96 protein-coding genes (2 of these 96 running past the window's edge) are annotated in these 115,343 nt (G+C 61.6%); 28 read left to right on the top strand and 68 right to left on the bottom strand.

Going from position 1 to position 115,343, the window contains the following annotated elements; all coding sequences use genetic code 11:
* From AAGF34_RS09135 to sucC, 8 genes are all read right to left on the bottom strand, one after another.
* Window positions 1-894 carry the 5' end (the start) of an ATPase, T2SS/T4P/T4SS family gene (locus AAGF34_RS09135; protein ID WP_342620302.1) on the bottom strand. 1,527 nt of this gene lie to the left of the window's left edge, so the window shows 894 of its 2,421 coding nt (coding positions 1-894); its start codon is at window positions 892-894; the stop codon falls past the left edge of the window.
* On the bottom strand, window positions 891-1,682 hold the full coding sequence (locus tag AAGF34_RS09130) for a 3',5'-cyclic-nucleotide phosphodiesterase (protein ID WP_342620301.1): 792 nt from the start codon (window positions 1,680-1,682) through the stop codon (window positions 891-893). The genes AAGF34_RS09135 and AAGF34_RS09130 overlap by 4 nt, the downstream gene beginning before the upstream one ends.
* Before the next feature lie 10 nt (window positions 1,683-1,692).
* Complete coding sequence (locus AAGF34_RS09125) at window positions 1,693-3,942, bottom strand: adenylate/guanylate cyclase domain-containing protein (protein WP_342620300.1); 2,250 nt, start codon at window positions 3,940-3,942, stop codon at window positions 1,693-1,695.
* 56 nt (window positions 3,943-3,998) lie between these two features.
* The gene (locus tag AAGF34_RS09120) at window positions 3,999-4,664 is read right to left on the bottom strand and encodes an FHA domain-containing protein (protein WP_342620299.1); all 666 of its coding nucleotides are present in this window, start codon (window positions 4,662-4,664) and stop codon (window positions 3,999-4,001) included.
* Window positions 4,665-4,711: 47 nt separating this feature from the next.
* Window positions 4,712-5,497 carry a Stp1/IreP family PP2C-type Ser/Thr phosphatase gene (locus tag AAGF34_RS09115; protein WP_342620298.1) on the bottom strand — a complete coding sequence of 262 codons (786 nt, stop codon included), beginning with the start codon at window positions 5,495-5,497 and terminating at the stop codon, window positions 4,712-4,714.
* An 8-nt stretch (window positions 5,498-5,505) separates the two neighbouring features.
* Window positions 5,506-8,157 (bottom strand): serine/threonine-protein kinase, encoded by a 2,652-nt coding sequence (locus AAGF34_RS09110; protein ID WP_342620297.1) that lies wholly within the window; start codon window positions 8,155-8,157, stop codon window positions 5,506-5,508.
* Window positions 8,158-8,430: 273 nt separating this feature from the next.
* The gene (gene sucD, locus AAGF34_RS09105) at window positions 8,431-9,324 is read right to left on the bottom strand and encodes a succinate--CoA ligase subunit alpha (RefSeq protein ID WP_342620296.1); all 894 of its coding nucleotides are present in this window, start codon (window positions 9,322-9,324) and stop codon (window positions 8,431-8,433) included.
* Window positions 9,325-9,452: 128 nt separating this feature from the next.
* Window positions 9,453-10,613 carry an ADP-forming succinate--CoA ligase subunit beta gene (gene sucC / locus AAGF34_RS09100; RefSeq protein WP_342619655.1) on the bottom strand — a complete coding sequence of 387 codons (1,161 nt, stop codon included), beginning with the start codon at window positions 10,611-10,613 and terminating at the stop codon, window positions 9,453-9,455.
* A 202-nt stretch (window positions 10,614-10,815) separates the two neighbouring features.
* Here sucC and argC point away from each other — a divergent pair, with 202 nt between their 5' ends.
* Entirely contained in the window at window positions 10,816-11,739 is a 924-nt protein-coding gene (gene argC, locus AAGF34_RS09095) for an N-acetyl-gamma-glutamyl-phosphate reductase (protein WP_342620295.1), read from the top strand.
* A gap of 328 nt (window positions 11,740-12,067) precedes the next feature.
* Here the strand turns inward: argC and recX are convergent, their stop codons facing one another.
* Together recX and recA are read right to left on the bottom strand one after the other, a co-directional pair.
* Window positions 12,068-12,517, bottom strand: coding sequence for a recombination regulator RecX (gene recX / locus AAGF34_RS09090; RefSeq protein WP_342620294.1), 450 nt, complete (start codon window positions 12,515-12,517; stop codon window positions 12,068-12,070).
* A 21-nt stretch (window positions 12,518-12,538) separates the two neighbouring features.
* Entirely contained in the window at window positions 12,539-13,645 is a 1,107-nt protein-coding gene (gene recA / locus AAGF34_RS09085) for a recombinase RecA (RefSeq protein WP_342620293.1), read from the bottom strand.
* 144 nt (window positions 13,646-13,789) lie between these two features.
* Here recA and AAGF34_RS09080 point away from each other — a divergent pair, with 144 nt between their 5' ends.
* Genes AAGF34_RS09080 through AAGF34_RS09070 form a run of 3 tightly spaced genes read left to right on the top strand, consistent with a single transcriptional unit; the run spans window position 13,790 to window position 16,461 of the window.
* Window positions 13,790-14,272, top strand: coding sequence for a MarR family winged helix-turn-helix transcriptional regulator (locus AAGF34_RS09080; RefSeq protein WP_342620292.1), 483 nt, complete (start codon window positions 13,790-13,792; stop codon window positions 14,270-14,272).
* Between the two features lie 45 nt (window positions 14,273-14,317).
* Window positions 14,318-14,992, top strand: coding sequence for a response regulator transcription factor (locus AAGF34_RS09075; RefSeq protein ID WP_342620291.1), 675 nt, complete (start codon window positions 14,318-14,320; stop codon window positions 14,990-14,992).
* Window positions 14,989-16,461, top strand: a complete 1,473-nt coding sequence (locus tag AAGF34_RS09070) for a sensor histidine kinase N-terminal domain-containing protein (RefSeq protein WP_342620290.1) — start codon at window positions 14,989-14,991, stop codon at window positions 16,459-16,461. Before AAGF34_RS09075 ends, AAGF34_RS09070 begins: the two co-directional genes overlap by 4 nt.
* Here the strand turns inward: AAGF34_RS09070 and AAGF34_RS09065 are convergent.
* From AAGF34_RS09065 to AAGF34_RS09055, 3 genes are all read right to left on the bottom strand, one after another.
* Window positions 16,444-17,103 carry an SPOR domain-containing protein gene (locus tag AAGF34_RS09065; protein ID WP_342620289.1) on the bottom strand — a complete coding sequence of 220 codons (660 nt, stop codon included), beginning with the start codon at window positions 17,101-17,103 and terminating at the stop codon, window positions 16,444-16,446. The genes AAGF34_RS09070 and AAGF34_RS09065 overlap by 18 nt on opposite strands.
* Window position 17,104: 1 nt before the next feature.
* On the bottom strand, window positions 17,105-17,899 hold the full coding sequence (locus tag AAGF34_RS09060; RefSeq protein ID WP_342620288.1) for a biotin--[acetyl-CoA-carboxylase] ligase: 795 nt from the start codon (window positions 17,897-17,899) through the stop codon (window positions 17,105-17,107).
* 133 nt (window positions 17,900-18,032) lie between these two features.
* Window positions 18,033-18,515: an SET domain-containing protein-lysine N-methyltransferase gene (locus tag AAGF34_RS09055; RefSeq protein ID WP_342620287.1), complete on the bottom strand. Its 483-nt coding sequence runs from the start codon at window positions 18,513-18,515 to the stop codon at window positions 18,033-18,035.
* A gap of 98 nt (window positions 18,516-18,613) precedes the next feature.
* On the opposite strand from AAGF34_RS09055, the gene AAGF34_RS09050 reads away from it, so the two are divergent.
* Window positions 18,614-21,550: a DNA topoisomerase III gene (locus AAGF34_RS09050; RefSeq protein ID WP_342620286.1), complete on the top strand. Its 2,937-nt coding sequence runs from the start codon at window positions 18,614-18,616 to the stop codon at window positions 21,548-21,550.
* A 51-nt stretch (window positions 21,551-21,601) separates the two neighbouring features.
* On the opposite strand, the gene AAGF34_RS09045 is transcribed toward AAGF34_RS09050, so the two are convergent.
* A complete protein-coding gene (locus AAGF34_RS09045; protein ID WP_342620285.1) occupies window positions 21,602-22,543 on the bottom strand; it encodes a GSU2403 family nucleotidyltransferase fold protein in 942 nt (313 codons plus the stop codon).
* Between the two features lie 101 nt (window positions 22,544-22,644).
* On the opposite strand from AAGF34_RS09045, the gene AAGF34_RS09040 reads away from it, so the two are divergent.
* Both AAGF34_RS09040 and AAGF34_RS09035 read left to right on the top strand, forming a co-directional pair.
* Complete coding sequence (locus tag AAGF34_RS09040; RefSeq protein WP_342620284.1) at window positions 22,645-23,394, top strand: tRNA-uridine aminocarboxypropyltransferase; 750 nt, start codon at window positions 22,645-22,647, stop codon at window positions 23,392-23,394.
* The gene (locus tag AAGF34_RS09035) at window positions 23,391-24,266 is read left to right on the top strand and encodes a PA4780 family RIO1-like protein kinase (protein ID WP_342620283.1); all 876 of its coding nucleotides are present in this window, start codon (window positions 23,391-23,393) and stop codon (window positions 24,264-24,266) included. The genes AAGF34_RS09040 and AAGF34_RS09035 overlap by 4 nt, the downstream gene beginning before the upstream one ends.
* A gap of 3 nt (window positions 24,267-24,269) precedes the next feature.
* Here the strand turns inward: AAGF34_RS09035 and AAGF34_RS09030 are convergent, their stop codons facing one another.
* Window positions 24,270-24,875: a TIGR00645 family protein gene (locus AAGF34_RS09030; protein ID WP_342620282.1), complete on the bottom strand. Its 606-nt coding sequence runs from the start codon at window positions 24,873-24,875 to the stop codon at window positions 24,270-24,272.
* A gap of 145 nt (window positions 24,876-25,020) precedes the next feature.
* On the opposite strand from AAGF34_RS09030, the gene AAGF34_RS09025 reads away from it, so the two are divergent.
* A complete protein-coding gene (locus tag AAGF34_RS09025) occupies window positions 25,021-25,977 on the top strand; it encodes a cation diffusion facilitator family transporter (protein WP_342620281.1) in 957 nt (318 codons plus the stop codon).
* 26 nt (window positions 25,978-26,003) lie between these two features.
* Here the strand turns inward: AAGF34_RS09025 and AAGF34_RS09020 are convergent, their stop codons facing one another.
* From AAGF34_RS09020 to AAGF34_RS09005, 4 genes are read right to left on the bottom strand one after another with little or no spacing between them, the layout of a single operon-like run.
* The gene (locus AAGF34_RS09020) at window positions 26,004-26,870 is read right to left on the bottom strand and encodes a hypothetical protein (RefSeq protein WP_342620280.1); all 867 of its coding nucleotides are present in this window, start codon (window positions 26,868-26,870) and stop codon (window positions 26,004-26,006) included.
* On the bottom strand, window positions 26,867-27,805 hold the full coding sequence (locus tag AAGF34_RS09015; RefSeq protein WP_342620279.1) for an MlaD family protein: 939 nt from the start codon (window positions 27,803-27,805) through the stop codon (window positions 26,867-26,869). Before AAGF34_RS09015 ends, AAGF34_RS09020 begins: the two co-directional genes overlap by 4 nt.
* Window positions 27,783-28,520 carry an ATP-binding cassette domain-containing protein gene (locus tag AAGF34_RS09010; RefSeq protein ID WP_342620278.1) on the bottom strand — a complete coding sequence of 246 codons (738 nt, stop codon included), beginning with the start codon at window positions 28,518-28,520 and terminating at the stop codon, window positions 27,783-27,785. Before AAGF34_RS09010 ends, AAGF34_RS09015 begins: the two co-directional genes overlap by 23 nt.
* Window positions 28,517-29,338 (bottom strand): ABC transporter permease, encoded by an 822-nt coding sequence (locus tag AAGF34_RS09005; RefSeq protein ID WP_342620277.1) that lies wholly within the window; start codon window positions 29,336-29,338, stop codon window positions 28,517-28,519. Before AAGF34_RS09005 ends, AAGF34_RS09010 begins: the two co-directional genes overlap by 4 nt.
* A 172-nt stretch (window positions 29,339-29,510) precedes the next feature.
* Between AAGF34_RS09005 and AAGF34_RS09000 the strand changes: the two genes are divergently transcribed.
* Complete coding sequence (locus tag AAGF34_RS09000) at window positions 29,511-32,201, top strand: EAL domain-containing protein (RefSeq protein WP_342620276.1); 2,691 nt, start codon at window positions 29,511-29,513, stop codon at window positions 32,199-32,201.
* On the opposite strand, the gene AAGF34_RS08995 is transcribed toward AAGF34_RS09000, so the two are convergent.
* The 6 genes from AAGF34_RS08995 to tkt form a co-directional block, all read right to left on the bottom strand.
* Window positions 32,202-33,776: a ShlB/FhaC/HecB family hemolysin secretion/activation protein gene (locus AAGF34_RS08995; protein WP_342620275.1), complete on the bottom strand. Its 1,575-nt coding sequence runs from the start codon at window positions 33,774-33,776 to the stop codon at window positions 32,202-32,204. It abuts the gene before it with no gap.
* A gap of 5 nt (window positions 33,777-33,781) precedes the next feature.
* Complete coding sequence (locus AAGF34_RS08990) at window positions 33,782-35,248, bottom strand: FecR domain-containing protein (protein ID WP_342620274.1); 1,467 nt, start codon at window positions 35,246-35,248, stop codon at window positions 33,782-33,784.
* 9 nt (window positions 35,249-35,257) lie between these two features.
* A complete protein-coding gene (locus AAGF34_RS08985) occupies window positions 35,258-43,900 on the bottom strand; it encodes a filamentous hemagglutinin N-terminal domain-containing protein (RefSeq protein ID WP_342620273.1) in 8,643 nt (2,880 codons plus the stop codon).
* Window positions 43,901-44,032: 132 nt separating this feature from the next.
* Complete coding sequence (gene rarD / locus AAGF34_RS08980) at window positions 44,033-44,902, bottom strand: EamA family transporter RarD (RefSeq protein WP_342620272.1); 870 nt, start codon at window positions 44,900-44,902, stop codon at window positions 44,033-44,035.
* Window positions 44,903-44,973: 71 nt separating this feature from the next.
* A complete protein-coding gene (gene gap, locus AAGF34_RS08975) occupies window positions 44,974-45,972 on the bottom strand; it encodes a type I glyceraldehyde-3-phosphate dehydrogenase (protein WP_342620271.1) in 999 nt (332 codons plus the stop codon).
* 49 nt (window positions 45,973-46,021) lie between these two features.
* The gene (gene tkt / locus AAGF34_RS08970) at window positions 46,022-48,094 is read right to left on the bottom strand and encodes a transketolase (protein WP_342620270.1); all 2,073 of its coding nucleotides are present in this window, start codon (window positions 48,092-48,094) and stop codon (window positions 46,022-46,024) included.
* A gap of 118 nt (window positions 48,095-48,212) precedes the next feature.
* Here tkt and AAGF34_RS08965 point away from each other — a divergent pair, with 118 nt between their 5' ends.
* Both AAGF34_RS08965 and speD read left to right on the top strand, forming a co-directional pair.
* Entirely contained in the window at window positions 48,213-49,334 is a 1,122-nt protein-coding gene (locus AAGF34_RS08965) for an NADH:flavin oxidoreductase/NADH oxidase (protein ID WP_342620269.1), read from the top strand.
* Between the two features lie 14 nt (window positions 49,335-49,348).
* Window positions 49,349-49,723, top strand: coding sequence for an adenosylmethionine decarboxylase (gene speD / locus AAGF34_RS08960; protein ID WP_342620268.1), 375 nt, complete (start codon window positions 49,349-49,351; stop codon window positions 49,721-49,723).
* A 39-nt stretch (window positions 49,724-49,762) separates the two neighbouring features.
* Here the strand turns inward: speD and AAGF34_RS08955 are convergent, their stop codons facing one another.
* The 4 genes from AAGF34_RS08955 to AAGF34_RS08940 form a co-directional block, all read right to left on the bottom strand.
* Entirely contained in the window at window positions 49,763-50,074 is a 312-nt protein-coding gene (locus AAGF34_RS08955; protein ID WP_342620267.1) for a hypothetical protein, read from the bottom strand.
* A 120-nt stretch (window positions 50,075-50,194) separates the two neighbouring features.
* Window positions 50,195-50,605, bottom strand: coding sequence for a DUF4148 domain-containing protein (locus AAGF34_RS08950; protein ID WP_342620266.1), 411 nt, complete (start codon window positions 50,603-50,605; stop codon window positions 50,195-50,197).
* A 192-nt stretch (window positions 50,606-50,797) separates the two neighbouring features.
* Window positions 50,798-52,405, bottom strand: a complete 1,608-nt coding sequence (locus AAGF34_RS08945) for an FAD-dependent oxidoreductase (protein WP_342620265.1) — start codon at window positions 52,403-52,405, stop codon at window positions 50,798-50,800.
* Window positions 52,402-53,331 (bottom strand): LysR family transcriptional regulator, encoded by a 930-nt coding sequence (locus tag AAGF34_RS08940; protein ID WP_342620264.1) that lies wholly within the window; start codon window positions 53,329-53,331, stop codon window positions 52,402-52,404. The genes AAGF34_RS08945 and AAGF34_RS08940 overlap by 4 nt, the downstream gene beginning before the upstream one ends.
* Window positions 53,332-53,438: 107 nt before the next feature.
* Here AAGF34_RS08940 and AAGF34_RS08935 point away from each other — a divergent pair, with 107 nt between their 5' ends.
* A complete protein-coding gene (locus AAGF34_RS08935; RefSeq protein ID WP_342620263.1) occupies window positions 53,439-54,206 on the top strand; it encodes an SDR family oxidoreductase in 768 nt (255 codons plus the stop codon).
* Window positions 54,207-54,215: 9 nt separating this feature from the next.
* Here the strand turns inward: AAGF34_RS08935 and AAGF34_RS08930 are convergent, their stop codons facing one another.
* Both AAGF34_RS08930 and AAGF34_RS08925 read right to left on the bottom strand, forming a co-directional pair.
* Entirely contained in the window at window positions 54,216-55,772 is a 1,557-nt protein-coding gene (locus tag AAGF34_RS08930) for a polyamine aminopropyltransferase (RefSeq protein WP_342620262.1), read from the bottom strand.
* Complete coding sequence (locus AAGF34_RS08925) at window positions 55,769-55,981, bottom strand: DUF350 domain-containing protein (protein ID WP_342620261.1); 213 nt, start codon at window positions 55,979-55,981, stop codon at window positions 55,769-55,771. Before AAGF34_RS08925 ends, AAGF34_RS08930 begins: the two co-directional genes overlap by 4 nt.
* Before the next feature lie 225 nt (window positions 55,982-56,206).
* Here AAGF34_RS08925 and AAGF34_RS08920 point away from each other — a divergent pair, with 225 nt between their 5' ends.
* Complete coding sequence (locus tag AAGF34_RS08920) at window positions 56,207-58,465, top strand: PBP1A family penicillin-binding protein (RefSeq protein WP_342620260.1); 2,259 nt, start codon at window positions 56,207-56,209, stop codon at window positions 58,463-58,465.
* Between the two features lies 1 nt (window position 58,466).
* On the opposite strand, the gene AAGF34_RS08915 is transcribed toward AAGF34_RS08920, so the two are convergent.
* The 12 genes from AAGF34_RS08915 to AAGF34_RS08860 form a co-directional block, all read right to left on the bottom strand.
* Window positions 58,467-59,381, bottom strand: a complete 915-nt coding sequence (locus tag AAGF34_RS08915) for a DMT family transporter (protein ID WP_342620259.1) — start codon at window positions 59,379-59,381, stop codon at window positions 58,467-58,469.
* A gap of 14 nt (window positions 59,382-59,395) precedes the next feature.
* Window positions 59,396-60,082, bottom strand: coding sequence for a hydrolase (locus AAGF34_RS08910; protein WP_342620258.1), 687 nt, complete (start codon window positions 60,080-60,082; stop codon window positions 59,396-59,398).
* Window positions 60,083-60,113: 31 nt separating this feature from the next.
* On the bottom strand, window positions 60,114-61,670 hold the full coding sequence (locus AAGF34_RS08905) for an ATP-binding cassette domain-containing protein (RefSeq protein ID WP_342620257.1): 1,557 nt from the start codon (window positions 61,668-61,670) through the stop codon (window positions 60,114-60,116).
* Window positions 61,667-62,644 carry a branched-chain amino acid ABC transporter permease gene (locus AAGF34_RS08900; RefSeq protein WP_342620256.1) on the bottom strand — a complete coding sequence of 326 codons (978 nt, stop codon included), beginning with the start codon at window positions 62,642-62,644 and terminating at the stop codon, window positions 61,667-61,669. The genes AAGF34_RS08905 and AAGF34_RS08900 overlap by 4 nt, the downstream gene beginning before the upstream one ends.
* A 5-nt stretch (window positions 62,645-62,649) precedes the next feature.
* The gene (locus tag AAGF34_RS08895; RefSeq protein ID WP_342620255.1) at window positions 62,650-63,528 is read right to left on the bottom strand and encodes a branched-chain amino acid ABC transporter permease; all 879 of its coding nucleotides are present in this window, start codon (window positions 63,526-63,528) and stop codon (window positions 62,650-62,652) included.
* Window positions 63,529-63,584: 56 nt separating this feature from the next.
* The gene (locus AAGF34_RS08890; RefSeq protein WP_342620254.1) at window positions 63,585-64,784 is read right to left on the bottom strand and encodes an amino acid ABC transporter substrate-binding protein; all 1,200 of its coding nucleotides are present in this window, start codon (window positions 64,782-64,784) and stop codon (window positions 63,585-63,587) included.
* Window positions 64,785-64,804: 20 nt separating this feature from the next.
* The gene (locus AAGF34_RS08885; protein WP_342620253.1) at window positions 64,805-66,178 is read right to left on the bottom strand and encodes an outer membrane beta-barrel protein; all 1,374 of its coding nucleotides are present in this window, start codon (window positions 66,176-66,178) and stop codon (window positions 64,805-64,807) included.
* Between the two features lie 67 nt (window positions 66,179-66,245).
* The gene (locus tag AAGF34_RS08880; protein ID WP_342620252.1) at window positions 66,246-67,106 is read right to left on the bottom strand and encodes a 3-keto-5-aminohexanoate cleavage protein; all 861 of its coding nucleotides are present in this window, start codon (window positions 67,104-67,106) and stop codon (window positions 66,246-66,248) included.
* An 11-nt stretch (window positions 67,107-67,117) separates the two neighbouring features.
* Window positions 67,118-68,023: a 3-hydroxyacyl-CoA dehydrogenase family protein gene (locus AAGF34_RS08875; protein WP_342620251.1), complete on the bottom strand. Its 906-nt coding sequence runs from the start codon at window positions 68,021-68,023 to the stop codon at window positions 67,118-67,120.
* 2 nt (window positions 68,024-68,025) lie between these two features.
* On the bottom strand, window positions 68,026-68,838 hold the full coding sequence (locus tag AAGF34_RS08870; RefSeq protein WP_342620250.1) for an SDR family oxidoreductase: 813 nt from the start codon (window positions 68,836-68,838) through the stop codon (window positions 68,026-68,028).
* Window positions 68,838-69,194, bottom strand: a complete 357-nt coding sequence (locus AAGF34_RS08865) for a cupin domain-containing protein (protein WP_342620249.1) — start codon at window positions 69,192-69,194, stop codon at window positions 68,838-68,840. Before AAGF34_RS08865 ends, AAGF34_RS08870 begins: the two co-directional genes overlap by 1 nt.
* An 18-nt stretch (window positions 69,195-69,212) precedes the next feature.
* Complete coding sequence (locus tag AAGF34_RS08860; protein ID WP_342620248.1) at window positions 69,213-70,049, bottom strand: cyclase family protein; 837 nt, start codon at window positions 70,047-70,049, stop codon at window positions 69,213-69,215.
* A 208-nt stretch (window positions 70,050-70,257) separates the two neighbouring features.
* Here AAGF34_RS08860 and AAGF34_RS08855 point away from each other — a divergent pair, with 208 nt between their 5' ends.
* Together AAGF34_RS08855 and AAGF34_RS08850 are read left to right on the top strand one after the other, a co-directional pair.
* The gene (locus AAGF34_RS08855) at window positions 70,258-71,037 is read left to right on the top strand and encodes an IclR family transcriptional regulator (protein ID WP_342620247.1); all 780 of its coding nucleotides are present in this window, start codon (window positions 70,258-70,260) and stop codon (window positions 71,035-71,037) included.
* A 19-nt stretch (window positions 71,038-71,056) separates the two neighbouring features.
* Entirely contained in the window at window positions 71,057-71,302 is a 246-nt protein-coding gene (locus AAGF34_RS08850; protein ID WP_342620246.1) for a hypothetical protein, read from the top strand.
* Between the two features lie 648 nt (window positions 71,303-71,950).
* Here AAGF34_RS08850 and AAGF34_RS08845 read toward each other — a convergent pair.
* From AAGF34_RS08845 to AAGF34_RS08835, 3 genes are all read right to left on the bottom strand, one after another.
* Window positions 71,951-73,213, bottom strand: coding sequence for a D-alanyl-D-alanine carboxypeptidase family protein (locus AAGF34_RS08845; protein ID WP_342620245.1), 1,263 nt, complete (start codon window positions 73,211-73,213; stop codon window positions 71,951-71,953).
* 133 nt (window positions 73,214-73,346) lie between these two features.
* Window positions 73,347-74,879 (bottom strand): DUF4178 domain-containing protein, encoded by a 1,533-nt coding sequence (locus AAGF34_RS08840; RefSeq protein WP_342620244.1) that lies wholly within the window; start codon window positions 74,877-74,879, stop codon window positions 73,347-73,349.
* A 16-nt stretch (window positions 74,880-74,895) separates the two neighbouring features.
* Window positions 74,896-75,927 (bottom strand): SPFH domain-containing protein, encoded by a 1,032-nt coding sequence (locus AAGF34_RS08835; RefSeq protein ID WP_342620243.1) that lies wholly within the window; start codon window positions 75,925-75,927, stop codon window positions 74,896-74,898.
* Window positions 75,928-76,013: 86 nt separating this feature from the next.
* Here AAGF34_RS08835 and AAGF34_RS08830 point away from each other — a divergent pair, with 86 nt between their 5' ends.
* Window positions 76,014-76,988 (top strand): MYG1 family protein, encoded by a 975-nt coding sequence (locus AAGF34_RS08830; protein WP_342620242.1) that lies wholly within the window; start codon window positions 76,014-76,016, stop codon window positions 76,986-76,988.
* Here the strand turns inward: AAGF34_RS08830 and AAGF34_RS08825 are convergent.
* Genes AAGF34_RS08825 through AAGF34_RS08810 form a run of 4 tightly spaced genes read right to left on the bottom strand, consistent with a single transcriptional unit; the run spans window position 76,973 to window position 81,868 of the window.
* On the bottom strand, window positions 76,973-77,713 hold the full coding sequence (locus tag AAGF34_RS08825) for a hypothetical protein (protein WP_342620241.1): 741 nt from the start codon (window positions 77,711-77,713) through the stop codon (window positions 76,973-76,975). The two genes, AAGF34_RS08830 and AAGF34_RS08825, sit on opposite strands and share 16 nt — an antisense overlap.
* Window positions 77,714-77,751: 38 nt before the next feature.
* On the bottom strand, window positions 77,752-80,061 hold the full coding sequence (locus AAGF34_RS08820; protein ID WP_342620240.1) for an NADP-dependent malic enzyme: 2,310 nt from the start codon (window positions 80,059-80,061) through the stop codon (window positions 77,752-77,754).
* A complete protein-coding gene (locus AAGF34_RS08815; protein WP_342620239.1) occupies window positions 80,058-81,218 on the bottom strand; it encodes a two-component system response regulator in 1,161 nt (386 codons plus the stop codon). Before AAGF34_RS08815 ends, AAGF34_RS08820 begins: the two co-directional genes overlap by 4 nt.
* Window positions 81,219-81,229: 11 nt before the next feature.
* Window positions 81,230-81,868: a hypothetical protein gene (locus tag AAGF34_RS08810; protein ID WP_342620238.1), complete on the bottom strand. Its 639-nt coding sequence runs from the start codon at window positions 81,866-81,868 to the stop codon at window positions 81,230-81,232.
* Between the two features lie 151 nt (window positions 81,869-82,019).
* Here AAGF34_RS08810 and AAGF34_RS08805 point away from each other — a divergent pair, with 151 nt between their 5' ends.
* Window positions 82,020-82,775: a nucleotidyltransferase family protein gene (locus tag AAGF34_RS08805; RefSeq protein WP_342620237.1), complete on the top strand. Its 756-nt coding sequence runs from the start codon at window positions 82,020-82,022 to the stop codon at window positions 82,773-82,775.
* 13 nt (window positions 82,776-82,788) lie between these two features.
* Window positions 82,789-84,174 carry an aminopeptidase P N-terminal domain-containing protein gene (locus AAGF34_RS08800; RefSeq protein ID WP_342620236.1) on the top strand — a complete coding sequence of 462 codons (1,386 nt, stop codon included), beginning with the start codon at window positions 82,789-82,791 and terminating at the stop codon, window positions 84,172-84,174.
* 86 nt (window positions 84,175-84,260) lie between these two features.
* Here the strand turns inward: AAGF34_RS08800 and AAGF34_RS08795 are convergent, their stop codons facing one another.
* A complete protein-coding gene (locus AAGF34_RS08795) occupies window positions 84,261-85,109 on the bottom strand; it encodes a carbon-nitrogen hydrolase family protein (protein ID WP_342620235.1) in 849 nt (282 codons plus the stop codon).
* Complete coding sequence (locus AAGF34_RS08790) at window positions 85,109-86,773, bottom strand: NAD(P)/FAD-dependent oxidoreductase (protein ID WP_342620234.1); 1,665 nt, start codon at window positions 86,771-86,773, stop codon at window positions 85,109-85,111. The genes AAGF34_RS08795 and AAGF34_RS08790 overlap by 1 nt, the downstream gene beginning before the upstream one ends.
* 197 nt (window positions 86,774-86,970) lie before the next feature.
* Here AAGF34_RS08790 and AAGF34_RS08785 point away from each other — a divergent pair, with 197 nt between their 5' ends.
* Window positions 86,971-87,456 carry an Lrp/AsnC family transcriptional regulator gene (locus tag AAGF34_RS08785; protein WP_342620233.1) on the top strand — a complete coding sequence of 162 codons (486 nt, stop codon included), beginning with the start codon at window positions 86,971-86,973 and terminating at the stop codon, window positions 87,454-87,456.
* Window positions 87,457-87,477: 21 nt separating this feature from the next.
* Here AAGF34_RS08785 and AAGF34_RS08780 read toward each other — a convergent pair whose 3' ends face one another.
* Together AAGF34_RS08780 and gorA are read right to left on the bottom strand one after the other, a co-directional pair.
* The gene (locus tag AAGF34_RS08780) at window positions 87,478-88,506 is read right to left on the bottom strand and encodes a zinc-binding dehydrogenase (protein WP_342620232.1); all 1,029 of its coding nucleotides are present in this window, start codon (window positions 88,504-88,506) and stop codon (window positions 87,478-87,480) included.
* Window positions 88,507-88,537: 31 nt separating this feature from the next.
* Window positions 88,538-89,902 (bottom strand): glutathione-disulfide reductase, encoded by a 1,365-nt coding sequence (gene gorA / locus AAGF34_RS08775; protein WP_342620231.1) that lies wholly within the window; start codon window positions 89,900-89,902, stop codon window positions 88,538-88,540.
* Between the two features lie 89 nt (window positions 89,903-89,991).
* Here gorA and AAGF34_RS08770 point away from each other — a divergent pair, with 89 nt between their 5' ends.
* Window positions 89,992-91,341, top strand: coding sequence for a glutamine synthetase family protein (locus tag AAGF34_RS08770; RefSeq protein WP_342620230.1), 1,350 nt, complete (start codon window positions 89,992-89,994; stop codon window positions 91,339-91,341).
* Here the strand turns inward: AAGF34_RS08770 and pip are convergent.
* Window positions 91,327-92,301 carry a prolyl aminopeptidase gene (gene pip / locus AAGF34_RS08765; protein WP_342620229.1) on the bottom strand — a complete coding sequence of 325 codons (975 nt, stop codon included), beginning with the start codon at window positions 92,299-92,301 and terminating at the stop codon, window positions 91,327-91,329. The two genes, AAGF34_RS08770 and pip, sit on opposite strands and share 15 nt — an antisense overlap.
* Before the next feature lie 167 nt (window positions 92,302-92,468).
* Here pip and AAGF34_RS08760 point away from each other — a divergent pair, with 167 nt between their 5' ends.
* The 6 genes from AAGF34_RS08760 to AAGF34_RS08735 all read left to right on the top strand — a co-directional run bounded on the left by AAGF34_RS08760 (window position 92,469) and on the right by AAGF34_RS08735 (window position 97,878).
* Window positions 92,469-92,951: a rubrerythrin family protein gene (locus AAGF34_RS08760; protein ID WP_342620228.1), complete on the top strand. Its 483-nt coding sequence runs from the start codon at window positions 92,469-92,471 to the stop codon at window positions 92,949-92,951.
* Window positions 92,952-93,002: 51 nt separating this feature from the next.
* The gene (locus tag AAGF34_RS08755) at window positions 93,003-93,167 is read left to right on the top strand and encodes a rubredoxin (RefSeq protein ID WP_342620227.1); all 165 of its coding nucleotides are present in this window, start codon (window positions 93,003-93,005) and stop codon (window positions 93,165-93,167) included.
* Between the two features lie 2 nt (window positions 93,168-93,169).
* On the top strand, window positions 93,170-94,441 hold the full coding sequence (locus AAGF34_RS08750) for an FAD-dependent oxidoreductase (RefSeq protein ID WP_342620226.1): 1,272 nt from the start codon (window positions 93,170-93,172) through the stop codon (window positions 94,439-94,441).
* Window positions 94,442-94,536: 95 nt separating this feature from the next.
* Window positions 94,537-96,897, top strand: coding sequence for an NADP-dependent malic enzyme (locus AAGF34_RS08745; RefSeq protein ID WP_342620225.1), 2,361 nt, complete (start codon window positions 94,537-94,539; stop codon window positions 96,895-96,897).
* Between the two features lie 196 nt (window positions 96,898-97,093).
* Window positions 97,094-97,441, top strand: a complete 348-nt coding sequence (locus AAGF34_RS08740) for a ribonuclease (protein ID WP_342621065.1) — start codon at window positions 97,094-97,096, stop codon at window positions 97,439-97,441.
* 35 nt (window positions 97,442-97,476) lie between these two features.
* Window positions 97,477-97,878 carry a barstar family protein gene (locus AAGF34_RS08735; RefSeq protein WP_342620224.1) on the top strand — a complete coding sequence of 134 codons (402 nt, stop codon included), beginning with the start codon at window positions 97,477-97,479 and terminating at the stop codon, window positions 97,876-97,878.
* 266 nt (window positions 97,879-98,144) lie between these two features.
* Here AAGF34_RS08735 and AAGF34_RS08730 read toward each other — a convergent pair whose 3' ends face one another.
* The 5 genes from AAGF34_RS08730 to AAGF34_RS08710 form a co-directional block, all read right to left on the bottom strand.
* The gene (locus AAGF34_RS08730) at window positions 98,145-101,264 is read right to left on the bottom strand and encodes a PAS domain S-box protein (RefSeq protein WP_342620223.1); all 3,120 of its coding nucleotides are present in this window, start codon (window positions 101,262-101,264) and stop codon (window positions 98,145-98,147) included.
* 13 nt (window positions 101,265-101,277) lie between these two features.
* Complete coding sequence (locus AAGF34_RS08725; RefSeq protein ID WP_342620222.1) at window positions 101,278-102,132, bottom strand: phosphate/phosphite/phosphonate ABC transporter substrate-binding protein; 855 nt, start codon at window positions 102,130-102,132, stop codon at window positions 101,278-101,280.
* Between the two features lie 74 nt (window positions 102,133-102,206).
* On the bottom strand, window positions 102,207-102,974 hold the full coding sequence (rsmA, locus tag AAGF34_RS08720; RefSeq protein ID WP_342620221.1) for a 16S rRNA (adenine(1518)-N(6)/adenine(1519)-N(6))-dimethyltransferase RsmA: 768 nt from the start codon (window positions 102,972-102,974) through the stop codon (window positions 102,207-102,209).
* Between the two features lie 3 nt (window positions 102,975-102,977).
* Window positions 102,978-104,285, bottom strand: a complete 1,308-nt coding sequence (locus AAGF34_RS08715) for a peptidylprolyl isomerase (protein WP_342620220.1) — start codon at window positions 104,283-104,285, stop codon at window positions 102,978-102,980.
* An 8-nt stretch (window positions 104,286-104,293) separates the two neighbouring features.
* Entirely contained in the window at window positions 104,294-106,681 is a 2,388-nt protein-coding gene (locus AAGF34_RS08710; RefSeq protein WP_342620219.1) for an LPS-assembly protein LptD, read from the bottom strand.
* 74 nt (window positions 106,682-106,755) lie between these two features.
* Here AAGF34_RS08710 and AAGF34_RS08705 point away from each other — a divergent pair, with 74 nt between their 5' ends.
* Complete coding sequence (locus AAGF34_RS08705; RefSeq protein ID WP_342620218.1) at window positions 106,756-107,838, top strand: phosphotransferase; 1,083 nt, start codon at window positions 106,756-106,758, stop codon at window positions 107,836-107,838.
* Between the two features lie 31 nt (window positions 107,839-107,869).
* Window positions 107,870-108,613 carry a 16S rRNA (uracil(1498)-N(3))-methyltransferase gene (locus tag AAGF34_RS08700; protein ID WP_342620217.1) on the top strand — a complete coding sequence of 248 codons (744 nt, stop codon included), beginning with the start codon at window positions 107,870-107,872 and terminating at the stop codon, window positions 108,611-108,613.
* Here AAGF34_RS08700 and AAGF34_RS08695 read toward each other — a convergent pair.
* From AAGF34_RS08695 to AAGF34_RS08660, 8 genes are all read right to left on the bottom strand, one after another.
* Window positions 108,610-109,449, bottom strand: coding sequence for a lysophospholipase (locus AAGF34_RS08695; protein ID WP_342621064.1), 840 nt, complete (start codon window positions 109,447-109,449; stop codon window positions 108,610-108,612). The two genes, AAGF34_RS08700 and AAGF34_RS08695, sit on opposite strands and share 4 nt — an antisense overlap.
* Before the next feature lie 23 nt (window positions 109,450-109,472).
* Entirely contained in the window at window positions 109,473-110,933 is a 1,461-nt protein-coding gene (locus AAGF34_RS08690; RefSeq protein WP_342620216.1) for a M20/M25/M40 family metallo-hydrolase, read from the bottom strand.
* Between the two features lie 60 nt (window positions 110,934-110,993).
* A complete protein-coding gene (gene metW, locus AAGF34_RS08685; protein WP_342620215.1) occupies window positions 110,994-111,575 on the bottom strand; it encodes a methionine biosynthesis protein MetW in 582 nt (193 codons plus the stop codon).
* Window positions 111,572-112,756, bottom strand: a complete 1,185-nt coding sequence (locus AAGF34_RS08680; protein ID WP_342620214.1) for a homoserine O-acetyltransferase — start codon at window positions 112,754-112,756, stop codon at window positions 111,572-111,574. The genes metW and AAGF34_RS08680 overlap by 4 nt, the downstream gene beginning before the upstream one ends.
* Before the next feature lie 172 nt (window positions 112,757-112,928).
* A complete protein-coding gene (locus AAGF34_RS08675) occupies window positions 112,929-113,381 on the bottom strand; it encodes a DoxX family protein (protein ID WP_342620213.1) in 453 nt (150 codons plus the stop codon).
* A gap of 25 nt (window positions 113,382-113,406) precedes the next feature.
* The gene (locus AAGF34_RS08670; protein WP_342620212.1) at window positions 113,407-114,213 is read right to left on the bottom strand and encodes a DNA-binding domain-containing protein; all 807 of its coding nucleotides are present in this window, start codon (window positions 114,211-114,213) and stop codon (window positions 113,407-113,409) included.
* Window positions 114,210-115,112 (bottom strand): DUF692 domain-containing protein, encoded by a 903-nt coding sequence (locus AAGF34_RS08665; RefSeq protein WP_342620211.1) that lies wholly within the window; start codon window positions 115,110-115,112, stop codon window positions 114,210-114,212. Before AAGF34_RS08665 ends, AAGF34_RS08670 begins: the two co-directional genes overlap by 4 nt.
* 38 nt (window positions 115,113-115,150) lie before the next feature.
* Window positions 115,151-115,343, bottom strand: partial view of a DUF2282 domain-containing protein gene (locus AAGF34_RS08660; protein WP_342620210.1) — the 3' portion only. 77 nt of this gene lie beyond the right edge of the window; the window shows 193 of its 270 coding nt (coding positions 78-270); its start codon lies off the right edge, out of view; its stop codon occupies window positions 115,151-115,153.

Raw genomic sequence — 115,343 nt, 5'->3', positions numbered from 1 at the left:
CTGCTCCTCAACGAACTCACGCTTGAGAATGCCATGCAATGCCTCGGACCGGATGCGCCCGGCATTGAAGGGCTCGTAGGGAACACCAAAAAACTTCGACAACGCCGAACCGATCTGTGCGGGCTTGAGTTTGAAATTGTTGATGAGCACCTGCTCGATCGGCATTTCTTCCATGCGAGCATCGTGCACGCTCTGACTCAATTCCTCTTGCGTCAGCAGCCCGTCGGTGACCAGTCCATCAAATTTGGTTGCCTTGCGCCGTGGGCCTTCGTCCGACTTCAGTGCACGTTGGCGTATGGCCGTCGCGAGCGTCTTGCAAACCTCCGAGACGCCGTCCAACTCCAGCGCACCAAAAGGCTCATCACTCTTGTTGTTGATCACCTGCAGTACGCCATGCAGGACGTCGCCCTCCAGAATGGGTGCCACCAGCATCTGGCGCGTGCGATATCCCGAACGCCTGTCGACCTCTTTTAGAAAGGTCAGCGCCGGGTGAATGCGCTTGAGCGCTTCATCGTCATACACATCCGGCAAATTCAGCGCCTTCTTGCTGAAGGCCACATAACCTGCAAGGCTCTGGGGAGAGATCGGCAATTTAAGGTCACGGCTGCTGTTGAGTCCAGTCTTGATCTTGGAGACGATGGCCGTGTGATCCTCATTGACCGCATACAGCGTCAGACGGTCCGCGTTGAGCAATTTGCAGATGTCCTGGCTGGTTTCCAGCATGATCTGCTCCACGTTGACCGTGTCGTGGATGCGCGCCGTCACCTGATGCAGCTGCCGATAGAACAGCGCTTCAAAAGTCATGCCCCGCTTTTGCGATGGCAGTTTTTGCGATTCGTAAAAGGCCTGCTCAGCAGAACCTTCCGGACCAGAAGCAGGCAGCACTGCACTCATAGATCAAACTCTTGGCCAGCCCGAAGCCAGCGGATATCGTGGGTGACGTGGGCGCCGAACGGCATGGTCTGATCAAACTGCTGAATCTCAGACATGATCATTTCTGTTTCCGTCGGCTTGGTGTGCGTAATGTAGATGGGAAAGCGCTTGTCCTTGGCTATGCAATCGAGCTCTTCGGCCAGGGATTCGGGCGACAGATGCAAACTGCGTCTGGCGAGATCCTTCTCCCGATTGCTGAAAGCGGTTTCGATGACCAGCATGGCGACACGCAACTGGTTCAGGCGCAACCAGAATGCCTCGTTACGTTCAGTGTCACCGGTAAAGACCCAGCAGCCGTCACCGGACGTAATGGCGTAGCCAACTGCCGGTACCGTGTGCAAGGCCGGCATGACCTCTACCACCTTGTTGGTGAATTGCATGGTCTGGCCGGTGGTAATCTCGTAAAAGCGGACGAACGGGTTTTCCGGCGTGGGAATGCGACTGAAGTCAGGCCAGATCACATCGTTGAACACATGCGCCTTCAAGGCGGCGATGGTTCCCGCCAAGGCATACACCTTCAGCGGCTCCTTGCGCCGCGAGGCCACGGTGTCGAGCATCAGCGGCAACGCCGCAATGTGATCCAGGTGGGAATGGGTCAACAAAACGCTGTCCACCTGACTCATCTCTTCGATGGTGAGATCTCCCACCCCGGTACCAGCATCTACCAGTAGGTCCTTGTCAATCAAGAAAGACGTGGTTCTGCAGTCTTTGGCGATGGCGCCGGAGCAGCCGAGAACACGTACTTTCACGGTGTTGACCTCATTTGGTTTCGAAATTGGTTGCGCCATCCCAAGTGGGATCAAAGGGCAGCAAACGCATGGAGGCCACTCGCTCAGCATAGAGTTGGTAGAGGTAGGTTTTGGGACTGGCCCGCATCAGCTCGCCCAGCAACAGTTCCGCCTGATTCCAGTCCTGCGCCCGATAGGCGGCCAGGAAGACGCCCCAGGTCTTGAGTTCGCGTGCTGCCTCTTCGGACAAGCCCCCCTTCACCGCTAGCGGCCTGAAGATGGACACAGCCTGCGCCTTCCCCTTGACGCGAACACTGTCAAGTTCTTCCCACTCGAAATCAGGAGCCAGCTTGCGGGTAGATTCGCTCACCACAACTTCAACACCATAGGCCTTGGAAAGCCCTTCCAGACGGGAACCCAGATTGACCGAATCGCCAATGACGGTATAGGCGCGCCGGATATTGGAGCCCATGTCCCCCACGCACATGGGGCCGGTATTCAACCCAATGCCGATACCGATTTCGGGCAGGCCCTTGGTGCGATGCTCTGCATTGATGTCTTGTACCGCATAAGTCATCTCGATGGCCGACTTCACCGCCAAGGAAGCATGGTTGGGCGTCTCCACGGGCGCACCCCAGAAGGCCATCACGCAATCCCCCATGTATTTGTCGATGGTCCCCTTGTTGTTGCGGATCAGGGTGGTCAGATTGCTGAAGAGCCCCGTCAGCAGCTCCTGCAGCTGGGTTGGCTCCATGTTCTCGGACATCTTGGTAAAGCCGCGCATGTCGCAGAACATCACGGTCAGTTCACGGTTGGCCGCCTTCATGGAATAGGCGTCCGGGTCCTTGATCATTTCGTCCACCAATTCGGGCGGCACATAGGTGCCGAACAAATTGGCCAGTTCACGCTTGGTGCGGCTTTCTACAAAGTAGCCGTAGCTCATGTTGAGCGCAAACGCTGTCAAAGCCATCGATACCGAAGATGCCAACGGCAACACCAGGCCGTAGGAGCCATACAGCCAAAAATTCAAGCCCACAAGCGATGCGGTTACCAACACACTCAAACCAACCGCCTGCAGGGCCGGCAGCAAAGGCAGCGCCAGCGCCAGAATCAATCCCGCAAGAATCAGGGTGAGTACTTCATACCCCAATTCATAATCCGGCCGCAGCAGCGCGTTTCCGTCCAGCAGCCCGGAGATCAGGTTGGCATGGGTTTCCACACCCGGATAGGCCTCGCTCATGGGTGTCACGCGCAAGTCAAGCAAACCCGGCGCAGTCGTGCCGACCAGCACGATCTTGTCACGCAGGGTTCCTGGCGCGAGACGCTTGGCCAGGATGTCCGCCGCTGAGATGTATTTGAAAGACCCGCCATCCGGACCGCCCCGTCCGCGAAATGGCACCAGCGTTGCCACCCGGAAGTCCACGGGGATGGCCAGACTCTTGTCGCCCTGCTTGAGCAGCACCCTGTCCATTCCCTGGTACGCGTGCGACAGGTACTGCTCGTTGGAGAAGCCGGGCGCCACAGTCGGAGAGCCTGCCATCATGCGGAACATGCCCAACGCCAATGACTCGTAGTACTGTCCTTTGTACTCAGCCAGCAAGGGCAGTGAACGCACTACGCCATCAGAATCAGTGATGGAATTGAAAAACCCCGCCACGGGAGCCGCCTTGGCCAATACCTCCAGATTGGAGCCGTATCCAGTCCATGACGTAGAGCGAATCATGCGCCCCTGCAACGCGTCGGCACGAATGACCGGCTCAGGCAAGACCCCACTGACACGTTCCTTGGCATCGCTATTGAGGTAGTAGCCAAGAACCACCGGGCGGTTTTCCAGCGCCCTGGCAAACTGGCCGTCGTAGTCCAATGCCGGGCGCAAGCTGCGCAGGCGCTCGGCAAAGGCGGGCTGATCCTTGAGATCTCCGCTGGCCAATGCATTGAGCTGGGGCAAACCGGAGCTGCCGTCCGGCTCCGCAAAGACAACGTCGAATCCAACAATGGCAATCTGCTGCTGGTCAAACAACTCGTTGACCAGTTGGGCCATGCGATTGCGCCCCCACGGCCAGCGGCCCACCTCCGCCAGGCTCTTCTCGTCGATGTCGACGATGACAATCCGGTCATCCAGCGTTTTGGGGGCGGTGGCCGTCAACCGGGCGTCATAAATAATGTCATCCAAGCGCTTGAGCACACCCAGGGGCATCACCCCTACCGCATGCATCAGCGCGATCACCAGCGGCAGCAGGGTTACTGCAATGCGGGGCCAGTGCTTGGATAAGGAGCGCATGTCAGGCGGTTGTACATGTCATAAGCTGAACTGTCCCGATTCCGAATCGGCGTGCTTCAGGTCTGGACAAACTGCATTTGCGTACCCGCCAGTTCAATCACATCGCCATTTTTCAGGGGCGCCGGATCTGCCGTTATCGGCAAGCCGTTGAGGGTAGGACTACCCCCACCTTCCACATGGTGGACGACGTAGCCGTGGTGACGTTTGGTAATGGCCGCAACGGCCACTGCCGGCTTACCAATGGTTGTCACCACTTTGGTAAGCGGAACCTGGCGCCCGGCGGCAGCCCCGGACAGCACCTTGATGGACGCAGCAGCAAGGGAGACCGCAGGAGCCTCCGCAACCGGAGCAGCAGCGGCCGGCGTGGGCACCGGAGCAGGTGCCGCAGGACGGGGGGTACGTACCACCATGGTCTTGTCGAAGTTGTCGGCAGCGGCATCTCCCACAAATTTGATCTTGTACTTGCCAACTTCAATGGAATCGCCATTTTGCAAAACCTGCTTCTTGATGGCCTTGCCGTTGACGTACGTTCCATTGGTGCTGTTGAGGTCCTCCAAAGTGACCTCCGAGCCGTGCATCAAGATGACAGCATGCTCACCACTGACGGCAAGGTTATCAATCACAACGTCGTTGTAAGGCCTGCGCCCCAAGGTGGTTCTGTCCTTGGTCAGCTGCACTTCCTTGATGACAACCTCGTCAATTGACACGATCATCTTCGGCACGATCGGCTCCTTTTCCTGTAATTTGATTCTGGAAAACTAAACATGCACTATTTCCCGAGCAATCTTGCAATTAAACCCCGCTTTTCGGCGGCTTCACTGACTTCAACCATTAAAACGGAAATATTGTCGCGCCCGCCATTTTCGTTGGCGGTATCCACCAGCATCTGCGCCTTTTGCTCCAGCCCCGAATCGGAGGAAACAATTTTAGCGATGGCTCCATCGCTCACCATATCGGACAGCCCGTCCGAGCACATCAGATAGATATCCCCCGCCTCAACAGGGTATTCGCTCACCTCCAGCATGACCGTGTCCTCCACGCCCAGCGCGCGGGTGACCAGATTCTTGATGGTGGAGTGCTGCGCCTGCTCGGGTGTGACCAAGCCAGCATCCAACTGCTCCTGCAACAAAGAGTGGTCGCGTGTGATCTGCTCCAGCCGGTTGGCACGCAGTCGGTAGCAACGCGAATCTCCGATATGTCCCAACACCAAGCCATCGTCGCGAAAGGCGCCAACCACCAGTGTGGTTCCCATCCCAGCATATTGGGCATTGGCGGTCGCGGCATTCAGAATCGAGGTGTTGGCGCTGTCCACGCAGATTTCCATGGCCCGGCGCACATCCTTGGCACGTGCATTGGCACCAGCTTCTGCCAGCCACCGACTGAGTTCGGACTTGATGAAGGCAGTTGCCATGCCGCTGGCCACTTCACCGGCGTTGTAGCCCCCCATGCCATCGGCCAATACCGCAACACGGCTTTCTTCATCAATGGAGACGGAGTCCTCATTGTTGTCTCGGGCACGGCCGGTATCGGTTTTTGCGCAAAATTTGTAAATCATTACCGTCTTTATATTTCAATATCCGCACTGTCATCCGTCCGTGCAATGCCAGCCGGCATGGTCGGGACAGTCACTTCAAACGCCTCGGTCTTCTCCATGCCAGATCCGCTACGGCTTTCGGCAGCAGCAGGGACCGAGGCAGAGCTTGTCAGGCCCGCATCCACAGAACGCAAATCTGCCGCGAATTGCTCACCCGTCTGATACCGCGTTTCAGGCCGCTTGCTCAGTGCCAGCGCCACCACATTGGCCAATCCTTCAGAGAGTTCTGGCCGAATCGTGCGGATATCGGCAGCTTCCTCGTTGGCAATCTTGTACATCAGCTCGGACATGGATTCACCGCGAAACGGCAACACGCCCGACAGCAACTGGTACAGCATAACGCCCAGCGAATACAGATCCGAGCGGCCATCCACCTTTTTTCCGGCCAATTGCTCCGGCGACATGAAGCTGGGTGTACCCAGCACCAGGCCGGTCTTGGTCTTGCTGGAGTCGGTGATGCGCGCAATGCCAAAGTCCGTCACCTTCACCGAATCACTCTGGCCCTCGTACATGATGTTCGCCGGCTTGATGTCCCGATGCACCACATTCTGGCGATGTGCATACGCCAGCGCCTCTGCCACCCGCGCCACAATGCTCAGGACGGTTGGCACCGGCAACAGCTGGTCGCGCTTGCAGTGATCGGTCAAGTCCCGCCCTTTGAGGAACTCCATGGCGATATAGGCCAAGTCGTGTTCTTCGCCCGCATCAAAGATGGTGACGATGTTCTGGTGCTGCAGCCGTCCGGCCGTCTCCGCCTCGCGGAAAAACCGCTCCCGCGCATCGATCAGCTCGTCGCCCGAGAACTCCTGGCTGAGTGCCATCGTCTTGATGGCAACCACACGGCCGATCTTGGGGTCCTTGCCCAGATAGACCACGCCCATCGCTCCTTTGCCCAGCTCTTTTTCGACCTGGTAACGCCCGAGCATGGGCTTCTCTACGGCTCCGCCGTCCAGTAGCATGGTGCCGCCCGGGTGTGCGTTGCCGCCGCCCAGGATGACGGTTTCCGACAGATTCTTGGCGCGGTTGAGCTTGGCCTTGATGTCCTTGTAGTCTGGATCAAAGGCCGCCATGTGCTCGTACACAGCCTCAGCCTTGTTGAACTGACGCTTGCGCTCAAAGTCCAGCGCCAGGCTGTAGAGATTGCCCATCACCGCCTCGCCCATGGGCACGCGCCGAAAACGGTCGAACGCCATGTCCAACTGCCCTTGGCCCTGCAGTGCCAACCCCATCATGCGATTGGTCTCGGCAGACTCCTCATCCGATTTCACCTTGCCCGCCTCGGTCATGAGGAAGCGCTTGGTGGTCAGCGCCAGATGCCCCAGCAGCAGCGCCATGGCGGGAAACACCAGCTTGACCCAGGTCGCAGATACAGACAGTAAGCTGAATTCCGTCACCAGCAGGATGACGAATACGGCGAGCGTCAGACCGGCCGCCTTGCCCGCAGACAGTCTTGGCAATGCCCCGATCACATAGGCAGCAATCAGGACAAACGCCGCCAATGAAGCCCAGTGGCTCCAGGATGGCAGCACGATGAAGTGCTCGTTCAATATGCTGGAGGTGATGTGCGCGACGGTTTCGGCGGGTGACAGGGCCGGATTGCCCGGCACGGGAAACTGCACGCCAACGCCAGCGGCAGTCGCGCCGATGATGACGATCTTGTCGGTGTATTTGCTGGCCGGAATCTTGCCGGTCAGCACGTCGTAAAACGAATCCACAGAAAACGCGGGTCGGCCGTCCCGTCCCCGGTAAAACTGGGGCAGCATCAATGCGGAGTCATCGGTACGTACCTGCAGTTTGCCAATTTGCACGGACTCACCCGGGTGCAACTTAACATCTCCCACATTGAGATTGAGGCTCTTGAGCGCTGCCAGCAGGGAGATGGACGGAATGTCCTTGCCGTAGTAATTCACCAGCAATGGCTCGCTGCGCACCGCGCCGTCCACATCCACAAACTGATTCAGGTGGCCAATGCCTGAAGCCACATTGCCCAGCAGTTCAATGGGTTGTTGGCCGCGCACAGCACTGACGGAAAAGCCATTCACGTCGTCCAACGCACTCTTGAGCGCGTACGGTGGCAAGGGATTGTCGGGTTTGCCTTGCTGTTCACCCAGTGTGAATACCGAAGGAATCAGCACATTGCCCGCCTTCTCCAGACTGGCTGCCAGTATTGCATCCGTGTCCAAGGCGGTTTCAGCTTCCGTGATCAGATTGCTGACGGATTCATTGGCAGCGCCGGTCTCCCCACCCGCTGCCAGCGCTTCCTTCATCTTGCGGATGAACACTAGGCCGCGATCCACCTGCGGCTCAAAAAAGAATGCGGTGTGCACCACCGTCTTGGCCTTGGCGGCCGCAAGCTGGTCGATCAGCTTTGCGTGGATATCGCGCGGCCAGGGCCAGCGCCCCAGGTTCGCAATGCTCTGGTCGTCAATGGCGATGACGGCGATGCGGTCCGAAGGCTGACGGGAAGTTGTTGTGCTGGCCACATCGTAGAAACGCCGCTCCAGAGTGCCAATAAGGTCGGTGGACAGGTGCAAAGCCACCGTCGCCAATACGACGAGCACGCCAGCGAACCAGTCGGCGCGCCAGAAAGAGCCTGCTCCCGCTTTTGAAGACTTTGCCAATTACCACCCCTCACACGTTTGCAGAACCGCCCCCGCCCGGACATGGTTTGGGCGTGGCCATTTATGTAGTGACCCCGCAGTCTACGTTATCAGAGGCCCGGCGTACCGACAATAGCCTGCTCAGGCAGTCGCACAGGCTTTAGGGATGGATGGTCTGCCATCCAGACGGATGGCGCAACCTTTGGCACACCCCAGAAACACAAATGCCCAGGCACGGGCCTGGGCATCGGTTGCAAACGGGACCCACAGTCCCGCTTCACGGAGGCGTTCTGCTTACAGCAAAGCCTTGAGCAGCTTGGCCATTTCGGAGGGGTTGCGTGTGACCTTGAAGCCACACTCTTCCATCACGGCCAGCTTGGCATCGGCCGTATCGGCACCACCGGAGATCAGGGCACCTGCGTGTCCCATGCGCTTGCCCGCAGGGGCAGTCACACCGGCGATGAAGCCAACAATAGGCTTCTTCATGTTGGCCTTGCACCAGCGTGCAGCCTCGGCTTCATCGGGCCCGCCGATTTCACCGATCATGATGACGGCATCGGTATCGGGATCTTCGTTGAAGGCGCGCATCACGTCGATGTGCTTCAAACCGTTGATGGGGTCACCACCAATACCAACTGCAGAAGACTGGCCCAGACCGATTTCGGTCAACTGCGCCACGGCTTCGTACGTCAGCGTGCCGGAGCGGCTGACCACACCAATGCGGCCCTTGCGGTGGATGTGTCCGGGCATGATGCCGATCTTGATTTCCTCAGGGGTAATCAGGCCGGGGCAGTTCGGGCCCAGCAGCAAAGTCTCCTTGCCACCCGCAGCCACTTTGGCCTTCATACGGTTGCGCACTTCGAGCATGTCCTTGACCGGAATGCCTTCGGTAATGCAGATCGCCAGATCCAGATCGGCTTCCACGGCTTCCCAGATGGCAGCAGCAGCGCCTGCGGGCGGCACGTAGATCACCGACACGGTAGCGCCGGTTTCCGATGCGGCTTCCTTGACGGAGGCGTAGATTGGGATGTTGAAGATGGACTCGCCCGCCTTCTTGGGGTTCACGCCGGCCACAAAGCAGTTCTTGCCGTTGGCGTATTCCTGGCACTTTTCCGTGTGGAACTGACCGGTCTTGCCGGTAATGCCCTGGGTGATGACCTTGGTGTCTTTATTGATGAAGATGCTCATGATGAATCCTTGTCAAAACGCGATGGATGTGCATACGCCCAGCCCAGTGGCCACCACAGAACCGGCTTTGCCGGGCTGTAGGTGGCGCCCCCTGCAGGGGGAGGCGCCGCAGGCGCTTCGGGGGGGTGTCACGCCACCGCTGCCACAATTTTTTGGGCCGCTTCGGCCATGGTGTCGGCGCTGATGATGGGCAGGCCCGATTCGGCCAGCATCTTCTTGCCGAGTTCTTCGTTGGTGCCCTTCATGCGCACCACCAGTGGCACCGACAGGTTCACCGCCTTGCAGGCCGTGATCACGCCGGTGGCGATGGTGTCGCACTTCATGATGCCGCCGAAGATGTTGACCAGAATGGCCTTGACCTTGGGGTTCTTCAGCATGATCTTGAAGGCTTCGGTCACCTTCTCGGGGGTAGCACCACCACCCACGTCCAGGAAGTTGGCGGGTTCTGCGCCAAACAGCTTGATGGTGTCCATGGTCGCCATGGCAAGGCCAGCGCCGTTGACCAGGCAGCCGATGTTGCCGTCCAGGCTGATGTAGGCCAAATCGAACTTGGAGGCTTCGACTTCGGCAGGATCTTCTTCGTCCAGATCGCGGTAGGCCACGATTTCGGGGTGACGGTACAGGGCGTTGGCGTCAAAGTTGAACTTGGCGTCCAGGGCAACGACATTGCCTTTGCTGTCGCGGTTCAGGGGGTTGATTTCCACCAGCGACGCGTCAGTGTCCATGTAGCACTTGTAGAGCTTCTGGAAGATGTCCACGGCTTGGGCGGTGGAGTCTGCCGGCATGCCAATGCCGTCGGCAATCTTCTTGGCCTGCTCGGCACCTAGGCCGGTCAGCGGGTCAATGAACTCGGTGATGATCTTCTCGGGGGTGGAGTGCGCCACTTCCTCGATGTCCATACCGCCTTCGCTGGAGGCAATGAAAGCCACTTTCTGCGAGGCGCGGTCGGTCACGACCGAGACGTAGTATTCCTTCTGGATATCGGCGCCGTCTTCGATGTAGAGGCGGCGTACCTTCTGGCCTTCGGGGCCAGTCTGGTGGGTCTTGAGCTGCATGCCCAGGATCTCGCCAGCCAGGCGCTTGACGTCTTCAATGGTCTTGGCAACCTTGACGCCACCGCCCTTGCCGCGGCCACCCGCGTGGATCTGGGCCTTCACCACCCACACCGGGCCACCGAGCTTTTGCGCAGCTTCTACTGCTTCCTGTACGGTAAATGCGGGGATACCGCGCGGCACCGGCACACCAAATTGGCGCAAGATTTCCTTGCCTTGGTATTCATGAATCTTCATAACATCTCTCTAGAGGCTGGACAATGTTCACCACGCGGTGCGAGAGAATTTCGCAAGCATGGCACTGGGCACATCAGGGCGGGACTGTATCATGCTGCGGCGCGCCAAACTTTTTACAGCCTTACAGCGCCGCCCCGTTGAGTCCCCGCGTTACAGCGAGGTTACAGAGTGAAGGTTTCTGGGTTCTTACTTGGCATATCCCATGAAAAAGATTTTTATTGACGGCGAAGCCGGCACCACCGGCCTTCAAATTCGTGAGCGGCTGCTGGCTATGGCAGGCATCGAACTGCTCAGCATAGACCCCGCCTTGCGCAAGGACCCGCTGGCCAAGAAAGCCCTGATGGCCCAAGCCGATCTGGTGATCCTGTGCCTGCATGACGACGCCGCCATCGAGTCCGTAGCCATGGTGGATGCCATCGCCCGGGAAACCGGAACCACCGGCCCCAAGGTGATTGATGCCTCTACTGCCCATCGCACGGCGCCAGGCTGGGTCTACGGCTTCCCCGAACTGGCCGCAGGCCAGCGCGATGCCGTGATCGGCGCAACCCGCGTGGCCAATCCAGGCTGCTACGCCACCGGCGCCATTGCGCTGATCCGCCCCCTGGTGGATGCCGGTTTGCTGCCTGCCGACTTCCCCGTCTGCCTGCCATCGGTGAGCGGCTATTCCGGCGGTGGGCGCAGCATGATGGAGGCCTACGAGCAGGGCAAGGCACCGCCGTTTGAGCTGTACGCCCTGGGCCTGAAGCACAAGCACATCCCGGAAATCATGCGCTACACCGGACTGACCCGCAGGCCCCTGTTCGTGCCGTCGGTGGGTAACTTTGACCAAGGCATGCTGGTGCAGTTGCCCTTGCATCTGGACACCTTGCCCGGCAAACCCACTTCTGCGGATTTGCACGCGGCATTGACCAAGCACTATGCGGGCAGTACCTGGGTGACAGTGGAGCCCGTCACCGCCGACCTGAAGCTGGATGCGGTGGCCCTCAAAGACACCAACAAGATGGAGTTGCGGGTGTTTGGCAATGAGGAATTTGGTCACGCCTTGCTGGTTGCCCGTTTGGACAACCTGGGTAAGGGCGCATCGGGTGCTGCGGTGCAGAACTTGCAGTTGATGTTGGGGCTTTAACGCTCTCAGTCGGGTTGTTGGTACGCGCTACGGCCCGTGAGGGCGGCACGTTTTGCTCCGTGTCCCCCGCGCCCTTTGGGCGCTCCTCCTTTACCTGCGCAAAACGCACCGCCCTCACGGGCCTCCGGGTATGGGTGCGCACTGTAATGCAGTGTCTCTAAATAGCACTTCCAACCTATGGCGCTCGCACCTCGAGCCGCTGGAGTGGGGTATGCGTTTTGCGCAGGTAAAGGAGGAGGCCCTTCAGGGCCGGGGGACACGGAGCAAAACGCATACCCCACTCCAGCGGCGGGCTCGCAAGAAAAAGTCAGCAGGCTGCAAAAGGCAATTAGTCTTCATCGCCCCCAGAAACCACCCGCCGAATCGCATCCCCACCAAACCCACGCCCCGCCAAAAACCGCATCTGCTTTGCCCGCTCAGACGCATCGGCAGGCGGTTGACCAAACTTCTTGCGCCAGACTTCGCGCGCGCGCTCCACCTCGCTGGCGCGTAGCGTATCCAGGGCTCTGGCAACTGCTTCGGGCTCCAACCCCTTTGCCTGCAACTCCTGCTTGATACGTTGCGCCCCCAGCTTGGCGGAGCGGCGGTGAATGACGGACTCGAGCACCCGGCCTTCGTTGATGAAATCCTTGGCCTGCAAGGTATCCAGCACCTTGGCCAAGGCGCCGGGCTCTTCTTCATACGGCGCCAGCTTGCGCTCCAGCTCCGCGCGTGAGTGCTCACGCGTGGACAGCAGCCGCAAGGCCCGACCGGTCAGGGAAATCTGTGTGACGGCCATTGCTTCGCGGCAGTCCTGGGTTTACGCAGCCTTGTCTGCTTTATCGGCTTTGTCAGCCTTCTTGCCCTTGACCTTTTCCACCTCGGCCACCGGCAGCAGTGGAATGCCCAGGGACTCGCGAACCTTGTTTTCAATTTCCACCGACAAGTCGGCGTTTTCGCGCAGGAATTCGCGGGCGTTGTCGCGGCCCTGGCCGATTTTTTCGCCCTGGTAGGCATACCAGGCGCCGGATTTTTCCAGGATGCCGGCGTTCACGCCCATATCGATGATTTCGCCATGGCGGCTGATGCCTTCGCCGAACAGGATGTCGAACTCGGCCGTCTTGAAGGGAGGCGCCACCTTGTTCTTGACCACCTTGACCTTGGTCTCGTTGCCGATGGATTCCTCACCCTTCTTGATGGTGCCGGTACGGCGGATGTCCAGGCGCACGGAGGCGTAGAACTTGAGCGCATTGCCGCCGGTGGTGGTTTCGGGCGAGCCGAACATCACGCCGATCTTCATGCGGATCTGGTTGATGAAGATGACCATGCAGTTGGTCTTCTTGATGTGGGCGGTGAGCTTGCGCAGCGCCTGGCTCATCAGACGGGCTTGCAGGCCGGGCAGGGAATCGCCCATTTCGCCTTCGAGTTCGGCCTTGGGGGTCAGTGCCGCCACCGAGTCCACGATGATCAGATCGACCGCGCCGGAACGCACCAGGCTGTCGACGATTTCCAGGGCTTGTTCACCGGTGTCGGGTTGGCTGATCAGCAGGTCCTGCAGGTTCACGCCCAGTTTTTGCGCGTACTGGATGTCCAGTGCGTGCTCGGCATCCACGAAAGCACATTGGCCACCTTGCTTTTGCATTTCGGCCACGACTTGCAGTGTCAGCGTGGTCTTGCCGGAGGATTCCGGGCCGTAGATTTCCACGACGCGGCCACGCGGCAGGCCGCCCACGCCCAGAGCGATATCCAGCCCCAGCGAGCCGGTGGAGACCACCTGGATGTCCTCGATCACCTCGCCCTCACCCAGGCGCATGATGGTGCCTTTGCCGAACTGCTTTTCGATCTGCGCCAGCGCGACTTGCAGCGCCTTGGCTTTTTCGGTGTTGGCGCCATTCGTGTTGTTGGGGTTCTTGACGGGTGCGTCCATGGAAATCTCCTTAAAAATCAATCGGGTTGTGGCTTGCTCAGCATCTGCATTTAATTACAGGCTGGATGCTTGAACAGTAGTTTAACGGGGCTTATTGAAATTGGTAAACACAATATTTAGTCAGTTTGCATTACCATTCGAACCATGATCACAGCACCGCCAGAACCACAACCTTCTTGGCGCAGCACCCATCTGGGCCACTGGTTGCGCCTGGCGCTGGAGCGTTTTGACGCACGGGTCATGGAATGCATGGCGCAACACCCCAGTGTGCCTCTGGGGCTGTCCAATCTGGCAGCACGCGGCCAGGTCAGCGCAGCTCACATCCACATCACCCGCCACCTCCCCCCTGAGGGCGCACGCCTGACCGAGCTGGCACAGGCTGCCGGCATGACCAAACAGGCCATGGCGACCCTGGTCACGCAGTGTGAAGCCTGGGGTATGGTGCGCCGCGAGAACGATCCGGTCGACGCCCGCGCCAAGCGCGTGGTGTTCACAGACACCGGGATGGCCTGGCTTGGCGCCTACCAGGAAGCCGTCGCGCAGGCTGAAAGCGAGATGCGCGCGGCCGTCGGTGACGAAGTCGTTACCGTGATCGCTCTGGGGCTGGAGGCCTACAGCGGACGGTAAATGCGCACGGTGCAGGCCTAGAATGGCGAAAACAAGGAGACGGCCATGCGGATTTTGATTGCGGAAGATGACCAAGTCCTGGCGGACGGTTTGCTGCGGGCCTTGCGCAGCGCAGGTGCCGCGGTGGACCATGTGGCCAATGGTTCGGAGGCCGACGCCGCGCTGATGACCAATACCGAATTCGACTTGCTGATCCTCGACCTGGGCCTGCCCAAGATGCACGGCCTGGAAGTACTCAAGAAGCTGCGCGCACGCGGCTCCTCGTTGCCCGTCCTCATACTCACCGCCGCCGACAGCGTGGAAGAACGCGTCAAAGGTCTGGACTACGGCGCCGACGATTACATGGCCAAACCCTTCAGCCTGCAGGAACTCGAAGCCCGTGTGCGCGCCCTGGTGCGCCGTGGCATGGGGGCATCCAGCAGCAGCATCAAGCACGGTCCGCTGATATACGACCAGGCCGGTCGTGTGGCCACCATCGACGGCAAGATGGTGGAACTGTCTGCCCGCGAGCTGGGTCTGCTGGAAGTGCTGCTGCAGCGCGCCGGACGTCTGGTCAGCAAGGACCAACTGGTGGAGCGACTGTGCGAATGGGGTGAGGAGGTCAGCAACAACGCCATCGAGGTCTACATCCACCGTCTGCGCAAGAAGATCGAAAAGGGGCCGATCCGGATTGCAACCGTGCGCGGACTGGGCTATTGCCTGGAGAAGATTCCGGGGTGAAAATCTTCCAGCGCGAGCAGCGCTCCCTGTTCGGGGAAATCCTGGACTGGATGCTCACGCCATTGCTGCTGCTGTGGCCTATCAGCCTGGTGCTGACCTGGCTGGTGGCGCAAGGCATTGCGGGCAAGCCGTTTGACCGCGCGCTGGAATACAACGTCAGCGCCCTGGCGCAACTCATCACCCTCAAGAACAACCATGCGCAGTTTGTGCTGCCCCTGCCCGCGCGCGAACTGCTGCGCGCCGATGACGCCGACACGGTGTACTACCAGGTGCTGGGACCACAAGGCGAATTCTTGAGTGGCGAAAGAAATCTCCCTCTGCCCGGGGACGATGACAAGAGCACCACCGGCGAAGTACACATGCGCGACGACGAGTACAAGGGCAGCGAGCTCAAAGTGGCCTACATGTGGGTCAAGCTGGACGTCCCCAATAGCAGACCGGCGCTGGTCCAGGTGGCCGAGACCATGGACAAGCGCTCTGTCCTGGCCACGGAGATCGTCAAGGGCGTGATGCTGCCGCAGTTTGTGGTGCTGCCGCTGGCAGTGCTGCTGGTGTGGCTGGCGCTGGTGCAGGCCATCAAGCCGCTCAACCGGCTGGAAGAACGCATTCGCGCGCGCAACCCGGATGACCTGAGTCCGCTGGAGGTCGAGGCGGTCCCCATGGAAGTGGCGCCATTGGTGGCCTCGGTGAATGATCTGCTGATGCGCCTGAAAGAGTCCATCGTCACGCAAAAGCGCTTCCTGGCCGATGCCGCCCACCAGCTCAAGACACCGCTGGCAGGATTGCGCATGCAGGCCGACCTGGCCCAGCGCGAAGGTGCCAGCGCCGAAGACCTCAAGCAGTCCCTGCGCCAGATCGGCCGCTCCAGCATTCGCGCCACCCACACTGTCAACCAGTTGCTGGCCCTGGCACGCGCCGAAAGCAGCAGCACGATATTGGCACACCAGCCCTGTGACGTTGCACGGCTGACCATGGACGTGATCCGCGACTGCGTACCACGCGCCATGGACAAGCACATCGACGTGGGCTATGAGGGCGCGCAACCCGGATCCGATGGCGTCATGGTGATGGGCAACCCGACCCTACTCAAGGAGATGGTGCGCAACCTGGTGGACAACGCGATCAACTACACGCCATCCGGCGCCGACAAACCAGGCGTGATCACCGCGCGGGTGCTGATCGACCCCTTCAGCCGGGTGCAGGTCATTCAGGTGGAGGACTCCGGTCCCGGCATCCCGCTGGCCGAGCGCGAACTGGTGTTCCAGCCTTTCTACCGTGCCCTGGGCAACGAAGCCGATGGCTCCGGCCTGGGTCTGCCCATCGTGCTGGAAATTGCGCGGCAACACCGCGCCGAGGTCACGGTGGAAGACGCCCGCCCGGGCCAGACACCTCCGGGATGCTGCTTTACCGTGCGCTTTCCGGCGGATGCCGGGGTGACGACCTACGGAGAATTAGTTACAGGCGTGTAGCGACTTGCCTGCCAGTGGTCCGCGCAGATCGGTCAGCTTGGCCTTGAGTGCGGCATTGACGGCAGGCAACTTGAGCTGATAGTCCTGCAACGCCTCACGCTCCTGCACCACGCGGGCCGTGTGCAGTCCCCGCGCAGACAGGCGTGCAAGCGCTGCATCGGCATCGGCCTTGGTGTCAAAGCCGCCCAGAGAAAAGCCTGGCTCCAAAGCGGCGTTCTCCAGACTTTCGGTCTTGATACCCATCGCCACGACCTCGGAGCGCTTCTTTGCCAAGGCCTCCGCGCCAGCGTACTTGCCCATGTAGATAATCCAGCGCGCAGCCACATGCTCTTCATCCAGTTGCCAGGAGCCGACGGGCAAAGCGTCCCCCAAGGCCTGGCGCAACACCGTGCTTTGCGCATCATCGAACGGCCCCGCCTGCAGGCATTCCTTGGGCTCACGGTCGGCCTTGACCTGCTCTTCGATGCGCTTGAATTCCTGGGGGCTGATGAGCTTGACGGAATCCGGCTCTATCTGCTGTGCCAGTCGTTGCGGCTCGCGTTGCTGCACAGGGCCGAAACCCAAGGGCAGCAAATATCCGTTGCCCCAGGCGTAATACATCCCGTTGGCAAGAAGCAGAACCAGTGCAAGCAATCGCAACATGTCAGGCCGAAGATCCGTTAGGTGGGTCAGCGGGTGTCTGCGGTCGCACACTGACCTCCGCACTGCTGATTTTCTGAAGTCCGCTGGCAGTATGCACCAGCAGCGCACCGACCGCGTCCACGCCCCGTGCCGTGCCGGTGGTGCCGTCCGTGCAGATCACTTCGCGGCCATACAGCAGGTCGCGACCATGGAACGCCGTGCGCAGCGGAGCAAACCCACTGGCTTCAAACGCCTGCAACGTCCGCACCAGTGGTAACACGACGGCGCCCAACGCTGTCGGCGCATCCACCTGCGGCATAACTTCCGTCAACGCCGCTGGCGCCGTACGCAAACCTTCTGCAGCTCTGGGCAGGATGTTGATGCCGATGCCGATCACCGCATAGCGCACATCGCCAATGCTGGTGGTTTCGATCAAAATGCCCGCCAGCTTGCGCTCCTGCAGCCAGACATCGTTGGGCCATTTGAGCTGCAGCGACGGGTGCAGGCTTTCCACGACGGCTAGCCCCACCGCCAGGGACAGGCCCGACCAGTCGGCAAGCCGCAGCAGCAACCCCAGGGAAAACGTCAGCGTCGCAGCGCCTGCCTGCGTATCGCTATGCCAGTCCCGCCCCAACCGACCGCGCCCAGCGGTCTGGCGCTCGGCCACCAGCAAAATGGGCTCGGTCTGCCCGGCACGGGCGCGGCGCATCAACTCGGTATTGGTGGAGTCGATCTGGGGCAGAACCTCAACCGTGAAGCCCGGCAACAAGGGCTCCACCTGCTCCCAGATGGTTTCAGCGGGCCAGCGTATCGTCATTCAAGACTCCCAAATCAGCGAGCGAAGCCCCTTGCCAGAAATGCCGTGGAACCGGCTCTGCCGGGCCGCCGGCATTGCCCCCTGCAAGGGGGGGGTGGCGCAGCGACACGCAGTGCGCGCAGCCTGGGGGTGTTCAACGCTTCGGTGCAAGCAAGGTTCCGCGGCACTTCTTGGCACCGCACCAGCAGGGGTACTCGGCCTTGAGCTTCTTGGTGTAGCGCTCGTCGATGATCAGGCCGTAGTCGTAGTTCAGCTCTTCACCCGCCTTGATATTACGGCGGGCCTTGATGAACACGCGGCCGTCCTGCTCGTCGGCTTCGCAGTTGGCGTCGCAGGAATGGTTGATCCAGCGCGACGAGTTGCCGCCGTACAGCGCATCGATGACGTGGTCTTCATCGATGTGGAAGTAGAACGTATGGTTGGGGTCCTTGGGATCGTGCGGATGGCGGCGCTGGGCCTCCTTCCAGCTGATGACTTCACCCACATACTCGATGATGGTCTCGCCCTCGGCGATGTCCACCAGGGCAAACACGCCCTTGCCATGCACGCCGGAGCGGCGGGTCTGGATGCGGCGTCCGTCCGATTGCGCCGAGGATTTCACTGGGTTTTTGGCCACGTCAGAAAAATTTGGTATGGTGAATCGTATGGGCGCGCATGTGCGTGCCTGCGTATGTGAGCGCGCCTGCGCGCCCGCGAGAACTGGATTGTAGTCAGATGAAGAATGCCGCCTTGAATAAAACACTGGTCATTGCCGAGAAGCCTTCCGTCGCCCAGGACATCGTACGGGCACTCACCCCGACAGCCGGAAAGTTTGAAAAACACGACGAGTACTTTGAGAGCGACACCTACGTGGTGTCCAGCGCCGTGGGCCACCTGGTGGAGATCCAGGCGCCCGAGGCCTACGACGTCAAACGCGGCAAGTGGAGCTTTGCCAACCTGCCGGTGATCCCGCCGCACTTCGAGCTCAAGCCCGTGGACAAGACCAAGACGCGCCTGAATGCGGTGGTCAAGCTTGCCAAGCGCAAGGACGTGGACAAGATCGTCAACGCCTGTGACGCGGGCCGCGAGGGGGAGCTGATCTTCCGCCTGATCGAGCAATATGCCGGTGGCGCCAAGCCGCTGGGCAAGCCGGTCTCGCGCCTGTGGCTGCAGAGCATGACGCCGCAGGCCATCCGCGAGGGCTTTGAGCACCTGCGCACCAACGCGCAGATGCAGCCGCTGGCCGACGCCGCACGTTGCCGCTCCGAGGCCGATTGGCTGGTGGGCATCAACGGCACGCGCGCCATGACCGCGTTCAACTCGCGCGACGGCGGCTTCTTCCTCACCACCGTGGGCCGGGTGCAGACGCCCACGCTGTCGGTGGTGGTCGAGCGTGAAGAACAGATCCGCAAGTTCATCAGCCGCGACTACTGGGAAATCCACGCCACCTTTGCCGCCCAGGCGGGCGAATACCCGGCCAAGTGGTTCAACCCCCAGTGGAAGAAGAACCCGGACGATGCCGAACTCAAGGCCGACCGCGTCTGGAGCCTGCGCGAGGCGCAGGAGATTGCCGACGCCGTGCGTGGCAAGCCAGCCACCGTCACCGAGGAAAGCAAGCCCACCACGCAGGCCTCGCCCCTGCTGTTTGACCTGACCAGCCTGCAACGTGAGGCCAACGGCAAGTTCGGCTTCAGTGCCAAGACCACTTTGTCGATTGCCCAGAGCCTGTACGAACGCCACAAGGCGCTGACCTACCCGCGTACCGATTCGCGCAATCTGCCCGAAGACTACGTGCCGGTGGTCAAGCAGACCTTTGAAATGCTGGCCGATAGCAGCATGCGCCACCTGGCGCCGCACGCCGCCACCGCACTCAAAGGCAATTACATCAAGCCGACCAAGCGCGTGTTTGACAACGCCAAGGTGTCGGATCACTTTGCCATCATCCCCACGCTGCAGGCGCCCAGCGGCCTGTCGGACGCCGAACAAAAGGTGTACGACCTGGTGGTGCGCCGCTTCATGGCGGTGTTCTTCCCGAGTGCCGAATACCAGGTCACCACCCGCATCACCACGGCAGTGGGACACAGCTTCAAGACCGAGGGCAAGGTGCTGGTCAAGCCGGGCTGGCTGGCCATCTACGGCAAGGAAGCCGCCGAGGAAGTGGCCGATGCCAAGGACGGCGACAAGGGCCAGAACCTGGTGCCTGTGCAACCCAATGAAAAGGTGCATGGCAACCCGGTAGACCCCAAAGGCCTCAAGACCAAGCCGCCCGCACGCTATTCCGAAGCCACGCTGCTGGGCGCCATGGAAGGTGCCGGCAAGACGGTGGAAGACGACGAGCTGCGCGAAGCCATGCAGGAAAAAGGCCTGGGCACGCCTGCCACACGCTCCAGCATCATCGAAGGCCTGATCGCCGAAAAATACATGCTGCGCGAAGGCCGCGAACTCATTCCCACGGCCAAAGCCTTCCAGCTCATGACGCTGCTGCGCGGCCTGGGCGTGGAGGAACTCTCCAAGGCGGAGCTGACCGGCGAATGGGAATACAAGCTCAACCAGATGGAGCACGGCAAGCTGCGCCGCGAGACCTTCATGGCCGAGATTGCTGCCATGACCGAGCGCATGGTCAAAAAAGCCAAGGAATACGACCGCGACACCATCCCGGGCGACTACGCCACCCTGAGCGCGCCCTGCCCCAACTGCGGCGGTATCGTCAAGGAAAACTACCGCCGTTACGCCTGCACCGGTCCCAAGGGAACGGACGACGGCTGCGGCTTCAGTTTTGGCAAGTCACCCGCCGGACGCACCTTCGAACTCGCCGAAGTGGAGCAGTTCCTGCGGGACAAACACATCGGCCCACTCGACGGCTTCCGCTCCAAGGCGGGCTGGCCGTTTGTGGCCGAGATGGTCCTCAAGTTCGATGACGAGACCAAGAACTACAAGCTGGAGTTTGATTTCGGCGACGACAAGGCTGGCGAAGAAACTGGTGAGCTGGTGGACTTCTCCGGCCAGGAATCACTGGGCACCTGCCCCAAGTGTGGCGGCTCGGTGTTCGAGCACGGCAAGAACTATGTATGCAACCGCTCGGTGCCCACGCACGAGCAGCCCACACCCAGCTGCGACTTCAAGAGCGGCCAGATCATTCTGCAGCAGCCCATCGAGCGCGAGCAGATGCAAAAGCTGCTGGCCACCGGCAAGACCGACATGCTGGAGAAGTTCGTCTCCATGCGCACACGCCGCGCCTTCAAGGCCATGCTGGCCTGGGATGCCGAAGCCGGCAAGGTGAACTTCGAATTCGCACCATCCAAGTTCCCGCCGCGCAAGACCGCTGCCGCACGACCTGCCGCCGCGGCCAAGACTGCGGGTGCAGCCGCCAAGAAGGCGCCAGCGAAGAAAGCCGCAGCAAAATCTACAACGGCCAAGCCCAAAGCACCCCGCAAGACCACCGCAGCCTCCGGCATGCAACCCAGCGCCGAGCTGGCCGCAGTCATCGGCAGCGAACCGGTGGCACGCACCCAGGTCATCAAGAAGCTGTGGGACTACATCAAGGCCAACGGCCTGCAGGACGCCAAGGACAAACGCGCCATCAACGCCGACGCCAAGCTGCTGCCGGTGTTTGGCAAGCCCCAGGTGACGATGTTTGAGCTGGCGGGGATTGCGGGCAAGCATCTGAGCTGAACCTACACGCAGGCACCGCCGGATAAAGGGGGCTGATAGCCAATCTGCCTTTCAAACCTGCGGCAGATACTGCTCAAGCAGTTCCTGCACCGCATCAGCCTGCAACACATCGCGACGACGCTTGAGTGGATCGCGGTCTGGTTGTCCGGCAAGCCACCGCTTGAATGCCACAAACGTTGCAGGGTGCACCGTGTTCATGCGAGCCATGGTGCCGTTGGTGGCCACAATGACCGCAGAGAAGCCCGGCGAATCGAGCAGCACATTGGCGCGCCGCGCCTGGGCCACCCAGAAGTCTTCATCCTCATCACTGAGCTTGATGGGGTGTGGATCACCATCCGTCTGCTCCCGCCGGATGATGTCAACCTCAAAACCATCCTTGTTCACTGCTGTATATTTTTGACTCCGGCGCATGCGAAAGCTGGCGTCCACTTTCTTGAGCACGCCCAGCATGGAGCTGTCCACCCGGGCCAGTTGGGTGGAGAAGATGATGCGCTTGCGGGTATCCCACAACAAATCAATATCACGCGTGGCCAAGGTATCTGCGTCCAGCCTGACACCGGCCGCAGCCTCATAGGCGTACAGCGCGTGGGTGCCGACGACACGAAAGTGTTCACTCAGTTGCGTACTCGCCAAACGGTTGAGCAGCGCCACCACCAACGGGTCCACACGGCCCACACGCAGTGCACGGTTCATGCGCTGATGCTGGTCCAGTGCCGCCTTCAGCCCGGTCAGCCGCTCGGCACTGGCCTGCTTTCTCTGCATGAATTTGTCGTAGATAGCTTGCGTCTGCGGTGTGCGTGGCCCCAGACTGGTCTCTGCACCGGCAGGTGTGGTGCGCACCAGATACCTGGACTCTGGCGATGATGCCGGCCCCGCATGCCAGTACATGCCGCCGCGCACCTGGGCCGCTTCGGCGGTAGCCTCAGCCAGTGCATCGAACACGGCGACGGCGTCAATCATCTGGCGGGTAATGGCGGGACTGAGTTCTTGCATTTCGGTATGTTGGAGAATTTTTAAATTTTGTACCGAAAAATTAATATAAACAATAGGTTATTAAAACTAAAATGACCTGCCAACTGCTCGACAACACCCATATGAATCCCGAAGAACGGCCCCACGCAGTCTCCCGCTTGCGCGCCGCGCGCCTGGCACGCAGTGCCAAGCCCTTTATCGCGCGCGGCTCGCGCAAGGAGCGTTGCCCGGGTTGCCGGGTGATGCACAGCCATTGCCTGTGCGCGCTGCGTCCCAGTGTGCCCACGCAAGCTGGCGTGTGCCTGATCATGTGCGACATCGAGCCGCTCAAGCCCAGCAACACCGGCTGGCTGATTGCCGACATGGTGGCGGACACGGCGGCCTTTGGCTGGGCGCGCACCGTGGTGGACCCGGCCCTGCTGGCCATGCTGGCTGATCCGCAGTGGCAGCCCTATGTGGTGTTTCCGGGGGAATATGTGGCGCCCGAGCGGGTGGTGACCGAAGTCGTGCCTGCGGCTGGCAAGCGGCCGCTGTTTGTGTTGCTGGACGCCACCTGGGCCGAGGCGCGCAAGATGTTCCGCAAGAGCCCGTACCTGGACCATCTGCCGGTGCTCAGCCTGCAGCCCGAGCAGCTCTCCAACTACCGATTGCGCCGCTCCAAGCGGGGTGACCATCTGTGCACCTCGGAGGTGGCGGCCCTGTGTCTGGAACTTGCCCAGGAGCAGCACGCGGCAGACACGCTGAGCGCCTATCTGGACGTTTTCACCAACCACTATCTGAATGCCAAAAACAGCGTGCCGGTCGATCTGGAAGACGCTGCACACCTGCGCTTGCGCGACCTGGGCACCGACCAGCGCACAATGCAGCGATGAAAGCTCCCCCCAGACTCCAATCCCTTGTTGACGAAGGCCTGATCGATACCGTGGTGCGCCAGTTGATGAGCGGCAAGGAGGCCATGGTGTATGTGGTGCGCTGCGGCGACGAAACCCGCTGCGCCAAGATCTACAAGGAAGCCACGCAGCGCAGTTTTCGCCAGGCCGTCGACTACACCGAAAACCGCAGGGTCAAGAACTCCCGCTCGGCCCGCGCCATGGCCAAGGGCAGCCGCTTTGGCCGCGAGCAGCAGGAAGCCGCCTGGCAGAGCGCCGAAGTGGACGCGCTCTACCGGCTGGCCGCTGCTGGCGTGCGCGTGCCCCAGCCCTACAACTTTCACGACGGCGTGCTGCTGATGGAGCTGGTGGCCGACGCGCACGGTGATGCTGCCCCACGATTAAACGATGTGGCGTTTACGCCGGAACAGGCCTTAGCCCACCACCAAACGCTGATTGCCGAGGTGGTACGCATGCTGTGCGCGGGCGTGGTGCACGGCGACTTGTCGGAGTTCAACATCCTGCTCGGGCATGTGGCGGGTCCAGAGGGCAGCGACGGCATGGACGTGCCGGTGATCATCGATCTGCCGCAGGCCGTGGACGCGGCGGGCAACAACCACGCGCAGCGCATGCTGATGCGTGACGTGGGCAATCTGCGCGACTTCTTTGGCCGGTTTGCACCGGAGCTATTGCACACCGACTACGGCCCCGAGATCTGGAATCTTTACCGCGCCGGCCTGCTCAGCAATGACACGCCGCTGACCGGCCGCTTTGAACACGCCCATGCCGATGTGGACATGCAGGCGGTGCTGCGCGAGATTGACGACGCGCGGGCCGAAGACGCAGCACGTCGGTTGCGCATGGCGCAGGCCTGAGATTCAATGCTTGTCGACGTGGCTGCTGTTGAGCAGCTTGTCGGTGTAGGCAATGGCAATCGCGCTGAGCAGGAAGGCAATGTGGATCAGCGTCTGCCACAGCAGCACCTTTTCCTCGTAGTTGGCCGCATTGATGAAGGTCTTGAGCAGGTGGATGGAGCTGATGCCGATGATGGCCGTGCCCAGCTTGACCTTCAGCACCGATGCGTTGACGTGGTCCAGCCATTCGGGCTGGTCGGGGTGGCCATCCAGGCCCATGCGGCTCACAAAGGTTTCGTAGCCGCCCACGATCACCATGATCAGCAGGTTGGAGATCATCACCACATCGATCAGCGCCAGCACCACCAGCATGATGATGGTTTCGTTGAGAGAGCTGATTTGTGTGTCTCCGTGGTAGCCGATACTGTTGACCAGCGCCTGCAGAGCGGTCTGGCTGCCAAAGGCCGCTTCCAGCAGATGCACCAGCTCCACCCAGAAGTGGTAGACGTACACGGCCTGCGCCGCAATCAAGCCCAGATACAGCGGCAGCTGCAGCCAGCGGCTGGCAAATATCAGCGCAGGCAGGGGGCGCAACTTGGTTGCAGAACGAGGCGAAGGGTGTTCGGCCATACGGAGACTCGGTTACGGGTTGAATAAAAGAGGGATTGTAAAAATACCGCGTTGCATCTGTGCAAAAGACATTGCGGCACTTAAGCAAACCAGAAGCTGGACCTGCAACAATAACCCAGCCCTTTTGAACATCGATAGAACCACCATGAACTTTGCAGATTTGGACGACACGTCCGAACACGCCACCCACTCTCCCGCAGAGCGCTCGGCTGCGGCCACGCGCAGCACCCATGTCAGCGTGGTAGTGAATCTGGTGCTGTCGATTGCCCAGATTGCGGTCGGCGTAGTCGCCAAGTCGCAGGGTCTGATCGCTGACGGCATCCACTCCTTGTCGGACCTGGTTGCCGACTTCGTGGTGCTGTTCGCCAGCCACCATGCCAAAAAAGATGCGGACGAAGACCATCCGTACGGGCACCAGCGTTTCGAGACGGCCGCATCGTTGGCACTGGGCGTCTTGCTGTTGGCAGTAGGACTCGGCATGGTGTGGTCGGCTTTGCAAAAGCTGGAGTCACCTGCCACCATCCCGACGGCGCATGCCACCGCGCTCTGGGTGGCTCTGGGCGCCATCGCTGCCAAGGAACTGCTGTTTCGCTACATGCTGCGAATCGCCAAAGCGGTGAAGTCCAGCATGCTGGTAGCCAACGCCTGGCACGCCCGCTCGGATGCGGCTTCGTCCCTGGTCGTCAGCATTGGCCTGATCGGCAACCTGATGGGCTACCCCTTGCTGGACCCCATTGCCGCACTCATCGTGGGCTTCATGGTCAGTAAGATGGGCTGGAGCTTTGGCTGGGACGCACTGCACGACCTGATGGACCGCGGCCTGGATGAAGCCGAGGTGCAGGCCATTCGGCAAACGCTGGAATCCACACCGGGCGTGGCTGGCGTGCACGATGTACGTACCCGCAAGATGGGCGACATGGTGGTGGTGGATGCCCACATCGAAGTGGACGCCACACTCACGGTGGAAGCGGGTCACAACATTGCCGTGGCAGCGCGCCAGGCCGTGATGCAGCGCCACCGCGTGCTCAACCTGATGACCCACGTGGACCCGGCACACCGACCCGACAAGGACCACGAGCCCTTTGCCTCGCAACGCTCCTGAGCGGAAGTACCTACGTCCCTGTCGACTCAGCGCAAGGCGATCAGCGCCTGTTTCAATCGCGCTTGCAGCTTGCTCTGGCCGGTAGCCTGCGCAATGCGCAGCGCGCGCTCCCAGCTGTCGCGTGCCAGGGCAGCACTCTGGTTCGCTGCATACAGGCCGCCCAGCAATTCCAGATCTTTCGCCAGAACGGCGGGGTTGGCCTGTAGCCTGTCCAGCGTCAGGGCCTCCAGGGCCTTGGCAAGCGCTGAGCGCACATCGCCCTTGTCGCGCAGCACCACCGCCTGATTGACCAGAACGCCGGGCAACAGCGGGCTGGATGCCGCGCGTGCCTGAGCCTCCTGCGCACCCAGGGCATCGAGCGCGGCAGGCGTATCGCCCTGGGCGTGCCACACCAACGCCAGCCCCATACGGGCCTGCAGCCGCTCGGCGCTGTCGGCGCGCAAGGCCTGTGGCGCCAGTGCCAGGGTGTAGTGTTGCAAGGCCCCTTCACGGTCCCCCAAGCGCCGCATGGTGTCGGCCAGTCCGGCCCAGGCCACACCGCGGCCATGGGCATCGTTCAGCGCCTGCGCCTCTGCCAGGGCCTGGGCATATGCCTGCCGGGACACCTCGTCCTGTTCGGCCAGAGCCGCCACGGCCCCAAGGGCGAACAGCGCCTGCATGCGCAAGGCACGCCGGTCATACAAAGTGGCCACCTGCTCGGCCTGTGCAAAGGCGGCCGTGGCCTGCGGCAGATCACCCGCCGCGAGCTTGTCGTTGCCGTTGCGCACGGCAGATTCATAGCGCTGCACCGCAAGCTCCGGTACCGGGCGACTGACGCAGGCCGAAAGCGCCAAGGCGAGCACCAGCACCAGGGCGTTCATTCTTACGGCGGGGAAGAATGAAAGTGGGCTCATGGCGCACGCGGACTCATCAGGGTGGGTGCCAGGGGCGCGGGGGCCGGGCCTCCGAGCAGGAAGCTGTTGCCCGCAGCACGCAACACCTTGTCTGCCTCTTCGGCAGCGCCTTGTGCGGCATGCAGGCCACTACCGAGTTGCGGCACCAGGGCACGCAAACCACCGGTGATCTCTTCCGCATTGCCGAGCGAACGCTGCAGACTCTCCGCCATCGCCGTGCTTTGCCGGGTGAAGCCACGCACGTCGGTCAACACGGCTTGTGCCTGACCCACCGCGGCCTGACCCGAAGCGGCCACGGCGCGCACATCGGTCAAGGTGCCCTTGAGCGTTTCGGTGGCAGCGCGAACGTTCTGCGCGGCGGCCCGCGCCTCGCTCAGCATCGCATCCAGCGATCCTTGCGGTGCGGTGATGCGTTGCACGCTGGCGCGCGCCAGGTCGGTGACGGCGACCAAGTTGTCCAGCGCATGGTCAACTTTTTCCAGCTTGGCCGGGAGGGTGGCCACGACCTCGTTCACATCGGGCTGCACCAGCAACGCAATCGTGGCCTCGTCTTCCAAACGCGGCTGCGTCGGCGTACCAATGCTGATGTCCACGACCGGGCCACCAATGAGCGGCTTGGCCAGCGTGGCGACGGAGTCGGAGCGCACCAAGTCGTGGTAGCGCAGTTCGATATCCATGGTGATGCGCGCCGTCTTGTCGGGCAGCAGATCGATCCTGTGCACCTTGCCTACCTTGAGCCCGGCCATGGTGACCTTGGCATCGACATCCAGACCATTGACGTTGCGGACCTGGGCATGCAACTGAAATGAGTTGCCCAGCAGCCGATCGGCACTGCGGTAGAAGCGCATGGCCAGCAACAACACCAGCAGGCTGCTGATCACCAGCAGCCCCACGGCCCGCTTGTAGAGGCGATCACGCGAGCGGTGTTTGAGCATCTGCGGGTTCCAGTGTCCAGGAGGTTGGAGGGGCAGCACATTCTAGCCAGCCACCCTGCATATGCGCCCAGTGGGTCGGCGCGCCGCAAGGCGGCACCTGATCACGCGCCACACCATGTGCACCAGCCCCTACCACCAGCGTGCAGCCCTGGCTGACCTGTGCAACCAGTTGTGCGCCAAGGCGGGTGCTGGCATGGGACAGCACACCCCATACCAGTTCACTGTCCACCCACAGCAGCTTGGGTGCAATGATGAGTGCGCGTGCCAATGCCAGCAGCGTGCCCTGCTCGGCCGAGAGCTGGGCGGCCACGCGTTCCAGCCAGATTTCCGGAATCAGGCAGCGCTCGGCAAATTCCAGCACCGCGTCCTGCGCCTGCTCCTCGCTCAACCCCCTGATGACACGCAGCGGCAGCATCAGGTTCTGCAGGCCACTCCAGGCTGGCAGCAAGCCACCGCCGGAGAACACGACGCCGGTGCGCTGGCGCAAGGTCAGTAGTTGGTGGGGCGTGACCTCTTCCAGGTCGCAGCCATCGAGCAGCACCTTGCCGCCGCGCGACGAGATCAGGCCCAGCAAGGTGCGCATCAGGGTCGACTTGCCCGAACCCGTTGCGCCCGTGATCAGCCAGCGCTGGCCCGCACCGATATCCAGATCAAAACCCCGCGCATCCGCAAAGGAAGCCAGGGTCAGGTCCCGTGCCTGCAGCAACGCCGTCATTTGCCCACTACGCCAAACAGCACGGTGATGGCCACGCAGGCAATGAAGGACCGCACAAAGGCCAATGCCAGATTGCGCTGGACGTCGGTGCTGGTGCGTGCACGCAGGCCGTAGTAGCAATGCACCAGGCCGATGGACACGGCATAGGCCACCACCATCAGGGAACTCTGCAGGACCGCCATGGGCTCCAGCTCGTTCAGGCAGGCATCCACAAAATGCTGCGCTCCCACCGCACCCTGTAGGTTGTTGTAGAACGCACCACCGGCAATAGCTGCCAGATTGGCCCACAGGGTGAGTATCTGCAGCGAGATGACCATGCCCACCAGACGCGGCAGGACCAGAAAGCGGTGCGGTTCTATGCCCATGATGAGCAGGCTGTCCACCACGCCCTTGGATTGCATATCACCCAGCTCGGAGGTGATGGCAGTGCCCGAGCGTCCAATCACCACCAGTGCCACCATGAGCGGCACCAGTTGGTGAAACAGCACCACGCGCATGACCGTGGCTTGCAACTCGGCCTCGATCAATCCAAAGGACAGCAGCGGAAGCACACCCAGCACGCCCAGCGCCAGGCCGATGACGTTGGCCAGCCAGAACACCTGCACGGCAGTGAAGTACAACTGTTGGATGAGGCTGCGCCAGAAATAGGGCGAGCGCAACGCCGCAGCGCCCGACAGGGAGTTGGCCAGCAGGTACAGCATGTCTTGCGCCACGCGCACTGCCGACCATGCGGCAGCACCAATGCGCTCGGGAAGCAGGAGCAGACGGTGCATCACACTGTCTGCATTCGCGTCGTCGGTGTCCATCGGTACTGTCACTTGTCACACTCCGTGCATGCCACTGCGTCGGCCCATGGCGCAAGCGTACCAGCTAATGGCGCCCAAGCGGTCCTAGTTGTGCCAGAATCAGCCGGGCATGCAATGCTGACAGCGCTGCCCCGTTAAACCACAACAATCTGAACGCCTAAGCGTTACCAACACCTATCTGCCCATGTCGCGTGCACGGTCCATACAGGTTCTGCTGATCGGGGTGTTGTTGGGCGTCAATCTGCTGGCCATTGCCGCGTCAGCGTATTGGCTCAATCAGAGCAAGTTGCAATACGTCCAGCAGGCCGAGGTTCAGACCCGCAACATCGCCAATGCGGTGGAGCACAACCTGGCGTCGAGCATCGACAAGATCGACCTGGCGCTGCAATATCTGGTGGATGACATGGAGCAGCAGGTCATCGGCGGCAAGCCGGTGAAGACCGCCCTGGTGCGCGATGCTTTTGCACGCTTCCAGGAGCGCGTGCCGGAAGTCGAGGGCGTGCGCATCTCCGACGCACAGGGCCGTGTGTTTCTGCGCAGCGAATCGAATCAGCCCACATCGGTCGACATTACCGACCGGGACTACTACCAGCAACTCCGGGATAGCACCACCGGCAAGGAACTGGCCATCAGCAAACCCGTCGTCGGGCGACTGCAGCAACACAACATCATCATCTTTGCGCGCCGATACAACTTCCCGGGCGGTGCCTTTGCGGGCATCGTCTTTGGTGCCGTGGCGCTTGACCAGTTCCAGAACATGTTGTCCCAGTTCGATCTGGGCCGCAAGGGAACCATCGCCCTGCGTGACAGGGAGCTGGGGCTGATCGTGCGTTTCCCGCCTTTGCCGAACATGCCCGCCGGCACGGTGGGCAACAAGGTCATCTCTTCCGAGTTCCGCAAGGCCTATGAAAGTGGTGCCACGGCCACGACCTTCTACACCCCCAACGCCGTAGACGGCGAGGAACGCATCTACTCCTTTTTGCGTATGCAGAAGGCGCACCTGATGGTGCTGGCCGGCGTGGCCAGTTCAGACTACCTGGCGGGCTGGACGACCGAGCGCAACAAGGTCATTGCAACGGTGATCTGCTTTGCCGCAGTCACGATTGCACTGGGTCTGGTCTTGTCGGGAATGCTGCAGCGCGCGACACAAGAAAACCTGCGCAACAGAATGTATTTGCGCAATGCCAGTGACGGCATCCAGATCACCGACTCCATGGGCCGGCTGGTGGAGGTCAATGACCGCTTCTGCCGCCTGCTCGGCTACAGCCGCAGGGAGCTGCTGGACTTTGATGATCACAAGTGGCAGGAGTGCTGGCCCGACGAAGTGGCCCGCAACGCCATCCTCCAACATACGGATCTGACCGCGGAGCCGATTTCCCGGGAGACACGTCTGCGCCGCAAGGACGGCCGGCTGGTGGATGTGGAGGTGCGGTCCAGCCATTTCTACTGGTCCAAGCATCTGCATGTGCACACCTCGATCCGCGACATTTCCGAGCGTCTGGCCAACGCGGAGAAGATCGAGATGCTGGCCTATTACGACCCACTGACCAACCTGCCCAACCGACGGCTGATGCTGGAACGTCTGAACCGCGCCATGGTGGGATGTGAGCGGCACCACCGCCATGCCGCGCTCCTGATGATCGATCTGGACAACTTCAAGATGCTCAATGACACGCTGGGCCATGGCGTGGGCGACCAGTTGTTGATCGAAGTGGCCAAACGCCTGCAAAGCTGTGTGCGGATGGGCGATACCGCTGCGCGCATGGGGGGCGACGAGTTTGTGGTGATTCTGGAGGATCTCGACGAGAGCACGTTGGCTGCCAGCCAGGCCGAATCCGTGGCGGAAAAAATCCTCTCCTCACTGCACCAGCCCTACAACCTGGAGCTTGCAACCAATGCGCATGGCGGCTTCCAGCATGACTACCTGTGCAGCGCCAGCATCGGCCTGGCATTGTTCAACAGCCAGAACGTCAGCGCCGATGAATTGCTCAAGCGCTCGGATACCGCCATGTACCAGGCCAAGGCGGCTGGCCGCAACACGGTCCGCTTCTTCGATCCCCGCATGCAGCTGGCCGTGGATGCCCGTGCGGCCATGGAAGTTGAACTGCGTCACGCCATCGCGCAAGGTGAGCTGCGGGTGTACTACCAACCCCAGGTCAATGCCGATGGCCAGATTCAGGGTGCCGAGGCACTGGTACGCTGGCAGCATCCGCGGCGCGGAATGGTATTGCCATCGGACTTCATCGCGCTGGCCGAAGACACCGGACTGATATTGCCCGTAGGTACCTGGGTACTGGAAGCCGCCTGCGACCAGCTCAAACGCTGGTCCACCCAGGATGCCTTCTCCCACTTGACCATCGCCGTCAACGTGAGCGCACGCCAGTTCCGGCAAAGCCAGTTTGTGGAGCAGGTGCAGTCCATCGTGCAGGCCGCGGGCATAGATGCACGCCAGCTCAAGCTGGAACTGACCGAGAGCCTGATGGTCAACAGCATTCAGGAGACCGTGGGCAAGATGGCCGCGCTGCACGCGCTGGGCATCGCCTTCTCGCTGGACGACTTTGGCACCGGCTATTCCTCACTGTCCTACCTGCAGCGCCTGCCACTGGACCAGCTCAAGATCGACCAGTCCTTTGTGCGCGATCTGTTGCTGGATGCCAAGGACGCCGCCATCGCGCAGACCGTCATCAACCTGGCCGAAAACCTCTCGCTGCACGTGATCGCCGAGGGCGTGGAAACCCAGGCGCAACGCGACTTCCTGCTCAGCCTGGGCTGCCGCGACTTCCAGGGCTATCTGTTCGGCAAGCCCTGCCCGGTGGAGGAGTTCGAGCAGCACTTGCTGTCCACGCTGCCAAAGCCCGTCAAGAACCTGGCGTGACTAGAAGCGATAAATGGCACTGAGGTGCAGCCGCATCGGGTCGGTCTGCTTCTCCGCGCTGTTGACCTTGGTTGCCAAAGCCAGATCGGCAGAGACATCGAGTTTCTGATAACTCCAGCGTATACCTGCGCCCACACTGGCCAGCTCTTCGTGGTCGGCCACCGCGCCGTTGGATTGCACTTGTCCGCCTTCCACGAAAAGCACAGGGCGCAGCAGAGGCAGCAACATTTCCGGACCGGTTGCCTCCAGACTCCAGAAGTAGCCCATGTCACCCCGCACCACCGCATCAGTAAAACCGCGTACCGATCCGGCACCGCCCAGGCTCATCTTTTCGCCAGTAATGAGCCGGCTGGAGCTGGCCTGGGCGCGCAACCTGGCGGCCCAGTACCACTGGCTGCCGCGGTAGCTGAAATCCAGCCCGGCGCGCCATGCCTCCCAATTCCAGTCCGCAGCCTGGGCCGTGTAGTTGGCCTGGTTGTTGTCACTGCCCTCGCTGGTGTTGACGGCATATTCCACATTGGCACCTACCGTGCCCCAGCTCTCGTCACGTCGGAAGGTATATTTGAGCGACGCCGGAAAGGAGGCCACATTGGTTCCCGGCAGGCCTTGGTCAAAGTGCCGGTCGTCCAGCGCCAGGCCCAGCGTCTGGGAAGCTGGGCCGTTGCGCGGCAACGAATAGGTGACACGTGCGCCCAGAAACTCGCCTTTGCCGGACACGTCGGGCAGCCCCAGGCTGCCCAGGCCGGAGTTGACGTCGGAGCTGGTGTAGTAAGCCGAGACATTCAAGCCTTGCCCATAGATGGGGAACTGGTAGTACGCCCCCCAGAGCGACACCTTGTCCTGCTTGCTGGGGTCGGTGCTATAGGTCAGGGACCCCACGTGGTCGCGGTCCCACAGGTTGGCGTGCTGCACACCCAAACCCACGCGGGCCACTGTGTCATCCGGGTTCTTGGCCGCAGCGGGCAGATTGCCTGTGTAGCTCACGAAATAGCTCAATGGATCCGAGTCCTTGACCCGCAGATCAGCATCCACCGCATCTGACTGGGCCGACTCCTTGAAGGTGACCGTGACCTGCTTGGCCGGATTGGCATTGGCTGCAGTCAGATCCTGCCCGACTTCGCGGATATCAGGCACGCTGCCTTCCTGCAGGTTGGGCAGGCTGTGGCGGATGTTTCCGGTGGAGAAACTCTGGTTGCCCATCACCGTCACCTGGCCCACGCGAAAAGCAATGACCTGCAGCGTGACCTTGCCATTCTGTGGTTTCTGCACGGGCACAAACACGCGGTGAAATATATAGCCGCGCTCGCGCAACGCCTTCTCCAGCGCCAGCGCCGCCTGCTCAATCTGGCTGAGTTTGCGCTGCTCTCCGGTATAGGGCTGCAGCAACAGGGCAGTTTGCGCGTCTGACAACGGGTTGTTGCCATCGATCATATAGCTGCGGATATCCAGGGTGGGCTCAGCTGGCACCGCAACGGCTGGCGGAGTCTGCTGCGCCATGGCGGATGGGTTGAAGGCCAGCTGCGACAGCACCGTCGACGCCAGCAGAGGCAGCTTGGAGAAGTGTGTGGGCGTCATGGGATTCATAGCCTGCAAATTTCCTGGCCGGGCTGTCCCAGCGTGGCACCAAACAACTGCAGTATGCGTTTGTCACCGCTCACAAACAGTTCCGGGATCGGGAATGGATCGTCACTCAGGAAGCGCGGCACGGGTGGTGCCAAGCGACGCGGCAGGTTGTCGCCGCCGACAAAGCCGGCCTCGCCCACACCAAAGTCACGCCTGCCGTTGGCCGTCTCCAGAAACACATGGCCGTCGCGCACAAACAGATACAAGCCATCTTCACCGCTGTAGGCCTGCGCGCCAAAGAGAGCGTCCCAGTCGACCGACTCCATATCTGGCCGCGGTACTTTGAAGCTGTTCATGAACTCGGGCAGTGCGGCCAGCAGACGGGGCATGCGGTCCGCCCCGACAAAGCCGACCGCATCCAGTGGCACATCCACACTGCTGCCACCACCATCCAGGAAGGTCAGACCCAGCCAGGTGTGCATGAACAGTCCGTCACCCGCCGCAAGCAGAGCAGGCGCAGGTGAGGCGCCTTCCCCAGTGCCGGCACCGTCAGCACAAGGGCCTTCGCAGCTGATGTCCATGCCGGTGCCGCGAATGCCTATGGTGGCTACCAGCGTGCGCACAGACACCGCTTGCGGCTGGGCCTTGGCAATCAGGCCCGTAAACATGCGCAGCCCGCCATGCAGCAGTTGCAAGGCAAAGTTGTTCGGTTGGCGCGCGCTGGAATAGCTGAAGCCATTGATCCTGACCAGCGTCTGCGGGTTGACTGCCAGACGCGACTGGTCGCGAAATCCTACCAGCGCAGTGGCATCGGGCCCCGTCTGCAAAGCGTCCCCCATATACAGCGGAGCGCCTTCCAGCAAATGCCGCACCGGCTTGCCCTCCTGCTGCGCGGTGACGTCACCCGAGACCTTGATCAGGCGTGCCACCACCAGATCGCTGGCCAGCACTGCAGCGGGCGGTGGCCGCGACTGCGCTGCACGGTCTTCAGAGCGGCAGTCCTCGTTGCACAGGCGCGCATCAAAACTGGTGCCTCGGATGCCAATGGTGGCAGTCGATGCACGGAACTGCAGTGCACCGGGATTGATCTTGTTGATCAGGCCCGTCACCGCGCGCATGCCGCCTTTGATCAGACGCATCAGGCCAGCTTCGGTGCCTTCGTTGTGCGCATAGCGCTCCACTGCAAAAGTGGTGGCCGGACGCAAGGTGATCTTGGTGCCATCGGTGAACGCCACCACGGCATAGCCCTTCTCCGTGGTGGTGATGACATCACCTTCGGCAATGCTGTCCCCCGCGGCGATGAAGCGGGCGGCGGCCCCAGGTTGCTGCGCCGTGGCCATGCCTTGCAGGTGCTGCACCTGCCCGGCGGGCTGCTGCGCCCGCGCTGCATTTGGTATGGCCGCTGCCAGCATCATCAGCAGGCACAGCGCCCAACGCGGCACAGAGGAGGACGCGGTGATCATGGCTGTAAGAGGGTGTTTCATGCTGGCCCCTCAATAGCACCGAGCCAGGTTGCGACGGCGGCTGATGACGGTGCCGTCTTCTGCCACCACTAGGTCATAGCCGGCTGCAATCAGGTCCAGCAGAGACTGGTCCAGAGAGGCAACGTCCGACGTCCACAGATAGAGCCCATTGCCCAACGACGCATTGGAGCCCGTGGCAGTCGCAGGCGGTACGGACACGGTAAAGGGACCGACCAGCCCCGTACTGCAGCCGGTGCAGGGCCCACCCAGCAACACCGAGCCACCCGCCGACGCGGTGATGGAGGCGTCACCGGCAATGGTCAAACCGCCGGAGGCGCTGAGGTTGAAAGTGTTGGCCCCCGGAGCAGTCGACGTGGTGGAAGCCGTCACGGTCGCTGGAGCACCGCCACTGACCACGGCCATGTTGCCGTTGGTGGCCGTCATGTTGATGATGCCGGCCGTCACACCGGCGCTGGCGGTGGACGCTGATCCACTGGTCACCAGAATGGAGCCATTGGATACCACGCTCAGGTTGAGCGGGTCCAGCATTGCAGGCCCCGCCAAACCGGCATGCACACTCACCTGACCGTTGAGGGTGCTGATCAGCATGGTGCCACTCAGCGTCGTGCCATCGCTCAAGGTGGAGCTGGCCGCTGCACTGGAGCCGCCCTGCACCAGCAATGCGCCCGCCACGATGGTCTGATTGCCCGTGGCATAGACCTTCGAAATGCCTTGCCCATTCGCATCGCCCACCTGCATCTGCCCGGCCGCCAGATAGTTCATGGTGATGGTCTGATTGCCGCCGGACTGCAGCAAAGCCTGGGAGCCGCTGGATGCGCTCAGGTTGGACACGGTCAGCGTGGCCGGGTTGTTGCTGTCCACGCCGTTGAGAACGATGCTCTGGTTGGCGGTGGCTGTGACCGCGGTCAACGGCGATGCGCCGGTAGTGGAGCTCAGGCGAATGGTCAGGGAGTCCGCATTGATGCTCTGCGCCGCACCGGAGGAAAGCCGCATCTCATGGGCGCCTGCGTTGTCGAGCGTGACCACACCGCCCGCAACCACGGTCTGTCCGCCAACACCGGAGTCGATACTGACCCTTTCCGCACCCGCAGTGGGTGCCAGCAGTTGCAGGTCACCACTGGTGTTGAGGGTCTGCGCCCCCGTTCCAGCCTGGCGAATCCAGGTGTTGGACGCCAGACCGCCACCGGTGAGGGCGATGCCCAGATCCGACTGCACGCTCTGCGCGCCCGAAAGCGTGTTGCGCAACCCGCTTTCATTGCCCGCCACAGAAGAAGCAGTGCCGCCCGTGATCAACAGACTGCCGGAGGTGCCCACCGTCTGCCCCGTGGCTGCAAGCAACACGGCATCCGCACCATCGCCGGTGCCGCCCGCCACGCTGATGGTTCCAGACGACTGCACATTCTGGGAACCTGCCAATGCGGCAACGCGGGCGTAGGCATTGGCGGTAGTGCCACCGGTGACAGTGATGCTGCTGGTGGGCGCATAGCTGCCGCCCAGGCGGTTGCCCAGTGTCTGATTGCCCGCGGTGGACACTATTTCCGCATAGGCGCCAGCACCAGCCACGACAACCGCACCGCCTGTGTCCACGGTCTGGCCAGTTGCTGCCTTGATCCAGGCGGCTGCGCCGCTGCCTGTGCCGCCCTGGACCACGATGCCGTCTCCTGGATCGTAGGAATAGATGTAAGTGCTGCCAATGGTCTGCGAGCCCGCGGTGGACTCGATAGAGGCCGAGGCATTGGTGCCGGAGCCGCCCGTTACCGTGAGCGTTCCACCCGGCATGACGGTCTGATTGGACGCAGCGCGTATCCACGCCGCGGCACCCGTGCCCGTGCCGCCGGTCACGCTGATATTGCCCGTGGGATCGTTGGTAGAGAGGGTGTTGTTTCCTATGGTCTGCGAGCCTGCCGTGGACTCGATGGAAGCCGTCATGTTGGCGCCGCTGCCGGCTATCACCGCAATGTTTCCGCCGGCATAGACCGTCTGGTTGCCACCGGCAAGAATGCGTGCCGTGCCCGTACCGCTGGCCTGCACCAGCACGTTGCCGGTGGGCGTATTGGCTGGGTAGCTGTAGAAGTAGGTGGAGGTGCCGCCCACGTTCTGCGAAGTGGTGGCCTTGATCTCGGCATTGGCGTTGGCACCAGTGCCGGCCAGTACCTGGATGTCGCCTGCGCTGTGCACTTCCTGTGACGTGGCGGAGCGGACCGAGGCGTAGGCGCCCGAACCACTGCCACCCTGCACGGTAATGCCGTCGGTGACGTTGCCGTAATAGTAGGTGCTCTGGTTGCCGAAGCCCTGGGAACCCGAGGTGCTGACCGCTTCGGCATACGCGCCGGTGCCGCTACCGCCTTGCACCAGCGCAATGCCGTAGATGTGCTCTGCGCTCTGCGAAGCGCCTTGCAGGGAGGCATAGGCCCCATCCGACCCGCCGAGCACACTCAGGTTGTTGGTGTACAGATACTGGCTCTGCCCGGCCTGGGCACTGGCATAGGCGCCGGTTCCGTTGCCGCCCCGGATTTGGGTGTTGCCCCCTGCGTTCAGGCTCTGGCTGCCCAGCGTGGATTGCAGGGCCGCATAGGCATTGCTCGAGGCCCCGCCGCTGACCACGATGTCGCGACCGGCGGTCACATTCTGCGAGGCGTAATAAGGGCCCACCTGCTTGACTGCCGCGCTGCCACCGTTGGCAAGCACCTGGATGTCCCGCTCGGCCTGCAGTGTCATGCTGTAGCCGCTCTGAACACTGACGCTTTCGGCAGCATTGGCGCCGGCAGAAATGGTGATATCGCGGCCCGCCTGCAGCGACATGCTGTTGGTTGTGGCAACGGAACGCGCCACGCCACCGGTGGCAACGATGTTCAGGTCACCCGCACCGTTTCCATATCCGGCATTGAGCGTGAGGTTGTACAGGTTGCCGATGTCGCTGGTGACATTGATGTTGCCATCGCGCGCACTCAGGGAGAAGGATCCGGTTGCGGTGGGGTTCAAGCCGCTCAGGTTCAGATCCGTGCCGCCCACGCGGCCGATGGCAAGGCCGCTGTAATTGCTGTTGGTGACCTGCACTGTGCCGGCACCGGACGCCTGGGTGGTGATGTACAGATTGGTCAAGGCCGTGTTGGCCACGTCCACCACCAGATCGTCCTTGGAGCGCGCATCCAACGTGATGGCACCGCTGGTCAGCAACGGAGTCGCCCCGCTGCCTATGCTGCCCTGCTCGGCCAGCAGGGTCAGCGTACCGCTGGCCGCGCCAGCGCCGTTGCGCATGTCTATGGCCAATGCGCCGGTGCCGGTGATGCTGCCGTTGTCGGCTGTCAATCCAACGCTGCCGCCCAAGGTGTTCACGCTGACCACGTTCACATTCTTGGTGGTGTCACCCGCTGTACGTGCCGTCACGCTGCCGCCGCCGGTTCCCACCGAGGTGAGGTTTACCGTGCCGGAGCCGCTGTACACATTGACCGCGCCACCACCCGTGGTTACCGAGGTGAGGTTGATGTCTCCATCGGTGGAAAGCGTCAGGCTGCCGTTGGCCATGGCAACGCTGGATGTGGTGATGTTGGCCGAGGGGGCCGACACGTTGATGCTGCTGCCGCTACCCAGCGTACCGCTGGTGCTCAGCGTCATGTCGGTCACCGCGGCGCTGGTCTCGGTATAGCGCTCCGAGATTCCCGCCGCCGATGGCTTGAGCGTCACGGCCAGCGCGCCCACGGGGCTCTGCACCTTCATGACTTGGTTGGCGGAGTCGGTGACGCTGGAGCCGCCCCCGGCCCCGGCCACCGAGCCATCCGCAGTGACATTCAGGCTGGTCAGCGCGGACAGCGAGCTGACAGTGAACATCCCCCCGGTATTGAGCGTGAGGCTGGTGGTGCCCGTCAACGTGGCGGTGATGTCTCCCGCAGTGGCGTTGAGTGTGGCCGATGGCGCTGTGACAGTGGCGCTGCTCAGATTGATGCCATTGGTCGCATTGATGGTGGTGTAGGCGGACGAGATGCTGATGGCGCCGGGCAGGTATGTCTGGGCTCCGGTGGCATTGGCCGTCAGGTTCAGTCCGCCAGACGTCGTGATGTTGCCGGTGGAGAAGCTGCCGGCGTTCAAGGTCACGCTGCCGGAGCCGCTCAGGCCTGCAGTAGTCAGCGAGGTGGTGGTGGCGCTGCCTAGGCTCAACCCGTTGTTTGCGCTGACCGTGCCCATGGTCAGGCTGTTGCCCTGTGCTGTCACGTTGTAGCTGCTGACGTTGGCAACCGACAGCGCGCCGGTGCCGGAGTTCAGGTTGACCGTATCCGCGTAGTAGCCCGTGTAGGTATGCCCTCCGGTAACGGTGCCGCTGCCCGCGTTCACCGTCAGGCCGTTGGCACTGACGATGGCCGAGGTCTGGCTGCTGATGGCGCCCGCCGTGGTGAGCGTGCCCGAGGCCGTGAGACGCAATTCATCGGTCACATAGATGTTGTAGCCCACGCGCGGGACGTAGTAGTAGGCGCTGTAGTAGCCGCGGTTGGTGCCAGTGGTTGTGACAGAAGCCAGGCTGAGGTTGGCGCCCGTGACCTGCACGCCAGGACCATTGAGCGCGCCCGTGGTGACGTCACCGCCATAGATATCCACCATGTTCCCCGCCGTCAGGGAAGACGCGCTGACGTTGCCCAGCGTCATCGGATTGCCGGCCGAGTTCAGATAGATGTAGCCAGCGCTGATGTTGTTGGTGGTCACCGGGCTGGTTTGCGTCAGCGCACCGGCGGCATTGAGGTACAGCTGGTTGTAGCCGCTTGTGTTCAGGTTTATGTTGCCGATGGCCAGGCCGCCATTGCTTGTGGTGAAGCGGAATTCATTGAGGCTACCGGTGGAACGCACCACGTCGCCCAAGGTGATGTTGCTGCCGTCGCTGATGGCATTGATGTTCAGGTCCAGCGTGCTCAGCGACGACGTTCCGCTGGCCCCCATCCCGGCGGCTGAAGCCGACAGGCGTATGGTGCTCAGGCTCTGCTGCGTCACGCCGTCGCCGGTCTGCGCCGCCACGAAGAACTTGCCGCCGAGCGAGGTGACGCTGAGCGTGCCCAGGGTGTCGGCATTCACCGTCTTGCCCAGCGCACCAATGTCCTTGCCGGCGGACAGCGTAATCGCGTTGCTGGTGAGCAGGCCCGAGACGATGTCCAGCGGATTGGTGAAACTGGAGTCGCCAATGACACCGTTGCCCAGATCATTGGCCGACAACGTGACGTTGCCATTGGTACTGATATCGGCGCTGGTGTTGTCCTGGCGTGTCTTGATCGAACCACTGGAAGAGCTGAGCGAAACGCCCGCGGTTCCCAGGGAGTGCGAGTTGATGCTCAGAAAGCTGATGTCGCCACCCGCACTCACGTTGACACTGCTGTTGCCAGAGGCAGTCATTGAACCAGCAGACACCTGCCCCACGGTCAGGTTTCCGCCGGCCCCCAGGGACACGCTGCCGTTGGCGGATGTCACATTGGCCAGCGTCGTGGCTGAGGTGGTGCCTCCCGCACTGACGGTGATGGTGCCGTTGGCACTGAGGTCATTGGCCGCTGTGACACTGCCGTTGGATGCGGACAGGCTGATGCTGCCGCTGGGCCGGTTCACCACCCCGGTGACGCTGATGTTGCCCGTACCGCTGTTGCTGATCTGGAAGGAGCCTGCGGGCGTGCCGGGTTCGGCCACGGCAACGTTGATGTTGTTGCTGGTGGTGAGGTATTGGTAGTAAGGGTAGGTCCCGCTGACGACCTTGTAAGTTCCGCCTGCACTGACGTTGACCGCGCCGCCCGCCGTCAAACTGCCCAGCGTGATATTGCCGGCGCCGTTGTCACTCACGCTCAGGCCGCCGCTCAGCGTGGCCGAAGCCACGTTGATGTTGTTCGCGGTACGCATGGTGTAGTAGTACGGATAGGCGGAGGTGTAGTAAGTGCTGCCCGCGCTGAGCGTGGCGGAAGACGCGCTCAGGCTGCCGCTGATGGTGATGTCGCCGTTGTCATAGGTGTTCAGCTGCACCGCGCCGCTGCCGCCCGCCGTGAGTGTGGTTGCGTTGATGGGACTGGAATTCGCGCAACCTACATAGCTCGCAGTGCAAGCGTTGGTGGAAACATAGATGCCGGAGCTGCCCGTGGTCGTGATGCTGCCCAGGCTGACCGCGCCTTGGGCGGTTGCGTACAGGCTGGCGGCATTGAGTGTGCCGATGTTGAGTGTTCCCGCAGCGCTCAGGGTGACGTTGCCGCCCAGCAGGTTGAGTGTGGGTGCGGTGATGCCAGCGTCGTTGACCTGCAGCACGAAGCCCGAACCGAAGCCACTGACTGCGCCACTATCGGCCGTCACACTTAGATTGCCACCCGAGGTGCCCAGCGTGAATGTGCCCAGATTGGCCGCGCCGCTGACGGTGGTGCTGGAGAGCGCAGCCAGGGAGCCTTGTAGCGTCAACGCCGTCAGCGTCGGGTTGCCGACAAACTGGATGTGTGCATCTGCGGCCAGGTACTGCAGTGTCAGTTGCGGCGAGCTGATGCGCAGCGGAGACGCCAGAGAGCCGGTCTGGGCACTGCCGTAGTTGCTGCTGATGTACACCGATGGCGCGGTGATGGAGCCGCCCGCGGCCTGCTCAAACCCATTGCTGGAGTTGAGGTTGATGACCGAAGGTGCGCTCAACGTGCCCACGCGCAAGGGCTGGCTTGCATAGTTCAGCAGGTAGATGGAACTGCTGGATGACGTGGCGTCCACCCGCGTGGCTGCGTTCACGTATTCGCCGGAAATACTGCCGCCGGTTGCAGACAGGTTGACGGTCCCACCCGTCACATTGCCGCTGCTGATGGAGCCCGCGGTTGTATGCAGGCTCACGTTGCCGGTGCTGCTGTAGTCCCCGCCGTAGATGCTGGTTGCAGCAGTCACCGCAATGGCGCCGCTGCCTGCGCTGACGTTGGCCCCGCTCACATAGCCGGTTTGCGATTCCAGGCTGACGGCACCACCGCCCGAACTGATGGCGCTTGAATAGCTCTCGTTGCCCGAGGTCTTGATGTCCACTGCGCCGCCAGCCGTACTGATGGTCCCCGAGCCCGTGACTCCCACGGCGCGCAGCGTCACCGCGCCACCATTGGTGGTGATGCCCTGGTTCAGATAGATCTGGCCGCCACCCGCAGCATTGAAGCTGGTGCCGCCTGCGGTGGCGCTGAGGCCGGCGCCGGCCGTGGTGAGGGCTACGGCGCTGTTGAAATAGATGTCGCGCTCGGCTTGCAGGGTGACATTGCCCTTGACGCTGTTGAGCGTGGTGGGCGAGATGGTGACCACATTGCCGGAAAAGTCGGAGAACTGGTCCACCACCGAAGTCAATATGCCGCCCGTGCTGGAAACCAGAATATCCAGCGGGTCCAGCAACAGATTGCCACTCAGGCCTGCCGCCGCGCCCAGGTCGGCCGATCCGGCAAAGGACAGGTTCTGCTTGCCCGACACTTCCGCATTGCCGCCTTTGCCGTCGCCCGCGCCACGGGCAGAGAGGCTGCCCAGATAGCGCGTGTTCCCGTCGGCCCACACCACCACCTTGCCGCCATTGCCATTTTGCGTAGCGTCGGCCCGCAGGCTGGCATCGGCGTCTACATAGACCCGCTCAGCGTTCTGGATGGCTGCGTTCCTACCCTGGAAGTCGCCCCCCACCAGTACTTCGCCACCGCCACGCGCACCGGAAGCGTCAACGCGGGCGCCCGCATCCAGCGCCACGCGGTTGCCCAGTATCTGGATGCTGCCGCCTTTGCCATCGGCACCGACCGCCGATACGGAGCCAGCCACATGGGTGGTTCCGCCAGTGGTCTCAAAACGGATGCTGCCCCCGGCCAGACCATCTGCCGTGGTGATGCTGCCGCTGTCCAGGTTAAGCGCATTGCTGGCCACCAAGCGGATGCTGCCGTCCGCATCCTGCTCCATGCGGTTGGCGCGGATTTCACCGCTATGACGCAAGGTGCCGGCAAAGACCGATACCGCGCCGTTTTCCGCCAGCAGCTTGCCCAGATTCAACACTGCGTCGGTAGGCGCCTGGATCTCGAAGGTCACGCCTTCAAAGTCCAGGCTGGATATTTCCAGCTTGCGCCCTGCGGCTAGCAGGATCTGCCCGTCAGGCGCCTGAATGATGCCGGTGTTCTGGATGTCGGGCGCAATCAGGGCCACGCGCCCGCCAGGGCCGGCCGTGATCACCCCGTCGTTGCGAATGGCACCCGCACCCGAAGTAGCCATGAAGCGCAACTTGCCAGCCAGGAAATCACCATCCGCCATGTCCAGCGTGGAGGCTATAAAGCTGCTGGCATCGATGCGGGCACCGGAGCCCACCACAATGCCGTTGGGATTGATCAGAAAGATGCGGCCATTGCTCTGTAGCGAACCCAGCAGCTGGGAGCTGTCCACCCCCACCACGCGGTTGAGCATGGAGCTCGATGAACTGGGCAAAGCGATGCGAACCTGGTTGCCCGAACCGATGGAGAACTGCTGCCAGTTGACGATGGAGCCAGCAGTGGCCTGGATTTGAAGACTATTGGGATTGGTCTGGCTGATGCCAACCTGCCCATTGACCACGGTGGCGCCTTGCGGCAGCGCACCCGCTGCCCAGGCGGAGGAGCCAAACCCCAAATAAATGGCCAAGGCGAGGGCAGACAGCTGCCAACGCGTGTGCATATTCGTCGAACGCATGGAATGCGCCTCCCAGAACACCGCGCCTCTAGCCTATGCTGCACACCTATAGGGCGCGAACTTTTTGACCTCCCAGTTTTTTCGCGATTATTGCGCCGCGCCAAAAAAATTGCACGGCCTTTTGCAACGAACTCAGACCGTTCGGCTCATCCACCAGCCCTCCACGCTGTAGATCACCAGCGCGGTCCAGATCAGCAGGAAGCCGACAAAGCGCGCACTCTGGAACGGCTCATGGAACAGCCATACCCCCAGCGCAAACTGCAGGCTGGGCGCAATGTATTGCAGGATGCCCATGGTGGTCAGTGTGATGCGCCGCGCGCCTGCAGCGAACAGCAGCAAGGGAGTGGCCGTCAACGGGCCGCCCAGCACCAACCACGCCAGGGTAGGCACGTCGCCCTGGACAAAGGCGCTCTGCCCCTGCCAGGTCAGGTAGGCCAGCACGCAGACGGCAAACGGCGCCAGCAGCAGGGTCTCCAGCGTCAACCCCTCCAGCGCGCCCAATGCGCCCACCTTGCGCAGCAAGCCGTAGACACCGAAGCTCAAGGCCAGCACCAGTGCGGTATAGGGCGGATGCCCGGCCTGTATGGCCAGCCACAGCACGCCCGCGGTCGCCACTACCACCGCCAGCCACTGGCCGCGTCGTGGCCGCTCGTGCAGCACGAAAAAGCCGATCGCCACATTCACCAGCGGCAGGATGAAGTAACCCAGGCTGGCATCCAGCACATGGCGGTTCTGCACGGCCCACACGTAGGTCAGCCAGTTGACCGTCAGCAGCGCCGCAGACAGGGCAAACGCTCCCAGCACGCGCGGCTGGCTGGTCACCTGGCGCAACCAGGCCCAGCGCCGCATCACCAGCAGCACACACAGCAGGAACACCAGCGACCACACGGTGCGGTGCATCACCACCTCCAGCGCACCCACGCCGCCCAGCATGTGAAAGTACAGCGGAAACAGGCCCCACGCAATGTAGGCACTGGAGGCAAAAAGAACGCCCGGGTTCATGAAGTCAATCCAATCACTGTGGCAAATAAAAAAAGGCGCGCCGAGGCGCGCCTTGAGGGAGCCGGCAAAAATTACTTGCTGACCACGCGTACCATTTCCAGGCACTTGTTGGAATAGCCCCACTCATTGTCGTACCAGCTCACCAGCTTGACGAAGGTGCCGTCCAAAGCGATGGAGGCATCGGCATCGAACACGCTGGTGCAAGTTTCACCGCGGAAGTCGGTGGCAACGACCTTGTCCTCGGTGTAACCCAGCACGCCCTTCAAGGCGCCCTGGCTTTGGGCCTTCATCTCGGCGCAGATCTCGGCCAGCGTGGCAGGGCTGTTGAGTTCACAAGTCAGGTCCACCACGGACACATCGCTGGTGGGCACGCGGAAGGACATGCCGGTGAGCTTCTTGTTCAGCTCGGGAATCACCACGCCCACCGCCTTGGCAGCACCCGTGCTGGAAGGAATGATGTTTTCCAGAATGCCACGGCCGCCACGCCAGTCCTTGTTGGAAGGACCGTCCACAGTCTTCTGTGTGGCGGTGGCAGCGTGCACGGTGGTCATCAGGCCGCGCTTGATGCCCCACTTGTCATGCACCACCTTGGCCAGAGGAGCCAGGCAGTTGGTGGTGCAGGAAGCGTTGGAGATGATGGCCTCGCCCTTGTAGCTGGTGTGGTTCACACCGTAGACGAACATGGGTGTGTCGTCCTTGCTGGGGGCGGAGAAGATGACCTTCTTGGCGCCCGCTGCCAGGTGCTTCTCGCCGCCGGCCTTGTCCAGGAAGATGCCGGTGGATTCGATGACGATGTCGGCACCGACTTCGTTCCACTTCAGGTTGGCCGGGTCTTTTTCCTGGGTCAGGCGGATCTTCTTGCCGTTGACGATCAGGGTGTTGCCATCGACAGCCACGCTGCCCTTGAAGCGGCCGTGCACGCTGTCGTACTGCAGCATGTAAGCCAGGTAATGGGGTTCGAGCAGGTCGTTGATGGCCACCACTTCGATGTCGCTGAAGTTCTGCAATGCAGAGCGCAGCACATTGCGACCGATGCGACCGAAACCGTTGATACCAATCTTGATAGTCATTTGCTTCTCTCTCTTCCGTTAAAAATAAACTGCCGAAAAATCGCTTGTCTTACTTGCGCTGCAACACGGCCTGCACCGTGTCTGCCACATTCTGCTCGGTAAAGCCGAAGTGCTTGAACAGCACCGGCGCAGGAGCGGATTCACCAAAGGTGTCAATGCCGACCACGGCCGACACGCCGTACTTCCACCAGCCATCGGTGGAGCCCATTTCCACGGCCACGCGCGGCAGGCCCGCAGGCAGCACGGCGCTCTTGTATTCGGCGCTCTGGCGGTCGAAGGTGGTGTTGCTGGGCATGGACACCACGCGCACGGCAATCTTGCGCTCGGCCAGCACCTGCTGGGCCTTGAGCGCCAGTTGCACCTCGGAGCCGGTGGCGATGATGACGGCTTGCGCCTTCTTCTTCAGGCCGGAATCGGCGGGCTCAGACAGGACGTAGGCACCCTTGCTGATGGCATCCAGGCCGCTGGCATCGGGGGCCGATTCGGAGTCACCCTTGGTCGCGTAGCTGATGTTCTGGCGCGACAGCAGCAGTGCAGTGGGCTTGCTCTCGTTCTGCAGCGCCACGGTCCAGGCCACGGCGGTTTCTGCCGTGTCGCCCGGACGCCATACGTCCAGATTGGGGATCAGGCGCAACGATGCAGCATGCTCAATGGACTGGTGGGTGGGGCCGTCTTCGCCCAGACCGATGGAGTCATGGGTGAACACATGCACCACGCGAATCTTCATGAGTGCGGCCATGCGGATGGCATTGCGGCTGTAGTCGCTGAAGGTCAGGAAGGTGCCACCATAGGGAATGAAACCACCGTGCAGCGCAATGCCGTTCATGATGGCTGCCATGCCGAACTCGCGCACACCGTAGTTGATGTGGCGTCCGCCGACCAGATTGCCATTGGCATCGGGCGTCTGCACCACGTCACCGTGGGACGTGAAGCGCAGGTTGGGCGTGCTCTTGGTGTTGGTGAGGTTGGAGCCGGTCAGGTCGGCAGAGCCGCCCAGCAGTTCGGGAATGGCTGCGGTAAAGGATTCCAGCGCCAGTTGCGACGCCTTGCGGCTGGCCACGGTTTCGGCCTTGTTGTGGGCGCCGATGATGGTGTCCACCGCAGTCTGCACGAAGTTCTTGGGCAGTTCGCCCTTGGAGCGGCGTACCAGTTCCTTGGCCAATGCGGGGAAGGCGGCCTTGTAGGCGTTGAACTTGTCGGTCCATTCCTTTTGCGCGGCAGCTCCAGCCTTCTTGGCGTCCCAGTCGGCGTACACGGTCTTGGGGATGACAAAGGGTGGGTATTCCCAGCCAATGGCTTCGCGGGTGAGCTTGATTTCTTCAGCGCCCAGAGGTTCGCCATGGGCCTTGGAAGTGTTGGCGCGGTTGGGGCTGCCTTTGCCGATGCTGGTACGGCAGATGATCAGCGTGGGGCGCTCGGTGGACTTCTTGGCCTCGGTGATGGTCTTGGACACCAGCTCGGCGTCGTGGCCGTTGATGGGACCCAGCACGTTCCAGCCGTAGCCGACAAAGCGCAGCGCAGTGTTGTCGCTGAACCAGGGTGCGACCTGGCCGTCGATGGAGATGCCGTTGTCGTCGTACAGGGCGATCAGCTTGTTGAGCTTCCAGGCGCCGGCCAGTGAGGCGGCTTCGTGGCTGATGCCTTCCATCAGGCAGCCGTCACCCATGAACACATAGGTGTTGTGGTCCACCACGGTGTGGCCTTCGCGGTTGAATTCCTTGGCCAGCAGTTTTTCTGCGAGTGCCATGCCGACGGCATTGGTCAGGCCCTGGCCCAGGGGGCCGGTGGTGGTTTCCACGCCGGGCGTGATGCCGAACTCGGGGTGACCAGCGGTCTTGCTGTGCAGCTGGCGGAAGTTCTTGAGCTCTTCCATGGGCAGCTTGTAACCGGTGAGGTGCAACAGCGCATAGATCAGCATGGAGCCGTGGCCGTTGGAGAGCACAAAGCGGTCACGGTTGATCCAATGGGGATTGGCCGGGTTGTGGCGCAGGTGTTCGCCCCAGAGGGCAACGGCCATATCGGCCATGCCCATGGGGGCGCCGGGGTGACCCGAATTGGCTTGTTGAACTGCGTCCATGGCAAGAGCGCGGATTGCGCTTGCCATCTGTTGGGTATTGGCCATTGTTGGCGGCTCCGGTAAAGGGATGGGCTGTGGGAGAACTCCGCATTTTACCGGTGCCACTGTGTAGTCCTTTAATGCAGCGCAACCCGGGGCTACTTGCCCGCGCTATGCTTGCCCCATGAGCCTGCTTTTCTCCCCCCTGACACTGCCCTCGCCGCGCGGCGGCATCACCCTTCCCAACCGCATTGTGATAGCGCCCATGTGCCAATACTCGGCCGTGAATGGCGAGGCTACGGACTGGCATTTGATGCACTGGGGCAATCTGCTCAACGGTGGCGCTGCCATGCTCACCATCGAAGCCACTGCTGTGCTGCCCGAAGGGCGTATCACACCTGCTTGCCTGGGTTTGTGGGATGAGCGTACCGAGGCCAAGCTGTCCGACACTTTGCAACGCGCGCGCAAGCTGGCGCCTCACACCGCCGTGTGCATCCAGCTGGCGCACGCCGGGCGCAAGGCCTCCAGCGCCCTGCCCTGGCACGGAGGGCAATTGCTCAGCGCAGAGGCTGGAGGCTGGAAGCCTTTTGGGCCTTCGGCCATCGCGCAACTGCCGTCAGAAGCGCCGCCCCAGGAAATGGGCGAGGCCGATCTGGCGCGGGTGCGGGATGCCTTTGTCACCGCCGCCCGCCGCGCCGACAAGATGGGCATAGACGCCATCGAGCTGCATGGTGCACACGGCTATCTGCTGCACGAGTTCCTGTCCCCGCTGTCCAACGCGCGCACCGATGCCTACGGCGGCAGCCTGGAGAACCGCATGCGCTATCCACTGGAAGTGTTCGCCGCCGTGCGTGAAGTGTTCAAGGGTGTGCTGGGCATACGCGTTTCCGCATCCGACTGGGTGGAAGGTGGACTCGATGCCGATCAGGTTGCCGAGTTTTCAAAGCGGCTCAAGGCGTTGGGCTGCGACTTCATCCACGTGTCCAGCGGAGGCCTCTCGCCGCAGCAGAAGATTGCCATCGGCCCCGGCTACCAAGTGCCCTTTGCCCGGCAGATCCGCGCGGCAAGCAGCATGGTCACCACCGCCGTGGGGCTGATCACCGACGCCCACCAGGCCGAGGCGATTCTGCAAGCCGGGGATGCCGACCTCATTGCCCTGGCGCGTGCCTTTCTGTACCAGCCACGCTGGGGCTGGCAGGCCGCCGCGGCCCTGGGTGACGCGGTACAGGCCAACCCGGTGTACTGGCGCTGCCTGCCACGCGAGGCGCAACAGGTCTTTGGCAAGGTTTCGATAGGCGCACGCTGAGGCGCGGTACCGCCATGCAAGGCCTGCACCTTACCGCGGACCTCCGCCAGTGTGGCTGTGATGCGGCCCTTCTGACCGATGCGATACGCCTGGGCGCGCATTGCGTGCAGGCGGTGGACGACGCGGGCCTGCAGGCCGTGGCCCAGCTGTTTCACACCTTCCCCGCAACCGCCCAGGGCCCGGGTGGCGTCACCGCCACCGTGCTGCTGGCAGAGTCGCACCTGTGCGTACACACCTGGCCGGAAACGGGCGCGGTGACGCTGGACGTATATGTGTGCAACTTCGGTGGTGACCACTCTGCCAAGGCGCACGCCTTGCTGAATACCTTGCTCGCCCTGTTTCAGCCGGCGCACTACCAGCAAAAGGAATTGCTGCGCGGGCTGGTGTGAACAAGTTGTCGGAATCACCCCAGACCAACGGGCATTCACCTAAGTGCACTGCATCAGCAAGGTTGACTTGTTGGACGCATGGATGGCAATCAGGCGGCCATTGGGATAGATATTGAAGTTGTAGCTTTCATTGCCATCGGCAAGCACAAAACTGACGTGGAAATCCGAAATGGACACTTCAGTGGTGAATTGGCCATCTACCAGCACGATCTTGCGATCCCGGTCCACATCGATGAGAAAGTGAAAGACCTTGTTTCCGCCGTTGAACGTGGTGCAGTCCAGTCGACCGTTTTCCGCAACGGCGCTCCCAGCAGTCAGAAAAATAACCAAAGTCAAAAAGAACTTCTTCACAGCGGCTCCGCATGGTAGTCATGCGAATGATATGCACAGACCATGCCGATGGGGCCCCTCGCGCACATAAAAAAAGCGCCCCTTGAAGAGGCGCCTTGATGGCCAAGGTCTTCTAAAGGACTATTCGGCGAAGACCTGTTGTTCCAATACTTGGTTTTGCTTCAAACCGCCGTGGCTGCCGCCCACGTTCACAACGATGTCACCTGTACGCTGTGCTTCAGACAGCTCCTTCATTATTTGGCTGCGGGACTTGCCAATTGGGGCTTCCTGTGTAGCGAACTGTGTTGGGTACAGCTGGACTAGCTTCACGCCAGATTTTTCACCGCCAACATTGGCGACAATATTGCCTGTGCGTTGTGCGTCAGCGAGTTCCTTCAGCACTTGCGCTCGGGTTTTGCCGGCTGCGGAAATTGTCGAAGCACCCGAGCCCATAACCTCACCGTATGGGTCGGGGCCGGTACCTGCAGATGCATGTCCAGCAGCCAAAGCAGAAAGAGCCAAAACGATTGCGCTTGCGTAAGAGGTTTTCATGATTTCATTCCTTAAAAGTTGATGATTCCGCAAACTGCGGCAATACGCCTTGTTTGCGGTACCGATGGGGCGGAATTGCATTCGTCTCGTCGATGGGATGAACTTTAGTATTTCCAAATACAAAGATAAATCATCAAAACAGAACAAGCATGTTTCGCTTATCGCAACAATACGCCTCTTGAAATTTGCGACTCAGTCACGCATCCGTGTGGACCCGGCGCGGTGTCCTGCGGCAAAGGCCTCTTCAAACACCGAATAGCCCGCCCAGTCGCTATGGGCAAAGTGAATGCGCCCGGTAGTTGGCGGCAGATAGCCCACCCGGCCTTGCGCGTCTGGCGTGGGGATGGCCATGGCGTGGCCGTAGCGGGTGATGTCCATGCGCGTCGCCTTGGAGGGCAGGTCCGGATGCGCAGGTGTCAGTTCACTGATGATGGCTTCACGCCAGACGCTCCAGGGCTGCTGCAGCAACTGCCTGCGCCCCCGCAGCGGCCCGCCCGGCACGTCGCCCAAGGCGCGGTAGTAGGTCAGCACCGTAGCGCCCGGAACCGGCAGCAGGCTCTGATGCATGGCGTCTACATAGCCCAGGCCGGGCGTGGTCTGCGCGTCGCCGTACAGCACGTTGTCCCAGCTGGGTGCCGGGCCGGGCCTGTCCTGCAGGGGCCGGTCGATATGGATGTTGGCCACCAGCCAGGGCGCGTGCTGGGTGCGCGCGGCCGTCTCGTGCACAAAGTCCGGCGCGTCCTGCAGCACGCGCGCTGCGATGAAGAGGGGCAGCGCCACGATGACGCGGTCCGCCTGCCAGCGCTCCACGGTGTGGGTGCGGGTGTTGAAGCTGTCCACCTCCACCTGGTGTTTGTCTTGCGCAATGCGCAGCACCACCTGCCCGGTGTGCAACCGCTCGCCCAGCGGTACAGCCATGCGCCGCGTCAGCCAGGCGTTGCCCTCGGGCCAGGTGAGCAGGCCGTCGTGTTCCGGGTGTTCGGCGCCCGGCGCCTGAAAGCCATGGCGGCTAGCGAAGTAATGGATGCCGGCCCAGGCCGACACGGTGGACAGCCCTGCGCCATAGTCGTCCCGGCAACAGTAGTCCAGGTACCAGCGCAGATGCGCATCGGTCAGCCCCTGCTGACCCAGATAGGTCTCAAAGGTGATGGAGGCCAGCCGCTGCTTGAAGGCGCTGTGCGGGGAGTGCGAAGCGGGAATGCTCCAACGCACTGCGCGGCGGGCTTCGTCCACCAGCGCCGCAAACCGCCGGTACTGCGCCAGCGTATCGCCCCCCACGCCCCGCGCAGGCAGCAGGCCGTCCTGCCAGGCACCGTGGAAGTACAAGCGCTCCTGCGGGCTGTGGCACAAGTGGCGCTCGTCGTATTCCCAGCGCCCTGCAACCCGTCTGCGCAGGCCCAGTTCCTGCAGCAGATTCTGCAAGTCGGGCGCGTCATCGCCGGGAATGGGCAGGTAGTGCGCGCCCAATGGGCAGGCTATTCCCCCAACACTTCCGCCACGTGCATTGCCACCCGCTTCGTCTTCCAGCTCCAGCAAGGCAAAGTCCTCCACCCCCTGCAGGCCCAAGGCGCGCGCCGCGGCCAGACCGGCCACACCGCCACCGGCAATGACAACGCGTGCCCTGCGCACCACCGCAGGAGCAGGCCAGGAGGTGGTGTCGCGCAACGAGTGGCCGCGTTCATGGTTGATGCCCGTGAAGCCACCTTGCAGCGGCTCCCGGGCGCTGCAACCGGCCAAGGCCGCCAGCGTGCCCGCAGCACCGTGCAAAAACTGGCGGCGGTTCGGTATGGGCTGCTTCATTGCGAACCCAAATGAGCGGCATCCACGGTGCAATGCGCGATGACCACACGGCTCAGCCAGTCCATGACCACGCGCACCCGGGCCGACTGGTTGCGCCGGCTGGCATACACCAGTGACAGCGGCAGGGGCCGCGCCTCGAACGCGGGCAGCACCATGATGAGCTCCCCGCTAGCGATCCAGCGGCGCAGGCCCACATAGGGCGCCTGGATGAGCCCCAAACCCGCCAGACAGGCCGACTGGTAGGCGCCAGCGTTGTTGACCGTGACCTGACCCGGCATTGGCAGCGCGCGGTCCTCGTCGCCCTGCAAGTATTCAAATCCTGTGGGTTTGCTCCCCAGCACCGCCGCGTAATGCACCAGCTGGTGCGCGGCCAGATCGGCCAGCGTATGAGGCAGCCCATGGCGCGCCACATAGTCCGCGCTCACGCAGTTGACCAGCCGCATGTCACACAGCGGCTTGGCAATCAGGCCGGGCTCCACCACCTTGCCGGCCCGCAGCACGCAATCAAAGCCTTCACGCACCAGGTCCACGCGGCGTTCGGTGCTGCTGACCTCCACTTCCAGCAGGGGATAGGTTTGCAACAGCTCGGGCAGGCGCGGCAGCACGGCGTCCTGCGCCATCACCGTGCTCATGTCGATGCGCACGCGCCCTTTGAGCAGCGCGGCATCTTTTTGCTGGAACATGGTCTGCAACTCATCCATGTCGGCCAAAGCGTCAACGCAGCGCTCATAGAAGGCTTGCCCGTCCTGCGTCAGCAACACCTTGCGCGTGGTGCGGTGGAGCAGCCGTGCGCCCAGCTGGTTTTCCAGTTGCTGCACCGAAGTCGAGACCGTGGCCTTGGGCAGCCCGAGGTTGTCTGCCGCCTGCGTAAAGCTGGAAAGCTCGGCCACGCGCGAAAAGATGCGCATGTGTTCCAGAAAGTTCATTGTTTTATTTTATTGAACAAAGCAATCAACTTTCAACCATTTATTCATTTCGCGCCGATCAATAGACTGCACTTCATCCCATCCACATTGCATGAAAGGCAAACCCCATGAGCACCACCACCAACCCCATCGCCATCGTTACCGGCGGCAGCCGCGGTCTGGGCAGGAGCACTGCGCTGCATCTGGCCGGCCAAGGTTTTGACGTCATCCTGACCTACCAGACCCAGGCCACACAGGCACAAGCCGTGGTTGCAGAAATCGAAGCCTCCGGGCGCAAAGCCTTGGCCTTGCCGCTCGACGTGGCCGACAGCAGCCGCTTCAGCGCGTTTGCCCAGAGCGTGCGCGAAGCCCTGCGCAGCCGCTGGAACACCGAGCACTTCCAGGTCCTGGTCAACAACGCCGGCACCGGCGTGCATGCCTCGCTGATGGACACCACCGAGGCCCAGTTTGATGCGCTGGTCAACGTGCATTTGAAAGGCGTCTTCTTCCTGACGCAAAAGCTGTTGCCGCTGATGGCAGACGGCGGGCGCATTGTCAACCTGTCGTCCGGGCTGGCGCGCTTTGCCTTGCCCGGCTACGCAGCCTACGCGTCCATGAAGGGCGCCATCGAGACGCTCACCCGCTACATGGCCAAGGAGCTGGGCCCACGCGGCATTGCGGTCAACGTGGTGGCGCCGGGCGCCATTGCCACCGATTTCGGCGGCGGCGCGGTGCGCGACAACGCTCAGCTCAACGCCTTCGTGGCGTCGCAAACTGCCTTGGGCCGCGTGGGTGAGGCCGACGATATTGGCGCCATGATTGCCTCGCTGTGCAGCCCGGCCAACCGCTGGGTCAACGCCCAGCGCATTGAGGTGTCTGGCGGCATGTTCGTCTGAGCCCGGCCTTCAGTGGGCGACACGGCCCCACTCCTCTTCATAGGTGGTGACCAGCACCTGGTTGGACAGGCGGTTGATCTCGGTGGGCACGCGGTCCATGTCCTGCGGAAAGTCGAACAGCAACGGCAGGCTTTGCAGGTTCAGAAAGCGCAGGCCCGCCGGCAATGCAGTAGGCAGCCGGTAGGGCCTGCGGCTGGCAATCACAAAGCCCCACTCGCCAAAGCTGGGCACGTGCGCATGGTAGGGCGTGGCGGTCAGCCCCACGGACTCCACCGTGTGCACCACCGTCCAGAAACTCTTGCGTGCTACCAGCGGCGAGGTGGTCTGGATCACGGCGTAGCCGCTGGCCGACAGATGCTTGTCCAGCAGCGCATAAAAGGAGTTGGTGAACAGCTTGCCGATGGAGAAGTTGGTGGGGTCGGGGAAGTCCACCACGATTACGTCAAACACGTCACTGGCGTTTTCCAGATAGCCAAAGGCATCGGTATTGACCACCTTGAGCTTGGGCGAAGAAAGCGCATGCGCGTTGAGCGCCGTCAGCATGGGCTCACGGGTGAAGAGATCGGTCATGGCCGGGTCCAGCTCCACCAGCGTGACACTTACCACGCCGGGGTACTTGAGGATTTCGCGCGCGGCCATGCCGTCACCGCCGCCCAGGATGGCAACCTTTTTGGGCGCGCCACCTTGCGCAAACGCTGCCATGACCGGATGCACCAGGGCCTCGTGGTAACGGTATTCGTCGCGCTGGGCAAACTGCAGATTGCCGTTCAAAAACAAACGCAATCCCAGGCGCCCCTCACCCGGCGCGTTGGTCACCACGATGCGCTGGTAGGGCGTGGTCAGCGCGATCACCGCGTGGTCCTGGTAGAGCTTGTCCTCGGCCCAGGTGGTGATGTGGTCGGCCCAGGCAAACACCGCAAGCAGCACCGCCAGGGTGGCCACACACGTCAACGCATGCGCGGACAGATGCCGCAACTCATGGCGGAACAGCCACAGGGCCCAGAGCGCTACCAACGCATTCATCAGCCCGAACAGCAGGCCGGTGCGCGCCAGCCCCAGATGCGGAACCAGCAGCAAGGGGAACGCAATGGACACCGCCAGCGCGCCCAGGTAGTCAAAGGTCAGCACCTGGGAGACCAGGTCCTTGAGCGCCACGTTCTTCTTGAGCATGCGCATCACCAGCGGGATCTCCAGCCCCACCAGAATGCCCACCAGCACCACCATGGCATACAACACGAAGCGAAAGGAATTGGGCAGCGCCGCATGCGCCACGAACAGCAGCACCGGCAGCAGGCCCCCGGCCAGTGCCACCAGCAGCTCAATACGCAGAAAGTGGGCGCTGAGCTGGCGCTCCAGAAAGCGCGAGAGATACGAGCCCACGCCCATGGCAAACAGGTAAGCGCCAATCACCGTGGAGAATTGCAGGACAGAGTCGCCCAGCAAATACGACGCCAGCGCGCCCGCCGCCAGCTCGTACACCAGCCCGCAGGCAGAGACGACGAAGACGGAGGTCAGCAGCGCCAGCTCGACCGGGCTGGGGCCCGGTTTGGAAGCATGCAGGCTCAATGGATGGCGGCAGCGACGATGATGCAGATGCCCAGCGACATGGCTGCCACGACCAAGGCTAGCGCCTGGTTCTGCTTTTCCACAATCTCTTCCCACAGGTTGTAGGGCGTGATCTTGTCGATGATGACAAAGCTGATCCAGAAGATCAGCACACCCATCAATGCAAATACGATGGAGCCCAGCAGGACCCCGGGTTTCATCCATTCCATGATGCGTCCTCGGTGGTTGGTGTTTGTTTGGGAAGCGAACACAAAGCCGCAGTGTCCCTCATTTTCGGCGCCTGGTTGCGCCCGTAGCCGCTTCCACATTGCGGGATTGTTGTAAACGAAGGTAAAAACGGCGCCCACCCTGGGCGTCCTCCCCTCGAGCGACAATAGCATGCTGCTCTGGCCGCCCGATCGGTGGCGCCCATTTGGCCTAGACTCGCGACTATCTTGAAATTCCTCACTTCGTTTTGCTGCGCCAGTGTGCTGCTTGCAGCCGCACTGGCAACTCCTGGCACGCAGGCTGCCACCCCGCTGGACCTCCCTAGTCTGGACGCAATGGTGGATTACCGCCCCAAGATTCCGCTGCGCGTGTACACCAGCGACGGCGTGCTGATTGGCGAGTTCGGCCAGGAGCGGCGCGAGTTCGTGGCGATCAAGGACATCCCGCTGATCCAGAAGCAGGCCTTGCTGGCCATTGAAGACTCGCGCTTTTACGAACACGGCGGCGTGGACTTCAAGGGCGTGGCGCGCGCATTGATCGCGGACCTGACTGGCGGCATGAAGCAAGGTGCCTCCACCATCACCATGCAGGTGGCGCGTGACTTCTACCTCACCAAGGAGAAGGTGCTCTCGCGCAAGCTCACCGAAGTGATGCTGGCCTACAAGATAGAGCGCACGCTCACCAAGGACCAGATCCTGGAGCTCTACATGAACCAGGTCTATCTGGGCCAGCGCGCCTACGGCTTCAGCAGCGCAGCGCGGATCTACTTCGGCAAGTCGCTCAAGGACGTCACCATTGCACAGGCCGCGATGCTGGCCGGCCTGCCGCAGGCACCCAGCACGGTCAACCCCGTGGTCAACCCCAAGCGCGCACAGGCGCGCCAGCAGCTGGTGCTCAAGCGTATGCGCGAGCTGGGCTATATCAATGACGCGCAGCTCAAACAGGCCATGGCCGAAGACCTGCACGTGCGCATGGATGGTCAGAGCTACAACAGCCATGCGCAGTACGTGGCCGAGATGGTGCGCCAGAGCATGGCGGCCCAGTTCAAGGACGACACCTACACGCGTGGCATCAGCGTCACCACCACACTCATCAGCACCGAGCAGGATGCGGCCTACGATGCGGTGCGTCGCAATGTGCTGGCATATGACCAGCGTCATGGTTACCGCGGAGCAGAAGGCTTTGTGGAGCTGCCTGCCAACGCGACCGAACGCCAAAAGGTCATAGAAAATGCACTGCAGCAGCACCCGGCCAGCGACCGCATGCTGTCGGCCGTGGCCCTGACGGTCACACCCAAGAGCGTGCGCGCTGCGCTGCCCAATGGCGACCAGATCGACGTCAATGGTGATGGCGTACGCTGGGCCGCAGCAGCCCTGGCTCCCAAGGCACCAGCCGCGCTCAAGCTCAAGGCCGGCTCCATCATCCGCGTGGTGCAGGACGCCAAGGGCCGCTGGAGCATCACGCAGTTGCCCAATGTGGGTAGCGCCTTTGTGTCCCTCAACAACCAGACCGGCGCCTACCGCGCGCTGGTGGGTGGCTTTGATTTCAACGCCAGCCAGTTCAACCACGCCACCCAGGCCTGGCGCCAGCCCGGCTCGTCCATCAAGCCCTTCATCTATTCAGCTGCCTTGGAGAAGGGCTACTCGCCCGCCACGCAGGTGAACGACGCGCCCCTCACGCTCACGCCCGCAGAAACCGGCAGCCAGCCCTGGTCTCCGCAGAACGATGACGATGTGTACGAAGGCGCCATCACGCTACGCCATGCGCTGGCCATGTCAAAGAACGTGGCCGCGGTGCGGCTGCTGCGCGCCATCACGCCGCAGTACGCCCACGACTTCCTGCCGCGCTTTGGCTTTGACGGCACCAAGCAGCCCGTCAACTACACACTGGCACTTGGCACCGGCTCGGTCACGCCGCTGCAGATGGCAGGCGCCTACTCGGTGTTTGCCAATGGTGGCCTCCAGATCAATCCGTATCTGATCCAGAAAGTGACCGATGCGCGTGGCGCCGTGCTATTCGAGGCCAAGCCCGTGGCCGTGGCGCAGGAGAGCGACCGCGTGCTGGATGCTCGCAATGCCTTCGTCACCACCAGCATGCTGCACGAGGTGACCGTGAGCGGCACCGCAGCCGCTGCACAGAAGCTGGGCCGCCCGGACCTGGCCGGTAAGACCGGCACCAGCAGCGACGCGGTGGACGGATGGTTTGCCGGTTACAGCGGCAATGTGACCGCAGTGGCCTGGATGGGCTATGACGACCCGCAATCATTGGGGGGCCGCGAATTCGGCGCCACGCTGGCGCTGCCCATCTGGATGGATTACATGGGCGTCGCGCTCAAGGGCAAACCGCCCACCCAGATGCCCCAACCCACAGGCGTGTCACAGGTGCAGGGCGACTGGGTGTACGACGAATTCCAGGGCAACACAGCAGCCAAGCCGATTGACCTGGATCTGCTGGAACGGTTGAAGGATCTGTTCGGGGGCAAGTAGGTCAACGGCCCGCTTCCGTGCTTCTGGTGTTTTGCGAAGTCACCAGATAAATGCTGGGCAAGATCATGGCGGCACCTGCGAAGTGAAACCACGACGGCGCCTCACCCAACAGAACCCAGGCAATGGCTGCGGCATACACGGGTGACAGATACATCACCAGACCGGCTTGGGCCGGGCCCAGCTTCTGGATCAGAAACGCATAGGATTTGTAGGCAACGAAGCCGGGAATTACACCCGCCACCGCTGCCAGCAAAAGCCCGCGCCGCGTAAGGAGCACCTGCCCCGCGTGCAGGGCCTCGATTACGGTGCATGGCAGCAGGATCAGCACACCTGCACATGTCACGGCGCACAAGCGCGTCGAGGTATCCAAGGCGCTTGGCCAGCGCTGCGTCAACAAGGTGTAGGCGACCCAGGCCGTGGCGGCAACCACAACCCACACGTCTCCCACGACAAGCCGCGTGGCGGACAAGTTCCCAAGGTGACCCTTGGAAATCACAAACAGGACACCGAACAGCGCCAGCAACATGCCCACCCAATGGCGCGGCAGCACGGTACCGCCGGATGCTCCGGAGTTGACCGCGGCAATGGCAACCGGTGTGACGGCATAGATCAGGGCAATGTTGGTGGAGCTGGTTGAGAACGCAGCCTCGTAGACGAAGGCGCCACAAATCCACATGCCCAGTCCACCAAGCACCAGCACATGGAGGTACTCGCGCGCGGGCAGGCGCATCAATTGACCGAGCTGCCTCCATGAAAAGGCGCCCATGAGGCACAACGCCACAGACCACCGAATCAGCGCCATCAGGTGGGGCGCAATCTCCCCGCTGGCAGCCTTGGCAAGGATGTAGTTGGAAGAAATGAAGGCAGGCGAAACCCATAACAGGAGCTTCGCCCTGCCTTGCGCAGTGCTGGTCAACCAGGATGCTCCCGCTACCAAGGCAGCTTTACTTCATGCGTTGCACGGTTCTCGGCAATGAAAAGGGAAGGAAGGAACCGCGAGAGGAAGGTGAATTCGTTGTAGCAGTGCTGAAGCAGTGCAATGCCGAACGCATCCGGAATCATCTCCTCGATTTCCTTCGGTGACTTTCCAATGGAAGGTAGATCCTGCCCCATGTAGAAATGGCTACGCAAAGCGCAGCCCCACGGTGTGTCACGGCCGATATGGAGCAAGCGTCCGCCCAACAGTTTCCCGTCGGGCAAGGTCGGTGTATCCCAGGACATACCGGTCCGCCCGCATACCGAGGCACTGATGCGCCCTTCCTGACGTGCCTTTTGGTAGCGATCGGCGTCGAAGAACTCCTCGTTGGGACGGAACTGAATCAGCAGTTTGGCCGATGGCAGTCCGGTGAAGAACTCCTCCACCTTGTGGATGGACCCCACGTGCGTGGACGCGTCGCCCCCAATCCAGTCGCTCGATACATGGTCTACCGGGTGCCACCACACATAGTGCTGGGTGTTGGGACGGGATCTGAACCACCACTCGAACATCTCGCCAGTGCAGCCGTGCAGGTCCGTGCGACAGGCCACGTGCAGCACGCCATCCGCAAGGCGCTCATAGCCCAGTTCCAAAGGCATGGGTGTGGGGTCTAGCAAACGATTGGCTTCTTTCAGTTCCATCTTGTGTCTCCTGTTTTCATTAAGAATATTTTCAATCCGCAGTGCCAATATAGAGGTGGCGCAGACGCGGGTCTTCTCGTATGGATGTGGCATTGCCCGAGAGCGCAAAGGTGCCGTGCTCCATGACATGCACCTCATCTGCCAAATGGAGTGCCCGCTCCACGTCCTGTTCCACGATGAGCATGGTCAGCCCGGCAGCCTTGAGTTCGCCAAGCGCCTGGTAGAGGCGGTCCATCATGACCGGCGCCAGGCCCAGGCTGATCTCATCAAACAGGACGAGCTTGGGCTTGGACATCAAGGAGCGGCCTATGGCCAGCATCTGCTGCTGCCCACCGGACATGGATGTGCCGCCAATGCGCCTGCGCTCCGCCAGTTCTGGGAACAGGGTGTAGATGCGCTCCAGTCGATCGGCCACCTCTGCCTGCGCCACGCCACGGGCTGCCAGCATCAGGTTTTCTTCAACGGTAAGCGGCGCAAATATGCGGCGCCCCTCCATGCACTGCGCCAGGCCAAGCCTTGCAAACTGATGCGGAGCAGAACCTGTGACGTCCTTGCCCTCCACCAGGATGTGCCCCGCACTGGCCTTGATGGCGCCGCTCACCACATTGGCCAAGGTGGTCTTGCCGGCGCCATTGGTTCCCAGAATGGCGATCACCTTGCCGGGTTGCACGACAAGATCGATGCCGTTGAGAACCCGAGCCTGGCCATAGCCCGCATGGATGCCACGCAACTCCAGAATGGGCGCACGCGCTTTGCCGGCCTCGATCCGGGTCGGAGTAACCAGCCCCGCCATGGCGCGTGAAACGGTCGCTTGCCCTGGCTGCGTTGCCTCGGAGCGGACAGTTTCCACCTTCTTTGCCGAGTGCGAAGTGCCCAGGTAAACAGCCGCGACGTCGTCACTATTGAGCACATCCTTGGTACTGCCTTCGGCGATCTTCTTTCCAAAATTGATCACCGCAAGGCGGTCGCAACATTCCCGCACGACACGCAACACGTGTTCGATGATGACAATACCCTGCACCTCTTTGCGCAAGGACTTGATCAGTTCCACAAGCTCCGTGACTTCCGAGTCAATCAGGCCGGCACCAACTTCGTCGAGCAGCAGCAGCTTGGGCTGCAAGGCCAGTGCGCGGGCAACTTCCAGGCGCTTGCGACGCAACAAGGGTAACCCCCGCCCCGTAAGGTGTGCCGCATCGGCAAGGCCTGTGCGCTCCAGAATGGCATCGCATGCGCGGTTTGCCTTGACCCCGGCTTCCCAGGGATGCAATGAATATCTGGCCGCCAACAAATTCTCCCGCACGGTCATGTCGAGAAAGGGGCGAGGGATTTGGTACGTCCGGCCAATCCCGATACGGGCGCGGTCAAACGCTTGCATCTGCGTGATGTCCTGCCCGTCGAACGCAATGCTTCCGGCACTGGGCATCAGGCCGCCACCGAGCAACCCGATCAAGGTGGATTTGCCAGCGCCGTTGGGACCGATGATTCCCATGACCTGGTGTGGATGGACTGCCAAGGAAACGTTGTCGGTTGCAACCACACCGCCAAAGCGCTTGACCAAGCCGTTCGCTTGCAAAAGTGGTGTGCTCATTTCGCCTCCCCCTTGTTTCTGGCTGCAATATCGCGGGCGAGCCCGACCAGACCTTTGGGGGCAAACCGAATAACGACAATCAATATCACGCCGGTAATGGCCAGATGCAATGCGGGATAGTCCGCCAGTACTTCACCCAGGGCGATGACAAAGAATGCGCCGGCAACCGGCCCCAGACGCAAGCCCTGACCGCCAATGATGACGATCGACAGCACGCTGACGGTCCACTGAATGCCAAACATGCCGTAGGGCTCCACGGTTCCCACCTTCAGCCCTTGTAGCGCGCCTGCCATGCCCATCAGGAAACTTGCCAGCACAAAGGCAACCAGCTTGATGCGGAATGCCTTCACGCCAATTTGCGCAGCCGCGTCTTCGTCGTCACGCACCGCCCGCAGGAGGATGGAAAACCGGGATGCCGTCGCGATGGTTATCACCAGCGTGGTGACGGCCATCAAGCCAATGGCAATGCAAAACAGCGCATACAGGCCCGGCGGGTCCTGCGACAAGAAGAGACCGGAGGCTCCACCAAAGCCATCGTAGTTCACCATGAACATGCGCAAGGCTTCCGCCAAGGCGAGCGTGCCCACTGTGAAGTACAACCCCCGGAGCCGAAACACTGCGCGGGAGACCAGCAGCGCAAGCATTGCGGCAGCAAGACCCGCGCCGGGTATGGCCAGATACAGAGGCAGGTGCGCATTGTTCACAAGGCCGGTAAGCGCATAGGCGCCAATGCCGACAAAGGAGGCCGTCCCCAAGGACACCAGACCACCATAGCCTGCAAGCAGGTTCCACGCCTCGGCCAACGTGATCATCACCATGAGGCGAAAGCCGATTTCAAGTGCGTAATCTGAAAACCCCTGACTCGCTATCGCCAGTGCCATCAGGAGCGTGGGCACCACAATTTTTGAAACGTTTCTTCGGATCATTTCGGCCACTTCAGGATCGCTGGTGGGTTCGTATTCGGCATAAAGCATGGTGGTTACGCCCTCGCTGACACGATTCCGGCCGGGCGCAGTGCCAGTGCCAGAAGGAATAACACAAGGCCGACCAGGTCTCGGTAACCATCACCCAGCACGACCGCCCCAATACTTTGCAAGACACCCATGGCGACTCCCGCAACCAGTGTTCCAAAGATATTTCCAACCCCACCCAGAACCACAATGGCGAAGCTGATCAGCAGGTAGGTAGCACCCGTGCTCGGGGTGAAGGAGAAGGCGGTACCGATCAATACTCCTCCCATGGCCGCACAAGCGGCCCCCATGGAAAACGTCAGGGCGTGCACGCGCCGCACATCCACGCCCAGCGTGGCGGCCGCACCGGGGTCGGCCGAACTGGCCCGCAGCTCCCTGCCAAATGCGGTACAGGTGACCAGCAAGTGCACACACCACACCAAGACCACCGAAACCACAAACCCGATGAGGTAGATCTTGGGCACGACGACCGGCCCCAGTATCAGAGGTTGGGTGGCATAGGACGCCTCGATGTTGCGGGTGTCGGCAGAGAAGGCGAGAAGCAACAGGTTCTGCAGGATGATGGAAACGCCAAACATGGTCATCATGGGCGCCTCCATTCCTTTGCCCGCCAGAGGTGCGATCAGCAGCCGGTGGAAAGGCAATGCCACCAGCGCAACCAGGGCCCCCACCAGCGGCAAACCCAGAATGGGATCGAGCCCCAGGTAGCTGAGCAGGAAGTAGCTCAGGTAGGCACCACACACCAACAACTCGCCATGCGCCAGATTGACAAGACGCATCACGCCCAGCGAAATGGACAGGCCCAGTGCAATGAGCGACAGGCTGCCGCCCAACAGCAGCCCGGAAGCCAGGCTCCCGGCTATTACTTCCACGTTTGGCAAACTCATATGCCTACTCCTTCTTGATGCCCTGCAGCCAACCCAATGGACTGCAGGGGCTTCTCTTACTTGGCTTCAGGCAGGGGAAAGAGCAGCTTGCCATTGGCTCGGTCTTTGGGCCAGACCACGACGGCCTTGCCACTCTGCCATTGCATCAAGGTGATGGGAATGGCCGAAGTGTTGGTGGCGTCGAACTTCACCGGACCAATGACGTAGGTCTTGTTGGTCTTGGCTATGGCCGCGTTGATCTTTTCGCGGTCCAGGGTTCCCGCGGCAGCTATGGCATCCATGAGGACTTGCGCTGCGGCGTGGGAGTCTGCAATGTGCTGGCTCTGGGTCTGTTTGGTTTCCGACTCGAAGCGTTTGGCGAGATCGGCTGCACCTGGATACGGGAAGCTGGGGTCCCAGTAGCCGCCGACCAGAACACCGTCTGCCAACTTTCCGGTGGCCTGTGCGAAGAACTCGGGCTCAGCCCCCTTCTCCATCACAAGCACCTTGGGACTGAATCCGGCTGAAGCCATTTGCTTGCGCATGGCAATGGCCTGGGGCGGTATGGCGTCCACCAGCACCACGTCCGCTCCGGTGGATTTGGCTTGCGCCACCATGGAGGTGAACTGCTGCGCATCCGTGGGGAAGGAGGTGCTTTGCTCCACGGAATAGCCATTGGCCTTGGCAGTTTCAGGCCATATCTTTCCGCCCACGACAATGCCATCAGGGCCGTTGTCCGCCAATATCGCGACCTTCTTGTTGGTGACGATGCCGTAGTCGTTCATCATGCGAAAGGGCGCTGTGGCCAGATCGCCCTCATCAAAGAACATGACCCAGGCGTAATTCCACTTGCGCACGGAGCGGAAAGCGCCCAATGGATCACAACCCGCAACAATGGGAACCTTGCGCCGCTCCGCAACCAGTGCGCCTGCGTTCACCAACGCTGGCGTGCAGGAACCCAGCAATGCCACGGCGTTGTCCCGCGAAAGCAGTGACTCGGAGTTGCTCGCAGTCACGTTGGGGTCGGTCTTGTCGTCCCGGATGACCAATCGCACCGGGATCTTCTTGCCGTCCACCAGAATGCCTCCGGCCTTGTTCTGGTCTTTCACGGCTGTCTCGTAACCCCACTTCTGGTACATGCCAAAGCCAGCCAAGGGGCCGGACAATGGAATCGAGGCGCCGATCACGATTTCATCAGCTGCATGCGTGGCGGACATGGCACCCGCCAGCAGACATGCTGCGATCGACACTTGCGCGAGCTTGTATTGGAAATTCATTTGACGCTCCTCGTTGTTTTTTAGAAATAGATGACCAGGTCGGTCGACAGCGTGGTTTGCTTGTCGGCAGTGCCACCGCCGAACGCATTGACTCCGTTGTTGCCGGTCTGCCAGTCGTAACGGACCTCGGGACGCAGGATGGCACTCTTGCTGAGCTTGTAGGTCAGCCCCAACGTGACCGCATTGAAGTCGCTGGCTACGGCGGTTACGGGAAACAGTGCCACGCCCTGGGGGTCCCGGAAGTTCTCAAACCGTGCGCCATAGCTCAGCTTTTCATTGGCGGTATAGACCGCCTGCGCAACCACGCCGGTGTATTCCCCACCCGTGAAGAAATTTCCAGCAGCCGGGTTGAAGGTCAGGATGTCAATCGTTCCCGGCTGGCCATCGCCGCTTTGTTTGCCGTATACAAACTCCACATTGGCTTGCCAGGCATCGGCTGGCTTGAAGCCCACGCTCAGGGAGTGGTGCTCACGCTTTTGGCCATTGGCCGAAATGATGCGCGCAATGGGCATCTGGACGTTGTTGACTATAGGGTCGTTCTGCTCGTCCCCTATCATGAAACTGTAGTCAACCCAGGTATTCATATCGGTGCTGCGCCAACGCAGCGCACCAATCGTGCTGTTGCTGTTGTTGTTGTCGTTCAGGTTCTGGCGGCCTTTGACAATACCCAGTTCGCCCGCCAGAAATCCATATTCGTTGCGCATCAGATTGGCCGACACCAGGGCCCCGTAGACCTGATCGGGCTGCGCTACAAAGGTGTAGGTTTTGGTATAGAACACATTGGGGCCTGGCCGCCATTCGGGTGCTATGTCATGCCCCACACCGGAACCAAACCGCCCCACCATCGCGGCAACACCCATGCCCACCGGAAAGTAGGCTTGCAAAAATGCCTGGGGCATGGCGACGTAGTTTTGCCGTGTGCTTCCCGGGTTCACTCCGGCGGGTGTCTGGTTGACCGCCCATTGCGAATCAAAGCCAAACATCTGGGCTGGCAAACCGTTGCGTCCATACAGCAACTCCGTGCGGAACCCCCACGAAAACTCCCATGGTACAGGCCCTGGCGTAGGAGTGACGCGGGGGATGATGTTCGTCGTGATAGGCCGCTCCAGCGCCAATGACAAGGCGTTGAGCTGCAAGCCCTCGTCTGCGGCACCTGCAATCGGGAAGTTGGAGTGCCCTGCCGCCGCCTGGTCGTGCGTCGAGGTGTTGTTGGAGGAAAAGCCAACCTGCAGAAAGCCAAAGGCGTTGATTCCTGCCGCGCTTTCCAGTGCGTCTCCAAACAGTGAGAACGGCTTTTCGTCGCCGTCACCGTCACTGCCTTGTGCTGCTGCTCCGGTGGCCATTGCGGATGCAATCACCACGGCGCATGCCATGCTGATGGGGGTGTTTTTCAATCTGTGCTCCTCGTATTTATTTGGTGGGGTGGTGGGTCTTCCCTGTCTCTCTTTCTTTGCGCTTGCTTCAGACAACCGCTGCGGGCACGTTCTTCAGGCCCAGTATTTTTCGTGTCTCGTCCGGGGTGGCGACCGTGCGATCAATCTCGGCCACCGTGCGCTTCACCCGCTCGACAAACTCCACATTGGATTTGGCAAGCTGGCCTTTGCGGTAGAAGATGTTGTCTTCCATCCCTACGCGCACATGCCCGCCCATGGCCAGGGCGGCGTAGATGATGGGTAGGTGGCCTCTGCCAATGCCCAGAGCGGACCAGGTGAAATTTGTACCCAGGTTGTCCTTGCAGGTGTCCAGCAGGAACATCATGTTCTTCACGTCGGCTGTCATGCCGCCAGGCGCACCCAGCACGAACTGGAAATGCGGGCGGCCGGTGATGAGGCCCTTCTTCATGTAGTGCAGGACGTTGTAGATCATTCCGGCATCAAAGATTTCGAACTCGGGCTTGACGTTGCATTCCGACATGGAGTTGGCCAGCTTCTCCAGGAACCGCGGGCTGTTCTCAAAGACGGTGGTGTGGGCCCAGTTCATCGTTCCTGCGTCGAACGAGGCCATCTCGGGGCGCAGCTCTTGAAAGGGCCTCATGCGTACTTCGTCTGAAAGGCCCAGTCCGCCCGAGGTCGTGAGGTTCAAGACTATGTTGCAACGGGCCCGCACCAGGCGCACGGTCTCGGCGAATTTGTCAAAGTCCATGGACGCGTGGAAGGCATCGTCGCGCACGTGAATGTGTGCGATGGATGCGCCCGCATCGGCACAACGTACGATCTCATCAGCTTCCTCTTGTGGTGTCAGTGGCACGTAGGGCGTGTCTGACTTTTGGGGCCAGGCGCCAGTGCAGGCTACCGTGAGAATGACCCTGCTGCTTTCATCCATGATGTATTCCTTTAGCGGCCTTCCGCCACGTTCATTGCTTTGAGATGGGACAAGACCTTGGCGCGTAGTTCGTCTTGCTGTTCAGGTGTCCAGGTTCTGAAGCCTTCACCGCTTTTCATTCCCAGCCTGCCGTCGTCGATCAGGCGTTGCAGGTACGGTGATGGGCCTGGGGTGTGGTCGATAAAGGGAAGTACCGTCTGGTGAATCGCCTGGGTCAGCTCGATTCCAACCAGGTCTGCGTTTTCCAAAGGCCCGAGAACGGGTAGACGCCGACCAAAACTGGCCTTGACAACGGTGTCCACTGTTTCGGCGTCGCATACGCCGCTGGCGACCAATGCAATGGCCTCCCTCCACAGGGCATGCTGCAGCCTGTTGCCAATGAACCCTGGTATGTCCTTTTCCACCATGGCAGGCGTCTTGCCTACTTCTGCCAGCAGGTTGAACATGTCTTGTGCGAGCCGCGGATCGGTGTGGGGGGTCTTGATCACTTCGACCAGCGGCACCAGGTACGGCGGGTTCCACCAGTGGGTGCCCATGGCCCTGTGCCCGGTCCCGACGTTGCGCATGATTTCCGTAATGGGTATCACCGAGGTGTTGCTTGCCAGCAGAGCATGCGGCGGCGCCAGTTGCTCGAGCTGCACAAAGAGGCGTTGCTTGAAGGCGAGGTTTTCCGGCCCCGCTTCAAATACGACATCCGCACCGCTGACGCACTCTCCCAGGTCTTCCGATGGAAACACCCGGGTTGCAGCGTTCACGTCCTGCTTCAAATCCTTCAGGTTGCGTTCTATGCGCTCACGCAGCGACATCAGCGCTTTCTGGTCCGGGTCGTAGACACGCACAATGCGTCCTGCCAGTGCGAACACCTGTGCAATGCCATGGCCCATGAGGCCAGCACCTATGACGGATATGTGTTGCATGTCTAGCCCGCCGTGTAACCACCGTCGGCATAGACGGTATGCCCGGTATGGAAGTCGGATGCCCTGGACACCAGGAACAGGAGAGGACCAGCCAGGTCCTCCGGTTCACCCAGGCGCCCCAGCGGTACGCGGGATAGAAAGCCGGCCCGCACGCCATTGGCCTTTTCGTTGTCCTCGAACATCCATGCGGTCAGGGGAGATCGGAAGACGGTCGGCGCAATGGCATTCACCGTGATTCCGTATTTGCCCCATTCGCACCCCAGCGCCCGGGTCAGGCCATCGGTAGCCGCTTTGGAGGCGCAGTAGGCGCTGTAGCCCGCCGGATGGCCCAGTTTGCCGCGTGCAGAAGAGACCAGTACCACCTTGCCTCCACGTCCTCGGGCAATGGCGTGTTTGCCGAAGGCTCTGCAGATCAGCCATGCACCCGTGACGTTTCCGTCCATGACGGATTCAAATCGCTCCAGTGGCATGTCGACGATGGGGCAGGGGTCGTTCATGCCGGAGCCCACCACCAGAATGTCCACTCCGCCGAATGCATCTATGCCGGTCTGGATGATGGTGTCGCAGTCCGCCTCCGTGTTCGGGCGCAGCGCTACGCAGGCCACCTCTGCGCCCATGGCATTGCAGGCTGCGGCTGCTTCATCAAGGGCCTTCCCGTTTCCAGCGGCCAGAACCAGCTTGGCCCCTGCGCCCGCCAATACCTTGACGGCCAACATGCCAAAGGCGCCCGAGGCTCCGGTCACGACTGCTACTTTGCCGCGTATGTCAAAGAGCCGGGCCGGGTTCTTCAGCCAATCAGGTGTTGCGTCGTCCATCACTGGGCTCCCTGCTGGGTTGGCGGATACGGCATGACCACCAGCATGCTGGCGACGGCGTTCGTGCGGTTCTTGACTTCACGTATTTCCCCACCCGGGATGAAGCAACTGTCCATGGCCCCCAGAACGACTTCTTCACCGCCAACGGCCACGGTCAATTCACCCGCGACCACTACATAGACCTTTTCCAGCGGAGACGAGTCAGGCCCGGCACCTCCACCGGGAAGAAAGTGCGACAGCCCCGTCCAGAACGACTCCGGACCACCCTCTTCAAACCCTTGCAACCGCAGGGAGCGCATCTCATAGTGGTTGGGTGCCACATAGGCTTGCGCATCCGGGAAACGTTTGACCTTCATCGCATCCGCTCCCTGTGCTTACTTGCCCGTCTCGAAACGGTATTGGCCGCTCGGGTCCACGATGGCCACGAGGCGCACGATGCATCCATCGCCTTTGGTCCAGCGCCACGGAAAGGCGGCGAAGGTCACGCGTTTGCCGGTGACTTTGTCGATGTCGCCACCCACGTTTTCGAAGCCGCAGATGCCTTGCTTCAGGATGGCCTGGTGGCAGGGCTCCCACTCAGGGAAGTCTTCGATCACCTTGCGGCCGGTTTCCCGTTCGTATTCACGGTTGATGTCGGGCAGAAGGCCATTGGGCCATCCGGGGCCATGTGGGCCAATGGCCGTACCCAGCGGATGGTCCAGGGCTTGCGTGTCGCTGCCAATCATCTTGACCTTCTTCTTGGCAAACCATTCGCCGGCCTCTTTGTAGAAGCCGGGGGAATAGGCGTAATACATGCGGTTGTCGCCGTAGTGCTTATGCCAACCGGTGTTGACGATGACGATGTCGCCCTCGCGAATTTGCGGACTTGCGGCCTCCAGGTCGGCAGCGGTAATCACTTCCCACTTTTTCTTGGGGATGGACACCACCACTCCGGTGCCGAAGAAGTGCGGCAACGGCACTTCGTCCATGAACGCGGTGCCTTCCACGACGTGCGCCGGCGCATCGATGTGGGTGCCCGAGTGCATCACGGTCGTGATCTTCTGGGTCAGCACGCCGGAACGGGCCATGGTGTGCAGCCGTTCGATCTTGACATCTTCGAAGTAGGGCCAGCAGGGCTGTCCCAAACCCCAGGGATGACTCAGGTCATAAAACTCCAACCCCATCTTGTTGTTGAGGTTCTCTTCGTACATCGTGCCGCGCACATTAATCATCACAGGCTCCTTGTTGCTGACGGATTTGAAAATTTGATCTGTTATACTGAACCGTATTGCGATACAGTTGTATCGTTATGCGATTCAATGTGGCGTAATGTATCGATCGACTTGGGGGCCAGGAACTGGGACATACCCGCATCGGGTAAACCCGCGCGTGCATGACCAACGCGTTCTGCTGGCACACTTGGACAAGGAGAAAACTTGCATGACCACAGAAGACGAATTGGCCGATGAGTCCGCCAGCAAGGGAGGGATTCAGGTAATTGCGCGTGCAGCGGCCGTGCTGCAGAAATTGCGGGAGCACCCAGCTGGCTTGTCACTGGGCGAATTGGCGAAGCTGTTGAAGCTGCCCCGGTCCACGATTCAACGCATCGTTGCCGCGCTGGACGATGAAAACCTTGTCATCTCGGCCTCACCCACCCGCGGAGTACGCCTGGGTCCGGCCTTGCTCGCGCTGGCCGCCGCTACGCGATTTGAAATCTCCGAAGTCGCTCGCCCCACCCTGCAGGAGATCTCGCTGCTCAGTGGGGAAACCGTGGACCTGTCACTGCTGGACGGCAACAAGCTGGTGTTCGTAGACCAGGTGGTGGGGGGACACCGCCTGAAGGCGGAATCCGGCATCGGCGTTTCATTCAGCCTGCACTCCACGGCCCCTGGCAAAGCCATGCTAGCAGCCATGTCCGACGCCGACATGCTCGCGCTGCGTCCACGCATGTCATTCGCCCGCATGACCCCCAACACCATCACGACATGGACGGACCTGGTCGAGGAGATTGCAGTGGTACGCGAGAGTGGCATCGGTGCCGACGTCGAAGAAAACTCGATGGGCATCTGCGCGGTGGCCATGGCACTCAGCCTGCCCAGTGGAGAAATCGCCGCGATCTCCGTTCCAGTTCCCACCCAGCGTTTCAAGGCCATGCGACCAACGATCGAGAAGCTGCTGCTCACCCATGGAGGGAAGCTTCAAGCGTCCATCAAGCGTTGACGGCAAAGTTGAAGATGCCATGGGCCCCAAGCCGCGTAATCCTGATGTTCTCGCTAATGCAGTTAGCCATCTGTTGATCGTTGGAAAGAACGCGGAATACACATTGCACAGCGCTGTCGGTGCGACGTTGAACGGTTCGGAAAAGCCTCACAACGGCACGGCAAGAGCAGGCCACCATGCACCGCGCTTGCTTGATGTCGCGAAGGGCTCCGTGCTGCAAGGCAATCTGGCAAAGGTCGCTTTGACCTGTGACAACATGACATAGAGCGTGGATTGCCCAGAGTCTCTCCTTCAAGGTACACGCAACCGGATTCCCAGATCAACGCAGACTCGGAGGACAAGAATGGACGCTATTCGAGTGGACGCATGAGTTCAATCCCATCTTTCAGACAAAGTGCAGCGAAGGTGATGACCGTCGTCATGACTCTGAACACCTTGTCGTGAACTACCTTCATCTTCTGATTTCGTCCGAAAAAATCCAGCAGCGGAACAATACGCCGGGGTTTCTTACGCTTGTCTCCGAGCGAATTCCCTGTAGCAGCTGCACCCAAACCTTCCGACAGTTTCTAAAGAAAAACCTTGGATCAATCGGTGGCTTTTTTATTTACACGGCACGGAAAACCGGGGGGCGCGAGACTTCTTGAATGAATGCGGAGATGCAAAGAATGTTCGGCGGCGCACCGAACCAAATCGTTTCATTGATCGACATCTTGTCGCCCTGAATGCTTTCTTGCTCAAGGGCGCCCCCCCTATCAAATACCCCAACCAAATACCCCAACCCACAGGCGTGTCACAGGTGCAGGGCGACTGGGTCTATGACGAGTTCCAGGGCAACACAGCAGCCAAGCCGATTGACCTGGATCTGCTGGAACGGTTGAAGGATTTGTTCGGAGGAAAGTAGGCCTGTCGGCGCTTACTTTCCGAAAAGCTTGGTCACGTGCTGCCAGGCGCGCAGCAGCAGGCCTGAGCGCTCCACTTCAGCCTGTGCAACGAGCGGCGCTTCGCCTACTGGCTTGCCGTTCGAGGTTGCAATCACCTTGCCGATGACGGCGCCCTTGGCCACCGGAGCCTCCAGGCCCGGCTTGACCTCTACCGAGGTCTGCACCTGCTGTCCGCGTGGCACGGTCAGCATCCAGGGTTCGCCCAGTCCGGCGGCTACCGTGTCTGCCTTGCCGAAGCTGACCTTGGCCGTTGCGACCACCGTGTTCGGCTGAATCGGCGTGACCTTCTCAAAGCTGCTGAAGCCCCAACCGAGCAGCGCGCGCGTTTCGTCGGCCCGTGCCTGGGCGCTGTGGGTATTGAGAATGACCGTGATCAGGCGCATTCCGTTGCGCTTGGAGGAAGTGACCAGGCAGTAACCGGCATCTTCGGTGTGACCGGTCTTCAGTCCGTCAACCGTAGGGTCGGTGTAGAGCAGGGCATTGCGGTTGCCCTGCTTGATGCCGTTGTACTTGAAATCCCGCTCTGCGTAGATCGGGTAGTAGTCAACGCTATCGCGGATGATGGCGCGCGCCAGGATGGCGAGGTCACGCGCCGACGACTTGTGCGCCGGGTCGGGCAGGCCCGTGGGGTTCACGAAATGCGTGTGCGTCATGCCCAGGCGCTGGGCTTCGGCATTCATCAGCTTGGCAAAGCCTTCTTCGGTACCGGCCATGTGCTCGGCGATTGCCTTGGATGCGTCATTGCCCGACTGGATGATGATGCCGCGCAGGATGTCGATCACCGTGGCCTGGCTGTTCAGCGGCAGGTACATGCACGACTCGGTACTGGAGCCGCGGCACCAGGCGTTCTCACTGACCGAGACCAGATCCGTCTGCTTGAGCTTGCCGGAGCGCAGCGCCTGCTCGACCAGGTAGCTGGTCATCATCTTGGTCAGCGAGGCCGGTGGCAGGGGTTCGTCGGGGTTGGCCGCAGCAAGCACCTCACCGGAGTCGAAGTCCATCAGCAGCCATGCCTTGGCGGGCAGCTCGGGTGGATTGGCTGCCAGAGTGGTCTGGGCGGCGAGCGGGGGCAAGCCGCTATCGGCAGCAGCGGCCTTCTTTGCGGCTGCAGGTTTGGCAACGGGCTTGGACTTGGTTGCGTGGTGGCTGGCTGCGAAGGAGGCAGTACCGGGAATCAGGGTGGCAGCAGCGATTGCAAAGACGATGGGGAGAATGGGGAAAGTTTTGGTTTGCATTGTGATTTCAGGCAGAGCACCGATTGTCGCGTATCGGTGCCGATTTTCTCTCGGGCAATGCGGCCAATCAGGGTGGGCCGAAGTTTGTTACACATATTTCGAGGCATTCTGCGAAAACCTCTGCCGTACATGGCTACTTATGCCCACCACCGGTGGAGAACCCGCCAAACGACCCACCCGAAGTGCGCCCATAGTTGGAGGATGAGCTGGAGCAGTCCTGCGTATTCGGGTCGCAGTCGTTCGAGCAGGTGGCGATGGACAGCATGATGAGCACGATGACAACGAACACCCAGAAGTCCGGGCGCATCCAGAACGCGCCGCTGGCAGCAAAGGGTTTGACGTCACTGCGTTGCAGCAGTTCCTTGCGGTCCTGCAGCTTGAAGGCCTGGGTCACCGTGTCGCTGGAGACCATGGAACCCACCGACCAGGTCAGCTCCTGGGGCGACTGCTCCATGGAAAGAATGCTTCTGCCACTGGCGTAGTCGCGGTTGCTGGTGCGCTGGCCGCGGTGCACCTGCCAATAGAACTCGCCCACCACGTAGTTGGTTTCGGCGCTGTAGCTTTCCTTGAGCTGGTAGCGCGTGCCCAGGTAGCTTGCGCTCTGGCCGTTGCTGCTGACCACGGGTGCGCCGGTGGCGGGTTTGACCACGCTCCAGCCCTCCGTGCTGTCCACCAGAAAGGTGAACCCACGCTTGCGGTTGTAGAGCAGGTACTCCTCCCAGCCGAATTGTTCGCTGGTGTCGGCCGGGTCCATGCCCATGCGGTGCTGAAAACCCACCACCTGCCACTCCACCCCCTGCAGGGTGCCGGTGCTGCCCAGCGCGATGAGCGGTTGTACCGGCTCATCCTGCGTGGCGTGGCGCAGCTCGCCGCCTAGACCTTGGGAGACATCGATGATGCTGTGGCAGGAGCCGCAGGTCATGCTCTGGGTGGTGGACAGCTGCAGGGTCAGAGTGGCACCACAGTTGGGGCAATTGAAGGCCCGCCCGCTTTCCTCTTTGGTCTGCTCATCCCGCAGGCCCGAGAGCTTGAGGTCTTCCAGCAACACCGCACTGCCCGCACTCAGGGCCGGCGGTGTGCGGCTGTAATCGATGCTGAGCACCTCGCCCGCGTCGCGCACTTCGCCGCTCTGGCTGCGCAACTCCACCAGGGCAAATGGGCGGCCCAGCTCGGGCAGGTGCGGCAGCTCGCCCTGTGCCGCCATGAACACCGCCTGCTGGTTGGAGGCTACGGCATACGACTTGCCATTGATGGCCGTGGTGGCGCCTACGCGGAAAGTTTCTGGCGCGGGTATTTCGCGCGGAGTCGGCAGGTCGGTGCCGAATACATAGGCGCCGTTGTCTTCGCTCAGAAAGGCGCTGCTGCCGTCGGCCAACAGCGCATGCCACTCGGTCCAGGTGCCTTCGTCGTACTTGTATTGCAGCCGGCCCACCAGGGTGAAGCCGTTGCCGTTCCAGGTCCCGGAGGTTTGCAGTTGCAATGGGCTGTGGTCGTCGAACAGCTCGGCCATCTTGCCGATGCGCTTGAGCACCTCGCCATCACGCACCACCATGCTGCGGCAATACGCGCAAATGGCATGGGTGGACTGGGCGCTGCGGAAATCGACTGGCGCGCCACACCCCGGGCAGGGCGCCCGATAGCTGCGCTGAAGGTTGTCGGTGGCCACTCCCTGCTACAAAGGGCTAGACCAGTTTCTTGAGCAGTTCGGCCTTCTTGGCGTCAAACTCTTCCTGGGTGAGGATGCCCTTGGCCTTGAGGTCGGCGAGCTTTTCCAGTGTGGCCATGACCTCGTCGGGCTTCACGCCCGCAACAGCGGCTTGCGCGCCCGCAGGTGCAGCCTGCAAACCGGCCTGCAGGTTCTGCGCCAGCACCTGGCCCAGGGCCACACCGGCACCCAGCCCCATGGCGTCCCCTGCCACGCCGCCGCCATGGCCTGCGCCCTCGGCAAACTTTGGAATGGCCTGCGCCGTCTGGTACTGCATGAACTTGCCCATGTCGCCACCGACCATGCCCATGCCGATCTTCTGGTCCAGCACCTTTTGCAGCTCTTCGGGCAGGGACACGCTCTGCACCGTCATACCCTCGAGCTTGAGACCGATTTTTTCGAACTCGGGCGCAAGCTGCTGGGTCAGCGCCTGCGCAAACGCCACCTGATTCGCCGCCAGATCCAGGAATGCCACGCCGCTGCCAGCGATGGCAGCACTGATGTTTTGCAACACCAGACCGCGCAACTGGCCGTCCACTTCATCCACACCGTAGCTGCTGCGGGTGCCGGAAATTTCGGTGTAGAACAGGGCTGGCTGTGCAATGCGATAGTTGAAGTTGCCAAAGGCACGCAGCCGCACCGCGCCGAAGTCCGCATCGCGGATGGTGATGGGCTGCGGGGTACCCCACTTTTGGTCGATCTGCTGGCGCGTGCTGAAGAAATACACATCGCTCTTGAACGGGGAATCGAACAGCTTGTCCCAGTTCTTGAGGTTGGTCAGCAGTGGCAGCGTCTGTGTGGTGAGCTTGTGCGTACCGGGGCCGAATACGTCGGCCACCTTGCCTTCGTTCACGAACAGCGCCATCTGCGACTCGCGCACCACCAGCACACCGCCGTTCTGGATTTCCATGTCTTCCATGGGGAAGCGCCAGGCCAAAGTGCCATCGGACTCTTCGGTCCATTGAATGACGTCAATAAACTGTTTCTTGATGAAGTCCAGCAAACCCATGGTGCGCTCCTGAGGTGGCAAGTGAGGCCATGATACTAGCCACTCGCACAAGCCCATAAAACGTCTGGCTCCTTGATAATCAAGCCATGACCCAACACAGAACCATTGCCACACACAACGGCAGCTTTCACGCCGACGACGTCTTCGGCGTCGCCGTCCTGATGGGCGTCTTCCCCGCCCATACCCTGGTCCGCACGCGCAATGGCGCCCTGATTGAAGCCGCCGACTTCGCCGTCGATGTGGGCGGCCTGTGGGATGCGGGCAGCGGCCGCTTTGACCACCACCAGCGTGGTTTTGAAGGTGCCCGCCCGGCACGCCTGGTAGACGGTGCGGGGGTTCCCGGTGTGGGCTATGCCAGCGCAGGCCTGGTGTGGTCCGCGCATGGCGCCGATTACGTGCGCGCCTTTGCCGCGCGCACCGGCTGGCAGGCGGATGCCCAGGCAATCGCGGACATCACCCACTCCATTGACAACGCCCTGGTGCAGTACCTGGACATTGTGGACACTGGCCAGGGCGACGTGGCGCCCGGCATCTTCGGGCTGTCGGCGCTGATTGCCCAGCTCAACTCCAACTGGATGGAAGAAGCCGGTCTGGACGTGGACGCCAAGGCCAGCCTGCAGGAAGAGCGCTTTCGCGAAGCGGTGGCCATCACCACCCGCTTCCTGGACCGCGCCATCCTCAAGCAAATTTCGCAGCTGCGTTCCATGGACATCGTGCGCCAGTCACCCCGATTGTTCGACGGTCGGGTGCTGCATTTGCAGGAAGGCGGCATGCCATGGACGCGCGTGGTCGTGGAAGAAATGCCCGAGGTGTTGTTTGTCATCTACCCCGACTCCGACGGACGGCAGTACCAGTTGAAGACAACACCCGTCGCGCATGGCTCATTTACTTCCCGCAAGGACTTGCCTGCCAGTTGGGCCGGCCTGCGCGATGCGGAGCTGGCCGCAGTCACCGGCGTGGAAGACAGCGTGTTCTGTCACCTCAACCTGTTCATCGGTGGCGCCCGCAGCCTGGAAGGCACCATCCGGCTGGCCGAACTGGCGCTTCAGTCGGAGCAGTAAGGCAGCAAGGCCTTTGCGGCCTCGATGCGCAAATGCAGTTCCACGCCTGGGTTGTTCATCACATCCAGCAGAAACTGCCGGGGCTGCAAATTTCCGGCCTGGGTTGAAGAAGCCGGTGCCATGGTGCTGGACGCAACTGGCGCGGCGACGGCGCTTACGGACCTCAACTGCTGCAACACGCTGCGGAATTCGGCAGGTTTGATGCTTTGGAGACCTGCGAGCACACCGGCCTGCGCTTCCTGGCTGGGTTCGCGTTCCAGCCAGGGTTCCTCGACAAAGATGGATGCCAGATCGGGTGCAAGAAAGGCGGACCAGTGCCCGGTCTGCGGCTGTTGGGCCGGCACCGGTGGGGCCTGGCGCAAGGTCCCCACACCTTCATCCATGGCGGGAAACAAGCTGATACGCGCTACCGGCACGGCATCCAGATAGCGTTTGCGCAGCGCCTCCAGAAAGGTATGGGCATCGGCCACCGTGACCGGGTCGGCCAGTGAAAACCACAGTTGGTAGCCATCATTCCCGTTGACCGCAATGGCAGGTGCCGGCAGATCCAGGTCCGCCTGTACGCCGCGCCATACGGCGGACAAGGCCGTCCAGTCGGCCGGCCTGGCCAGTTCCAGAACCAAAGCACGCACCTGTCCACTGACATCCACCATGCCAGCGGCATCCGCCCGCGGCTCGGACGCTTGCCCGTACAGGCGCGCCAGCTCGGCCTGCAGCGTGCTCAAGGCGTCATCCCCGTTATGCAAGGCGCATGGCCAGTCAATCAGCTGCCCGCCTTCAGGACCGAGTGTGCGGCAGCCAGTGCCGTCATGTTGACCACACGGCGTACCGTCGCCGAGGGCGTCAGCACGTGGGCGGGGCCGGCTGCACCCAGCAGGATGGGGCCTACGGTCACGCCATGGCCGCCCACCATCTTGAGCACGTTGAACAGGATGTTGGCGGCATCCAGGTTGGGGCAGATCAGGATATTGGCCTCGCCTTGAAGTTTGCCGTCCATCAGCACGTTGTTGCGCATCTCTTCACTCAGTGCGGCGTCCCCATGCAGCTCGCCATCGCAGGGGATATGCGGCGCCATCTTGCTGAACAGCTCAAAGGCTTGGCGCATCTTGACGGCGGACTTGCGTTTGGAGCTGCCATACATGGAGTGCGACAGAAAGGCCACCTTGGGCGGCAGGCCGAAGCGCTGCACTTCTTCTGCGGCCATGAGGGCGATCTCAGCCAGTTGCTGGGCGTCCGGGTCTTCGTTGACAAAGGTGTCGGCAATGAAGAGCGTGCGGTGCTCCATCATGAGAGCGTTCAGGGCGGCCATGCTGGTGGCGTCGGGGCGCATGCCGATGACGTCGCGCACATGGTCCAGGTGGGTGTCAAAGCGGCCCACCAGGCCGCACAGCATGGCGTCGGCATCGCCCAGCTTGACCATGAGTGAGGCAATGGTGGTGCTGGAGCGGCGCACTGCGGCCTTGGCCGCCTCCATGGAGACGCCGTTGCGGCCCATGATGCGGTGGTAGGTTTCCCAGTACTGCTTGAAGCGCGGATCGTCCTCGGGGTTCACCACCTCGAAGTCCGCTCCCATGCGGATGCGCAGGCCCGCCTTCTTGACGCGCGCCTCGATGACGGCCGGGCGGCCCACCAGAATCGGCTTGGCCAGGCCTTCGTCCACCACCACTTGCACGGCGCGCAGCACGCGCTCGTCTTCGCCCTCGGCATAGGCCACACGTTTGGCCTCCATGGGCACGCTCTTGGCGGCGGTGAAGACCGGGCGCATGAACATGCCGGTCTGGTAGACAAAGCGCGATAGCTGCTGGCGGTAGGCCTCCATGTCCTCTATCGGACGGGTGGCCACGCCAGACTCCGCTGCAGCGGCCGCAACGGCGGGTGCGATGCGCAGGATCAGGCGCGAGTCAAAGGGTGTGGGGATGAGGTAGTCGGAGCCGAACACCAGCTCCTTGCCGGCGTAGGCTGTGGCCACTTCCTCGCTGATGTCGGCCTTGGCAAGATCGGCGATCTGGCGCACGCAGGCCAGCTTCATGGCCTCGGTGATCTTGGTGGCGCCGCAGTCCAGCGCGCCACGGAAGATGTAGGGGAAGCACAGGACATTGTTGACCTGGTTGGGGTAGTCGGAGCGACCCGTGGCGATGATGCAGTCCGGGCGCACTTCCTTGGCCAGCTCGGGGCGGATTTCGGGCTCCGGGTTGGCCAGCGCCAGGATGATGGGCTTGTCGGCCATGGTCTTGACCATGGCCTGCGTCAGCACACCGGCGGTGGAGCAGCCCAGGAACACGTCGGCGCCGTTGACCACGTCGGCCAGGGTGCGCAGCTCGGTCTTCTGTGCCACGCGCGCCTTGGACTCGTCGTAGCCGCCGGGGCGGCCCTCGTAGATGACGCCCTTGGAGTCGCACACGTAGACGTTCTCGCGCCGCACGCCCAAGCCCACCATCACATCCAGGCAGGCCAGGGCCGCTGCGCCCGCGCCAGAGACGGCTACGCGCACCTTGGCAATGTCCTTGCCCACCAGCTCCAGCCCGTTGAGCAGGGCGGCGCTGGAGATGATGGCGGTGCCGTGCTGGTCGTCATGGAACACCGGGATGTTCATGCGCTCGCGCAATTTCTGCTCGATGTAGAAGCACTCGGGCGCCTTGATGTCTTCCAGGTTGACGCCGCCCAGCGTGGGCTCCATGGCGGCAATGATGTCCACCAGCTTGTCGGGGTCGCGCTCGGCCAACTCGATGTCGAACACATCGATCCCGGCAAACTTCTTGAACAGGCAGCCCTTGCCTTCCATCACCGGCTTGCCCGCCAGCGGGCCGATGTCCCCCAGCCCCAGCACCGCCGTGCCGTTGGTGATGACGGCCACCAGGTTGCCGCGGCTGGTGTACTCGTAGGCCAGGCTCGGGTCCGCCTGGATGTCCAGACACGGATAGGCTACACCCGGTGAGTAGGCCAGCGAGAGATCGCGCTGGTTCTGCAGCGGCTTGGTGGCGTTGACGGAAATCTTGCCGCGCGTGGGGGTGCGATGGTATTCGCGGGCGGCGTCGCGTAGCGCCTGCTCGGCGGGAGAGATATCGTTGTTCATGGGGGTGTCTCCAGACTGATTTTTAGGTATTGTGCCTTGCGCTCAAGGTCACTATGGCTATCGGCGTAAGTGAGAGCGATGGCATACAGCTGCTGATGGATCTGCATGAACGCCTCGACCACGTCCGGATCGAAATGCTGACCGCTGGCGCCCTGTATCACCTGCACCGCGTCGGCATGCGGCATCGGCTCCTTGTACACGCGGCGGCTGATGAGCGCGTCGTACACGTCAGCCACCGACATCAGACGCGCAGGGATGGGGATGCGGTCTCCTGCCAGACCTTGCGGGTAACCCGTGCCATCCCACTTTTCCTGGTGCGAGTAGGCAATCTCCTTGGCCATGGTGAAGAACGGCACGTCCACACCCAGTGCCGCTTCCGCATGGGCGATGGCATCGCGCCCCAGGGTGGTGTGGGTCTTCATGACCTCGAACTCTTCCGGGGTGAGGCGCCCGCGCTTGAGCAGAATGCGATCCGGTATGCCGGCCTTTCCAATGTCGTGCAGCGGCGTGGATTTGAACAGCATGGAGATGGTGGGCACGGTGAGGTAGTCGCGAAAGCGCGGATGGCTGGAGAGCTTCCAGGCCAGGGCGCGCACATAGTGCTGCACCCGCCGCACATGGTTGCCCGTGTCTACATCGCGGGCCTCGGCCATGGAGGCCATGGCCAGAATGGTCACGTCCTGGATGGCATTGATTTCGCGCGTGCGCCGCGACACTTCCTCTTCCAGCAGCGCATTCTTGTCACGCAGATAGTCGGTACTGGTCTTGATGGCCAGATGCGTGCGCAGCCGGGCCAGTGCCACCACCGGACTCACGGGCTTGGTGATGTAGTCCACTGCGCCCAGGGCAAAGCCCTTTTCTTCGTCCTGCACCTCGCTGCGGGAGGTCAGAAAGATCACCGGTATGTCCCGCGTGGCGGGGTCCTGCTTGAGCTGCTGGCAGACCGCATAGCCGTCCAGGCCAGGCATGGAGACGTCCAGCAGGATCAGGTCAGGCGCCGGTGACTGGCGCGCCACAGCCAAGCCACGCTCACCGTCACTGGCCACCTTGACCCGGTATCGGTCGCGCAACAGACCATGCATCAGAATCAGAAAGTCCGGCGAGTCATCCACCACCAGAATCATGGGTAATGAAGCCAGTTCCTCCTCTTGTTCCATAGGTGCCGCGGCTATTTCTGGAACCGCTTGAGCAGGCGCCTGCGCCACAGCTGAAAACGCATCTGGTAGATATCCATGGCGCTGAATTGTGGCACCGGAAATGCGGCCAACGTGGCCGCGCGCTCGGCCGCGTTGGCGGGCACCTGCACGCTGCGCGACAGGGCCGTCAGGCGTTTCAGGCGCGTGAGCAGCAAGGTGGATGCAATGTCGGTCTTGCACTTTTCCATGAAGGCGGGTGTTGCCTGAAAGCCTATGCACTCCAGACCGGCGGCAGTGGGCGACGAGATGCGTATGCGGGCCACCCGCATGCCTTGCAGCCCAAACATATCGGGCCACTCGTACAGGTGCACGTACATGGACTGCGGCGCATAGCTGGAGGCCTCGGTATCTTCCGACACCAGATGGGCCGGGCCGGAAAACCGGAATCCCAGCCAGATTTCAGGTGCGGCCTTGATCACCGGCTTGCTGCTGGAATTGGGCGAAAAATTGGGACACAGGTCGGGCGCGTCGCTCCAGATGAAGCCGGACTGCACAATCTGCAGGGCTGCAGCTGCGGAGGTGAGGTGGTAGATACGACGCAAACGGTCACGGGCATCGGCGTCCAACTGATTGAAGCGGATGCGGTTCTTTAATTTATGGTCTATTTTCACAACTGTCTCCCGATACAGCATGCGTCCATCTGCCAATATAGCGGGCCGCGTACGCATAGCAAGCCATATATGACCCGGATTGGTGCTTCTACGATACAAATCATGGTCTTGCTTACGTTTGTTTACTCTTTTGCTCTTGCAACACGCCTAAATGCCTTCTGAAATCACCCTTGATATCCCTGTGATGCTGCTGGCCGCCGGACGCGGTGAACGCATGCGTCCCTTGACCGACCGCACGCCCAAACCCCTGCTGACCGTGCGCGGCAAGCCGTTGCTGCAGTGGCGCATGGAGGCACTGCTGCAAGCCGGATTCCACAACGGAGTGATCAACACCGCCTGGCTGGGCGAGCAGATCGAGGCCCGCTTCGGCAACACCTTTGCACATCCTCCGGCCACCGGGTCCATGCAACTGCGCTATTCACGCGAGGGCCTGGACTTTGGCGGTGCGCTGGAAACCGCAGGCGGCATCTGCCGTTCCCTGCCGCTGCTGGGCGACGCGTTCTGGGCCATGGCCGCCGACGTGTTTGCACCCGACTTCGTGTTCAGTCGGGACGATGTACAGGCCTTTTTGCGCAGCGACAAACTGGCGCACATCTGGCTGGTGCCCAACCCGGAGCACAACCCGGCGGGCGACTTTGGTCTGGACCCAGCCAGCGGGCTGGCGCTCAACATACCCAAGGACACGGGCATGCCGCGCTACACCTTCTCGACCATCGGGTTGTACCGCAAGGAGCTGTTCCTGCAGCCCTGGTGCGACGTACCGCCGGGCAATCCGGCAGGTACACATGCAGCCCTGGCACCACTGCTGCGATTGGCCATGGACCAGCAAAGGGTGAGTGCCGCGCTCTACACTGGCGCCTGGACCGACGTAGGCACGCCTCAGCGCCTGGCCCTGCTCAACAACTGATCTGGAATCCGCAATGAATACCGCCCTCTACCAAGCACGACGCGCCGCCCTGGCCCAGCACATGGGCCCCCATGGCGTGGCCATACTGCCCACCGCGCCCGAACAGCAACGCAACCGCGACTCCGACTTCCAGTTCCGCCATGACAGCTACTTCTACTACCTGAGCGGCTTTCGCGAACCCAAGGCCTGGCTGGTGATCAAGGCCAACGGCCACACCACCCTGTTCTGCCAACCCAAGGATCTGGAGCGCGAGATCTGGGACGGCTTCCGCGTCGGCCCTGACGCGGCACCACAAACCCTGGGGGTGGATGCGGCCTATTCGGTCACCGAGCTCGACACCCGCATGCCTGCCCTGCTGGATGGCTGTGATGCAGTGTGGTTCCCATTCGCTACCCACAAGGGTCTGGAGTCGCGCGTGGACGGCTGGCTGGGCACCTTGCGCGCCCGGGTACGCTACGGCACCCTGGCACCGGAACAGCAGCGTGACCTGTGCGGCCCGCTCGACGAGATGCGCCTGGTCAAGGACGCCAGCGAGCAGGACACCATGCGCCGTGCCGGCCAGATCAGCGCACAGGCCCATGTGCGCGCCATGCAGACGTGTGCGCGCATGCTGCGCGCAGGCAAGGAGGTGCGCGAATACCACCTGGATGCAGAGCTGCTGCACGCCTTTCGCACGCAGGGCGCGCAATACCCGGCATACGAGTCCATCGTGGCCGCAGGTGCCAATGCCTGCGTGCTGCATTACCGAGCCGACGCCGGACTGGTGCGCGACGGCGAGCTGGTGCTGATCGACGCGGGTTGCGAGCTCAATGGCTACGCCTCCGACATCACCCGCACCTTCCCGGCCAACGGCAAGTTCAGCGGTCCGCAGCGTGCGCTCTATGACCTGGTGCACGCCTCGCAGGAGGCTGCCATTGCGGCAACCCATGCGGGTGCACGCTTTACCGACCCGCACGAAGCCACGGTGAAGGTGCTGGCCCAGGGCATGCTGGATCTGGGGCTACTGGACAGGAACAAGGTGGGAACACTGGACGACGTGATTGAAAAGCGCGCCTACTTCCAGTTCTACATGCACCGCACCGGCCATTGGCTGGGCATGGACGTGCACGACTGCGGCCCGTACACCGAGCCCTCGGAGATCGGGCAGAAGACCGAGCGCAAGGATGCGCTCACCGGCGAGACCATCATCAACCGCCCGGCGCGCATCCTCCAGCCCGGGATGGTGCTGACCATAGAGCCGGGCATCTATGTGCGCCCAGCCGAAGGCGTGCCGGAGCAGTTCCACAACATCGGCATCCGCATCGAGGACGATGCCATCGTGACCGCAGACGGTTGCGAGCTGATCAGCCGCGGCGTGCCAGTGGACGCGGACGCCATCGAGGCGCTGATGCGCGACTGAGGATCCAGCGCCCCCATCAATCGCAACAAACCGGACGGGCATCAGTAGTTTGCCCAAGCTGACCAGGCCGTGCCCGCACGGCCCGTCTACTGGTTCATCGCGGACCCAAGCATGTATGCGCGCATCTCTTGCAGATGCGTTTGTTGAAGTCTCGCGTCGTTCAGCTCGGCGGGTTGTAGTACCGCGACGAGCAGCGTTTCATCCCGTTTTGCCTTGGCTAGTGGCCGGCCCAAAGCATCGACAATGGAACTGAGTCCGCCGTAGCGCAAGCTCCCTTCAGGCCCACAGTAGTTGGCGTACGCCACAACCATCTGGTTTTCAAAGGCCCGCGTGGGCACCAGGGTGTCGGGCACAAAGTCGTAGCGGTCCATGTTTGCGGTTGGCACCAGGACGCAGTCCGCACCCGCCAACGCCAGGCGGCGCGTGTTCTCGGGGAACTCGATGTCATAGCAAATCAGCAAACCCATTTTCCAGCCGTTGAGCTCCCCCAGCTGGAGGTTCGATGGGTCAGCCACACCTGCGCTGAACTGGCTGCGATCCAGTGCTCCGTACAGATGCGTCTTTCGATAGTTCAGGACCACCTCACCCTTGCCATCAATCCACTGTGCGGCATTGAATACACGGTCGGTCGAATCGCGCTCGGGATATCCAAATACGATGGCAATGCCGACCGAGCGGGCAATCTGCGCCACGGCGTGGCGATAGGCGCCTTCCGAGCTCTGCGCCAAGGCCCGAACCGCGCTGGCGCCAATGCTGTAGCCCGTGACAAACATCTCGGGAAACAGCACCACTTCGGCACCGCGCGTGCGCGCCTGCCCAGCAACGCGTTCCATGCGCTCCAGGTTGGCAGCAACGTCCAGCGGTCGGGACTGGCACTGGTACACGGCCAGCGTGAGCGGACTGCGTACTTGGTCGGGGAGTTCAGCGGCGCTCATCAGTCTTCCAGTTTCAATGGTCCGATGGCGTCGAACACATCGCCCGGGCCTGGGTTTACCGGGTGCGTGCTGCCGCCCAGGTGGTGCAGGATACCCCACACGGCATTGAGTGAGGTCTGCACCGCGCCCTCCACCCAGGCAGGCGTCCAGGACACGTCGTCACCCGCAATGAAGATGCCCTTCTGCGCTTCGGGGAATTGGTCCTGCATGAAGTGCGAATACATGCGCTGGTTGTAGCGGTAGTGACCCGGCAGCGCCCCTTTGAAGGCCCCCAGAAAATGGGGATCTGCCTCCCAGGAGACACAGATGGGATCACCAATGATGTGGCTGGCGATATCCACTTTCGGGTAGATTTGCTTCAGGGCCTTGAGCGCCAGACGAACACGCTTGTCCACTGATTGCGGCAGCATCTTCAGGGCGTCACCCATCCATGCGTAGGAGAGGCATATGACACCGGGCTTGTCAGGGCCGTTGTCAAACAGATAAGTGCCGCGTGTGAGGCGATCGGTCAGAGTCATGCTCATGACGTCACGCCCGGTTTGCGGATCCTTGTCTTTCCAGAACGGACGGTCCACCATCACAAACGTTTTGCTTGATTGCATATAGCGGGTACGGTCCAGTGCCATCCACATTTTTTGCGAGAACAACGCCTCATCGCACGCAATCTGCGTCGTCAGCAACCAGCTTTGGCAGGTAGTCAGTACAGCGGCGTAGCGCCGTTGGGTGCCCCAGGTGTCTGTTACCACCAGTTGGCCGTCGCTGTCTCGCACGATCCCGGTCACACCGGGGCGCGTCGCTCCAGCATGCAGGCGTTCCAGCGTGGTGCCCAGAGGCCAGTGGACCAATCGTTCAGGAGCGTGGCGCCACAGGCCATGGGGCACCTGCTCGGAGCCGCCCACAATCAGGTGCTGGTTGTCGTCGCAGCTGGTGATAACCACACGCAAGATCTCCAGCATGGAGTTGGGGAAATCGGAGTCCCATCCGCCGGTGCCGAACCCCACCTGCCCGAACACCTCCCGGTGCGCAAAACTGAGCTTGGAGAAGGCACTGGAGGTGGCCACGAAGTCGTAAAAAGTGCGGTCATCCCAGAGTGGCACCAACACGTTCCATAGTGCCTTGAGGGCAGGGACATCACGTTCCCGTATGGCGCGCTGCATGTCGCTGAAGCGGGCATCGGTCTCCAGTGCCTCGGCCCAGGCATTCGCTACCTCTTGAAACAAGGGCGGCAGGTCCTGGAGCGACTCGGCATAGTGCGTATTTCCCTCCAGGTCGATGACCGTGCTGCCCGACGCCGGTGTGAGCGGGTTGGGGAAGGGTCGTGTCTTCAGGCCGAGTGTGTGGACGTAATGAAAGAAGGCCGTCCCCGATAACGGAAAGCGCATGCCGCCCAATTCAGCCACCACATCGTGCGTGCCTTCAAAACGCTGGGACCGCAGCCTGCCGCCCATTCGCGAGGCCTCGTATATGACGGGTTTGAGGCCCAGTTTCATCAGTTCATAGGCAGCCACCATGCCCGCCATCCCTGCACCCACGATGGCAACCTCTTGGCCATACCGAGCGGCGGGTATTTGGCCAAGCCCTGCCGGATGGGAAATCCAGTCATCAAATGCGAATGGAAAGTCCGGACCGAACTGCGTGACGGGCTTGGGGGTATCAATAGGCATGGGCAATACTTGTTGGGATGTAGGTGAACGACTGGGCCTGGCATCGCATGCGCAAGCTCCGCCTTGAACTTGAGTTTAGGGAGGTACCCAGCCGTTGGAAACATCCAATATGACTGATGCACTGTCGCCAAATCAGGCATATTGATTCATCATCAGTCATATTGACTGATGACCCCCTGTCATCTCACAATGGTCCGATGAAATCGACGTCTTCCAAACGCATGTCTCCAACCGCTCCTGATTTGCCCCCACTGGATTCTCTGGATCGCCAGATCATTGAGTTGCTGAAGGTGAATGCGCGCTTGCCAGTCATCAAGTTGGCCAAGGCCCTGGGCTGTGCACGCAGCACGGCGCAATTGCGCATCAAGGCACTGGAAGATGCAGGCGTGATTTCCGGCTACACCGTGAGCGTGACCGTTCCGCGCGCAACACCCGGCATACGGGCCATGGTGCTGATCACCATCGACTCCAGGCATGAGTCCGAGGTGGTGCGTGCGCTCTCGAGGCGACACGAAATCACCAAGCTGTATACGGTGAGTGGCCGCTACGATTACTGCGCACTGTTGACGACGGAGTCCACGCAGGAGTTGGACGCCCTGATGGACAAGGTGCGCGCCATCAAAGGCGTTGCGACGGCATTCTCGACCATTTTGTTGTCCACCAAATTGGATCGACCCGACTAGGTAGAGGGTGTCCAGGCGGCCTCAGGGAATCAGCACCAGATTGCCGGTGTGGCGTTTCTCCAGAAACGCCTGCTGCGCTAGCGCCATGTCCTGCAAGGCGAAGGTGGCAGCTACCACTGGACGGATTTCATTGCGCTCCACATAGCCGACCAGGTTGGGAAACACCGCCTCGTCCCAAGCGGTGGAGCCGATCAGGGTGATGTCGCGCAAGTAGAGCGATCGCATGTCCAGCGCCACGTCGGCGCCGGCAATGGCACCGGATGTCACGTAGCGACCGCCCCGGCGCAACGCCTTCAGCAGCGCGGCAAAGCCCGAGCCAACGACGTTGTCCACCACCAGGTCGGGGGCCTGCAGTTGGGCAAAGGCGGCAGCGCCGTCCTCGCGGCACAGCACGTTGTCGGCACCCAGCGCGGCGACCTGTTCACGCTTGTCGCGGCTGGTGATGGCGGTGACCACCGCGCCGCGGCGCTTGGCCAGTTGCACAGCTGCCGAACCCACTCCGCCGGAGGCGCCGGTGACCCAGACCTGTTCATCCACCCCCAGGTGCGCGCGCTCCAGCATGTTTTCCGCGGTGCCCCAGGCGCAGGGCAGAGAGGCCAGTTCCGCATCCGTCCAATCGGAATGAACGGCGAAGACTTCAGTGGCCGGCACTTTCACGTATTGAGCGAAGGCTCCGTCAAAGTCGGTGCCCAGCCAGCGCGTGTCCATGGAGCCAAAGCCTGCGGTGCGCATGCAGCTGCGCACCAGCACGCGCTGACCTGGCACCTGGCTGATCACATCCGGCGCCATGGCCACCACGCGGCCACAACAATCGGCACCCTGGATCAAGGGGAAGGGTGTGGCGCTATTCCAGCCCGCTCCGTACCAGCCCACGCGGGTATTGATATCGGTGTTGTTGATTCCTGCGGCCAGTACCTGCAGCAGCACTTCGCCGGCCTGCAGTGTCGGCACAGGTACTTCTCGGTAGACCAACTGGTCGTATCCGCCCTGACCAACGGTGACCATGGCCATCATGGAAGCAGGCAGGTGATCGCTGGAACGGGTGGACATGCTGAGGGGGAGCCTGGTTTGTCTGCGACGTCTACAGGTTGTGCCGCACGGTGGCCGTACGCATGGTCACCAGCTCTTCCGCCGCCGTAGGGTGTACCGCCAGCGTGGCATCAAAGGCGCTCTTGGTGGCACCCAGTTGCAGCGTCACACCCACCAATTGCGCCAGCTCGCCCGAATCCGGTCCTACCGCATGGAAGCCCAGCACGCGGTCGGTATCGCGGTCCACCAGCAGCTTCATGAAGACGCGGGATGCGTGGCCCGACAGCGTGGCCTTCATCGGCCGGAAGGTGGTGCGGTACACATCCAGATGCGGATACTGTTGCAGTGCCTGTGCTTCGGTCAGTCCCACCACACCGGCCTCCGGCGTGGTGAACACGGCGCTGGGAATCAGCGTGTGGTCCACGCCGCGCGGCGTCTTGCCGAACACGGTGTCGGCAAAAGCATGGCCTTCGCGGATGGCCATGGGCGTGAGGTTGACGCGGTTGGTGACATCCCCCACCGCATGGATGTGCGGCACCGAGGTTTGGGAAAGCCCCTCCACCCGCACCGCGCCCTTGGCATCCAGTGCCACGCCGGCTTCCTGCAGACCCAGTCCGGCGGTGTTGGGCGTACGCCCGACAGCACGCAACACGCAGTCGGCATCCAGTGTCTGCCCGTCGTCCAGTGTGACCTGCAGTCCCGCGCCCTGGCGGCTGATTGCAGCGAAGGTACGACCGAACAGAAAGCGGATACCGATGGCGGCGAGCTCGTTGGACAGGTGTGCGCGCAACTCGTCATCAAAGCCGCGCAGGATCTGTTCCCCTCGCAGCACCACGCTGACCTCTGATCCCAGCCGGCGCAGCACACAGGCCAGCTCCAGAGCAATGTAGCCTGCGCCCTGGACCACCACCTGCTTGGGTAGTTGTTCCAGTTCGAAAAAGCCGTTGGAGTCGATGCTCAGCTCCAAACCTGGTATGGCCGGGCCCGTTTCCGGCCTGGCGCCGGTGGCCACCAGAATAGTCTTGCCCTGCAGCAGCGTTCCATCGGTGAGGCGCACCACATGCGACTCCTGCAGCACGGCACGGCTGTCGAAGAGGGTGACACCGGCCGCCAACAGGTTGCTGCGGTACACGCTTTCCAGGCGGGCCACTTCGCGGTCGCGGTTGGCCTTGAGTGTGGCCCAGTCGAAGTGGCTCTGGCCTACGGTCCAGCCAAAGCCGTGCGCTTCTTCGAACTCCTGGGCAAAGCGCGAGGCATACACCATGAGTTTCTTGGGCACGCAGCCACGGATCACGCAAGTGCCGCCCAGGCGGTACTCCTCTACCAGTGCCACTTTGGCACCGTGGCCCGCGGCAATGCGCGCCGCCCGCACGCCACCGGAGCCGCCACCGATCACGACCAAGTCAAATTGCTGCATGTGTTTCACCCCAAGTGGACCCTTCGGGGCCCAAGCGCTTGCGCGAGAATGGCTTGGAGACTGATGTCCCCATCCCTTCGCATTTCACCATGACCCACAACAACCGCGCCGAACTGCAGGCCTTTTTCGACCAACACGGCATCCGCGATGTCGAGTGCATTTTTCCGGACGTGTCGGGCTATCCGCGCGGCAAGCTCATGCCCGCACACAGCTTTGCTGCAGGCAATGAGTTGCGTATCGCGCAGGCCATTCCCATGCAGTGCGTAACCGGCGACTACTCCTACGACCCGATCTTCCCGGATGCCGACCCCGACGTGCGCCTGGTGCCGGACTACCGCACGCTCAAGCTGTCGCCCTGGTCCAGCGTTCCACGCGCCTTTACCATCCACGACTGTGTGGAACTCAATGGCGAGCCCTGCGCATTTTCGGCGCGCTCGCTGCTGGAAACCGTGGTGGCGCGCTACACCGCACAGGGCCTCACGCCCGTGGTGGCGCCTGAGATCGAGTTCTACCTGACCGCACCGTGTATGGACCCGGCCGTGCCCCTGACACCGCCGCAGGCGCGCAATGGCCGTGCCGAAGCCGGCCAGTCGGCCTTCAGCATGAACATGCTCAACGAGCTGGCCCCGTTCTGGGACGCATTCCGCAAGGCCCTGGAGGGCCTGGGCATCCAGGCCGACACCTGGATCCATGAAGTGGGCACCAGCCAGTACGAGATCAACCTGATGCACGGCGACCCGCTGGCGGTGGCCGACCAAGCCTTTTTGTTCAAGTACGCGGCCAAGGAAATTGCCATCCAGCACGGGCTCAATGCCGTGTTTATGGCCAAGCCGATTGCCGGTGACCAGGGCAGCTCCATGCACCTGCACCAGAGCGTGGTGGACAGTGCCGGGCGCAATATCTTCAGTGCGGAAGACGGCAGCGAGACGGCAGCCTTTGGACACTTCATTGCGGGGCTGCAAACCTACGGCCCGGACCTGATGCTGGTGTTCGCGCCCTTCGTGAATTCCTACCGCCGCTTCATCGCCGGCACGCAGGCGCCCGTCAACCTGGCCTGGGGCTATGACAACCGCACCGCCGGCCTGCGCATTCCCAAGAGTGGCCCGGCCGCACGCCGGGTGGAAAACCGCATTGCCGGCGCGGATGCCAACCCGTATCTGGCCATTGCCGCCTCGCTGGCAGCCGGTCTGGCTGGCATAAACGAAAAGCTGCATCCCTCAGCGCCGCTGGAAGAAGGCAGCAACGCTTTGGGCAAATCCCACGGACTGGAGCGCAGCTTCCTGCCCGCGCATGAGCGCATGTCAAACAGTGCGTCGGCGCGCGCCCTGCTGGGCGACGCTTTTGTCACCGGCTACTGTGCGGTAAAGGCGGTGGAATACGACAGCTATTTGCACGAGATCAGCGCCTGGGAGCGGCGCTTCCTGCTACCGCAGGTCTAGGTTGCCGTGCTTGAACTGCTCGGTGGCACGCACCAGCAGCCGGCTGATGCCGGGTTCAAACGCACCGTGCCCCGCGTCAGGGACGATGTGGAAACCAGCCTCAGGCCAAGCCTGGTGCAGCCGCCAGGCTGAGAGCGGCGGGCAGATCACGTCATAGCGCCCCTGCACGATGATGCAGGGCAGATGGCGGATGCGGTCTACATTGCGGATGAGCTGGTCTTCCGACAGGAAGGCACCGTGCGTGAAGTAGTGCGCTTCCAGACGGCCCACCCCCAAGGCGACCGACTCGGAGCCGAACTCCTCCTCCACCGTCGGGTTGGGCAGCAAGTTGATGGTGCTGCCTTCATAGCGGCCCCAGGCTTGCGCAGCGGCCACTCCCGCAGCGCGGTCATCTCCAAACAGCTTTTTGCAGAAGGCGGGCAACAGGTCACCGCGGTCCGCCTCGGCAATCGGCGCCACAAAACGCTCGTGCGCATCGGGGAAGAACCAGCGGATACCGTTGAGAAACCAGTCCACCTCGGCGGGCGTGCAGAGAAAGATGCCACGCAGGATGAAGCCGCTGCAGCGCTCGGAGTGCGCCTGCCCATAGGCCAGTGCCAGAGTGGAGCCCCAGGAACCGCCGAACACCAGCCACTGCTGCACGCCCAGCATCTCGCGGATGCGCTCGATGTCGGCAATCAGCAGTTGCGTGGTGTTGTTGCGGGTCTCGCCCAATGGCGTGGATTGCCCGGCGCCACGCTGGTCAAACAGCACGATGCGGTAATAGGCCGGGTCGAAAAACTGGCGGTGCTTGGGCGAGAGCCCGGCGCCCGGTCCACCATGCAGGAACAGTACCGGCACTCCGTTCGGGTTGCCGCATTCCTCCCAGTACAGGGTGTGGATCTCATCCACTGCCAACATGCCGCTGCCATGGGGTTGCAAAGGGGGAAACAGGGTGGGTTGATCGGCAGAGTTGGTCATGGCTGGGAACGGAAATTGCGGTGGATGCCCATTGTGCAGCCGTCCGACGATTGTTTCTATTAATCAAATAGGAACAATCGATTGCCCTATTTTTAGTTAAAAGCTAAACTTGACCACAAGTTGATAGAAGCCTTCTACCGATTCATCCAAACCCCAAGGAGCTGACCATGTCCCAAGCACAACGCCCGGAAATCAAGACCATTGCCAACCTCGAAGCGGCTTTTGCCGGTGAGTCGATGGCGCATATCAAGTACCGCTACTTTGCCAAGCTGGCGCGCGAAGCCGGTGATGAAGAGACGGCCCGCACCTTTGAAGAGACCGCTGACCAGGAAGTGATGCACGCCTTCGGCCACTTGGACCTGCTCTACCCCAAGGCGACCATGACCCCGGCCAAGGCACTGCAGATAGCCATTGACGGTGAAACCTACGAGTACACCGAGATGTACCCCACCTTCCGCAAGACCGCCGAAGCCGAGGGCAACGCCGCAGCCGTGACCGAAATGGACGAGCAGATTGAAGAAAGCAAGGTCCACGCAGCCCAGTTCAAGGCCACGCTGGAAAAGGCCCAGAAGCGCTTTGCCGCATTGGCCAAGGTAGAAGAGCGTCATGCCAACCACTACAAGGCTCAGCTTGCCAAGGTGAGCGCCTGAGTTTCCAGCCCCCTATTCCATCCACGTTTAAACTTTGAAAGACTGAACTCCATGAAAACCTATATCTGCATCGTTTGCGGCTTTGTGTACGACGAACAGGCGGGCCGCCCCGAAGACGGCATTGCGCCCGGCACCTTGTGGGCTGATGTTCCCGACAGCTGGGCCTGCCCGGACTGTGGCGTGGCCAAGGCCGACTTCGAAGTCACGGAGATCTGAGCATGACCATGGAGCCGCGCACCCCCGTCCCGGTAACCTCTGCGCAACCTGCAGCGGAAGTGGTGGTCGCCCCTCTGGTGGTGATCGGTGCCGGTTTGGCCGGCTGGACTACCGTGCGCGAGTTCCGCAAGCTTGATACCGCAACGCCGGTTGTGGTGGTCACTGCGGACAGCGGTGACTTTTATGCCAAGCCATCGCTTTCCAACGCGATGGCGCAAAAGCGGGCGCCCCATCAGATGGTCACCACGCCCGCCGCCAAGATGGCCGAGACGTTGAACGTCACGCTGCTCGCCTTCAGCACGGTGCAAGCCATCGAAACCAAGTCGCGCACCTTGACCCTGCGGTCGCCGCACGGTGTGCAGACCCTGCGTTTTGGACGACTGGTATTGGCCACCGGCGCCCAACCGATTCGCGCACCGCTGCAGGGCAAAGCGGCAGAGCGTGTGCGCAGCGTGAATTCACTGGATGACTTCGCGCTTTTCCACAAGGAGCTGCAGGGCGCTTCTGCAGCACCAGGCCAGGACGGATTGCCCAAACCCCAAACCGTGTTGGTCATTGGAGCCGGGCTGATCGGATGTGAGTTTGCCAACGATTTGGTACTAGGTGGCCATAGCGTCCAGGTGGTAGACCCATCGACACGGCCACTCGCGTCACTACTACCTGAGCAAGCCGGTCTGCAACTCAAGGACGCGTTGCAGGCATTGGGCGTGCATTGGCACTTCGGCACGACGGTGCGGACCGTGGATGAGGCGCCCGATGGTCGCCTTGACGTTAGCCTGGCCAATGGGTCCGTATTGCGGGTCGATACCGTTTTGAGTGCCATCGGGCTGCGCGCGCAAACCGATCTGGCCAGCGCCGCGGGCATCGCCTGCGAGCGCGGCATTGTGGTGGATGCACAGCTACAGACCTCTGTCGACGGCGTGTACGCGCTGGGTGATGGCGCGCAATATGCCTCTGCTGGCGCACGCACATTGCCATTTGTGATGCCCATCATGGGTGCGGCCAAGGCGCTGGCCGCTACGCTGGCCGGCACGCCGACCGACCTGGTGTTTCCGCTGATGCCGGTTTCCATCAAGACGCCAGCGCTGCCCATCGTGGTGTGCGCACCGCACCCGCAAACGGCGGGCGGCTGGGTGGCCGATGGCAGTGGCGAGACCGGCGCCTGGCGCTTCCTGGATGATCAAGGCGTGCAGAGGGGCTTTGTGCTGACTGGCAAGAGTGGTGCGCGGCGCATGGAGCTAGCCCAGGAGACGGTATTGCAGGCGGCGCCCTGATCCGGATCAAACCGCTTTCCGCACAGGTCTACAATCGCCCGACACCCACAGGGGCCCGCGCCTTTCTTGCCCGCCCCGACGAACAAGGACGCACAATGACCCAGGACTCCTCCGCCGGCTCTCACAGCCCCAGTTCCTCCAACACACTCGATAAGCGCGCCGAACTGCGCCGCGCTGCCCTGGAATACCACCAGTTCCCCACACCCGGCAAAATCGCTATTGCAGCCACCAAGCAACTGGTCAACCAGCACGACTTGGCGCTGGCTTATTCACCCGGTGTTGCCGCACCTTGCGAAGAAATCGTCAAGGACCCCAACAACGCCTTCAAGTACACCAGCCGCGGCAACTTGGTTGCCGTGATCACCAACGGCACGGCTGTGCTGGGCCTGGGTGATATCGGGCCGCTGGCTGCCAAGCCGGTGATGGAAGGCAAGGGCGTGCTGTTCAAGAAGTTCGCCGGCATCGACGTGTTCGACATCGAGATCGACGAAAAGAAGGACCTGGACAAGCTAGTCGACATCATTGCCTCGCTGGAACCTACGTTTGGCGGCATCAACCTCGAAGATATCAAGGCGCCGGACTGCTTCTACGTGGAACGCAAGCTGCGCGAGCGCATGAAGATCCCGGTGTTCCATGACGACCAGCACGGCACTGCCATCTGCGTAGGTGCAGCCATCCTCAACGGTCTGAAAGTGGTTGGTAAGGATCCCAAGAAGGTCAAGCTGGTCACCTCCGGTGCGGGTGCGGCGGCCCTGGCCTGCCTGGGACTGCTGGTGAAGCTAGGCATTCCGCGCGAAAACATCTACGTAACCGACCTGGCTGGCGTGGTCTACGAAGGACGTACCGAGCTGATGGATGACGACAAGGCCTTTTTCGCCCAAAAGACCGACGCGCGCACGCTGCGCGAAATTATCAATGGCGCCGACGTGTTCCTGGGCTTGTCCGCCGGCGGTGTACTCAAGGCAGACATGGTGAAGTCCATGGCCGCTAAACCACTCATTTTTGCGCTGGCCAACCCCACGCCGGAAATCCTGCCGGAAGAAGTCAAGGCCGTGCGCGACGACGCCGTCATGGCCACGGGCCGCACCGATTACCCCAACCAGGTCAACAATGTCCTGTGCTTCCCCTATATCTTCCGCGGTGCGCTGGATGCAGGCGCATCCACCATCACGGTGGAGATGGAAATTGCCGCAGTCCATGCCATTGCCGAACTGGCACAGGCGGAACAAAGCGAAGTCGTTGCGGCGGCCTACGCCGGTGAGCAACTGGCCTTTGGCCCCGAATATCTGATCCCCAAGCCGTTTGATCCGCGTCTGATGATGAAGATCGCTCCGGCTGTGGCCAAGGCTGCCGCCGACAGCGGTGTGGCCTTGCGCCCGATTGCGGACCTGGATGCCTACCGCGAGAAATTGCAGACCTTCGTTTACGCTTCCGGCACCACCATGAAGCCCATCTTCAATGCGGCCCGCAAGGCACTCAAGAAGCGCGTGGCCTATGCCGAGGGCGAAGACGAGCGCGTACTGCGCGCCGCCCAGATCGTGGTGGATGAAGGTCTTGCACTGCCGACCCTGATTGGCCGACCAGCGGTGATTGCCGAACGCATTGAAAAGTTCGGTCTTCGCCTCAAGGAAGGTGTGGACTACAGCGTGGTGAATGTGGAGCAGGACCACCGTTATCGCGACTTCTGGCAGACCTACCACCGCATGACGGAACGCAAAGGCATTACCGTGCAGGTGGCAAAGATTGAAATGCGTCGCCGCCTGAGTCTGATTGGCGCCATGTTGCTGCACAAGGGCGACGTGGACGGCCTGATCTGCGGCACCTGGGGGCGCACGGCGCTCCACCTGGAATACATCGACCAGGTCATTGGCAATCGCACCGATGCCAAGGGCGCGCCTGGCGGGGACTGCGCCATCTATGCCTGCATGAACGGTCTCATGCTGCCCGGACGCCAAGTGTTCCTGGTGGATACGCACGTCAACTACGACCCCACTGCCCAGGAATTGGCCCGTATCACCGTGATGGCGGCAGAAGAAATGATGCGCTTTGGCATCAAGCCCAAGGCAGCACTCTTGAGCCACTCCAACTTTGGCAGCAGCAATGAACCCAGCGCGGTCAAGATGCGCCAAACGCTGGCTCTACTGCAGCAGCAGGCGCCCTGGCTGGAGGTGGACGGTGAAATGCATGGCGACGTGGCCTTGGACGGCGATGCGCGCAAGGCACTGATGCCCCGCAGCACGCTGCAGGGCGACGCCAATCTGCTGGTGCTTCCCAATATCGACGCGGCCAATATTGCATACAACCTGCTCAAGACGGCGGCGGGCGGAAACATCGCTATCGGGCCGGTTTTGCTCGGAGCGGCCAAACCGGTGCATATTTTGACTGCAAGCACCACGGTAAGGCGCATCGTAAATATGACGGCGCTGACCATCGCAGATGCAAATGCTGTCCGCTAAGGCCTATACGCTTAGTTAGTACATACTTCTTTACTTTTATTAGCCAAAGGCCTTGCCTCTTAACTGGGCAAGGCCTTGCTTTTTTGGGCCGGATGGACGACACTACGGGCCTTGAGATATCGGGTTTACCCGAACCTTGTTACAGGAATTTCAGGTGGGCACCAACTGGTTTAAGTTAGTACTTACTGGCCTATTGTTGATTAGTTCACTAGGCAGTGAAAATGTAGCAGCGAGAACCACCACAGCGGTACCGGAAGTTGGAGCGATTGCGCTGGGCGAGCTGCCACCGCAAGGCCAGGAGACATACCGCTTGATACGCCAGGGTGGCCCTTTTCCGTTTGACAAGGACGGCGTCGTGTTTGGAAACCGGGAGCGTCTGCTGCCTATCAGCAAGCGCGGTTATTACCGGGAGTACACCGTCAAAACCCCAGGGTCTCGGGACCGGGGAGTCAGAAGAATTGTATGCGGTGGCCCTGCCACCCAGCCGAATGCCTGTTATTACTCGGCCGATCACTACGCGAACTTCCGCAGGATCGAGCCTTGAATTTTTATTTTGTACTTTGAGAAAGTGAATCGGGGATGGATACGCCACTTCGAACCGTAAGAACCAATATCGTTCAGTCGATACGCGCCTTCAGGGTGCAGGATTTGCAGGAAGCTGCCCAGGCTCTGGGTCACCACTTTCTGTACGCCAACCTGGCCAATGCACAGTCCAAGCAGGATGTGCTGGACATGATCAGCCAGCAGTTCATTCTCTCAACGCAGGTCAGCAAGAATTTTGATGCCCTGTATGACAGCATGACCGATCCGGTGCATAAATCGGGCCCGCAGCCCGGCTTCATCGCCGTGCTGGAGCATATTCCTGCCAACGCCAAATTTGACAAGGAGGCACGCGAGCAACTGCTCGACATCTTCCGCGACACGGCGGACTACTGGGGAGACCGGAAGATACCCTTCCGATGCTTCTATTCTTTTCTGTAGCCCGTTCTGCACAAAATAGCCAAGCAGAACGGGCTAACGAGGCAAACAGCGGAGCTGCTACAGAAGTGGTAGTTACTGCAGAGGCGCTCACGGAAACCGGCGAGAAGATGCCCACAGACAAGCTGTTGGACGTTTCCCCACTGGCTCTACGCATGAGCAGCCCATTCAACGCAGGATATTGGCTGGCAGCTGCCTGATCCTTTTTTGCGTTGAAATAGACCAAGGCCCGTGTAGCAGCGGGCCTTTGTTTTTGGCCCTTCAGCGCATTAATCCGTATTCACTGGAGCCCATCGCTCCAGTTTGGCCAGCAGTGCAGCCGCATTGAAGGGCTTGGCCAAATGGTCGTCCATGCCAGCGTCCAGACAGGCCTGCCGATCAGATTCCATGGCATTGGCAGTCATGGCCACTATGGGTGTCCTTGTACCTGCTGGCTCCTCCGCCCGAATCAGGCGGGTGGCTTCCAGGCCACCCATGACGGGCATTTGCATGTCCATCAGCACAATGTCCCAACCCCGGCTACCGAACAGGTCCACCGCTTCTTGACCATTGTGGGCCAGGACCACCGTATGGCCCCATTTCTTGAGCAGTGTCGTGGCCAGCATCTGGTTGATCGGGTGGTCCTCCACCAGAAGCACTTGCAAGGACTTGGACGGCTGTGGCGCCGCCATGGCGATCTGGGTGGTGGCACTGGGCACAGGGGACGCACTTTGCACCTGCAATGTGAAGTGGAAGGTGCTGCCCTGGCCTTCTGAGCTTTCGAGCCAGATCCGCCCCCCCATCAATTCCACGAGACGTGCGCAAATGGTCAGCCCCAACCCCGTTCCACCAAAACGCCGCGTGGTGGAGGTGTCGGCCTGGCTGAACGCTTCAAACACGTCCTTTTGTTTGTCTACAGCAATGCCAATGCCCGTATCCCGAACCGAGAATTGCAGCTTGAAGCCAAGCGCTTCCCCAACACAACCCACATGGACGTAAACGCCACCCTTGCTGGTGAATTTGATGGCGTTGTCACACAGATTGGTCAGTACCTGGCCAAGGCGCACCGGGTCTCCCACGACCTCATCGGGCAGATCAGGTTGCAGTGTGCTCTGCAGCTCCAGGCCTTTCTGCATCGCCCGGCTGCGCAGAGTCTTCAGTGTCTCTTCTATGGTTTGCCGCAGGGAAAACCGCACCGCCTCGATATTGAGTTTGCCCGCCTCGATCTTGGAAAAATCCAGCACGTCATTGAGGATGACCATTAAGGACTGCGCCGAGCTTTTGACGATCTGCAGGTACTCCCGCTGTGCAGGGCTTTGCACCAGGTCCAGCGCCAGATCGGTCATGCCGATGACGCCATTCATGGGGGTGCGGATTTCATGGCTCATATTGGCCAGGAAGTCGCTCTTGGCTTGGCTGGCAGCCTCGGCGCTGCGCTTGGCGTCGCGCAGCTCCTGCTCAATCCGATTCTTCTCGGTGATATCCAGAATCGTTCCGACCAGGCCTGTCACTTTGCCATCCACATCCGTCAGCGGCGCCTTCCAGTAAAGCCCCTCGCGCAACTCCCCGGTCCTACGGTTGCGAAAGGTTGCCTCATAAGTTTGTACCGCACCGGACTCAAACAACTCCTGGTCCTTGGCGCGCATCAGCTCTGCGACTTCTCCAGGTACGAGTTCGAATACCGAGCGCCCAATCCACTCGGTGCGGTCAATGCCAAACAACGTTTCAAACGCCTTGTTGAAGCGCAGGTAATGTCCTTGGCGATCCTTGAGGTAGATGGCCGTGGGCGTTGCCTCCAGCAATACTTCCACAAATCGCAACTGCTCGGCCAACCGGGCTTCCATGGTCTTGCGCACGGTAATGTCCGTGCGAATGGCAATGTATTGCTCCGGCAATCCATCCGCGCCCATGAGGGGCACAACCGTTGCATCAACCCAGTACCGCGCACCTGACTTGCTGCGGTTGCATATCTCGCCATGCCACACCTGGCCATGACTGATGGTGATCCACATATGGGCAAAAAAGTCCGCAGAGTGATGACCGGAGTTGACGATGCGGTGGTTCTGGCCCACGAGTTCGGCTTCTGAATAGCCGCTGATTTCCGAGAACTTGCCATTGGCATACGTGATATTGCCCTGCAGATCGGTGATGCTGACGATGGCATGCTGGTCCAGCGCAAACTTCTGGTTGGTCAGCGCACGCCGACCGAGTTCACGCTCACGCATCAGTGTGACAACCCGATTGATCAGCGTGTCTAGGTCATCCACGTCCAGTGGAACGGTGCCGCTGTCGGGCTCCACTTCCAGCGTACTCAATATCTGCCGCAACGAATCCAGTGCCCGCTGGCGCATTTGCAGCTCGTTGCGCAGGCGCAGGTCCAGCGCGTGCTGGCGCGTGACATCGCGAAAGGTCAATACATGGCCCGCAATGACATTGCTGCTGGAGAAGATGGTGGACATGGTGGTGTCCAGAATGACGCGCTGACCCGCAGGGCCTGTGACCTCGAGTCGCCGTACCTTCCAGTGCATGGGTTCGGCATCTTCGCTGAAGGCAGTGGGAAGCATCTTCTGCACATCCCTTCCCGCCAGATTTTGCCCGCCAAGGCCCAGCATCTGGTCCGCAGCTGGATTGGAATACACCAGCTTGTAGTCCGCATCGGTACGCAAGACGCCATCGGTAATCGCGTTGAGCGTCACTTCCGCCTCTTCGCGTTGCGCAGAGAGCCGACCCGCAGCGCGGTTGATGATGTCAATGGTGTGGCGGATTTCCACCGGGGCATCGGAATCCAGCAAGGCCCGGATGTCGATGCTTCCAGCCAGGATCTCACTTTCATGCGAGCGCACACGGTCAAAGTTGCCCAGCCAGCGCTTCAGAGGAATGCGTATCAGCACCACCCCCACCAACAGGGCGACAAGTGACACCAGCGCGGTGTAAATGGTCACGCGCCACAGCTCGGAGGCGATCTGCGTTTCGTCAAAACTCAGGCGCAGAACACCGTAGTCCTTGCCACCCACACGGATGTTCTCGTTGATGTCAAACAGACGCCCCGAGACCAGATTCACCAGCCATGTCGGTGGCGTGGCCCAGATGCGGGCGTGGTGATTGGCAGTGAGTACACCGCCCTTGGTATCAATGAACTGCGCCTTGTCGAAGTTCGATTGCGAAATGGCGCGCTCCAAGGTCTTGGCAATGGTGTCGTAATCGCCGATGATGGCACTGTCGCCAATGGTTTGCGCTGCCACATTCACCATCATCTCGCCTGCCAGCAACTGGTCTTCCATCTGCTGCACGAATTGATAGCGGTAAAAGATTGCCAGCCCCGCAATCACGAAGAGCAGCAGGGACACCACGTACAGCGAAAAAACCCGTCCCACCAAGGACTGCGGGAGAAAACGCTGCAATACCGTCATGGATGCGGCCTATTCAGTGCAGGGATACGGGTGCGCTCTGGTAGAAGCGCTTGTAGGCTGCGTAGTCGGCCGCGCTGGCGGCCACAAAATATGCGTCGTTGGGCAGTCCAACCTCCTTGGACGCCTGATGCAGGATGTCGCGCCCTTTGGGGTCCTTGTACATGTCAATGAACGCTGCAGCCACCTTGCGCACATCCGCCTCGGGTACTTTGCTGGATGCCATCAGCGCCAGATCCTGAAAGGGCTCGGAACTCCAAAGAACACGGAACTTCTTTCCTTCGCGCCGGGAATAGCCGTCCACCAGTTGTGAATTGCCGCCACTGGCAACCACCTTGCCAGCAAACAACTGGGCGAAGGCGGCATTCTGATTGCCTGCAAAAACCACTTTCACGTCAACATTCTTGGAGAGCAGGTACGCGTAGGGTACTTTGTAGATGATGAAGGCCTCGGGCCCTGCAAAGGCGACTTCCTGCCCCTTGAGCTGCGCAATGTCGGTAATGGGAGAGTCTGCTGGCACTACTATCTGCCCTTGCACGGTAGGTGTGTTGCGGCGGCCAAATACCTTCCAGCCCAACTGCTCGCGCTCCGGACTGAACAAATGGTTGCTGAAGACAAACTCCACCTCCTTGGCCAGAACAAAGCTTGTGGTGTCAGCCGAGGTACGCCCGATTTTCAGATTGAGTTTGACACCGCTCTTTTCTGAAACGTACGCAATGATGGGATTCCAATACGCCGCGGTGAGGTTGATGTCGTATTGGTTGACGGGCGAAAAGTTGTAGCTGGGCGGCTCTGCATGCGCTCCCCCACTCATCAAACCCAGAAAAATCGCGAGCGCCGCCGCCAGCAGCGCGTTGAGCCTCTTCTTCATGGGTATCCCCTTATCTTGCATATGGTCTGGTGCGGCGAACTGCGCGCACCATCATAAAACAGCCAATGCAGAATTTAGCGAATTTGCTGGGCCAGCGCCGTGTATTGCGCAACCGGTACCTCTTCGGCACGGCGTTGCACATCGAAATCGCCCGAGAAGCCTTTTTCCTCCAGCCAGCGGCCCAGCGTGTGGCGCAGCAGCTTGCGACGCTGGCTGAAAGCCACTTGCACCAGTTCGCTCAGCAACTGCACGTCCAGCTCAGCCGGCTGCTCCCAGGGCACCATGCGCACCACCGCACTGTCGACCCGCGGCGGCGGATCAAAGCTCTCAGGTGGCACAAACAACACGTCTTCCATGGCGTAGCGCCACTGCAGCATCACACTCAGACGCCCGTAGGCCGACGTGCTGGGTTGCGCCACCATGCGGTCAATCACTTCCTTTTGCAGCATGAAGTGCTGGTCTTCTATGAAGTCCACGTAGCCCAGCAGATGAAACAGGATGGGAGTGGAGATGTTGTAGGGCAGATTGCCCACCACGCGCCACTTGCCTGCAGCCTGCGAAGGCACGGCCTCGATGCGGCTGAAATCGACCTTGAGTACGTCGGACTCGATCACCGTCAGTTGACCATGGGCGCGCAGGCGCTGCGCCAGATCGCGATCCAGCTCAATCACCGTCAGATGCCCCAGGCGTTCCACCAGCGGTTGGGTCAAGGCTGCAAGGCCCGGGCCGATTTCCACCATGCGCTGCCCGGCCTGGGGCGCAATGGCGCGCACGATGGCGTCAATGATCCCCGCGTCCGACAGGAAGTGCTGGCCGAAGCGCTTGCGCGCAATATGCTTCATGGTTTATTGCGGCGGCTCGCGCAGCTCCACGTAGGCGCGCTCGCGCACGTCCTTAGCCCAGGCTGCATACGCTTCCTCGAGCTTGGCTTCACGCAGCTGGTTGCGCACCAGCTCGCGCACGTCACGCGGACTCAGGTCGACGCGGCGCCTGTCGTTGACCTGAATCAGATGCACACCAAAGCGCGACACAAAGGGTTTGCTGATTTCCCCTTCGGCCAGGGCGTTCATGGTTGCCTCGAATTCCGGCACAAACATGCCCGGACTGGCCCAACCCAGATCCCCGCCCTGCGACGCAGAACCATCCTGGGAGTTTTCGCGCGCGGCCGTGGCAAAGTCGGTCTTGCCATCGAGTATGCGCTGGCGCAATTCATTCAAGCGCTGGGTAGCTGCTGCGACGGACAGCTGCGGCGAGGTGCGCAGCAGGATGTGACGAGCCCGGGTTTGCGTAATGGTCTTGACCAGGTTGGTGGGTGCACGCCGCTCCACCACCTTGAGAATGTGAAAGCCCGCGCCCGAGCGAACCAAGTCAGACACCGCGCCTACGGCAACGTTTTGCGTGGCCTGCACAAATGAAGCCGGATAGCGATCACCACGCCGCAGCCCGAACTGGCCACCGTTGCTACGGTCCGCATCGGAATACTGCTTGACCAGCGTCGCAAAGTCCTCCCCCAAGCGGATGCGCACCAGCAACGCCTGCGCCTGCGCCTGCAATTGCGATACCAAAGTTGCGTCCGCCCGCTCCGGCACAGCCACCAGTAATTGCGCCAGGTTGATTTCCTGCGCCATCGGGTCGTTATTGGCGGCCTGCTGCTCTGCAATGGCCCGGTCCACATCCTGATCGGAAATACGGACACGGGAGTCCACCTCCCGCTCACGCAGGCGAGTGAGCGTGATCTGGTCGCGCAACTGGTCGCGCAATGTCGTTGCGGACACTCCCGCCTTGGCCATGCGCTGGCGAAATGCCTCCACGCTCAGAGAGTTCTGCTGCGCCAGGTTTTGCTCTGCTGCATCCACAGTGGTTTCGTCAACACGGATGCCGAATTCCGCCGCCATATGCAGTTGTGCGCGATCACTGATAAGCCGCTCCAGCACGCCTTTTCTCAGCTCTTCCGATGGGGGGACAGGCTGGCCCTGGGCCTTGAACTGCTCCGCCACGCGCAGCATGGCGGCACGCACTTCACTGTTGGTAATGGGTTCGGAATTGACCACCGCAACCACGAAGTCGGCCGACTGCGCTGGCTGGGCCAATCCGGACTGGCTCAGCAATACTGCCGAAGCAAGCAAGGCCAGGGTTCTGAGGCGGAAATTCATAAGCATTCTTATTCGTAGTTGCTGAAGCGACTGGTGTCGGCGGAGCCGGAATTGCGCAAATTCTGATAGCGGGAAATATTTTGCTTCAAGGTCGATGTCGGATCCGCCGTACCTACGCGTGTAAATCCTACAAACTCCAATTGGAACACCCAACGCTCCACCGCAGAAGAGGTGCTGGTCTGCAAACGGGAAAACACCACGCGGCCCAACCAGCAACCCGCATCGTACTCGACGCCCAGAATGGTGTCGGTGAGCTTGCTCTGGTCCATGCTGTAGTTCATGCGGCCCACCGCGTAATAGCGACCTTCACCTTGTCCACGCCCGGCGCCCAGATCCTGCCCCCGATCACCCCACAGGTCATTGATGGGCCATTGCCAGCTCACGTCGATCTGTTCGCTTACGTCGCGCTGGAAGCGGTAGGCCGCATTGATGACCCGATAAGGGCTGGGGTTGTACCGCGCACCTATGGTGGAGCGCACCGACTGGTCCGTCAGCGGGTTGTACTGGGTGGTGGTGTCCAGGGCCCAGCGCTCATTGAGATTGACTTCCGCGCCCAAGAGCAAGTCACTCAGCCCCGCCTTGGCCGTATCGGTGCTGCTATTGATCGTCACCCGTTGCTCTTCCATGCGCAAGCGTTGCGCAATGGCAAAGCGGGCGTATTGCGCACCGCTGTCGGGGTCCAGGAAACGTGTGGTGACACCCAGAGTCAGCAGGTTGTTATCGGAAATCTTGTCGTTGCCGACATAAGCGTTTTCCGTGTAGATGCTGGCAAAGTTGAAATCTGCTGCCCCGGTGTCATAGTTGGGCAGCATGCTTTGATTGACGTAGGGCGTGTACACATAGAACGCCCGTGGCTCCAGGGTCTGCACATAGTTGCGTCCCAGGAGCGTGCTCTCCCGCTCAAATACCAGGCCGCTGTCCAGACTGAAAGTGGGCACCACGCTGTTGGCGGACTGGCTGCCATCACTCAGCATGGAATCAAACTGGTAGCTGGTTGCATGCAATTGCAGTTTGGGCGTTATGTAGCCTTCAGGGGCCAGCCAGGGACGACTCACCTGCATCAGGGCGAAGGTACGCTGGGCGTTGGGCTGCCCTGTCAAGTGGCTGTCTGCCTGGAACTGGGTGAAGTCACCATCCAGCGAGTAGTCAAAACCACTGACATTGTTCTTGCCATAGTGCGCCGTGATCTGTGGCATGCGGTCATAGGGCGGGACGATGGGCGCATCCGGGTCCTGCAAGGTCTGCCATTGCAGCATGTGCACCGTCCCGCTGACTGGGCCGGACGACCAGCTGGCCAGAATGTCTCCCGACAGAAGACGCTGTGTCAGTGTCGTTTCCGGACTGCTGAAATCGCGCCAGTAGTTGTTGTCACTGACCCGGTTGATATTCATCGCCAGTGTCACGGGCGCCACATTGGGAATGCCGGTGTTGATCGTGTCGTTGTGGACGAACACCAGACCCCAGCGATCCAGATCGCGCATCTTGTCGCCGGGCATGCTGTCCACGAACAGCCGTCCGTTGTAGGTAGGCTCCAGGTAACGGAAGTTGGCTGCCACATCCACACCACGGGAGGCCATCAGCGTCGGGGTGATGGTGGCATCGCGATTGGGCGCAATGTTCCAGTAGTACGGCACGGCCACGGTGGTGCCGCTGACGTTGTCAAAACCCACCGTCAACGGCAAGAAGCCCGAGCGACGCTTCTCGGTCAGGGGAAAGCCAATGGCGGGCACCGGCAAAATGGGGACACCCTTGAAGCTCAGATAGGCACCTTCGGCCAGTCCCTCTTCTTCGTCATTGTCCAGTGTGATGGTGGTGGCGCGCAAAACCCAATCCGGCATCCAGCTCGGGCCAGGCAGGCGCCTGCAAGTGGTGTAGGTGGCGTCGTGCACCACGGTGTGGGACTCGTCCAGAAAGTCGGCACGTGAGGCTTCGCCATGGGCATCGTTCTTGCCAAAGTGGTAGGACGGTTGCTGGAAGAATCCCTCAAAGCTCTCGACCTGGATCTCCATGAGCGGGCCTTCGTACAGGTTGCCATTGCGGTAGATCCGCACATTCCCGCTGGCGCGCGCCTGGTCGCTGGGCTGGTTGTACTCCAGCCGGTCGGCACGTATTACGGTATCGGCCTTGCGCAACTCGGCGTTGCCCTGTATGACGGTTTCCAGATCGGTGCGCCCTGAGACCGTATCCCCACGCAGAAATACCGGTGATTCACGGCGCTGCGCGGAAGTCAGTTCCTCGCTCAAGGCGGGTGTGGGTTTGAGCTGCAATCCCTGGTCCGAAGACGTTTGGGTCTGTGCCAGGCTGGCCTGCACACTGCCCCACGCCGTCAGGCATTGCACAACAGCAAGGCACAGGCGCTGCGGCGTGCAACGAAACGCTCGGGGAAAAGGCAACATGGAGACAGCAGGCGCGATGATGAAGGCGTAGAAGAGGGGCGGAGTGTAGGCGGGCTTTGTAGAATGGATTATCCATGAGCAACCCACCCGCCGTACCATCCCCCGCCCCAGACAAGGACAAGCTGCCGCACTGGCCCGACCCGCAACGGCAAGCGCAGTTCCAGCAATGGCTTGGCAGCCTGCCCACCGAACTGGCCCTGGAACCATCCAGCTTGCGCCTGGCCTCGGCCGACGCCAGCTTCCGTCGCTACCTGCGCATCGAAAGCGGTCGCGGCAGTCTGGTCATCATGGACGCACCACCCGACAAGGAGGACTGCAAACCTTTTGTAAAGGTCGGCCAATTGATGCAGGCCGCCGGTTTGCGCGTGCCCGAGGTGCTGGCCTGGGACGAGCCGCACGGCTTCCTGCTGCTGACCGACCTGGGCTCCAAGACCATGCTGCAAAGCATGGACCTGCAGGCCCCACCGCCGCTGGACTGGTACCTGCAGGCCGTGGACCAGCTGCTGCAGTGGCAACTGGCTTCGCAACCGGAAGTGTTACCCCCCTATGACAAGCCGCTGCTGCGCCGCGAACTGGAGCTATTCCCGCAGTGGTATATCGTCCGGCACCGCAAGGTGGAGCTCGACAGCAAGCAGCGCGCAACGCTGGACGAAGCGTTTGAGCGCATCATCCAGAACAACCTGAGCTGGCCCAGCGTGTACGTGCACCGGGACTTCATGCCGCGCAATCTGATGATGTCGCCCCAGGGCATGGGCGTGCTGGATTTTCAGGACGCGGTGTACGGCCCCATCACCTACGACATTGCCAGCCTGATGCGCGACGCTTTCCTGACCTGGGAAGAAGAGTTCTGCCTGGACGTCACCGTGCGCTATTGGCAAAAGGCGCGCAAGGCCGGGCTGCCCGTGGGGGATGACTTCGGCGCTTTCTACCAGGGCGTGGAATGGATGGGCCTGCAACGCCACCTCAAGGTCGCCGGCATTTTTGCGCGCCTGACCCTGCGCGACGGCAAGCCGCAGTACCTGGCTGATACGCCACGCTTCATCCACTACATCCGCTCCACCTGCAGCCGCTACATGGCGCTCAAGCCGCTGCTGCGTCTGGTGGAGTCTGTTGAAGGCATCGAGGTGCCCACCGCCTTTGTCTTCGGCAAGTTCTGAGCGAGCGCAGCACCCGCAACCCCATCGGACCATGCCGCGCTTCTATTGCCCCGCCCCGCTGCAGACCGGCGCCCTGCTGGATCTGCCGGCTGGCGCGGCGCGTCACGTGCAGGTATTGCGGCTGCAACCGGGTGACGCCATCACCTTGTTCAACCACGGGCCTGGTTGGGCCGGCACCAGCCCGGGTGGTGAATTCGATGCCACCGTCACCCTCATGGGCCGCAGCCAGGTGCAAGTGCAGGTCGGCGTCCACCATGCGTTGGAGCGCGAGGCACAGCGTGCCGTGCATCTGGCCGTGGGCATGCCTGCCAATGAACGCATGGACTGGCTGGTCGAGAAGGCGGCCGAACTGGGTGTGGCCAGCATCCAGCCCCTGATGACGGAGCGCAGCGTACTGCGTCTTGCTGCCGAGCGCGCTGCCAAGAAGGTGGAGCACTGGCAGGGTGTGGCGATTGCTGCCTGCGAGCAATGCGGTGGCAACCGTGTGCCTGTGGTGCATGGCATCAAAACCTTGCACCAGTGGCTTACCACCCTTGAACACCAATCCCAGGAAGCACCCCAGCGCCTGCTGCTGTCGCTGCGTGAAGGCAGCGTGCCTTTGCGCAGTCTGGCTCCGACTGCGACCGGTGCCTGCTTTCTGTCGGGTCCGGAGGGCGGGCTCAGCGCAGTGGAAGAGAGTGCGGCCATTGCTGCCGGTTTTGCGCCGGTCAGCCTGGGAGCACGGGTTTTGCGGGCGGAAACGGCGGCACTCACCGCACTGGCGCTACTGGCCTAAAAGCGCTGATCCAGCCACTGCTGCAGGGCGGCAAATACCGGCTCGGCGTGCAGCTCATTGAAGATCTCGTGGTACAGCGCCTCGAAGCACTGACTTTGCACCACGCCCTGGGGCGCGGCTTGCGCAAAGCGGCGACTGCCCTCGGCGTTCACCAACCGATCCTGCCCGGCATACAGCAGCAAAGTGGGCACCGTCCAGCCGGGTGCCAGGGCGACCGTGGCCGGACCAGTTTCTGCAATCCACGACCCCAGCCGCGCGCTGATGCGGTCATGTACCAAGCGGTCTGCCATGTACGCCTGCACCACCTGGGGATCGTGCGAAATGTCAGCGGGATTCAGGCCATTGCCCACGCGCAAGTCGGGCAGCACGCGGGGAATCAGCGACACAAGAACTTTCTGGAATGCGCTCAAGCCCGCATCCAGCGCCGGGGAGGACAGCACCAGTGCCTGCACCGGGCGCAACTTCAAAGATACTAGGCGTGCCGCCACCAAGCCGCCCATGCTGTGCCCCAGCAATATCAGCGGCACATCCGCTGCCATGCGTGTGCGGGTTTCATCCAGCACCTCTGCCAGGTCGTCGAGCAAACAGCTGTCGTTGGGCAGCGAGCCACGTGCGCCATGCGACTCACCATGCCCGTGCTGGTCGTAGCCGCGCACGGCAAAGCCCCAGGTGGTGAGCCGGTCCGCCAGCGCTTCATAGCGACCCATGTGTTCTCCCAACCCGTGCACCAGCACCACCACGCCACGCACGGCCAGACCGGGTTGCAACATCCAGTCGTAAATGGCCAGGGTGCGGCCATCGCGGGTGATGTGGGGCGAGAGAACGGGTTCAACCATGGTCTCGGGCAGCGGAGTCACGCTCAAGGTGTCAGGGCGATGACCTGAGCCACTGCGGCAGTCAGCTTCTTGGCATAGGGCACATGCAGGAACTCGTTGGGTCCGTGCGCATTGCTCTTGGGTCCCAGCACGCCGCACACCATCATCTGCGCCTTGGGAAAGCCCTTGGACAGCATGTTCATCAGCGGAATGGTGCCGCCCTGGCCGATGTAGCCACACGGTGCGCCAAAGTAGGTTTGCGAGGCATCGTTGAGCGCGCGCTCGAACCAGGGCGCCGTATCGGGCGCATTCCAGCCTGTGGCCATGCCCAACGGTTCAAAGGTAACGTGCGCCTTGTAAGGCGCATTGTCTTCCAGCAAGGCCTTGAGCTGTTGAACCGCAGTGTGCGCCTCCACCAAGGGTGGCAGACGCAGCGAAAGCTTGAAGGCGGTGTACGGGCGCAGCACATTGCCGGCGTCCTTCATGTCGGGGAATCCATCCACGCCGACCACGCTGAGCGTGGGCGCCCAGGTACGGTTGAGCAGGCCTTGCAGCGGATCGGTGGTGGTGGGCAGCGCAAAAGTCTTGGCACCATCGCAGTCGTAATGCGCCCAGGGGAAGTTCTGGAACATCGCATCGCCCAGGATGGCGGCGGTGGCTTTTGCCTGGGCCAGGCGTTCTGCCGGCACTTCGCAGTGGAACGCCGCTGGCAGCAGGCGGCCGGTGGCGCTGTCTTCCAGGCGGTCCAGCACCTGGCGCATGATGCGAAAGCTCGAGGGCACCAGGCCGCTGGCATCGCCCGAATGCACACCCTCGGTGAGGATTTGCACCTTGAGCACACCGGCGGCCACACCGCGCAGGCTGTTGGTCAACCAGAGCTGGTCGTAGTTGCCCGCGCCGGAGTCCAGGCAGATCACCAGTCCCACATCGCCCAGGCGATTGCCCAGCACCTCGATGTACTGCAACAGGTTGGGTGAACCACTCTCCTCGCAGGTTTCAATCAGGCCAACGATGCGCGGATGCTCCACCTGCTGGCTCTTGAGCGCCTGAATGGCGGCAATGGCTGCGTAGGCGGCATATCCATCGTCGGCACCGCCACGCCCGTAGAGCTTGCCGTCTTCGTATTTGGGCGTCCAGGGACCCAGGTCCGAACGCCAGCCGGTGAACTCGGGTTGCTTGTCCAGATGGCCATACATCAGCACCGTGTGCTCGGCCAGGCTGCGCGTGGCAGCCACCTCGAAAAACAGCACCGGCGTCTGACCCGGCAGGCGCACGACTTCCAGCGTCAGGCCGGGAACCTTCTGGGCTTCGATCCAGGTAGCGGTATTGCGCACCACCGTCTCCAGCAAACCCTTGGCCTCCCAGTCCGCCTCGAACATCGGCGACTTGGCGGGAATGGCGATGTAGTCGGTCAGCTCCGGAACAATGCGATGGTCCCAGGCACTGGTAATTTCACCAAGGGCTTGCGAGGCGTTGAGAGCCTGTGGAGGAATGCGGGCGTTCATGGGGTCTCCTGGATCAAGTCACCGCGAGTGGCGGCAACAGAATCATGCCACGCCCGCCGCTCAGCGCGCCAACTTGTACACCGATGTCCCGGCAAACCAGTTTGGCGCAAATCGCACGGTGTGTCCTTCCTGCAAGCCAAAGCTGTCGAGCACGCGCAGGCCGTTGCGCGCAGCCAGGTCGGCCAGGTCGGCATGGGTGCCCACACGGATGTTGGGCGTGTCGTACCACTGATAAGGCAGGCGCTTGGTGACCGGCATGCGGCCACGCAGGATGCTCAGTCGGTTGGGCCAGTGCGCGAAGTTGGGGAAGGCCACAATGCCCACACGTCCCACGCGTGCGGTCTCGCGCAACATCACCTCGGCATTGCGCAGATGCTGCAAGGTGTCGATCTGCAGCACCACGTCAAACGAGGCGTCTTCAAAAATGGCCAAGCCTTCGTCCAGATTGAGCTGGATGACATTGACGCCGCGGGCGACACAGGCCAGTACATTGGCGTCGTCTATTTCGACACCGTAACCGCTGCAGCCTCTTTCGCGCTGCAGGTAGTCCAGCATGGCGCCATCGCCGCAACCCAGGTCGAGCACGCGCGAGCCCTTGGGCACCAGCTCGGCAATCGCGTGTTGAATGACGGCGTCGCTCATACAGAAACCTCCCGGGCAATACCGTCAAAGTAGCTGCGCACCACATTCTTGTAGCGCGGGTCGTTCAGCAGAAAGGCGTCGTGGCCATGCGGGGCATCGATCTCGGCATAGCTCACTTGGCGCTGGTTGTGCAGCAGTGCCTTGACGATCTCGCGGCTGCGCTGGGGCGCAAAGCGCCAGTCGGTGGAGAAACTCACGATCAGGAACTTGCAGGTGGCCGCGGCCAGTGCCTGGCTCAGGTCGTTGCCGTGGTGGCGTGCCGGATCAAAGTAATCCAGGGCACGGGTGATCAGCAAATAGGTATTGGCGTCAAAGTATTCGGCGAACTTGTCACCCTGGTAGCGCAGGTAGCTTTCGATCTGGAACTCGGCTTCCTGGGTGCTGAACAAGTAGCTGGCTGCCTCTTCGGGACGACCGTCCTTGGCAGCCTGAGCAGCGGCACGCAATTGCCTTCCGAACTTCTCATTCATCACGTCGTCGCTCAGATAGGTGATGTGGCCAATCATGCGGGCGATGCGCAAGCCGCGCTTCGGGATGACGCCATGTTCGTAGAAATCCCCGCCATGGAAGTCCGGGTCCGTCACGATGGCGCGGCGCGCCACTTCATTGAAGGCAATGTTCTCGGCCGTCAAGTTGGGCGCACTGGCGATCACCAATGCATGTCCGACCCGATCGGGGTAGCGCAGGGTCCAGCTCAGGGCCTGCATACCCCCCAGTGAACCACCCATGACGGCGGCCAGCTTGTCTATACCCAGGGCGTCCAGCAGGCGTGCTTGTGCGTCGACCCAGTCTTCCACCGTCACCACGGGAAAGGCCGAGCCATAGGGCTTGCCCGTGTCCGGGTTGGTGTGCATGGGGCCGGTAGAGCCAAAGCAGGAGCCCAGGTTGTTGACGCCGATAACAAAGAAGCGGTTGGTGTCCAGCGCTTTGCCAGGGCCGATCATGTTGTCCCACCAGCCCTCGGAATTGGGTTGGCCTTCGTATACGCCGGCAATGTGGTGCGAGGCATTGAGCGCGTGGCAGACCAGCACCGCGTTGGACTTGTGTGCGTTCAGTGTGCCGTAGGTTTCATACGATAGCGAATAGTCGCGAATGGCAGCACCGCTCTGCAGCGTCAAAGGCTGCGCGAAGTGCATGCTTTGTGCGTGGGCGATCAGAGGCGTATCCAAGCTAGTTCCCATTCAAACCCCAAAAAAACAAAACCCGGCATCGCAATCAACGAGGCCGGGAGTTTGGGTCGGTCCGTCTTTAGCTGAATTTGTAAAGCGCCCGCAAGCAGGGCAAATTGGCGCTGGACGAAATTCTACCAAGGCTTGCTGACGGCACCAGCCTTTGCAGGGGATGGCGGGAATATCAGGCTTTGCCGCCCATGCGCTCCAGCAACCGGTCCAGGGTCCAGCGCCCGGTTCCGAATACGGCCAACGACGCCAGCACAATGCCCCAGCTGATGTGCTGCTGCAGGGCCGCAGGGGCAATTTCCGTTAGCGACAAAACGGCCATGACGTTGATCACACTCAACCCCAGAGGCGCAAAGCGCCCGGCCAGTCCTGCCACCAGCAACACGGGCAAGGCGATTTCTCCACAGGTACCCATATAGGCTGCCAACTCGGGCGGCAGCAACGGCACGTGGTATTCATCCTGAAAGAGTGCCAGCGTGGTATCCCAATCGCGCAGCTTGGTCAGGCCGGAGAGAAAGAATGCCTGGGCCACGTACAACCGGCCCAACAAGGCCAACGGGGACTGCAGGGCATTGAGCGGGAACTCCATCCAGCGCCATAGCCTGGGGATTTGCAGCAAATAGTTCATGGAAATCAAAGTCCGTAAAAAGTTGTCAAGGACGGTTGCTCGCCATTTCATCCGTCAACCGTTGTCCGCCCAACACCAGACCCGTCTGCACAGCCATGGGCAACCATTGGGGAAAGTCGAGCAGAGGCGCCTGATCCAGTGCACCCTCAAGCGACGCACCTGCCATCAACGCGGTCAGCAACGCGCATTCGCCGGGCAGCGTCTGGCGCAGCCGCACCTGAAAGTCCTGGCGCCAGACCACCACGTCCTGTGGCGTGCGACTGCGCAGCTGCGCACCCACTTCGGCCAAACTCGGCGTGCCCTGCAAGTGCGCCAGCAGGATGCTGGCAACAGGCCAGGGGCTGCAAACAGTTGCCAGCCCCGGCGCCAGAATCAGCCCCAGCGTCTGTGGGTCTTCCGTGGTGAGCAGTACCAGCGTGGAAAGCGCTGCCTCCTGGTCCACGGCCCTGCTGCAGAGGTGCATGGCCCATTCGGTCCGGGCCACGTCGGCCAGATAAGGTTCCTCCTGCAGTTGTGCGCTTTGCTGCACAAACTCGGCTAGGCGTTCACCCCACTGCGCAATATCGCCCTGCGTGGGCGGATGGGCATGCCACAGGGCACGCGCCAGGTGGGCAAAGCTCTCCGTGCCCAGCATCTGCACCAATACCGGGTAGGCGTCCTGCAATGCACGCTCTGCCAGTACATGGCCGTTGGCCTGGTAGACCTGCAGGCCACGCTGCGGACTGGCGCCTACGCCTATTGCCTGCTCGGCCAGTCTCTGTGCAGCCGCTTGCACCGGCCAGGCAAACAGCGCTTCCAGCAAGGCTTGCTGCTGCGACGCCAGACTGCTCATGCGCCGCTCCCCAGAACCTGCCACGCCTCGTCGCGGGAGCGCTCTACCTCAGTCAGCAGGACTTCCAGCGCAGGAATGTCGGTATCCCACTCCAGCAAAGTGGGAACCGCGCCAAAACAACCCACGGCATGGCGGTACAAGTCCCAGACGGGCTGGCACACGCGGCTGCCGTGGTCATCGATGAATATCTCGCCATGTTCGTCCTGTACATGGCAATGCCCGGCCAGATGCAGCTCTGCGACGGCCTGGGGCGCAATGCGCTCCAGCCAGCGTGCACAGCTTGTCAAAGGATCAGCACACAGACCCGCCAACTGGGCGTTCTGCGCATTGACGTAGATGTTGTTGATATCCACCAGCAGGGCGCACCCGGTACGACTCGCCAATGCGTTCAGAAAGTCGGTCTCCTCCAGAGAGGGGTCCGATGCAGGCGTCCATTGCAGATAGGCCGACAGGTTCTCCACCATGAAGCGCCGCTTCAGGCGGTCCTGCACGCGCTGCACATTCCTGCAGAGCACGTCCAGCGCCTCCTGGGTGAAAGGCAATGGCAGCAGGTCGGCCGCATGCACCGCACTTCCCGCATAGGTTGCGCGCGCAAAACTGGCATGGTCACTCACGCGCACCGGGTCGATCCGGTTGACCAGCTCGGCCAACCGGTCGAGGTGCCAGTCATCCAGCCCCAGCGCCGAGCCCAACGACAACCCCACCCCATGCAGGCTGACCGGGTAGGAACTGCGTCCGCGCTCCAGCACCGCCAAGGTGGCCCCGCCGGGCGCGAAGAAGTTTTCGGAATGCACCTCCAGAAAATCCAGCGCAGGCTGCTGTTGCAGCAGTTGGGCGTAATGCGGCTGACGCCAGCCCAGGCCAGTCTGCAAGGGACGGTGTGGAGAAGGCAGATTCACGGCGTGGGCTTGGCTAAAGGTGTTCGGGCGCCTGTATTTCAGGTCTTGGGCTTCATGGCTTCGTCGGCCGTCATACCCTTCATGTCCTTGCAGGTGCCCTTGGCCACGTACTTCCATTCCGCCTTGTCCATGTCCACCTTGGACTGTCCGGCACAGGAATGCACGCCGGTGGTGCTAGCGCAGTCGTTCTGACCGGCCTTGGCAATGCCAAAACATTTTTCTTTTTCTGCC

It is taken from the genome of Rhodoferax sp. GW822-FHT02A01, from assembly GCF_038784515.1.
Classification (GTDB): domain Bacteria; phylum Pseudomonadota; class Gammaproteobacteria; order Burkholderiales; family Burkholderiaceae_C; genus Allorhodoferax.
Note: the sequence above shows the minus strand (reverse complement) of the source record. Positions and strands in the feature narration are given on the sequence as shown.

What these genes read in the sequence shown, in the direction of transcription:
- AAGF34_RS08710 (WP_342620219.1), bottom strand. Translation starts at nt 106,681, where the DNA reads ATGTTGCCTTTTCCCCGAGCGTTTCGTTGCACGCCGCAGCGCCTGTGC.
- AAGF34_RS09075 (WP_342620291.1), top strand. Translation starts at nt 14,318, where the DNA reads ATGCGGATTTTGATTGCGGAAGATGACCAAGTCCTGGCGGACGGTTTG.
- AAGF34_RS08965 (WP_342620269.1), top strand. Translation starts at nt 48,213, where the DNA reads ATGAGCCTGCTTTTCTCCCCCCTGACACTGCCCTCGCCGCGCGGCGGC.
- AAGF34_RS08730 (WP_342620223.1), bottom strand. Translation starts at nt 101,264, where the DNA reads ATGACGGTATTGCAGCGTTTTCTCCCGCAGTCCTTGGTGGGACGGGTT.
- AAGF34_RS08835 (WP_342620243.1), bottom strand. Translation starts at nt 75,927, where the DNA reads ATGGGTTTGCTGGACTTCATCAAGAAACAGTTTATTGACGTCATTCAA.
- AAGF34_RS08940 (WP_342620264.1), bottom strand. Translation starts at nt 53,331, where the DNA reads ATGAACTTTCTGGAACACATGCGCATCTTTTCGCGCGTGGCCGAGCTT.
- AAGF34_RS08780 (WP_342620232.1), bottom strand. Translation starts at nt 88,506, where the DNA reads ATGTCCACCCGTTCCAGCGATCACCTGCCTGCTTCCATGATGGCCATG.
- AAGF34_RS08805 (WP_342620237.1), top strand. Translation starts at nt 82,020, where the DNA reads ATGCCTTCTGAAATCACCCTTGATATCCCTGTGATGCTGCTGGCCGCC.
- AAGF34_RS08985 (WP_342620273.1), bottom strand. Translation starts at nt 43,900, where the DNA reads ATGCGTTCGACGAATATGCACACGCGTTGGCAGCTGTCTGCCCTCGCC.
- AAGF34_RS08925 (WP_342620261.1), bottom strand. Translation starts at nt 55,981, where the DNA reads ATGGAATGGATGAAACCCGGGGTCCTGCTGGGCTCCATCGTATTTGCA.
- recX (WP_342620294.1), bottom strand. Translation starts at nt 12,517, where the DNA reads ATGGCCGTCACACAGATTTCCCTGACCGGTCGGGCCTTGCGGCTGCTG.
- AAGF34_RS08820 (WP_342620240.1), bottom strand. Translation starts at nt 80,061, where the DNA reads ATGAACAACGATATCTCTCCCGCCGAGCAGGCGCTACGCGACGCCGCC.
- AAGF34_RS08715 (WP_342620220.1), bottom strand. Translation starts at nt 104,285, where the DNA reads ATGAATTTCCGCCTCAGAACCCTGGCCTTGCTTGCTTCGGCAGTATTG.
- AAGF34_RS09025 (WP_342620281.1), top strand. Translation starts at nt 25,021, where the DNA reads ATGAACTTTGCAGATTTGGACGACACGTCCGAACACGCCACCCACTCT.
- sucC (WP_342619655.1), bottom strand. Translation starts at nt 10,613, where the DNA reads ATGAAGATTCATGAATACCAAGGCAAGGAAATCTTGCGCCAATTTGGT.
- AAGF34_RS08950 (WP_342620266.1), bottom strand. Translation starts at nt 50,605, where the DNA reads ATGAAAACCTCTTACGCAAGCGCAATCGTTTTGGCTCTTTCTGCTTTG.
- AAGF34_RS08680 (WP_342620214.1), bottom strand. Translation starts at nt 112,756, where the DNA reads ATGGGAACTAGCTTGGATACGCCTCTGATCGCCCACGCACAAAGCATG.
- AAGF34_RS09125 (WP_342620300.1), bottom strand. Translation starts at nt 3,942, where the DNA reads ATGCGCTCCTTATCCAAGCACTGGCCCCGCATTGCAGTAACCCTGCTG.
- AAGF34_RS08905 (WP_342620257.1), bottom strand. Translation starts at nt 61,670, where the DNA reads ATGAGCACACCACTTTTGCAAGCGAACGGCTTGGTCAAGCGCTTTGGC.
- AAGF34_RS08935 (WP_342620263.1), top strand. Translation starts at nt 53,439, where the DNA reads ATGAGCACCACCACCAACCCCATCGCCATCGTTACCGGCGGCAGCCGC.
- AAGF34_RS09015 (WP_342620279.1), bottom strand. Translation starts at nt 27,805, where the DNA reads ATGCTCAAACACCGCTCGCGTGATCGCCTCTACAAGCGGGCCGTGGGG.
- AAGF34_RS08705 (WP_342620218.1), top strand. Translation starts at nt 106,756, where the DNA reads ATGAGCAACCCACCCGCCGTACCATCCCCCGCCCCAGACAAGGACAAG.
- AAGF34_RS09040 (WP_342620284.1), top strand. Translation starts at nt 22,645, where the DNA reads ATGAATCCCGAAGAACGGCCCCACGCAGTCTCCCGCTTGCGCGCCGCG.
- metW (WP_342620215.1), bottom strand. Translation starts at nt 111,575, where the DNA reads ATGAGCGACGCCGTCATTCAACACGCGATTGCCGAGCTGGTGCCCAAG.
- AAGF34_RS08695 (WP_342621064.1), bottom strand. Translation starts at nt 109,449, where the DNA reads ATGGTTGAACCCGTTCTCTCGCCCCACATCACCCGCGATGGCCGCACC.
- AAGF34_RS08675 (WP_342620213.1), bottom strand. Translation starts at nt 113,381, where the DNA reads ATGAACTATTTGCTGCAAATCCCCAGGCTATGGCGCTGGATGGAGTTC.
- AAGF34_RS09060 (WP_342620288.1), bottom strand. Translation starts at nt 17,899, where the DNA reads ATGACGATACGCTGGCCCGCTGAAACCATCTGGGAGCAGGTGGAGCCC.
- tkt (WP_342620270.1), bottom strand. Translation starts at nt 48,094, where the DNA reads ATGGCCAATACCCAACAGATGGCAAGCGCAATCCGCGCTCTTGCCATG.
- AAGF34_RS08700 (WP_342620217.1), top strand. Translation starts at nt 107,870, where the DNA reads ATGCCGCGCTTCTATTGCCCCGCCCCGCTGCAGACCGGCGCCCTGCTG.
- pip (WP_342620229.1), bottom strand. Translation starts at nt 92,301, where the DNA reads ATGACCAACTCTGCCGATCAACCCACCCTGTTTCCCCCTTTGCAACCC.
- AAGF34_RS08750 (WP_342620226.1), top strand. Translation starts at nt 93,170, where the DNA reads ATGACCATGGAGCCGCGCACCCCCGTCCCGGTAACCTCTGCGCAACCT.
- AAGF34_RS09035 (WP_342620283.1), top strand. Translation starts at nt 23,391, where the DNA reads ATGAAAGCTCCCCCCAGACTCCAATCCCTTGTTGACGAAGGCCTGATC.
- AAGF34_RS09000 (WP_342620276.1), top strand. Translation starts at nt 29,511, where the DNA reads ATGTCGCGTGCACGGTCCATACAGGTTCTGCTGATCGGGGTGTTGTTG.
- AAGF34_RS09020 (WP_342620280.1), bottom strand. Translation starts at nt 26,870, where the DNA reads ATGAGCCCACTTTCATTCTTCCCCGCCGTAAGAATGAACGCCCTGGTG.
- AAGF34_RS08855 (WP_342620247.1), top strand. Translation starts at nt 70,258, where the DNA reads ATGACCACAGAAGACGAATTGGCCGATGAGTCCGCCAGCAAGGGAGGG.
- AAGF34_RS08870 (WP_342620250.1), bottom strand. Translation starts at nt 68,838, where the DNA reads ATGGACGACGCAACACCTGATTGGCTGAAGAACCCGGCCCGGCTCTTT.
- AAGF34_RS08830 (WP_342620242.1), top strand. Translation starts at nt 76,014, where the DNA reads ATGACCCAACACAGAACCATTGCCACACACAACGGCAGCTTTCACGCC.
- AAGF34_RS08995 (WP_342620275.1), bottom strand. Translation starts at nt 33,776, where the DNA reads ATGACGCCCACACACTTCTCCAAGCTGCCTCTGCTGGCGTCGACGGTG.
- rsmA (WP_342620221.1), bottom strand. Translation starts at nt 102,974, where the DNA reads ATGAAGCATATTGCGCGCAAGCGCTTCGGCCAGCACTTCCTGTCGGAC.
- speD (WP_342620268.1), top strand. Translation starts at nt 49,349, where the DNA reads ATGCAAGGCCTGCACCTTACCGCGGACCTCCGCCAGTGTGGCTGTGAT.
- AAGF34_RS08800 (WP_342620236.1), top strand. Translation starts at nt 82,789, where the DNA reads ATGAATACCGCCCTCTACCAAGCACGACGCGCCGCCCTGGCCCAGCAC.
- AAGF34_RS08910 (WP_342620258.1), bottom strand. Translation starts at nt 60,082, where the DNA reads ATGGAACTGAAAGAAGCCAATCGTTTGCTAGACCCCACACCCATGCCT.
- gorA (WP_342620231.1), bottom strand. Translation starts at nt 89,902, where the DNA reads ATGCAGCAATTTGACTTGGTCGTGATCGGTGGCGGCTCCGGTGGCGTG.
- AAGF34_RS08880 (WP_342620252.1), bottom strand. Translation starts at nt 67,106, where the DNA reads ATGGATGAAAGCAGCAGGGTCATTCTCACGGTAGCCTGCACTGGCGCC.
- AAGF34_RS08815 (WP_342620239.1), bottom strand. Translation starts at nt 81,218, where the DNA reads ATGGAACAAGAGGAGGAACTGGCTTCATTACCCATGATTCTGGTGGTG.
- AAGF34_RS08875 (WP_342620251.1), bottom strand. Translation starts at nt 68,023, where the DNA reads ATGCAACACATATCCGTCATAGGTGCTGGCCTCATGGGCCATGGCATT.
- AAGF34_RS08795 (WP_342620235.1), bottom strand. Translation starts at nt 85,109, where the DNA reads ATGAGCGCCGCTGAACTCCCCGACCAAGTACGCAGTCCGCTCACGCTG.
- sucD (WP_342620296.1), bottom strand. Translation starts at nt 9,324, where the DNA reads ATGAGCATCTTCATCAATAAAGACACCAAGGTCATCACCCAGGGCATT.
- AAGF34_RS08850 (WP_342620246.1), top strand. Translation starts at nt 71,057, where the DNA reads ATGGGCCCCAAGCCGCGTAATCCTGATGTTCTCGCTAATGCAGTTAGC.
- recA (WP_342620293.1), bottom strand. Translation starts at nt 13,645, where the DNA reads ATGGACGCACCCGTCAAGAACCCCAACAACACGAATGGCGCCAACACC.
- AAGF34_RS08755 (WP_342620227.1), top strand. Translation starts at nt 93,003, where the DNA reads ATGAAAACCTATATCTGCATCGTTTGCGGCTTTGTGTACGACGAACAG.
- AAGF34_RS08945 (WP_342620265.1), bottom strand. Translation starts at nt 52,405, where the DNA reads ATGAAGCAGCCCATACCGAACCGCCGCCAGTTTTTGCACGGTGCTGCG.
- AAGF34_RS08890 (WP_342620254.1), bottom strand. Translation starts at nt 64,784, where the DNA reads ATGAATTTCCAATACAAGCTCGCGCAAGTGTCGATCGCAGCATGTCTG.
- AAGF34_RS09050 (WP_342620286.1), top strand. Translation starts at nt 18,614, where the DNA reads ATGAAGAATGCCGCCTTGAATAAAACACTGGTCATTGCCGAGAAGCCT.
- rarD (WP_342620272.1), bottom strand. Translation starts at nt 44,902, where the DNA reads ATGAACCCGGGCGTTCTTTTTGCCTCCAGTGCCTACATTGCGTGGGGC.
- argC (WP_342620295.1), top strand. Translation starts at nt 10,816, where the DNA reads ATGAAAAAGATTTTTATTGACGGCGAAGCCGGCACCACCGGCCTTCAA.
- gap (WP_342620271.1), bottom strand. Translation starts at nt 45,972, where the DNA reads ATGACTATCAAGATTGGTATCAACGGTTTCGGTCGCATCGGTCGCAAT.
- AAGF34_RS08690 (WP_342620216.1), bottom strand. Translation starts at nt 110,933, where the DNA reads ATGAACGCCCGCATTCCTCCACAGGCTCTCAACGCCTCGCAAGCCCTT.
- AAGF34_RS08990 (WP_342620274.1), bottom strand. Translation starts at nt 35,248, where the DNA reads ATGAAACACCCTCTTACAGCCATGATCACCGCGTCCTCCTCTGTGCCG.
- AAGF34_RS08895 (WP_342620255.1), bottom strand. Translation starts at nt 63,528, where the DNA reads ATGAGTTTGCCAAACGTGGAAGTAATAGCCGGGAGCCTGGCTTCCGGG.
- AAGF34_RS08670 (WP_342620212.1), bottom strand. Translation starts at nt 114,213, where the DNA reads ATGAGCAGTCTGGCGTCGCAGCAGCAAGCCTTGCTGGAAGCGCTGTTT.
- AAGF34_RS08770 (WP_342620230.1), top strand. Translation starts at nt 89,992, where the DNA reads ATGACCCACAACAACCGCGCCGAACTGCAGGCCTTTTTCGACCAACAC.
- AAGF34_RS09115 (WP_342620298.1), bottom strand. Translation starts at nt 5,497, where the DNA reads ATGATTTACAAATTTTGCGCAAAAACCGATACCGGCCGTGCCCGAGAC.
- AAGF34_RS08860 (WP_342620248.1), bottom strand. Translation starts at nt 70,049, where the DNA reads ATGATTAATGTGCGCGGCACGATGTACGAAGAGAACCTCAACAACAAG.
- AAGF34_RS08790 (WP_342620234.1), bottom strand. Translation starts at nt 86,773, where the DNA reads ATGCCTATTGATACCCCCAAGCCCGTCACGCAGTTCGGTCCGGACTTT.
- AAGF34_RS09030 (WP_342620282.1), bottom strand. Translation starts at nt 24,875, where the DNA reads ATGGCCGAACACCCTTCGCCTCGTTCTGCAACCAAGTTGCGCCCCCTG.
- AAGF34_RS08735 (WP_342620224.1), top strand. Translation starts at nt 97,477, where the DNA reads ATGGATACGCCACTTCGAACCGTAAGAACCAATATCGTTCAGTCGATA.
- AAGF34_RS08760 (WP_342620228.1), top strand. Translation starts at nt 92,469, where the DNA reads ATGTCCCAAGCACAACGCCCGGAAATCAAGACCATTGCCAACCTCGAA.
- AAGF34_RS08845 (WP_342620245.1), bottom strand. Translation starts at nt 73,213, where the DNA reads ATGCAAACCAAAACTTTCCCCATTCTCCCCATCGTCTTTGCAATCGCT.
- AAGF34_RS09080 (WP_342620292.1), top strand. Translation starts at nt 13,790, where the DNA reads ATGATCACAGCACCGCCAGAACCACAACCTTCTTGGCGCAGCACCCAT.
- AAGF34_RS08865 (WP_342620249.1), bottom strand. Translation starts at nt 69,194, where the DNA reads ATGAAGGTCAAACGTTTCCCGGATGCGCAAGCCTATGTGGCACCCAAC.
- AAGF34_RS08745 (WP_342620225.1), top strand. Translation starts at nt 94,537, where the DNA reads ATGACCCAGGACTCCTCCGCCGGCTCTCACAGCCCCAGTTCCTCCAAC.
- AAGF34_RS09045 (WP_342620285.1), bottom strand. Translation starts at nt 22,543, where the DNA reads ATGCAAGAACTCAGTCCCGCCATTACCCGCCAGATGATTGACGCCGTC.
- AAGF34_RS08785 (WP_342620233.1), top strand. Translation starts at nt 86,971, where the DNA reads ATGAAATCGACGTCTTCCAAACGCATGTCTCCAACCGCTCCTGATTTG.
- AAGF34_RS09065 (WP_342620289.1), bottom strand. Translation starts at nt 17,103, where the DNA reads ATGTTGCGATTGCTTGCACTGGTTCTGCTTCTTGCCAACGGGATGTAT.
- AAGF34_RS08900 (WP_342620256.1), bottom strand. Translation starts at nt 62,644, where the DNA reads ATGCTTTATGCCGAATACGAACCCACCAGCGATCCTGAAGTGGCCGAA.
- AAGF34_RS08725 (WP_342620222.1), bottom strand. Translation starts at nt 102,132, where the DNA reads ATGAAGAAGAGGCTCAACGCGCTGCTGGCGGCGGCGCTCGCGATTTTT.
- AAGF34_RS09010 (WP_342620278.1), bottom strand. Translation starts at nt 28,520, where the DNA reads ATGACGGCGTTGCTGCAGGCACGGGACCTGACCCTGGCTTCCTTTGCG.